This is a genomic window from Pseudomonas sp. Je.1.5.c, from assembly GCF_051129895.1.
GTDB classification, from domain to species: Bacteria; Pseudomonadota; Gammaproteobacteria; order Pseudomonadales; family Pseudomonadaceae; genus Aquipseudomonas; species Aquipseudomonas urmiensis.
In genome coordinates, this window is the sequence record NZ_JBCPSP010000006.1 from 112,957 (window position 1) to 202,903 (window position 89,947).

Annotated in this window: 65 protein-coding genes (1 of these 65 cut by a window edge); 28 read left to right on the top strand and 37 right to left on the bottom strand. The window is 61.4% G+C overall.

Features of this window, described 5'->3' with window-relative positions:
• The 4 genes from AAZU54_RS07475 to AAZU54_RS07490 all read left to right on the top strand — a co-directional run.
• Positions 1-1,766, top strand: partial view of a hypothetical protein gene (locus AAZU54_RS07475; protein WP_186553985.1) — the 3' portion only. Its footprint begins 172 nt before the window's first position; 1,766 of the gene's 1,938 nt are visible here — the last part of the coding sequence; the start codon falls outside the window, past its left edge; its stop codon occupies positions 1,764-1,766.
• A gap of 214 nt (positions 1,767-1,980) precedes the next feature.
• Positions 1,981-4,332, top strand: a complete 2,352-nt coding sequence (locus AAZU54_RS07480) for a hypothetical protein (RefSeq protein ID WP_434726920.1) — start codon at positions 1,981-1,983, stop codon at positions 4,330-4,332.
• 487 nt (positions 4,333-4,819) lie between these two features.
• Positions 4,820-7,990: an autotransporter outer membrane beta-barrel domain-containing protein gene (locus AAZU54_RS07485; RefSeq protein WP_434726921.1), complete on the top strand. Its 3,171-nt coding sequence runs from the start codon at positions 4,820-4,822 to the stop codon at positions 7,988-7,990.
• Positions 7,991-8,231: 241 nt separating this feature from the next.
• Entirely contained in the window at positions 8,232-8,627 is a 396-nt protein-coding gene (locus AAZU54_RS07490) for a hypothetical protein (RefSeq protein ID WP_186556148.1), read from the top strand.
• Positions 8,628-8,802: 175 nt separating this feature from the next.
• On the opposite strand, the gene AAZU54_RS07495 is transcribed toward AAZU54_RS07490, so the two are convergent.
• The 5 genes from AAZU54_RS07495 to AAZU54_RS07515 form a co-directional block, all read right to left on the bottom strand.
• Positions 8,803-9,837: an AbrB family transcriptional regulator gene (locus tag AAZU54_RS07495; RefSeq protein ID WP_434726922.1), complete on the bottom strand. Its 1,035-nt coding sequence runs from the start codon at positions 9,835-9,837 to the stop codon at positions 8,803-8,805.
• A complete protein-coding gene (locus AAZU54_RS07500) occupies positions 9,830-11,344 on the bottom strand; it encodes a tripartite tricarboxylate transporter permease (RefSeq protein WP_186556150.1) in 1,515 nt (504 codons plus the stop codon). Before AAZU54_RS07500 ends, AAZU54_RS07495 begins: the two co-directional genes overlap by 8 nt.
• A gap of 3 nt (positions 11,345-11,347) precedes the next feature.
• Positions 11,348-11,806, bottom strand: a complete 459-nt coding sequence (locus AAZU54_RS07505) for a tripartite tricarboxylate transporter TctB family protein (RefSeq protein WP_186556151.1) — start codon at positions 11,804-11,806, stop codon at positions 11,348-11,350.
• Between the two features lie 221 nt (positions 11,807-12,027).
• Positions 12,028-13,008 carry a Bug family tripartite tricarboxylate transporter substrate binding protein gene (locus AAZU54_RS07510; protein ID WP_264236280.1) on the bottom strand — a complete coding sequence of 327 codons (981 nt, stop codon included), beginning with the start codon at positions 13,006-13,008 and terminating at the stop codon, positions 12,028-12,030.
• A gap of 32 nt (positions 13,009-13,040) precedes the next feature.
• Positions 13,041-14,330 carry an OprD family porin gene (locus AAZU54_RS07515; RefSeq protein WP_434726923.1) on the bottom strand — a complete coding sequence of 430 codons (1,290 nt, stop codon included), beginning with the start codon at positions 14,328-14,330 and terminating at the stop codon, positions 13,041-13,043.
• 203 nt (positions 14,331-14,533) lie between these two features.
• On the opposite strand from AAZU54_RS07515, the gene AAZU54_RS07520 reads away from it, so the two are divergent.
• A complete protein-coding gene (locus AAZU54_RS07520; RefSeq protein ID WP_186556154.1) occupies positions 14,534-15,205 on the top strand; it encodes a response regulator in 672 nt (223 codons plus the stop codon).
• Positions 15,198-16,577, top strand: coding sequence for a sensor histidine kinase (locus tag AAZU54_RS07525; RefSeq protein ID WP_186556155.1), 1,380 nt, complete (start codon positions 15,198-15,200; stop codon positions 16,575-16,577). The genes AAZU54_RS07520 and AAZU54_RS07525 overlap by 8 nt, the downstream gene beginning before the upstream one ends.
• Positions 16,578-16,611: 34 nt before the next feature.
• Here the strand turns inward: AAZU54_RS07525 and AAZU54_RS07530 are convergent, their stop codons facing one another.
• Complete coding sequence (locus tag AAZU54_RS07530) at positions 16,612-17,418, bottom strand: HDOD domain-containing protein (RefSeq protein ID WP_186556156.1); 807 nt, start codon at positions 17,416-17,418, stop codon at positions 16,612-16,614.
• 51 nt (positions 17,419-17,469) lie between these two features.
• Positions 17,470-18,411: a YgfZ/GcvT domain-containing protein gene (locus AAZU54_RS07535; protein ID WP_405129595.1), complete on the bottom strand. Its 942-nt coding sequence runs from the start codon at positions 18,409-18,411 to the stop codon at positions 17,470-17,472.
• Positions 18,412-18,544: 133 nt separating this feature from the next.
• Here AAZU54_RS07535 and AAZU54_RS07540 point away from each other — a divergent pair, with 133 nt between their 5' ends.
• Positions 18,545-18,799, top strand: coding sequence for a succinate dehydrogenase assembly factor 2 (locus AAZU54_RS07540; RefSeq protein ID WP_186556158.1), 255 nt, complete (start codon positions 18,545-18,547; stop codon positions 18,797-18,799).
• Positions 18,783-19,241: a protein YgfX gene (locus AAZU54_RS07545; protein ID WP_186556159.1), complete on the top strand. Its 459-nt coding sequence runs from the start codon at positions 18,783-18,785 to the stop codon at positions 19,239-19,241. The genes AAZU54_RS07540 and AAZU54_RS07545 overlap by 17 nt, the downstream gene beginning before the upstream one ends.
• Positions 19,242-19,257: 16 nt before the next feature.
• Here AAZU54_RS07545 and nadB read toward each other — a convergent pair whose 3' ends face one another.
• Positions 19,258-20,862, bottom strand: coding sequence for an L-aspartate oxidase (gene nadB, locus AAZU54_RS07550; RefSeq protein ID WP_186556160.1), 1,605 nt, complete (start codon positions 20,860-20,862; stop codon positions 19,258-19,260).
• A gap of 437 nt (positions 20,863-21,299) precedes the next feature.
• Here nadB and rpoE point away from each other — a divergent pair, with 437 nt between their 5' ends.
• From rpoE to pdxJ, 10 genes are all read left to right on the top strand, one after another.
• Positions 21,300-21,881 (top strand): RNA polymerase sigma factor RpoE, encoded by a 582-nt coding sequence (gene rpoE, locus AAZU54_RS07555; protein ID WP_011535354.1) that lies wholly within the window; start codon positions 21,300-21,302, stop codon positions 21,879-21,881.
• A 31-nt stretch (positions 21,882-21,912) separates the two neighbouring features.
• Positions 21,913-22,503 carry a sigma-E factor negative regulatory protein gene (locus AAZU54_RS07560; RefSeq protein ID WP_186556161.1) on the top strand — a complete coding sequence of 197 codons (591 nt, stop codon included), beginning with the start codon at positions 21,913-21,915 and terminating at the stop codon, positions 22,501-22,503.
• An 11-nt stretch (positions 22,504-22,514) separates the two neighbouring features.
• Positions 22,515-23,477, top strand: a complete 963-nt coding sequence (locus AAZU54_RS07565; protein ID WP_186556162.1) for a MucB/RseB C-terminal domain-containing protein — start codon at positions 22,515-22,517, stop codon at positions 23,475-23,477.
• A 206-nt stretch (positions 23,478-23,683) separates the two neighbouring features.
• Positions 23,684-25,081 (top strand): DegQ family serine endoprotease, encoded by a 1,398-nt coding sequence (locus AAZU54_RS07570; protein ID WP_405129598.1) that lies wholly within the window; start codon positions 23,684-23,686, stop codon positions 25,079-25,081.
• Positions 25,082-25,365: 284 nt separating this feature from the next.
• The gene (gene lepA, locus AAZU54_RS07575) at positions 25,366-27,165 is read left to right on the top strand and encodes a translation elongation factor 4 (protein WP_186556164.1); all 1,800 of its coding nucleotides are present in this window, start codon (positions 25,366-25,368) and stop codon (positions 27,163-27,165) included.
• A 5-nt stretch (positions 27,166-27,170) separates the two neighbouring features.
• Positions 27,171-28,025 (top strand): signal peptidase I, encoded by an 855-nt coding sequence (lepB, locus tag AAZU54_RS07580; RefSeq protein WP_186556165.1) that lies wholly within the window; start codon positions 27,171-27,173, stop codon positions 28,023-28,025.
• A 164-nt stretch (positions 28,026-28,189) separates the two neighbouring features.
• Positions 28,190-28,879 (top strand): ribonuclease III, encoded by a 690-nt coding sequence (rnc, locus tag AAZU54_RS07585; protein WP_186556166.1) that lies wholly within the window; start codon positions 28,190-28,192, stop codon positions 28,877-28,879.
• The gene (era, locus tag AAZU54_RS07590; RefSeq protein WP_186556167.1) at positions 28,872-29,774 is read left to right on the top strand and encodes a GTPase Era; all 903 of its coding nucleotides are present in this window, start codon (positions 28,872-28,874) and stop codon (positions 29,772-29,774) included. Before rnc ends, era begins: the two co-directional genes overlap by 8 nt.
• Before the next feature lie 104 nt (positions 29,775-29,878).
• Positions 29,879-30,562, top strand: a complete 684-nt coding sequence (gene recO, locus AAZU54_RS07595) for a DNA repair protein RecO (protein ID WP_434726924.1) — start codon at positions 29,879-29,881, stop codon at positions 30,560-30,562.
• A gap of 61 nt (positions 30,563-30,623) precedes the next feature.
• Positions 30,624-31,346: a pyridoxine 5'-phosphate synthase gene (gene pdxJ / locus AAZU54_RS07600; protein WP_189661898.1), complete on the top strand. Its 723-nt coding sequence runs from the start codon at positions 30,624-30,626 to the stop codon at positions 31,344-31,346.
• A gap of 49 nt (positions 31,347-31,395) precedes the next feature.
• On the opposite strand, the gene AAZU54_RS07605 is transcribed toward pdxJ, so the two are convergent.
• Together AAZU54_RS07605 and AAZU54_RS07610 are read right to left on the bottom strand one after the other, a co-directional pair.
• Positions 31,396-32,781, bottom strand: coding sequence for a heavy metal sensor histidine kinase (locus AAZU54_RS07605; protein WP_186556170.1), 1,386 nt, complete (start codon positions 32,779-32,781; stop codon positions 31,396-31,398).
• The gene (locus AAZU54_RS07610; RefSeq protein ID WP_186556171.1) at positions 32,778-33,452 is read right to left on the bottom strand and encodes a heavy metal response regulator transcription factor; all 675 of its coding nucleotides are present in this window, start codon (positions 33,450-33,452) and stop codon (positions 32,778-32,780) included. The genes AAZU54_RS07605 and AAZU54_RS07610 overlap by 4 nt, the downstream gene beginning before the upstream one ends.
• Positions 33,453-33,752: 300 nt before the next feature.
• Between AAZU54_RS07610 and AAZU54_RS07615 the strand changes: the two genes are divergently transcribed.
• Entirely contained in the window at positions 33,753-33,956 is a 204-nt protein-coding gene (locus AAZU54_RS07615) for a hypothetical protein (protein ID WP_186556172.1), read from the top strand.
• Positions 33,957-34,025: 69 nt separating this feature from the next.
• On the opposite strand, the gene cmoB is transcribed toward AAZU54_RS07615, so the two are convergent.
• The 7 genes from cmoB to AAZU54_RS07650 form a co-directional block, all read right to left on the bottom strand.
• The gene (gene cmoB, locus AAZU54_RS07620; RefSeq protein WP_312152042.1) at positions 34,026-34,982 is read right to left on the bottom strand and encodes a tRNA 5-methoxyuridine(34)/uridine 5-oxyacetic acid(34) synthase CmoB; all 957 of its coding nucleotides are present in this window, start codon (positions 34,980-34,982) and stop codon (positions 34,026-34,028) included.
• Positions 34,979-35,722 (bottom strand): carboxy-S-adenosyl-L-methionine synthase CmoA, encoded by a 744-nt coding sequence (gene cmoA / locus AAZU54_RS07625; protein WP_186556174.1) that lies wholly within the window; start codon positions 35,720-35,722, stop codon positions 34,979-34,981. Before cmoA ends, cmoB begins: the two co-directional genes overlap by 4 nt.
• Before the next feature lie 89 nt (positions 35,723-35,811).
• Complete coding sequence (locus tag AAZU54_RS07630; protein ID WP_186556175.1) at positions 35,812-36,204, bottom strand: protease inhibitor I42 family protein; 393 nt, start codon at positions 36,202-36,204, stop codon at positions 35,812-35,814.
• Between the two features lie 151 nt (positions 36,205-36,355).
• Positions 36,356-38,776: an endopeptidase La gene (lon, locus tag AAZU54_RS07635; protein WP_186556176.1), complete on the bottom strand. Its 2,421-nt coding sequence runs from the start codon at positions 38,774-38,776 to the stop codon at positions 36,356-36,358.
• Between the two features lie 181 nt (positions 38,777-38,957).
• Positions 38,958-41,369 carry a glucose/quinate/shikimate family membrane-bound PQQ-dependent dehydrogenase gene (locus tag AAZU54_RS07640; RefSeq protein WP_186556177.1) on the bottom strand — a complete coding sequence of 804 codons (2,412 nt, stop codon included), beginning with the start codon at positions 41,367-41,369 and terminating at the stop codon, positions 38,958-38,960.
• Positions 41,370-41,401: 32 nt separating this feature from the next.
• A complete protein-coding gene (locus tag AAZU54_RS07645; RefSeq protein ID WP_186556178.1) occupies positions 41,402-42,748 on the bottom strand; it encodes a carbohydrate porin in 1,347 nt (448 codons plus the stop codon).
• A 565-nt stretch (positions 42,749-43,313) separates the two neighbouring features.
• Positions 43,314-45,371, bottom strand: a complete 2,058-nt coding sequence (locus AAZU54_RS07650; RefSeq protein WP_434726925.1) for a TonB-dependent receptor — start codon at positions 45,369-45,371, stop codon at positions 43,314-43,316.
• A gap of 218 nt (positions 45,372-45,589) precedes the next feature.
• Here AAZU54_RS07650 and AAZU54_RS07655 point away from each other — a divergent pair, with 218 nt between their 5' ends.
• Both AAZU54_RS07655 and AAZU54_RS07660 read left to right on the top strand, forming a co-directional pair.
• Positions 45,590-45,811 carry a VF530 family DNA-binding protein gene (locus AAZU54_RS07655; RefSeq protein ID WP_186556180.1) on the top strand — a complete coding sequence of 74 codons (222 nt, stop codon included), beginning with the start codon at positions 45,590-45,592 and terminating at the stop codon, positions 45,809-45,811.
• The gene (locus AAZU54_RS07660) at positions 45,812-46,465 is read left to right on the top strand and encodes a Pr6Pr family membrane protein (protein WP_186556181.1); all 654 of its coding nucleotides are present in this window, start codon (positions 45,812-45,814) and stop codon (positions 46,463-46,465) included.
• A 4-nt stretch (positions 46,466-46,469) separates the two neighbouring features.
• On the opposite strand, the gene AAZU54_RS07665 is transcribed toward AAZU54_RS07660, so the two are convergent.
• From AAZU54_RS07665 to AAZU54_RS07675, 3 genes are all read right to left on the bottom strand, one after another.
• Complete coding sequence (locus tag AAZU54_RS07665; protein ID WP_434726926.1) at positions 46,470-47,231, bottom strand: siderophore-interacting protein; 762 nt, start codon at positions 47,229-47,231, stop codon at positions 46,470-46,472.
• Entirely contained in the window at positions 47,228-47,761 is a 534-nt protein-coding gene (locus AAZU54_RS07670) for a PadR family transcriptional regulator (protein ID WP_434726927.1), read from the bottom strand. Before AAZU54_RS07670 ends, AAZU54_RS07665 begins: the two co-directional genes overlap by 4 nt.
• Positions 47,762-47,869: 108 nt before the next feature.
• Positions 47,870-50,998 carry a transglycosylase domain-containing protein gene (locus AAZU54_RS07675; RefSeq protein ID WP_186556183.1) on the bottom strand — a complete coding sequence of 1,043 codons (3,129 nt, stop codon included), beginning with the start codon at positions 50,996-50,998 and terminating at the stop codon, positions 47,870-47,872.
• A 437-nt stretch (positions 50,999-51,435) separates the two neighbouring features.
• Here AAZU54_RS07675 and AAZU54_RS07680 point away from each other — a divergent pair, with 437 nt between their 5' ends.
• A complete protein-coding gene (locus AAZU54_RS07680; protein ID WP_186556184.1) occupies positions 51,436-52,854 on the top strand; it encodes an amino acid permease in 1,419 nt (472 codons plus the stop codon).
• A 39-nt stretch (positions 52,855-52,893) separates the two neighbouring features.
• On the opposite strand, the gene AAZU54_RS07685 is transcribed toward AAZU54_RS07680, so the two are convergent.
• Positions 52,894-54,513 carry an FMN-binding glutamate synthase family protein gene (locus AAZU54_RS07685; RefSeq protein WP_312151243.1) on the bottom strand — a complete coding sequence of 540 codons (1,620 nt, stop codon included), beginning with the start codon at positions 54,511-54,513 and terminating at the stop codon, positions 52,894-52,896.
• Between the two features lie 178 nt (positions 54,514-54,691).
• Between AAZU54_RS07685 and AAZU54_RS07690 the strand changes: the two genes are divergently transcribed.
• Positions 54,692-54,946 (top strand): type B 50S ribosomal protein L31, encoded by a 255-nt coding sequence (locus AAZU54_RS07690; RefSeq protein WP_186556186.1) that lies wholly within the window; start codon positions 54,692-54,694, stop codon positions 54,944-54,946.
• Positions 54,947-55,002: 56 nt separating this feature from the next.
• Here the strand turns inward: AAZU54_RS07690 and AAZU54_RS07695 are convergent, their stop codons facing one another.
• A complete protein-coding gene (locus tag AAZU54_RS07695; protein ID WP_434726928.1) occupies positions 55,003-59,280 on the bottom strand; it encodes a DEAD/DEAH box helicase in 4,278 nt (1,425 codons plus the stop codon).
• Positions 59,281-59,862: 582 nt separating this feature from the next.
• Here AAZU54_RS07695 and AAZU54_RS07700 point away from each other — a divergent pair.
• On the top strand, positions 59,863-60,276 hold the full coding sequence (locus AAZU54_RS07700) for an NUDIX hydrolase (protein ID WP_186556188.1): 414 nt from the start codon (positions 59,863-59,865) through the stop codon (positions 60,274-60,276).
• Here the strand turns inward: AAZU54_RS07700 and metR are convergent.
• On the bottom strand, positions 60,260-61,177 hold the full coding sequence (gene metR, locus AAZU54_RS07705; RefSeq protein ID WP_368971386.1) for a transcriptional regulator MetR: 918 nt from the start codon (positions 61,175-61,177) through the stop codon (positions 60,260-60,262). The two genes, AAZU54_RS07700 and metR, sit on opposite strands and share 17 nt — an antisense overlap.
• 112 nt (positions 61,178-61,289) lie before the next feature.
• The gene (locus tag AAZU54_RS07710; RefSeq protein WP_434726929.1) at positions 61,290-66,485 is read right to left on the bottom strand and encodes a dermonecrotic toxin domain-containing protein; all 5,196 of its coding nucleotides are present in this window, start codon (positions 66,483-66,485) and stop codon (positions 61,290-61,292) included.
• A gap of 199 nt (positions 66,486-66,684) precedes the next feature.
• On the opposite strand from AAZU54_RS07710, the gene AAZU54_RS07715 reads away from it, so the two are divergent.
• Positions 66,685-67,680, top strand: coding sequence for an alpha/beta fold hydrolase (locus AAZU54_RS07715; protein WP_434726930.1), 996 nt, complete (start codon positions 66,685-66,687; stop codon positions 67,678-67,680).
• 33 nt (positions 67,681-67,713) lie between these two features.
• Here AAZU54_RS07715 and AAZU54_RS07720 read toward each other — a convergent pair whose 3' ends face one another.
• The 7 genes from AAZU54_RS07720 to AAZU54_RS07750 form a co-directional block, all read right to left on the bottom strand.
• Entirely contained in the window at positions 67,714-68,049 is a 336-nt protein-coding gene (locus AAZU54_RS07720) for a GlpM family protein (protein ID WP_186556192.1), read from the bottom strand.
• A 25-nt stretch (positions 68,050-68,074) separates the two neighbouring features.
• On the bottom strand, positions 68,075-69,403 hold the full coding sequence (locus AAZU54_RS07725) for a sigma-54-dependent transcriptional regulator (protein WP_186556193.1): 1,329 nt from the start codon (positions 69,401-69,403) through the stop codon (positions 68,075-68,077).
• The gene (locus AAZU54_RS07730) at positions 69,400-71,304 is read right to left on the bottom strand and encodes a sensor histidine kinase (protein ID WP_405129589.1); all 1,905 of its coding nucleotides are present in this window, start codon (positions 71,302-71,304) and stop codon (positions 69,400-69,402) included. The genes AAZU54_RS07725 and AAZU54_RS07730 overlap by 4 nt, the downstream gene beginning before the upstream one ends.
• Positions 71,305-71,373: 69 nt before the next feature.
• Complete coding sequence (locus tag AAZU54_RS07735) at positions 71,374-72,108, bottom strand: amino acid ABC transporter ATP-binding protein (protein WP_119138855.1); 735 nt, start codon at positions 72,106-72,108, stop codon at positions 71,374-71,376.
• On the bottom strand, positions 72,105-72,776 hold the full coding sequence (locus AAZU54_RS07740) for an amino acid ABC transporter permease (RefSeq protein ID WP_186556249.1): 672 nt from the start codon (positions 72,774-72,776) through the stop codon (positions 72,105-72,107). The genes AAZU54_RS07735 and AAZU54_RS07740 overlap by 4 nt, the downstream gene beginning before the upstream one ends.
• Entirely contained in the window at positions 72,776-73,522 is a 747-nt protein-coding gene (locus tag AAZU54_RS07745; protein WP_186556195.1) for an amino acid ABC transporter permease, read from the bottom strand. The genes AAZU54_RS07740 and AAZU54_RS07745 overlap by 1 nt, the downstream gene beginning before the upstream one ends.
• A 145-nt stretch (positions 73,523-73,667) precedes the next feature.
• On the bottom strand, positions 73,668-74,588 hold the full coding sequence (locus tag AAZU54_RS07750) for a glutamate/aspartate ABC transporter substrate-binding protein (protein WP_186556196.1): 921 nt from the start codon (positions 74,586-74,588) through the stop codon (positions 73,668-73,670).
• 337 nt (positions 74,589-74,925) lie between these two features.
• On the opposite strand from AAZU54_RS07750, the gene AAZU54_RS07755 reads away from it, so the two are divergent.
• Positions 74,926-79,314, top strand: coding sequence for an NEL-type E3 ubiquitin ligase domain-containing protein (locus AAZU54_RS07755; RefSeq protein ID WP_434726931.1), 4,389 nt, complete (start codon positions 74,926-74,928; stop codon positions 79,312-79,314).
• A 57-nt stretch (positions 79,315-79,371) separates the two neighbouring features.
• Here the strand turns inward: AAZU54_RS07755 and glpD are convergent, their stop codons facing one another.
• From glpD to AAZU54_RS07775, 4 genes are all read right to left on the bottom strand, one after another.
• The gene (gene glpD, locus AAZU54_RS07760; RefSeq protein WP_434726932.1) at positions 79,372-80,910 is read right to left on the bottom strand and encodes a glycerol-3-phosphate dehydrogenase; all 1,539 of its coding nucleotides are present in this window, start codon (positions 80,908-80,910) and stop codon (positions 79,372-79,374) included.
• Positions 80,911-81,114: 204 nt separating this feature from the next.
• Positions 81,115-81,870: a DNA-binding transcriptional repressor GlpR gene (gene glpR, locus AAZU54_RS07765; protein ID WP_186556199.1), complete on the bottom strand. Its 756-nt coding sequence runs from the start codon at positions 81,868-81,870 to the stop codon at positions 81,115-81,117.
• A 170-nt stretch (positions 81,871-82,040) separates the two neighbouring features.
• Positions 82,041-83,540: a glycerol kinase GlpK gene (gene glpK / locus AAZU54_RS07770; protein WP_186556200.1), complete on the bottom strand. Its 1,500-nt coding sequence runs from the start codon at positions 83,538-83,540 to the stop codon at positions 82,041-82,043.
• A 75-nt stretch (positions 83,541-83,615) separates the two neighbouring features.
• Positions 83,616-84,467, bottom strand: a complete 852-nt coding sequence (locus tag AAZU54_RS07775) for an MIP/aquaporin family protein (RefSeq protein WP_186556201.1) — start codon at positions 84,465-84,467, stop codon at positions 83,616-83,618.
• A 305-nt stretch (positions 84,468-84,772) separates the two neighbouring features.
• Here AAZU54_RS07775 and ybaK point away from each other — a divergent pair, with 305 nt between their 5' ends.
• On the top strand, positions 84,773-85,243 hold the full coding sequence (ybaK, locus tag AAZU54_RS07780; protein WP_186556202.1) for a Cys-tRNA(Pro) deacylase: 471 nt from the start codon (positions 84,773-84,775) through the stop codon (positions 85,241-85,243).
• 76 nt (positions 85,244-85,319) lie between these two features.
• On the opposite strand, the gene AAZU54_RS07785 is transcribed toward ybaK, so the two are convergent.
• Positions 85,320-86,429 carry an ABC transporter ATP-binding protein gene (locus tag AAZU54_RS07785; protein ID WP_186556203.1) on the bottom strand — a complete coding sequence of 370 codons (1,110 nt, stop codon included), beginning with the start codon at positions 86,427-86,429 and terminating at the stop codon, positions 85,320-85,322.
• Positions 86,426-87,346 carry an ornithine carbamoyltransferase gene (argF, locus tag AAZU54_RS07790; protein WP_186556204.1) on the bottom strand — a complete coding sequence of 307 codons (921 nt, stop codon included), beginning with the start codon at positions 87,344-87,346 and terminating at the stop codon, positions 86,426-86,428. The genes AAZU54_RS07785 and argF overlap by 4 nt, the downstream gene beginning before the upstream one ends.
• Before the next feature lie 364 nt (positions 87,347-87,710).
• Here argF and AAZU54_RS07795 point away from each other — a divergent pair, with 364 nt between their 5' ends.
• Complete coding sequence (locus AAZU54_RS07795) at positions 87,711-89,819, top strand: molybdopterin oxidoreductase family protein (RefSeq protein ID WP_434726933.1); 2,109 nt, start codon at positions 87,711-87,713, stop codon at positions 89,817-89,819.
• Positions 89,820-89,947: the final 128 nt, after the last annotated feature.

Sequence of the window (89,947 nt, forward strand, 5' to 3'; positions counted from 1 at the left end):
GCTATGCACAGTTGGTGAGTGAGGGTTACACCGATCCGCAGATGATCTTTCGTTGCTTGTGGGAAGGCGCGGCAGTCGCAGAGTTTCCAGTAAAAATGGAGCCCCGCGCGGTAGATTTCTTTCCGGTGCAGTTGCAGATGCCCGCACACTTGCTCAACCGTGAAGGCGTGTGGTCGGTTGGCTACTCGGCCGAAGTGGAGGTCATCGGCAATCCGAGCACGTCTTCTTCCATACAGATTCGTATTGATCGAACAGCACCCAACTTCGGCAATCCTGCACCCTTGCGTAACGATAACGTGAGGCTGGTTGACCCTACCTATCTCGCCAACAATGCTCAGCAAGCGATCTTTTTCCTCGATCGCTGGGTCGATATACGCTTGGGCGACCGTGCCTTGTTATTTGTTATCCCTCAAGGGCAAGCGGCGACACCCGAAACGCCTACCGTGGAAGTCGAAGTCACGCCTGAGAACATCAATCTGCAGCCGTTTCCTATCGCTGTCCCGGCCGGGTTATTACGTGATGGGCAGTTCCGAGTGGTCAGCAAGTTGCTTGACCGTTCGGGCAACGTCGGTCGTGAATCGACCTCGCGGGACGTCGAGATACGTTTGACTGTCGGCCCAGTGCTGCCTGCTCCAGTCGTACCGTTAGCTAGCGATGGTTTGATCGATCTGCAGGAGGCGCGTGGGTTGGTAACTGTTGAAGTCCCGCAAATCACCCAGGCGCTCGCCGGCGATAGCATTCAGGTCTATTGGAATGATCGCCCGCTTGCGCTATGGCCAGTACCTGCTACCCCGCAGTGGCCTGCCACTGTGATCGTGCCCTGGGCGACGATCACCGCCGATGGTTTCGTTGGCCCAGTGCTGCGGTCAGTGCGCTATGAGCTGGTGCAAAATGCGGGAAGGTCGCCTTCACCTGTCATCCAGGTGAACGTCGATTTGCGCGTGGCAGGGCCTGATCCGCAGGGGCCCGGAGAGGTCAACACACAGCTTGCTCCCGTGGTGGTGAGGGGGCGCACGGCGGATAACGTCCTCGGGCTTGCGGATGTCGCTCTGGCCGTCATGGTCGATGTTGAGCTTTACCCAAGCCCCCGCGCCGGTGAGGTGCTTGAGCTGCATTGGGGGAACTTGCCACAGGTGGTTGCTACTTACCTGGTGAGCGGTAATGAACCGCCGCGACAGAGGGTTACCTTTTCCCCGGTGCCTTACGAGGTGATCAGGCAAGGCGGTGATGGCCCTGCCGTGCAGGTGTTCTACCGAACGGCGATAGGCGGCAACCGACAACGAGCCAACCCGACGTCGGTCAGAGTTGACACGGCACAACTGACTCGATTGACGGTGACCAGACCACGACTGACGCCTTTCCAACCCATTCTCAACTGTGCCACGCAACCCTGGCTAGGCATAACGATGACCGTTGCGCAGCACGCGGACATTCAGGTGAGAGACCGTCTGGAGCTGCGTTGGCAGTTGTTCCGCACGCAGAGTGATGGGGTGGCTTCCCAGCCGCTTATGCCAGCCCCGGAATATCTTGCGCCAATAGTGGTCACCCAGGCGGGTGCGCAGACCTTGCAGATGAACGAGTTCAATAGGCTGATCTTTGATGTGTTCGCCGCAGCCGGGAGGGTTTACACGGGCTACGCGAGGATCGGCTATCGGTTGACCAAGCCAGATGGCCGAACCGTTGAAGCGCCACTGTCCTGGGTGCCCATCGATCTCCAGCGAGCAAGCTTTGTGGTCTGTACCCCAACGGGTGATGTGAGGGTTTAACACTGCTTGGCAGTTAGCAATTTAGTGTCGACCTAAGTTACAGACGTTTCATGACATGCAGTAGCACCTATCGATATCTGCTCAGACCAGCAGAGGAGGGCGGATGGCCATGTCAGAAAGATAATTACAGTGTTCAAAGAAGATGAGTAGTTGTAGTAGAGCGTTCAGTGGTAGGGCTAATTACACTCCGGCTAGTAGATTAGGGATAGAGACAATGACTATTCAAGAGAAAGACTCCAGCGATAATGGCACACTAATGATCATTGAATCAGGCGATTTTTTTGCGCCGATCGGACAGGTGCAGAATGACCTGTCGCTCAGTGTGAATGAGCGTACTCTGGCCGAGCAGCGACTAGAAGCTAAAGAAATGTCAGCGCGTCGAAAAGAAGCCAATGACAAGCTATTGACGTCGAGTACAAAACCTAAAGCGCGGACCCGGCTCGCAGCCGGTACGGATGCGCCAGCGGACATTTCTATTCTTGCGGCCGCGGCTTTTACCCTCAGCAATACCTTGCCAGATGTTGATGATGCACGTCAAAATACCGTTCCCGCCGCGGCGTGGGAAGATGCCGATAGTAGCGGAAATAGCTTAATCACCATTACCGTGCCGCGTTGGGCATCCACGGTATCGGACACGGAAGCTCCGGATTATGCCGGCACTAATGACGTTATTTACTTCGGGCGGCAGGACCGAAATAATCCGGCCAACAATATTCGCTACGGAGATTTTTTATTCAGTACGCCATTTGAACTCACCACGGCTACCAGTCCTGCCGAGTACACGTTCACGCTTACTCCAGATTTCATCCGCTGGCTTGACCCGGATCGGCTCAACAACATTTTTTACATTGTCACTAACGAAATTGTCTTAAACGATGCGATGTCGCCCCTACAGCCGTTGTTCGTAGATGCGACTCCGCCGTCCTTTCGCTCAACACCGGGTCCGCTAGGTATCCCGACAACCCCTGCCGGTATCACCGCACCGGTCGTGCTAACCAGAGCGCTACTCGAGAGCAATCAGCTCATTGAGTTTCCTGTACCACTGGCCACTGGCGCCTGGCCAGGTGATCGAATTGTGGTCAGGGCCGGTGGGGTTATCGTGCATGAGGCCGTGATGTGGCCAATTGATGACCAGGTTCAACCCCTGCCCCTTCCCGCTCCTGCTCCTAACGCTACTGTGGCCATTCCCTCCATTGCGCTTCTTGCGCTGGGAGAGGGGCCCAAGGAATTGGAATATGAGCTGATCGATCGTGCTGGTTGGGGATCGGGTCGTTCCCAGTCTCTGCAGGTCACCCTGCGGCTGGATGCTGTACCTGGGGTATTGCCTGCGCCAGTCATTACCGCTGCGCGCGTGGATCGCGTGATTGCCCGCACGGGGCTGCCTATTCGGGTGCCGGATATTACCAATGCACAGCCCGGCGACCTGATCGAAATGCGCCTGATCCGTCCCATTGCTGCCAACCCCCCAGGAGATACCGGTAATGTCGTGACACTGCCGACGTTCACATACGGTAGTAACCCTCGCACCGTCATCGCCAGTTGGGATGATCTGGCAGTGCCTAGATTAGGCGGTCAGTCCTTCTATGATCTGAATGTGGAATATACCTTGCGCCGAGGGACCGCCGATCTCGGTATCTCGCCTCGCGCCATCGTGCCTTTGGATCTGCGCACGGTGGGTCCAGTACCGATTGACCAAGGCCCTGTGAATACAGCGCTTACGCCAGTTGTTGTACGGGGTCCTGCTTCACAGACCGACAACTTGATCGATAGTCGTGATACAGGCCAGGATGGCGTCATCACGTTTACCTACTATGAAGGACTGGCTGCCGGTCATGTGGTCAGGTTCTTCTACGATGGTGGCACGGCAGCTGATCAACTCGCTGAACTTGAACTGGTGGGCAACGAGACTGTAGGAACCACGGTTACCGTGGCGTTGCCGGAAGCTGTGATCACGGCGCGCGGCAATGGGCGCAAGCCTATCTACTATGAAGTGTATGCAGATGACACAGCGGCCAACGCGAATAACTTCCAGCGTTCGCCGACTACCGATGTCAGGGTTCAATTCGTTACCTTGGCGCTAACGTCGTTCATTAGATATACCGCTGTTGCCGACACTCGCGTAGCTAACGGGCAGGTCATACAGCAGCAGAACCGTCGGCCAGGTTCGCCCGTTACCCAAACCGGTATCATTAACTGCGGGGCGCAGCCGTGGCTTGGTATCAATCTTGAAATTATCGAGCCCACTTTAGTTGTCGGTGACATCGTTACGATTACCCTGACCTACTCCAGTAATGCTCTGGGTACTGCCTTGGTCAATCAACACTACACCTTCGATCATGATGTCACTCAAGCTGACGTGAATGATCGCCGCCTGCTTCACAGCGTGCCGTATAGCCAGATCATGTTCTACAACGTCGGCAGTGGACCAACGCCGGCACTTGCCAGCGGTAGTTTCGTCAGCAGTTTCACCGTGACTAAAGCTGACGGAGGCTTCGGTAGTACCGCTGACTGCCTTGTTCGGTACAGCAGACTGCAGACCAATACAGTCTGTGGGCCTGCCCTCTAAGTGTTGAAACTGCCGCGGTGGTTGTGATGGCCACCGCGGCGCTAGTTTTCGTGATTAGAGACAATTCTTGTAGGAAAGAACTCATACGGTTGTTGAGTTTTCCTACAGAAAAGGGCCATCCAAAAGAATAAATTGCCGGCGCTTATTCATTGGAGCGCGCGACAGTCGCGCCTTCTGTACATCTCATGCCCGAAATTGGAGCTCGAAGATGCGAAACTGCCGAACTCGCCCGGAAAAACAAATTGCCTTGTCCCTCGCTGGTGTTATCAGTTTACTGACATTGGCTGCCAGCCCCCTGCATGCACGGGATCTAACTGGGCAGAGCCTGACTATTGATGCGACCACTGCTCTGGATACCTACAACTTGAGTGCCGCTTCGGTATTGACCGTCGATGGGGCGCAGACAGGGGCAATACAATCCTCTCAATCTACATTGAACATTCTCAGCGGCACGACGACGGCGCCGACCGTTAGCGCTATCAGACTTGTGGACAGTCAAGCGACTATTGGCAACGCCACCATCACCTCGACCAATCTCACCGGGGTCTTGTTGGGGCGGTTGAACATCGGCTCTACTGCCCGTATAACCGACAGTCAGATTAGTGGCGGTTTTGCCGGCGCACAGGCGTCCGCCCGTAGTCAGCTGATCATCCAGCGTTCGCAGGTTACGGCAACCACCCCCGCCGGGGTGGGGCTGCGACTGCTCGGAGGCAGTGCCGATGTCAGTGCTAACAGTGTCATCACTGGCCAAACCGCAGGCATCCGTCTGGCGCAAGAGAGTCCGACAGTCAACGTGCCAGCACTGACGCTGGATAATTCCCACGTGGTAGGCGTAAATGGCCCGGCAATAGCGGCGGGAGGGGGCACAGAGGCCACCTTGCAAGTGAGCAATGGCTCGACGTTGACCGGTAACAATGGCGTCGCACTTAACCTGGAGCGTACCAGTAACCTTGCCGCTGTAGTGGAAGACTCTCGGCTGGTAGGCGGCGTCACGGTTGCTGAGCAAGCCCTCGGCGACCTGCTTTTCGACAATTCACAGATCGATGGCCATCTTCAGATCGCGGGGACGCTCGATGCGTCACTCGATCAGTCGACGCTCAACGGCAATCTGAATGTCAGCGAACTGGGCGATGCCTCCGCTAGGTTCACTGACACCGCGGCCATGAACGGCAACATTGATTCTGCCGGTGCTGCAGTGGTGAGTTTCGAACAGTCGAACATGACCGGTAACGCTGTGGTTACCGATACCGGTACGCTGAATTTGTCATTCAGCGAAGGCAGTATGACCGGCAATATCGAGTCTGCTGGCAATGCCACGGCCACCTTCAATCAATCGACCCTGACCGGCGATGCCGTTGCTGCTACCGGTGGTACGCTCAACCTGACCATGACCGATGGGCGCATGGACGGCAACATCGACTCCGCTGGTAGCGCAACGGTTGACCTCGCGCGAACTGCGTTGATGGGCAACGCCACAGTCGCCAACGGCGGCACGCTTGGCATGACTGTGAACGGTGGCAGCATGACTGGCGATATCGAGTCTGCCGGCACGGCCTCGGCTACGTTCAATCAAGTGACGCTGAGCGGCAATGCCCTTGCCGCTACCGGTGGTACGCTCAATATGACCATGACTGATGGGCGCATGGACGGCAACATCGACTCCGCTGGCAGTGCAACGGTCGACCTCACGCGAACGGCCTTGACCGGTAATGCCACGGTCGTCAACGGCGGCACGCTTGGCATGAGCTTGAACGGCGGCAGCATGGCTGGCGATATCGAGTCTGCCGGCACTGCCACAGCTACCTTCAATCAAGCGACGCTTACCGGCGATGCCGTGGCCGCAACCGGCGGTACACTCAACCTGAACATGACTGATGGACGCATGAACGGCAACATCGAGTCTGCCGGTACTGTCACAGCGAACCTCAGCCAATCAGCACTGACCGGCAACGCGATCGTCACTGACGCCGGCACCCTTGATCTGACCCTAAACGGCGGCAGCATGGCCGGCGATATTCAGTCGGCAGGCGCTGCTACCAGCACCTTCAATCAAGCGACGTTGACCGGTAATGCCGTGGTCGCCGATGCAGGCAAGCTCGATCTGTCCTTCAACGGCGGCGCCATGCAGGGCAACATCGATTCGGCCGGCAGCACTACTGCGACCTTCAACCAGGCGGCGTTGACGGGCAATGGCACGGTTACCAACACCGGCTCGCTCAGCCTTGCGCTGGACCAGGGCCAGATGACCGGTAACGTCACCGCCGCCTCCGGCGCAATGGCCGACGTCAGCTTGGTCAATAACTCGACCTTGCTGGGTACGCTGAACAACGTGCGCAACGCTAACGTTGCCAGCGGCTCGAACTGGACCCTGAACGGAAACAGCAGCGTCGGTGACCTGGCCTTGAATGGCGGTCAAGTGACCTTCGGCGACACCCCAAGTTTCCATGAGCTGACGGTGAACAACCTGTCCGGCAACGGCACGTTCGTCATGGGCAGTGATTTTGTCAGCGGTGAAACCGATCAACTGATCGTTACTGGCAGCTCCAGTGGCAATCACGGCTTGCTGGTCGCCAGCAGCGGCAATGAGGCCACCGTGGAGTCGATGCGCCTGGTGCAAACGCAAGATGGTGCAGCCCAGTTCCACCTGCTCAACGACCGCGACCGAGTGGATGTAGGCGCCTACTCCTATGAAATGACCAAGGATGAAAACAACGACTGGGTACTCAACCGCGAGACCCGCACCATCTCGCCGATGACCCGTTCGGTGATGGCCCTGTTCAATACCCCGATCACGGTGGCCTATGGTGAGCTGAGCTCGCTGCGCAGCCGCATGGGTGAGCTGCGCTACAGCGAAGGCCGCGATGCCGGCTTGTGGATGCGCGCCTATGGCAACAAGTACAATGTCAGCGGCGCGTCATCGGGCGCTGGCTATCAGCAAAACCAACATGGCTTGAGCCTGGGCGCCGACATGCAGGTGGCCGAGACCGACTGGCTGGTGGGTGTGCTGGGTGGTACCAGTCGCTCGGACCTGAACCTCGACTATGGCACTTCGGGCCGGGTCGACAGCTACTACCTGGGCGGTTACGCCACCTGGCTGGACCGTGAGACCGGTTACTACGTCGACACCGTGGTCAAGTACAACCGCTACCAGAACAACGCCAAGGTTGGCTTGAGCGACTCGACCCGGACCAAGGGCGACTACGACACCCACGGCCTGAGTGGCTCGGTTGAGGCCGGTAAGCACATCAAGCTCAACGATGGCTACTTCATCGAGCCCTTTGCCCAGGTGGCCACAGCCGGGGTAGCTGGCAAGGACTACAGCTTCGACAACGGTCTGCGCGCCGAAGGTGATACTGCCAGGTCGCTGCTGGGCAAGGTTGGTACCACTGTCGGCAAGACTATCCCGCTCGATGGCGGCGGCATGCTCCAGCCTTACGTCAAGGCCGCTTTCGCCCACGAGTTCGTCAAGCGCAACGAAGTACAGGTGAACAACAACGTGTTCAACAATGACCTGTCCGGTTCTCGTGCTGAGCTGGGGGCGGGGGTGTCGCTGGCGCTGTCCAAGCAGTTCCGTGTGCATGCGGATGTGGAGTACAGCAATGGTAAGCACATCGAGCAGCCTTACGGGGTGAACCTGGGACTGCGCTACGATTTCTGATAAGCGCGGTTAGAGAAAAGGAAGCTTCGGCTTCCTTTTTTATTGGGTGTCGATTCTTGGGATTAACTTGGGCAGAAGCCCTTTTCCTAGCAGTTCTGCCAGTTTCGATCCACGTAGCGTAACGGCGCAGTGGGAAGATCTGGCAGTACCCCTGCTTCTCGGCCAGTCCTCATACACGCTGCATGTTGAATACGTATGGTATCGAGACGGTACGCCACGTGGGACTTCACCGCGTGCGGTCGTGCCACTCGATCTTCGCACAGTGGGCCCAGTACCCGTTGATCGAGGACCGGTCAGCCCCAGCCTTACCCCAGTTTCAGTTCGCGGTCGTATTTCGCCAACGGTTAATGAAATTACCGAGCGCGATGCGGCTGGCGGTGCAAATGCTGATATTACTTTCACCTTCTACCAAGGGCAGGCGGCCGGTCACTTCGTAAGGTTCTTCTACGACGGGGTGGAGTTGCTCGCGGCACAAGTGCGTACACTGGTCGGCACTGAAACCCCAGGCGGCACTGCTGTCGTGACGCTGCCCAATGCAACCTTGCTGGCGCAAGGTAATGGGCAGAAGCAGATTTTTATGAAATCTATCCTGATGCCACTGCGACCAATGCAGGCAACTTTCAACGCTCACCCGTAACCACTATCAGGGTCAACATCAGTGCGTTCGTGAGGTGCGTTGCTATTCTCAACAATCAATTACAAAACCAACGCCCAGGTACTGCTGCGTCACGGTGATTCGCTCCGAGCCCTGCGTTGTAAGGTACAGCCGGGTGGTGCGAGAAGGCGTTATATGTTCCTGAGTATTAAACCCGTTACTTTTGGCGGCTGGCATTCCAACGCCGAAACAACGGCTCCGCCAAAAACAGCACGAACAGCAAACGCATAACCTGCATCGCTGTCACCAGCGGCACCGACAGTTGCAAGGTCTCGGCCGTCAGGCTCATCTCGGCGATGCCGCCAGGCATCATGCCCAGCGTCAGTGAGCGCAAGTCCAGATGGGTAAGGCTGCTCAGCACCCAGGCGGCGCTGGCGGCAATCAGCATGCTCAATGCGCTGGCAACCAAAGTACGACCCAAAAACGAGGGGGCACGGCGAAAGAACGCCCGGTTGAAATGGCAGGCCAGGCCGCTGCCGATCAACCACTGGCCAATCTGGCTGGCGCCATTGGGCAGGGCGATTTGCAGGTTGCCGGCAAGGCTCACGCAGGCCGCCACCAACAATGGCCCGAACAGCCAGGGGTTGGGCTGGCGCAGGCGCTGCCAACCCAGGGCGACCAGCACGGCCAGCGGTGCGATCAACGCCAGCCAGCCCCAGCTAACACTGTTGGCGTGATTCAGCGGCACGCCGTCGCCGACCACAAATTTGAACAGCGCCGGCACGCACAACACCACCGCCAGCACCCGCAGGCTTTGCGCCGCAGCTACTTGGCTGAGCACCGCGCCATTGCGCGCGCCAAGGTTGACCATCTCTCCCGAACCGCCTGGCATGCTGGCGAAGAATGCCGTGGCGCGGTCCTCGCCAGTGCGCCGCAGCAACCACACGCCGATCACGCTCGACACTGTAGTGAACAGCGCGCCAAACACGATCAACGTGAAATGCCCAGCCACCTGCTCGATCACCGCCGGGGTGAAGTGCAGGCCAATGCCGACGCCAATGATCCACTGGCCGCATTTACGCCCGTTCGGGATCTCCGTCAGCTGCCAAGGCGTCAGGCAGCGCACCAGGATGATCGCCAGTAACGAGCCGACCATCCATGGCAAAGGCCAGCCGACCAGGCTGGCGAGATACCCGCCCGCCAGCCCGACCAGCCCGGTGGCCCAGAACAGCGGTAACGACCGATCAGGCATCCGCCACGGCCCGACGTTGCAGGCTGCGGCGGCGCCAGATGCGCAGCAGCGGCAGGCTCAGCATGCAAATGGTCAATACCCACACACCCATGCTGATCGGGCTCGACCAGAGAATGCCCAGCTCGCCGTTGGAGATCGACAGGGCGCGCCGCAGGTTCTGCTCCATCAAGCCACCGAGAATGAAGCCGAGCAGGATCGGCGACAGCGGGAAATCCAGCTTGCGCAGGATGTAGCCCATGATGCCGATGCCGACCATCAGGAACAGGTCGAAGGTAGTGGCATGCACGGCGTACACGCCGATCGCGGTGATGATGGCGATCACCGGCACCAGCGCCCAGTTCGGCACGGCGAGGATGCGGGTGAAGATGCGGATCATCGGGATGTTGAGGATCACCAGCATGATGTTGGCGATGAACAACGACGCGATCAGGCCCCAGACGATGTCCGGCTGCTGTTCGAATAGCATCGGGCCTGGGGTGATGTTGTACAGGGTCAGCGCGCCGATCATCACCGCTGTGGTGCCCGAGCCGGGAACCCCGAGGGTCAGCATGGGTACCAGGGCGCCGCAGCAGGAGGCGCCAATGGCGGTTTCCGGGGCCGCCAGGCCACGGGCATCGCCCTTGCCGAAATTACCCTTGGCGCCAGCGATCTTTTTCTCGGTCATGTAGGCAACCGCGCTGGCCAGGGTCGCGCCGGCACCCGGCAACACACCCATGATGAAGCCAAGCAGGCCGCAGCGGATGTTGACCACGAACACCGAAGCCGCTTCCTTGAAGTTGAACAGCATGCGTCCGGTGGCCTTGACCGCTTGGTGGCCATGGTGGGTTTTTTCCAGCAGCAGAAGGATCTCGCTGATGGAGAACAAACCAAGCACCAGGACCACGAACTGAATGCCGTCGGCCAGGTGCACGCTGTCACCGGTGAAGCGGTACACACCGCTGTTGGCGTCGATGCCGACCGCCGACAGGAACAGGCCGATCAGGGCGGCGATAAAGGTCTTCAGCGGTTTGTCGCCGGCCATGCCGCCGAGGGCGACGATGGCAAACACCATCAACACGAAGTATTCCGCCGGGCCAAAAGCGATCGCCCATTTCGCCAGCAGCGGCGCGAACAGGACCATGCCGCAGGTGGCAATGAAGGCGCCGATGAACGAACTCCAGGCCGACAGCGACAAGGCCACCCCAGCCAGGCCCTGGCGGGCCATCGGGTAGCCGTCGAGGGTAGTCATCACGGTGGAGGCTTCACCGGGGATGTTCAGCAGGATCGAGCTGATGCGTCCGCCGTATTCGCAGCCCAGGTACACCGCCGCCAGCAGGATCAGCGCCGACTCTGGTGGCAGGCCGAGGGCAAAGGCAATCGGGATCAGCAACGCCACGCCATTGATTGGCCCCAGGCCCGGCAGCAGGCCGACCACGGTGCCGATCAGGGTGCCGGTCAGGGCGGTAACCAGGTTGTAAGGGCTCAGGGCGACGCCGAAGCCCTGGCCCAGGTAGCTCAAGGTATCCATGTGTCAGTTCTCCAGAACGTCAAGCAGGCCAAGGGGCAGGGGCACGTCCATCACGCGGTCGAACAGCCAGTACAGGAACAGGCTCATGCCCACCACGACGATCGCGCTGTGCAGCCAGCGGCCGCCATACAGACGGGCCATCGGCACGCCGACCAGGATCGCGCTGAGCACGAAGCCCAGGGCCTCGAAGGTGCTGGCGAAGACGATCAGCAGGCCCACGCAGGCGGTGATCTTGAGCAGGGTTTCGCGGTCCAGTGGTGGCTCGTCGTCCTTGTGCACGATGGGCGTGGGGCGAATGGCCAGGTACAACAGGCCCAGGCTCATCAGGCCGAGCATCAGCAAGGGATAGGCGCGTGGGCCTACCGGTTCATAGGAAAACGCGGCCTGGTAAGGCCAGGCCATCACTGCCAGGGCGGCGCAGAGCGCCAGCAGAATGAGGGCGAACAGGCGTTGCAGGATCATCAAGGAATCCTCGATACGGGTATTCGGGCACGGTGCCGGCCTTTAGGGCGGGTTGCTGCTGAGGTTCTGGAGCCGCTGTGCGGCTCTTCGCGGGCAAGCCCGCTCCCACAGGGACCGCGTCGGTCTGAAGAACTGTGGGAGCGGGCTGGCCCGCGAAGGGCTGCATAGCAGCCCCAAAGCGGCCAACACCAGTCTTAAGCAAGGGCACCCAGCAGGTTCACTTACTGGATCAACCCAAATTCCCGGGCTAGCGCCTTGTAGTCAGCAACCTGCTTCTTCACATAGCCATCGAGCTCTTCACCGGTCATGGCGAACGGGAACAGCTCACGCTGGTCACGCAGCTTGGCGAACTCTTCGGATTTGAGCAGCGTGTCGAACGAGGCTTTCCACCAGGCGTAGTCCTCATCGCTGACCTTTGGCCCCAGGTAGAAGCCGCGTACCACCGGCCAGACAATGTCGTAGCCCTGTTCCTTGGCGGTGGGGATGTTCTTCATTTCGGGCTCGTCCAGGCGGTTCTCGGAGAACACCGCAAGGATGCGCATGTTGCCGCTCTGGATATGCGGCATGGAGTCGGAAATGTCAGTGGAGCCGACCTGAATGTGTCCGCCGAGCAGTGCGGTGGCGATTTCGCCGCCGCCTTCCAGGGCTACGTAACGCAAGTCGCGCGGGTTGATTCCGGCAGCCTTGGCGATCAGCGCGGTCTGCATCCAGTCCTGGCTACCGACGGTGCCGCCGGAGCCGATCACCACTTTGCTCGGATCTTTCTTCAAGGCCGCGACCAAATCGTCGAGGTTCTTGTAGGGCGAATCGTTTTTCACCGCAATGGCGCCATAGCTGGTGCCTACCGCCGCCAGCCATTTCACCGCGTTCTCGTCGAAGCGGCCGAACTTGCCTTGGGCCAGGTTGAGCAACGAGCCACTGGACCAGGCCACCAGGGTGCCGGCATCGCCCGGGCGCTGGGCGACTACGGCGTTGTAGGCCACCGCGCCGACACCGCCAGGCATGTAGGTGACGCGCATCGGTTTGCTGAGGATCTTCTCGTTGACCAGGGCGCTTTGCACCAGCTTGCAGGTCAGGTCGAAGCCGCCGCCAGGGGAGGCCGGGGCAATACATTCGGGGCGTTTCGGTTCAGCGGCCAGGGCGTTGCCGGCGAGCAGCAGGCAGCCAGTGGCGAGGACGAGGCGGCGCAGTGAAAAGGTCATCGTCTATCTCCGTGAGCATTGTTGTTATTGGGTTACCACAGCGCCACGCTGTAGCTCACCAGCAGCCGAACTTCGTCGGCGTCGCGGGCAAAATTGGAGCGGAAGGTGGCGTTTCGCAGGCGCACGGCGACGTTTTTCAACGGGCCGCTTTGTACCACGTACTTGAACTCGGTGTTGCGTTCCCACTCCTTGCCCTCGCTGCCATCGGCGCGGCTGACGTTGTCGCCGCTGATGTAACGGGTCATGAAGGTCAGGCCGGGAATGCCTAAGGAGGCGAAGTTGTAGTCGTAGCGCAGTTGCCAGGAGTGCTCGTCAGCCCCGGCGAAGTCATTGATCTGGACGAAGTTGACCAGGTACGGGTCGGCGCCATCGACATAGGGGAAGGCGCTGTCGCCGGACAAATGCTGGTACGCGCCGCTGACCTTGTGCCCGCCCAGGGCGTAGCTGAGCATGCCGTTGGCAGTGGTGTTGTCGATCTTGCCGGCACGGGCCTGGCCTTGGTCGTCGCTGATCGCCAGGCGCAGGTCGGCGCCGAAAGTGCCCGGGCCCCAGGGCTGGGTGGCGACCATGCCGACGAAGTGCTGGCGATAGATATCGTCGAGTTGGGCGACGTGGTAGCTGCCGGTGATGCGATCGCTGAACTTATAGTCAAGGCCGGCCAGGTCGTAGTTGTCGGCGGCGAAGGTGCCACCGAAACGGCCGTTCTTGTTGTTGAGGGCGATGTCTTCCCAGTTGGTGTCGTTGCGGTCCTTGGCTTTTTCCAGGCGCCCACCGGTGATGGTCAGGTCGCTGATCTCGTTGGAGGTCAGCAGGCCGCCCTGGAAGGTTTGCGGCAGGATGCGGCCATCGTTGGGCTGCAGGGTGGGCAGTTCAGGAATCAGCGAGCCGACCTTCAGCTCGGTCTTCGATACCTTGACCTTGCCGGTCAGGCCCAGCTTGGAATACTCGTCGGCAGCCTTGCCGTCATCATGGGTCGGCAGCAGGCCGGTGTCGGTGCGGTCTTTACTGGAGTCGAGCTTGACGCCGACCATCCCCAGCGCGTCCAAGCCAAAACCGACGGTGCCTTCGGTGTAGCCGGACTCGAAGTTGAGCATGAAGCCCTGGGCCCACTCGTCGCGCTTGGACTGCTGGCTGCTGGTGCCGTCACGGAAGTCGCGATTGAAGTACATGTTGCGGGTTTCGAAGGTGGCGCTGCTGTCTTCGAAGAATGCGGCCTGGCTGACAGGAGCGACACTGGCAAGCGCAAAGGCGCTGGCGAGGGCAGACGGACGGGTGCGAAGGGAACGGGTGGGCGCGAACGCCTGCGGCTGTGCTTGCAGCATCGAGGATGACTCCGTTTATTGTTCTTATCGGTTTGCACCTTGCTGGTGCTTATAGTCGGCGCATGGAGCGACCGTGGTGCGATGCTAGGTAACCAACCTTTCGCTAACCTTTCAGGGTGAAAGGAAACGCTCGGGGGCTTCACAGTCTCGATGACGGCGGTACACTCCGCGCCACCCGACCTAACCAAGCAGGGAGAAAACCGATGCGAGTGCTGCTGGTCGAAGACCACCTGCAACTGGCCGAAAGCGTGGCCCAGGCGCTCAAGAGTCATGGGCTGACCGTGGACGTGTTGCACGACGGCATCGCCGCCGACCTGGCCTTGGCCAGCGAGGAGTACGCGGTGGCCGTGCTCGACGTCGGCTTGCCGCGCATGGACGGCTTCGAGGTGCTGGCCCGCCTGCGCGCGCGCGGCAAAACCCTGCCGGTGCTGATGCTCACCGCGCGCAGTGACGTCAAGGATCGGGTCCATGGGCTGAACCTGGGCGCTGACGACTACCTGGCCAAGCCGTTCGAGCTCACCGAGCTTGAGGCGCGGGTCAAGGCGCTGCTGCGCCGCAGTGTGTTGGGCGGCGAGCGCCAACAACGTTGCGGCCCGCTGGTGTACGACCTGGATACCCGCCGCTTCAGCTTGGGTGAAGAGCACCTGGCGCTGACGTCGCGTGAGCAGGGTGTGCTCGAAGCGCTGATCGCCCGGCCGGGTCGGGTGATGAGCAAAGAACAGGTGGCCGCCCAGGTGTTCGGTCTGGATGAGGACGCCAGCCCCGACGCCATAGAAATCTACATCCACCGCCTGCGCAAGAAGCTCGATGGCCATCCGGTGGCGATCGTGACCTTCCGTGGCCTTGGCTATCTGCTCGAGCACCGCGATGCGTGACAGCACCAGCCTGCGCGGACGCCTGCTGGCCAACCTGGCGTTGTTGCTGGTGGTGCTGATGCTGGCCAGCGGCCTGAGCGCCTACTGGAACGGTCGCGAGGCCGCCGACACCGCCTATGACCGAACCTTGCTGGCCTCGGCGCGGACCATTGCCGCGGGCCTGTCGCAGCGTGACGGCACCTTGAGCGCTGATGTGCCCTACGTGGCATTGGACACCTTCGCCTACGACAGCGCCGGACGCATCTACTACCAAGTGTTGGATATTCACCAGCGGCTGATCTCCGGTTACGAGAACCTGCCGCCACCGCCACCCGGTACGCCACGCACGGACGACTATCCAGCCCTGGCGCGCTTCTACAACGCCACCTATCTGGGCCAGGACGTGCGCGTGGTCAGTTTGCTCAAGCCGGTCAGCGAGCCGAACATGAATGGCATGGCCGAGATTCGGGTGGCCGAGACCGAAGAGGCGCGGGTGAGCATGGCGCGCGGGTTGATGGCCGACACCCTGCTGCGCCTGGGGATGCTGGCGCTGGGGGCATTGGTGATGGTCTGGTTTGCCATCAGCGCCGCGCTGCGCCCGCTGGAGCGCTTGCGCACGGCGGTGGAAGAACGTCAGCCTGATGACCTGCGAGCGTTGCCGGTGGTCCAGGTGCAGCGCGAGCTAGGTCCGCTGGTGCGGGCGCTCAACCACTTTACCGAGCGTCTGCGCGGCCAGTTCGAACGTCAGGCACAATTTATCGCCGATGCCGCCCATGAGTTGCGAACGCCCTTGGCGGCGCTCAAGGCGCGGGTCGAATTGGGTCTGCGCTCGCACGAGCCGCAGGAATGGCGCCAGACCCTGGAGTCTGCCGCACAAGGCACTGACCGGCTGACCCACTTGGCCAACCAGTTGTTATCCCTGGCGCGGGTGGAGAATGGCGCGCGGGCGATTGCCGAGGGCGGTGCCCAGCGCTTGGACCTGAGTCAGTTGGCGCGCGACTTGGGTATGGCCATGGCGCCGCTGGCCCATGCCCGGGGTGTGTCTCTGGCGCTGGAGGCCGAGTCGCCTGTGTGGCTCAGGGGTGAGCCAACCCTGCTCAACGAACTGTTGAGCAATCTGGTCGACAACGCCCTGGCCCATACACCTGCAGGTGGCAACGTGATCCTGCGGGTGCTGGCGCCGGCGGTTCTTGAAGTCGAAGACGATGGCCCGGGGATTCCCGAGGACGAGCGCGAGCGGGTGTTTGAGCGCTTCTATCGGCGCAGCGCGCAGGGCAGTGGCCTGGGCTTGGCGATCGTTGGCGAGATCTGCCGTGCGCATTTGGCGCAGATCAGTTTGCACGATGGCCAGAATGGCGGCTTGAAGGTGCGGGTGAGCTTCATCGCCGACTAGATGCGACACGCTCCCACGAGCCAACTCTGCGGCGTTAGCGCAACATACTCCGCGCCTCAAGCAGATCCGCCACATCCAGCTCGGTCCCATAAGGCAGCCCCAGGTGCCGATAAGCGGGCAGGGCGGCCAGGGGGCGGCTGCGGCCGCGTTGGCTCAGGCAGCGGGCGATCTGCACGATGTCGATGTAGTCGACCTTGTCCGTGCGCCGGTCCAGGTCCTGAACTTCGCTCGGCAGCTTGACCAACTGCTCGGGAAACTCCCAGGCGCTGAGAATCTTGTCGCCCAAGGCGGGTTGAATCTGCTCGATCACGTAATGCAGGCAGACCGGGTCCGACAACAGCTCATTGTGCTCTTCGGCGTAGATCAATACCGGCAATGCGCCGATCTGATGCACTAAGCCGCCAAGGGTGGCCTGGTCAGGCTTGAGCTGGGTGTAGCGCCGACTCAGCTCATAGCTGATGCCTGCCACTTCCAGGCTATTGGCCCAGATATCCCGCAGCTTCTGTTCCACCGCCGGTGAGCGGGCATGGAAGATCTGCTCGATCACTAGGCCAATGGCCAGGTTGCAGCTGTAGTTGATGCCCAGGCGGGTAATCGCGGTGTGCAGGTCGGTGACCTCGACGGCGGCGCGCAACAGGGGGCTGTTGACCACCTTGATCAGGCGCGCCGACAGCGCGGCGTCGCGGCCGATCACCTTGCTCAACGCGGCCACGCTGATTTCGCTGTCCTCGGCGGCCTCGCGGATGCTCAGGGCGACTTCCGGCAGGGTCGGCAAGACCAAGTCATCGTTGTCGATGGCTGCGAGCAACTGCGCTTGAACCATCTCGGCCAGCTTGTTCATGGATTTCTCTACCGCAATGGGGCGGCCCCGCTTGTGGGCGGGGCGGGCTGGTCAGCGTTGGATTTCCCGGTCGCGGTCCAGTTCGTAAGGCAGGCTCAGCAGGGTCAGGCGTGGGCCTTCTGGGCTGCCCAGGTGCAGGTTGTCGTCCTCTACCGAATCGGCGGTCAGCACTGCCAGCAGTTCGCAACCAGCGTGGGCGTGGGCGGCAATCACCACTTCGCCGACCGAGGAGCTGTGAGTGGGCGAAAACACTTCGGTGCCGGGCGCAGGGATCTCATCCTGGGCCAGGGCCAGGCGATACTGGCGGCGCTTGAGCTTGCCCAGGTACTGCATGCGGGCGACGATTTCCTGGCCGGTGTAGCAGCCTTTCTTGAAGCTCACGCCGCCGACAGCCTGCAGGTTGATCATCTGCGGGATGAACAGCTCGCGGGTCTGCTCCATCACCTGGCCGATACCGGCGCGGATCTGGCCCAGCAGCCAATCGTTGAGGCTGCCTTCGGGCAAGCTGGCGGCGAGTCGTTCGCGCACGGCGGCGGCTTGTTCGGCAGGAGCCCAGAGCTCCACACGTCCAGGCGAGACAGCAACAGCGATCAAGCCCTCATGACGAACGGTAGCGCCAGCATCGCCAGGCGCTGCCAGACCCAAGGCGTGCAGGGCCGCGTCGCCTTGTTCAAGACCAAAGCGAACCCAGGCCGCGCTTTCGTCGGTCAGGCTGGCCTTGGAGAACACCGCGTACTTTTTCAAGTCAGCAAGCTGCGCCTCGAGCAGGCCGCTGGCCATCGCCAGCAAAAAGCCGTTGCCCTCGGGCAGGATGCGGAAGCTCGACTGCATGCGGCCCTTGACCATGCACCGAGCGCCAAGGCTCGATTGCTCCTGGCTCAGGTAGTTGAGGTTGCAGGTCAATTGGCCTTGCAGGAATTTGCCCGCGTCGGAGCCGCGGACGGCGAGAATGCCCTCGTGGGACAGGGGGCAGAAGAAAGCAGAGTCGGCCATGGGTCATCGCGGTTACTAAAGACTGGCGGCCATCATAGAACGCCGGTAACAAAATAGGTAGGTGACTAGACCAACGCCTTGTGCCGCTGGCTTCGCCGCGCTGTATACTGGCCGGCCATTCGAGGAGGGCCCCATGGTCGAACAAACTGAACTCAACCGGCTTTTCTGGCACAGCCGCCGCGGCATGCTGGAACTGGACGTGCTGCTGGTGCCATTCACCCAGGAGGTCTATCCCACGCTGAGCGAAGTGGACCGCGAGCTGTATGTTCGCCTGCTCTCCTGCGAAGATCAGGACATGTTCGGCTGGTTCATGGAGCGCACCGAATCGGAAGATCCAGAGCTGCAACGCATGGTTCGCATCATCTTGGACCGTGTCCAGCCCAAGTGAACACTTCGAATGCCGTTGGCAGGGCTCGCGCCTGTTGCTGACGGCGTATCTGGCATGTCAGGCGCTGGCGCTCATGGCCCTCTGGCTGAGTGCGCTGCCCTGGTGGCTGACAATAGTGGTTTTGTTGATCGGCATTGCCCACGCTCGTTGGGCCATTCCCCGGCGAATTCTTCTGACGCACCCCGAGGCCATCACCGGTCTACGCCGCGATCCGCAGGGTTGGCGGCTGTTCAGCCGTGCTCATGGCTGGCAGCCTGTGCGGTTACTGCCTGACAGTATTGCCTTGCCGCGCCTAGTGGTGTTGCGTTTCGTGCGCGAAGGACGGCGTATCAGTCAAAGTCAGTGCATCCCCAAAGACGCGCTGGGGGTGGATCAGCATCGGCGCTTACGCCTGCGGCTGAAGTTCAGCCGCAGACGTTGGGCGCCGATAGCCAGCAGATAACGTGGCGTGTCTTGCTTCAGCGTGGGTCCAGAACAGTGTCACGCGCTTCAGGCAGCATTCCTGGATAGTCCAGGGTGTAATGCAATCCCCGGCTTTCCTTGCGCTGCATGGCCGAACGAATCATCAGCTCCGCAACTTGTGCCAGGTTGCGCAACTCGATCAAATCGCGGCTGACCTTGTAGTTGCTGTAGAACTCATCGATCTCATCGAGCAGCAACCGCACCCGGTGCTCCGCCCGCTGTAGGCGCTTGTTGGTGCGCACGATCCCCACATAGTCCCACATGAACCGGCGCAGCTCGTCCCAGTTGTGGGCAATGATCACATCTTCGTCCGAGTCGGTGACCTGGCTGGCATCCCAGCAGGGCAGGGCGGTCGGCATGCTGATCTGCTCAAGATGCGCCTCGATGTCTGCCGCAGCCGAGCGACCATAGACAAAGCACTCCAACAGCGAGTTGCTGGCCATGCGGTTGGCGCCGTGCAGGCCGGTAAAGCTGGTCTCGCCAATGGCGTACAGGCCCGGCACATCGGTATGACCGCGATCATCGACCATGACCCCGCCGCAGGTGTAATGGGCGGCCGGCACCACTGGGATGGGCTGGCGGGTAATGTCGATGCCGAAGGTCAGGCAGCGCTCATAGACTGTGGGGAAGTGGCTCTTGATGAAATCAGCCGGCTTGTGGGTGATGTCCAGATAGACGCAATCCACGCCCAGGCGCTTCATCTCGTGGTCGATCGCGCGGGCGACGATATCGCGTGGGGCCAGCTCTTCACGCGGGTCAAAGCGCGGCATGAAGCGTTCGCCATTGGGCAGTCGCAGCAGGGCGCCTTCGCCGCGCAGGGCCTCGGTTACCAGGAAGCTCTTGGCCTGTGGGTGGTACAGGCAGGTCGGATGAAACTGGTTGAACTCAAGGTTGGCCACCCGACAGCCGGCGCGCCAGGCCATGGCGATGCCATCGCCGCAGGCACCGTCGGGATTGCTGGTATACAGATAGACCTTGGCTGCGCCGCCCGTGGCCAGCACCGTGAAGCGTGCGCCAAAGGTGTCGACCTCGCCGGTATTGCGGTCAAGCACGTAGGCACCCAGGCAGCGTTGGCCATCCAGGCCCAGGCGCCGTTCGGTGATCAGGTCGACCGCCACCCGCTGTTCCAGCAAGGCAATGTTCGAGCGCTTGCGGGCTTGTTCCAGCAGGGTGGTGAAGATTGCCGCGCCAGTGGCGTCGGCGGCATGGATGATGCGTCGGTGGCTATGACCGCCTTCGCGGGTCAGGTGAAACTCGAAACCGCCGTCGTCGACGCTGGCATGCTCGTCGCGGGTGAAAGGCACGCCTTGCTCGATCAGCCACTCGATGGCTTCGCGGCTGTGCTCGACGGTGAAGCGCACGGCGTCTTCGTTGCACAGGCCGCCGCCGGCATTGAGCGTGTCCTCGACATGCGATTGCACGGTATCGGTGTCGTCCAGCACCGCTGCGACCCCACCCTGAGCCCAGAACGTCGAGCCATTGGCCAGGTCGCCCTTGCTCAAGATGGCAATGCGCAGGTGGCTGGGAAGGTTGAGGGCCAGGCTCAGGCCAGCTGCACCACTGCCGATCACCAGGACATCATGTTGGAATTGTTGGCTCATGTCGGGACACTAGTAATCTGGGGTAGGGGAACGGCACAATAGTCATGCGCAGATGGCATTGTGAAACTATCGTGAAACATAGCCGGGTTGCCTTTATAGCAGCCCCAGGCGCCTGATTTCCAATGGCGCTTGCGTAGCGATGGTGATCTTCGTGGGAACTTTCCGACATGCCGGGAAATCCTATGAAGGCTGCCCATACGCCACAAATGCCAAGGCGACGCAGGGCGGTAGCTCGATCCGGGCTGACACCTGCGTATTCGAGACCCGATTATCGACGCAGCCGGCCGTGACCGCGCTGTGTGTTTTTCGTGCGAGCCGACCAGAGGCCGCAGGAAACTTGCTTGGAGGGGAGAACTTTTGCGCAAAGCCCGAGTCTATGGTTGCAAGCCTGAACGATGGCTGTGGCAACGCTCCTTCGAGTTCACTGAGGAGTGTTCATGCTAACCCAGGAAGAGGATCAGCAGCTTGTTGAGCGCGTACAGCGCGGCGACAGGCGAGCGTTCGATCTGTTGGTGCTGAAGTATCAGCACAAGATTCTCGGGTTGATCGTGCGTTTCGTACACGACACCCATGAAGCCCAGGATGTAGCGCAGGAAGCCTTTATCAAGGCGTACCGAGCGCTTGGAAATTTCCGCGGAGACAGTGCGTTTTATACCTGGCTGTACCGCATCGCCATCAATACGGCGAAAAACTATCTGGTGTCCCGTGGTAGACGGCCCCCAGACAGCGATGTGAGCTCCGAGGATGCGGAGTTTTACGACGGCGATCATGGTCTCAAGGATCTCGAGTCCCCAGAGCGCTCGTTGTTGCGGGATGAAATCGAAGGCACCGTCCATCGCACCATCCAGCAACTGCCAGAAGATCTACGCACTGCTCTAACTTTGCGTGAATTTGATGGTCTGAGTTACGAGGACATTGCGAGCGTCATGCAATGTCCGGTGGGTACCGTGCGCTCTCGAATCTTCCGCGCTCGGGAGGCCATTGATAAAGCCCTGCAGCCGTTGTTGCAGGAATCCTGAGACAGCGGCGACAGCCAAGAGAGGAACCGCCATGAGTCGTGAAGCTTTGCAGGAATCGCTGTCCGCGGTGATGGATAACGAAGCGGACGAACTGGAATTGCGTCGGGTGCTCAGCGCCGTCGATGACGCAGACACCCGTGCCACCTGGTCGCGTTACCAGGTTGCCCGCGCAGCGATGCACAAGGAACTGCTGCTGCCTAAGCTGGATATCGCCTCGGCGGTGTCTGCAGCACTGGCTGATGAAGCCGTGCCGGCCAAGGTCAAGCAGGGCCCATGGCGTAGCATCGGCCGTCTGGCTGTAGCTGCCTCGGTGACCGTTGCGGTGCTGGCAGGTGTACGCCTGTACAACCAAGATGAAATCACCGGTAGCGAACTGGCTGCCCAGCAACCGGCACAGCAAGGTCTGAGCATGCCGCAAACACAAGGCCCAGCTGTATTGGCAGGCTATAGTGAAAGCAGTGAGCAACCGACCGGGCCAATGGCCAATGGTGTGCTGCAGAACCAGGCCGGCTGGGATCAGCGTCTGCCAGGCTACCTGCGTCAGCACGCCCAGGAATCTGCGCTCAAGGGCACTGAAACCGCTCTGCCATACGCCCGCGCTGCCAGCCTGGAAAACCGCTAGTAAGGAGGATCATGCGCGCGCTACCTCTCCTGTCGCTGCTACTAGGCAGCTGCATGACGGTGCCAGCGTTGGCAGCCAACTCCTCGCCTGAGGCGAGTGAGTGGTTGAACAAGCTGGCACGAGCCGAGCAAGTACAGAGTTACCAGGGTTCCTTCGTTTACGAACGTAACGGCAGCTTCTCTTCCCACGATATCTGGCACCGTGTGCACAATGGCACGGTCAGCGAGCGGCTGTTGCAGCTCGATGGCGCGGCCCAGGAAATCGTGCGCGTCGATGGCAAGGTGCAGTGCGTTAGCGGGGCTCTGGCCAGCGGGGTGGCAACGCCACCTGACTCTGCGCCGCGCATGCTCGATCCGCTCAAGCTGATGAGCTGGTACGACTTGAGGGTTGCGGGTAAATCCCGGGTCGCTGATCGCGATGCGGTGATTGTCACGCTTACTCCCCGCGACCAGCATCGTTACGCCTTCGAATTACATCTGGACCGTGAGACTGGATTGCCCCTGCGCTCGTTGATGCTCAACGACAAGGGCCAGTTGCTCGAGCGCTTCCAGATGACCCGTTTGGATACCACCGCCCCAAGCGATCAAGAGCTGCATGCCAGTGCCTCGTGCAAGCCTGTCCAGTCAGTTGCCTCGGCGTCTGGCGGTTCTACGGCGGCTTGGCGCTCAGACTGGCTGCCGCCAGGCTTCGAGCTGATCAACAGCTCCAGCCGGCGCGACGCTTCGCGCAACAGTACGGTCAGCAGCTTGATGTATGACGACGGTCTGGCGCGCTTCTCTGTGTTCCTGGAGCCGGTCAAGGGCAGCTCGGGCAACGATATTCGAACCCAGTTAGGCCCAACCGTGGCCGTTTCGCGCCAACTCAACACGCCCAATGGCAAAGTCATGGTGACCGTGGTTGGAGAGATTCCTTTGGGTACCGCCGAACGTGTGGCATTGTCCATGCGGGCGCAGGATGCTCAGGCGCGTCAGTAATGACCTTCAGCGCCCTTTCATCAGCCCCGAAAACACGGGGCTGAAATGAAATTAAAGCATTGTCATTTGCAATCCCCTCGTAAATTTTCTATAGGTCAGACTTCTTGAGGTCTGGCCTTGCCTGCGTCAGCAGGGGTCTTACTGCTAACTACGCTCGTTGTGACGGGAGCCGTATGTCAATACCACGCTTGAAATCCTATCTGTCGATGTTCGCCGCCGTGCTCATGCTCGGTCAGGTGCTCAGCGCTCAGGCCGAAGAAGCCCTGCCGGACTTCACTACCCTGGTGGAGCAGGCCTCGCCGGCCGTGGTCAACATCAGTACCAAACAGAAGCTGCCGGACCGCCTCGCCGCCGGGACCATGCCCGATCTCGAAGGGCTGCCACCGATGTTCCGCGAGTTCTTCGAGCGCAATATGCCGCAACAGCCGCGTTCGCCGCGTGGCGACCGCCAGCGTGAAGCGCAGTCGCTCGGCTCGGGCTTCATCATTTCCAGTGATGGCTACGTGCTGACCAACAACCATGTCGTGGCCGACGCCGACGAAATCATCGTGCGCCTGTCCGATCGCAGCGAGCTGCAGGCCAAGCTGGTCGGTACCGATCCGCGCACCGACGTGGCCCTGCTCAAGGTCGAAGGCAAAAACCTGCCAACGGTAAAGCTGGGCGACTCCGAGAAGCTCAAGGTCGGGGAGTGGGTGCTGGCCATCGGTTCGCCGTTTGGCTTCGATCATTCGGTGACCAAAGGGATCGTCAGCGCCAAGGGTCGTACCCTGCCTAACGACACCTATGTGCCGTTCATCCAGACTGACGTGGCGATCAACCCAGGTAACTCCGGTGGCCCGCTGTTCAACATGAAAGGCGAAGTGGTCGGCATCAACTCGCAGATCTTCACCCGCTCCGGGGGCTTCATGGGCCTGTCCTTCGCTATCCCGATCGACGTGGCGCTGGATGTCTCCAACCAACTGAAGAAAGACGGCAAGGTCAACCGCGGCTGGCTCGGCGTGGTGATCCAGGAGGTCAACAAAGACCTGGCAGAATCGTTTGGCCTCGACAAACCAGCCGGTGCCTTGGTCGCTCAGGTTCTGGAAGACGGCCCGGCTGCCAAAGGTGGCCTGCAGGTCGGTGATGTAATCCTCAGCATGAATGGTCAGCCGATCGTCATGTCGGCCGATCTGCCGCACTTGGTCGGCAGCCTCAAGGACGGCGCCAAGGCCAAGCTTGAGATCATCCGCAACGGCAAGCGGCAGAACCTCGATGTCACCGTCGGCGCACTGCCGGAAGATGACGCCGATATTGGTACCGGTGCCCAAGGCGGCGCCGAGCGCAGCAGCAACCGTCTGGGCGTCTCGGTGACTGACCTGACCGCCGAGCAGAAAAAATCGCTTGAGCTCAAGGGTGGTGTGGTCATCAAGGAAGTTCAGGACGGCCCTGCGGCGCTGATCGGTCTGCGTCCGGGCGACGTCATCAGCCACCTGAACAACCAGGCGATCAGCAACGCCAAGGAGTTCACCGAGATCGCCAAGGGCCTGCCGAAGAACCGTTCGGTGTCCATGCGCGTTCTGCGTCAGGGGCGCGCCAGCTTCATCACCTTCAAACTGGCTGAATAATCCGGTAACAAGGTAGGAAAGGGCAGCTTCGGCTGCCCTTTTTCGTCGCTGATTGAACGTTTCATGCACTGTGGGAGCGGGCTTGCCCCGCGATTGCGAGCGACCAAGCCCCCTCTCTACTTGATCAGCCGGCAATCGCGGGGGCGCAAGCCCGCTCCCACGCTTCAGCACGTAGATGCCATGACTGCCGATCAGGAATCTCCCATAAGCCATCGGCTTAAGGTACAATTCCCGGCTATTTTTCGGCGGGCGTCCGGCTCGCAGCCTTTTCCGAGTGTTGACCCGTGAGTGATTTGAGTCATATCCGCAATTTCTCCATCATCGCCCACATCGACCATGGCAAGTCGACGCTGGCCGACCGTTTCATCCAGATGTGCGGTGGCCTGTCGGCGCGCGAAATGGAAGCCCAGGTCCTGGACTCCATGGACCTGGAGCGCGAGCGCGGTATTACCATCAAGGCCCACAGCGTCACGCTGCATTACAAGGCCCAGGACGGCAAGACCTACCAGCTGAACTTCATTGACACCCCCGGCCACGTCGACTTCACCTATGAAGTCAGCCGTTCGCTGGCCGCCTGTGAGGGCGCGCTGCTGGTGGTGGACGCCGGTCAAGGTGTCGAAGCACAGTCGGTCGCCAACTGCTACACCGCCATCGAGCAAGGCCTGGAAGTCATGCCAGTGCTGAACAAGATGGACCTGCCCCAGGCCGACCCGGACCGCGTCAAGGACGAGATCGAGAAGATCATCGGCATCGACGCTACCGACGCCGTGGCTTGCAGCGCCAAGAGCGGCATGGGCGTCGACGAAGTGCTCGAACGCCTGGTACAGACCATTCCTGCCCCCGAAGGCGATATCGACGCGCCCCTGCAAGCGCTGATCATCGACTCCTGGTTCGACAACTACCTTGGGGTCGTGTCGCTGGTGCGTGTGCGCCATGGTCGGGTGAAGAAGGGCGACAAGATTCTGGTCAAGTCCACCGGCAAGGTGCACCTGGTCGACAGCGTCGGTGTATTCACCCCCAAGCACACCCAGACCGCAGACCTCAAGGCTGGCGAAGTGGGCTTCATCATCGCCAGCATCAAAGACATTCATGGTGCACCGGTCGGTGACACCCTGACCCTGTCCGCTACCCCTGAAGTCGAAGTATTGCCAGGCTTCAAGAAGATCCAACCGCAGGTGTATGCCGGCCTGTTCCCGGTCAGTTCCGACGATTTCGAGGATTTCCGCGACGCGTTGCAGAAACTGACCCTGAACGACTCGTCGCTGCAATACCTGCCGGAAAGCTCCGACGCACTGGGCTTCGGCTTCCGTTGCGGCTTCCTCGGCATGCTGCACATGGAAATCATCCAGGAGCGCCTGGAGCGCGAATACGACCTGGACCTGATCACCACCGCGCCAAGCGTAATCTTCGAGGTCAAGCTCAAGACCGGCGAAACCATCTACGTCGACAACCCGTCCAAGCTGCCGGACGTGTCGTCGGTCGAAGATTTCCGCGAGCCGATCGTGCAGGCCAACATCCTCGTGCCGCAAGAGCACCTGGGTAACGTCATCACCCTGTGCATCGAGAAGCGTGGCGTGCAGCGCGACATGCAGTTCCTCGGCTCGCAGGTGCAGGTGCGTTATGACCTGCCGATGAACGAGGTGGTGCTGGACTTCTTCGACCGCCTGAAGTCGACCAGCCGCGGTTATGCCTCGCTGGACTATCATTTCGATCGCTACCAGTCGGCCAACCTGGTCAAACTGGACGTGCTGATCAACGGCGACAAGGTCGACGCCCTGGCACTGATCGTGCACCGCGATAACGCGCACTACAAAGGTCGTGCGTTGACCGAGAAGATGAAGGAACTGATTCCTCGGCAGATGTTCGACGTTGCGATCCAGGCCGCCATTGGCGGGCAGATCGTTGCGCGTACCACTGTCAAGGCGCTCAGAAAGAACGTACTGGCCAAGTGCTACGGTGGTGACGTTAGCCGTAAACGCAAGCTGCTGGAGAAGCAGAAGGCCGGTAAGAAACGCATGAAACAGGTGGGCAATGTGGAGATTCCACAAGAGGCCTTCCTCGCCGTGCTCAGGTTGGATAGCTAGGTCCTATGTCGCTAAATTTCCCGCTGTTGCTCGTCATCGCCGTCGCAGTCTGTGGCTTGTTGGGTCTGATCGACCTGCTGTTCCTGGCCCCGCGCCGGCGCGCAGCGATCGCCAACTACCAGGGCAGTGTCACTCAGCCCGAAATGGCTGTGGTCGAGAAGCTGAACAAGGAGCCGTTGCTGGTCGAGTACGGCAAGTCGTTCTTCCCGGTGCTGTTCATCGTGCTGGTATTGCGCTCGTTCTTGGTCGAGCCGTTCCAGATCCCTTCCGGGTCGATGAAACCGACCCTGGAAGTCGGCGACTTCATCCTGGTGAACAAGTTCTCCTACGGCATTCGTCTGCCGGTGATCGATAAAAAGGTCATCGACGTGGGTGATCCGCAGCGCGGGGACGTGATGGTGTTCCGCTATCCAAGCGACCCGAACGTCAACTACATCAAGCGCGTGGTCGGCCTGCCGGGCGACCAGATCCGCTATACCAGCGACAAGCGTTTGTATGTCAACGGTCAGCCGGTCGCCGAGCAGTTGGTCGGTACCGAGCCAGGCACCCTGGGCAGCGCTGAGCTGTACAAGGAAAAGCTGGGCGAGACCGAGCACCTGATCCGCAAGGAGATGAGCCGCTATCGCATGCCGCCGGACCAGCAATGGACCGTGCCGGCTGGCCATTACTTCATGATGGGCGACAACCGCGACAACTCCAACGACAGCCGTTACTGGGATGACCCGAACATTCCTAAAGAGCTGCACGGCATGGTCCCGGACCGCAACATCGTCGGCAAGGCCTTCGCGGTCTGGATGAGCTGGCCAGAGCCCAAGCTCAGCCATATGCCCAACCTGTCGCGGGTCGGCCTGATCCATTGATACCCATCGGCGTTGTCTGACAGACAGCGCCGAATGCTTTTCTGACATAGGCTGTGTTCTCAGGGATCGGGAGATTTCGCCACCTGAACAGGGGCGATCCACAGCAAAACAGTCTTTCAGGATGTTGATTTGAACAACGCGTTGAATAACCCACGGGTGGCCGCATGAGTGCTCCCCTTGAACGCCTGGAGCGCAAGCTCGGCTACACCTTCAAGAACAAGGACCAGATGCTCCTGGCCCTGAGCCATCGCAGCTACGCCGGGCGCAATAACGAGCGTCTGGAGTTTCTCGGCGATGCCATTCTCAACTTCGTCGCTGGCGAGGCGCTGTTCGAGCGCTTCCCACAAGCGCGCGAAGGCCAGCTGTCGCGCCTGCGCGCACGCCTGGTCAAGGGTGAAACCCTGGCCCGTCTGGCCCGCGGCTTTGACCTGGGCGAATACCTGCGCCTGGGTTCGGGCGAGCTCAAGAGTGGCGGTTTTCGCCGCGAATCGATCCTCGCCGATGCCCTCGAAGCGCTGATCGGCGCCATTTATCTGGACGCCGACATGGAGACTGCGCGTGAGCGCATCCTGGCCTGGCTGACCGATGAATTCGAGAGCCTGACGCTGGTCGACACCAACAAAGACCCCAAGACCCGCCTGCAGGAGTTCCTGCAGTCGCGGGCCTGTGAGTTGCCACGTTACGAAGTGGTCGACATCCAGGGCGAACCTCACTGCCGCACCTTCTTCGTCGAATGCGAAGTGGTGCTGCTGAACAACAAGAGCCGTGGCCAGGGCGTCAGCCGGCGTATCGCCGAGCAAGTCGCCGCGGCTTCTGCATTGATCGCCCTGGGCGTGGAGAATGGCAATGACTGAGAACAACCCAACCCGCTGCGGTTACGTAGCCATCGTGGGTCGCCCCAACGTGGGCAAGTCGACCTTGCTCAACCACATCCTCGGGCAAAAGCTGGCGATCACCTCGCGCAAGCCGCAGACCACCCGGCACAACATGCTCGGGATCAAGACCGAAGGTGATGTGCAGGCGATCTACGTCGACACCCCGGGCATGCACAAGGCCAACGACAAAGCGCTCAACCGCTACATGAACCGCACCGCCTCGGCCGCCCTCAAGGACGTCGACGTGGTTATTTTCGTGGTCGACCGTACCCGCTGGACCGAAGAAGATCAGCTGGTGCTCGAGCGGGTGCAGTACGTGACCGGCCCGTTGATCCTGGCGGTCAACAAGACCGACCGGATGGAGGAGAAGGCCGAGCTGATCCCGCACCTGAAATGGCTGCAGGAGCAGTTGCCGAACGCCGAGATCGTGCCAATCTCCGCGCAGCAAGGGCACAACCTCGAATCGCTCGAGGCGCTGATCGCCAAGCACCTGCCGGAAAACGAGCACTTCTTCCCTGAAGACCAGATCACCGACCGCAGCAGCCGCTTCCTCGCCGCTGAGCTGGTGCGCGAGAAGATCATGCGCCAGCTCGGTGCCGAGCTGCCGTACCAGATCACCGTCGAGATCGAAGAGTTCAAGCAGCAGGGTCATGTGCTGCACATCCATGCATTGATCCTGGTCGAGCGAGATGGCCAGAAGAAGATCATCATTGGCGACAAGGGCGAGCGCATCAAGCGCATCGGCTCTGACGCGCGCAAGGACATGGAAACCCTGTTCGACGCCAAGGTCATGCTCAACCTGTGGGTCAAGGTCAAAGGCGGCTGGTCCGATGACGAACGCGCCCTGCGTTCGCTGGGCTACGGCGACCTGTAAGCCTTACGCTCCGCCTTTGCTCCTGTGGGAGCGGGCTTGCCCCGCGATGGCGATCGCAGGGCAAGCCCGCTCCCACAGTTATTTCTGACATCGAGTGCTCTGTGATGGAACAACCCGCCGCCCAGCCGGCCTTCGTGCTCCACAGCCGCGCCTACAAGGAAAGCAGTGCGCTGGTGGACTTGCTCACCCCGCAGGGGCGGGTGCGAGCGGTGCTGCGCCGGGCGCGGGGCAAGGGTGGCAGCCTGGTGCGCTGTTTCGTGCCGCTGGAAGTCGAGCTGCGCGGGCGCGGCGAGCTGAAGAACGTCGGCCGCCTGGACAGCGTGGGGATTGCCGCCTGGCTGCATGGCGACGCCTTGTTCAGCGGTTTGTACCTCAATGAGTTGCTGATGCGCCTGCTGCCTGCCGAAGCGCCTCATCCGGCGTTATTCGAGCATTACGCATTGACCTTGCAAGCGCTCGGCGAAGGCCGGCCCTTGGAGCCGCTGCTGCGCGCCTTCGAATGGCGCCTGCTCGACGAGCTCGGTTACGCCTTCGCGCTGGATCACGACATCAACGACACCCCGATTGCCGCCGAAGGCCTGTATCGCTTGCAAGTGGACGCAGGCCTTGAGCGCGTCGAGCTGCTGCAGCCCGGATTGTTCAAGGGTGAAGAGCTGCTGGCCCTGGCTGAAGCGAACTGGGAAGCCCCCGGCGCACTGCTGGCTGCCAAGCGCCTGATGCGTCAGGCGCTGGCGGTACACCTGGGGCCAAAGCCGCTGGTCAGTCGGGAACTGTTTCGCAAGCGCTAAGCACGTCGTATGCTGTGTGGCTCAATCTTCAGGAGAGCCTTTCGTGACTCACAGCAACCGCATGCTTCTTGGCGTCAACATCGACCACGTGGCGACCCTGCGCCAGGCCCGCGGCACCCGCTACCCAGACCCGGTCAAGGCTGCCCTGGATGCCGAGGAGGCAGGCGCAGACGGCATCACCGTACACCTGCGCGAAGACCGCCGGCATATCCAGGAGCGTGATGTGCTGGTACTCAAGGACGTGCTGCAAACGCGCATGAACTTCGAGATGGGCGTCACTGAAGAGATGATGCTGTTCGCCGAAAAAATCCGCCCGGCGCATATCTGCCTGGTCCCCGAAACCCGTCAGGAACTGACCACCGAAGGTGGCCTGGACGTGGCTGGGCAAGAAGCGCGGATCAAGGCTGCAGTTGAGCGCCTGTCGCGTACTGGCGCTGAAGTCTCGCTGTTCATCGACGCCGATGAGCGCCAGATCGAAGCCTCGCGTCGTGTCGGCGCGCCTGCGATCGAGTTGCACACCGGCCGCTATGCTGACGCCCAAACCCCGACCGAGGTGGCTGAAGAGCTCAAGCGCATCGTCGATGGCGTCGCCTTTGGCGTGGGCCAGGGCCTGATCGTCAACGCCGGCCACGGCCTGCATTACCACAACGTCGAAGCGGTAGCGGCGATCAAGGGCATCAACGAGCTGAACATTGGTCATGCGCTGGTCGCACATGCGCTGTTCGTTGGCTTCAAGGCGGCGGTGGCCGAGATGAAAGCGCTGATTGTCCAGGCATCGCGCTAAGCAAGCCTAGGCGCAATCGCCTAGCTGATCGCGGGGCCAGCCCCGCGATTCATTCTGCGCGAAACAGCAAAGTAAACCGGGTCGGCCCTTCTGGCCGGCTACTCACCTCGACCCTGCCACCGTGCAAGTGCATGATCGACTGTACGATCGCAAGCCCTAGTCCTGTACCGCCTTCGAGCCGCGAACGCCCGCATCCAGCCCTGTAGAAGCGTTCGAACAGCTGTGGCTGGTGGGCCTGGGCGATCCCTGGCCCCTGGTTCTCCACCCACACCCAGGCATGCTCAGCATGCCGGCCAATGCCTACCGTCACGCGCTGCCCTTCAGGGCTATGCCTGATGGCGTTGCTCAACAGATTCGACAGCGCCCGCTGGAACATCAACCGGTCGGCCAGCGCCGTGCCCCAACCTTGCAGCTTCAGCTCGATATCCTTGAGCTCGGCGCTGAATGCGAACAGCTCGCCGACCCGCTCGGCCTCTTCGGCCAATGCCAAGGGTTTGAGCACGACCTGCGCCTGCGGTTGGCTGACTTGGGCGAGGAACAGCATGTCGTTGATGATGCGGTTGAGCCGGGTCAGCTCCTCGATACTGTCTTCCAGGACTTCGCGATAGTTCTCGCTGTCACGCTCACGAGCCAGGGTGACCTGGGCCTTGCCCATCAGGTTGCTCAAGGGTGTGCGCAGCTCATGGGCCAGGTCATCGGAGAACTGCGACAGCTGCCGCACGCCTTGATCCAGGCGATCGAGCATCACGTTGATGGCGCCGGCAAGCTCGGCCAGCTCAGACGGCAGGCCGCTGTCGGGCAGACGGTGAGTGAGGTCTTGGGCCGAGACCTGACCGGCCACCCGACGAAAGTGGCGCAGCGGCTTGAGGCTGCGTTGCACCAGCTTCCACGCGCCAATGCCGATCAGCACCAGCAGCAAGGGCAGGGCCAGCAAGGTCGAGTGCAGGTAGGCCTGCAGCAGGCTGTTATCGTCGTCGCGGTTGAGCGACATCATCACCCGCACCGGCGTGTCATCGCGCAGGCGCATCAAGCGGGTGGCAGTGAGGATCTGGTTGCCGGCGCTGTCCTGCCACTGCGCGAAGGCCAGCGTTGCGCCGGTTTGCAGTTCGCGGAGCGCCTGCGACTCCAGCGCTGGGCCAAGGCTGAGCAGCGGCGGGTGCCGGCCGTTGAGGGCCAGGACATTGAGGCTGAGGTTGTCATGGCCCATGACCAGGTCGAGCAGCGGGTGGGCCCGAGTGGCCAAGTCACCGCTGCGCAAGTCGACCCGCAAGTTGTGCTCGACCTGGAGCATCTTGCGCGCCAGGTCCTTGCGGGCACGGCTATCGAGTTCATGATCGAGGGCGAACACTGCCAGGCAGGCCAGCAGCAGGACCAGGGTGGCGCCCATCAGGGTCACGCTCAGGCCCAGCCGTAGCGACAGGCTGGCAGGCTTCAAGGACGCGCCTCGAGCACGTAGCCAACGCCGCGCAAGGTATGGATCAGCTTGTCTTCGAACGGATCGTCGATCTTCGCCCGCAAGCGGCGGATGGAGACCTCGACCACATTGGTGTCGCAATCGAAGTTCATGTCCCACACCAACGAGATGATCTGCGTGCGCGACAGCACTTCGCCGCTTTGACGCATCAACAGGTGCAGCAGGGAGAACTCCTTGGCGGTCAGGTCGATGCGCTTGCCGCCGCGCCAGGCACGATGACGGCCTGGGTCGAGTTCCAGGTCAGCGACGCGCAGGGTGCTCGGTTGCAGCTGCTGGTCGTTGCGCCGTAGGAGGCTGCGGATTCGCGCCAGTAGCTCGGGGAATTCGAACGGCTTGAGCAGGTAGTCGTCGGCACCCAGGTCCAGGCCTTTGACTCGGTCGGCCAGGCGGCCATGGGCAGTGAGCATCATGATCCGTGTGGCCGAATCGGCGCGCAGGCGCTGCAATACGCTCCAGCCGTCCAGCTCGGGCAAGTTGACGTCGAGGATCACCAGGTCATATGCCTGCTGGCGGGCCAGGTGCAGGCCGTCGATGCCGGTGTGGGCGCAGTCGACCACGTAGCCGTTCTCGCGCAGGCCTTGCTGCAGGTAGTCGGCGGTGCGCAGTTCGTCTTCGATGATCAGTAGACGCATGGTCGGGCTCGGTCAGGTGAAGGGCGGCGATTCTCGACCCTGAAGTGGGATGAGGGTCAAGCAGGGCAATGGTACGGCATGCGAAGCGGTGTTTTACCTGGATTACAGATTTGTAATGTGCCGGCCATTTCCCTGACAGTCAGCGCCCTAACGCGGCACAAACCCGCGCCTACGGGCGCGATAGGTTGAGAACAACCGCCCCGAAAGTCACCCTTGCAAGACTGTAATGTGCGCCTCACCTTGGCGTTAGCTGCCGCCCTCTAGGATGGCCTCATCTGAACCCTTATGAGGCAAATCACCATGAACCTGACCAAGTACCTGTTGCTGGCACTGCTCACCCTGGGCAGCACCACGGCCTTGGCCGAAGGAGGCGCGGAGCGTTCGCGGCAGTTCTGGGAGGCATTCCGCCAGGACCAGGAGCGCTTGCACGGCAAGCAGGACCAGGCCGTGGCCGAGCGTGAGCGCAAGCAAGCAGAAAAGGCCCGTGAAGTAGCCAAGGACTAGTTTCACCCAGCCGCCTGGCGTTGCTCCTGCCAGGCGGTGTCGTTAGGCGCCCATTGCCGGGCGCCTGTTTTATTTGCGCGCCAGGATGGTCGCGCGGCGAGGTGCCGGCAGGCCTTCGATGGTCTTGCTGTGGTCGTCCGGGTCGAGGAAGTCACCCAGCGATTGGTAGCGCATCCAGTCGGTGCTGCGTTGCTCTTCGACGCTGGTGACGCTGACGTCGACGCAACGTACGTCGCTGAAGCCTGCGCGGCGCAGCCAACGCTCCAATGCCGGCACCGAAGGCAGGAACCAGACGTTACGCATCTGCGCATAGCGATCTTCCGGGACCAGCACCTGATGCTCGTCACCTTCGATCACCAAGGTCTCCAGCACCAGTTCGCCGCCCTTGACCAGGCAGTCCTTGAGCGCCAGCAGGTGCTCGATCGGCGAGCGCCGGTGATAGAACACGCCCATCGAGAACACTGTGTCGAAGCCTTCGAGGTTGGCCGGCAACTCTTCCAGGGCGAACGGCAAGTGCCAGGCTGGCAGCTCTGGCAGGTACTTTTGCACCGCCTGGAACTGGCAGAAGAACAGCCAGTTGGGGTCGACGCCGATGACCATGTCAGCGCCGGCACCGAGCATGCGCCACTGGTAGTAGCCATTGCCACAGCCGACATCCAGCACGCGCTTGCCGTTCAGGTCCAGGTGCGGAGCGACCCGCGACCATTTCCAGTCCGAGTGCCATTCTGTGTCGACATGCACGCCGAACAGGTCGAACGGCCCTTTACGCCAAGGCGACAAGCCCATCAGCGCCTGGCGCATCTGCGCGCGGCTGGCCTCATCGCAGTCGCTGTCCAGGCGCAGGCCATTGACCAGATCGACATGGCTCGGTTGTAGATCGGGCAAGGCGTCCAATGCGCCGCGCCAGCGTTCGAGGTCACCGTGGCCTTTTTCCAGTTTACTTTGCAGCTGCGCTTGCAGGCCTTGCGACCAGTTAGCCAGGGGGGTGCCCGCCAGGCGGCGGACGAGGGGAGACAGATCGATCATGGCAGGGCTATCAGTGAGGCAAAGTTAAGGCATTGGAACCACGGCACCACCTTGGAGAAACCGGCAGCGCGCAGGCGCTGTTCATGGGCTTCAAGTGTGTCGGGGCGCATGACGTTTTCGATGGCGCTACGCTTCTGGGCAATTTCCAGTTCGCTGTAGCCATTGGCGCGCTTGAAGTCCACGTGCAGCTCGGCGAGCAACGCCTGCTCCTGCTCATCGGCGAAGCACAGCTTTTCCGAGAGGATCAGCGCACCGCCCGGCAGCAACGCCTGGCGGATGCGTGTGAGCAGCTCGAGGCGCTGCTCGGGAGCGATGAATTGCAGGGTGAAGTTCATCGCCACTACCGAGGCCGGCTCGAAGGGCAGGGCAAGAATGTCCGCCTCCAGCACCTGTACCGGCAGCAGCTCCTGGAACATCGAGTCTTGTGCGGTGAGGTACTGGCGGCAACGCTCGACCATCGCTGCGGAGTTGTCCACCGCGATCACCCGGCAACCGTCACTGCGCACATGGCGGCGCAAGGACTGCGTCACCGCGCCGAGCGAGGCGCCCAGGTCATACAGTGCGGTATTGGGCTGGGCGAAGCGTGCGGCCAGCACGCCAAGGTTCTCGACGATGGTCGGGTAACCTGGCACCGAGCGCTTGATCATGTCCGGGAACACCCGCACCACGTCTTCGTTGAACACGAAGTCGGGTACCTGCTCAAGAGGCTCGGCGAATAGGCGGTCGGGTTGTTTGCTCACGTAAGGTCCAGGGTGCTGGCTGGGTAAAGGGCCAGCATTTTAGCCAAACTGCGCCAAGGATGCATGAATGGCTGACCAGCGCTGCGTGTTTAATTCACCTTGATCTCGCAATCGAAGGTCTGTACCGGGCGCACCTCCGGAGCCCAGGGCTGCTGGTAGACCAGGATCAGGTGGCCATCGCCGGGGGCTTTGGCCTGGAAACGCCAGGTCGAGACGCCCGCACTACCGACCAGGCCGGCCTGCTCGGGTTGGGTGTAGACCTCTGCGCCGATCGGCCGAAGGATGTTGTTGGCCGGGTTTTGCACCAGCCAGCGGTAGCCGGTGGTGGGGTTGCTTGGCAGGCTCAGGGTCAGGTTCTGGCCTGTTTGCAGGCGTATCGGGCATTCGTTTTCTGCGCCCAGCTCGACGGTTTGGCGCGACTGATGGCTACAGGCGGCAAGCAGGGTGAGGCTCAGGGGAACGAGCAGACGGAGGGCAGTCATGTTGGCTCCTAAGGGCTGGCGATGCCTGAGGATAACCGAAGCGGTGGGTATTTTGGGTTGGCTGTTCTGGCCCTATCGCGGGCAAGCCCGCCCCTACAGGGCTTACCACAGTCCTGTAGGGGCGGGATTGCCCGGCGTTAGGGCCCTCTGTTTAGAACAGTACCTTCGCTACATCGGCAAAGCGCTTGGCAAAATGCACGGTCAGCCCTTCGCGCAGGTAATCGGGCAGTTCCTCGAAATCACCGCGGTTGGCCTCCGGCAGGATCAGCTCGAAGATCTTCTGCCGCTTGGCCGCAATGACTTTCTCGCGCACACCGCCGATCGGCAGGACCTGGCCGGTCAGGGTCAGCTCGCCGGTCATCGCCACGCCTTTCTTCGGCACCTGGTCGCGAGCCAGCGACAGCAGCGCGCTGGCCATGGTCACGCCGGCGCTGGGGCCGTCCTTGGGCGTGGCGCCTTCCGGTACATGCAGGTGAATGAAGGCTTCGTTGAAGAACCCAGGATCGCCACCAAACTGCTTGAGGTTGGAGCTGACGTAGCTGTAGGCGATTTCGGCCGATTCTTTCATCACATCGCCGAGCTTGCCGGTCAGCTTGAAGCCGCGGTTGAGGGTATGGATGCGCGTCGCCTCGATCGGCAGGGTCGCGCCGCCCATGCTGGTCCAGGCAAGGCCGGTGATCACGCCTTTGCCCGCCAACACCTGCTCGCTGCGAAACACCGGCATGCCCAGGGCGGCTTCCAGGTCTTTCGGGGCGATCTTCAGTTTCGCCGTAGGGTCGTCCAGCAGCTTGACCACTGACTTGCGCACCAGCTTGCCCAGCTGCTTTTCCAGCTGGCGAACCCCGGCTTCACGGGCATAGCCCTCGATGACCGTGCGCAGGGCGCTGTCACTGATGCTCAGGCTGGTCTTGGCCACACCGGCTTTTTCCAACTGCTTGGGCCACAGGTGGCGCTTGGCGATCGCCAGCTTCTCTTCGGTGATGTAGCCGGACAGGCGAATCACTTCCATGCGGTCGAGCAACGGCCCGGGGATCGAGTCGAGGGTGTTGGCGGTACACACGAACAGCACCTTGGACAGGTCCAGGCGCAGGTCCAGGTAATGGTCGAGGAAGTCGACGTTCTGCTCCGGATCGAGGGTTTCCAGCAGCGCCGAAGCCGGATCGCCCTGGTAGCTCTGGCCCATCTTGTCGATCTCGTCGAGCATGATCACCGGGTTCATCACCTCGACCTCTTTGAGCGCCTGCACCAGCTTGCCCGGCTGGGCGCCGATGTAGGTGCGGCGGTGGCCCTTGATCTCGGCCTCGTCGCGCATGCCGCCGACGCTGAAGCGGTAGAACGGCCGGCCGAGCGATTCGGCAATCGATTTACCGATACTGGTCTTGCCGACCCCGGGCGGGCCGACCAGCAGCACGATGGAGCCACTGATCTCGCCCTTCCAGGCGCCCACGGCGAGGAACTCAAGGATGCGCTCCTTGATGTCATCGAGCCCAGCATGATGCTGGTCGAGCACCTTGCGCGCATGCTTGAGATCGAGCTTGTCCTTGCCGTACACGCCCCAGGGCAGGGCGCTGGCCCACTCCAGGTAGTTGCGGGTGACGGCGTATTCGGGTGAGCCGGTCTCCAGAATCGCCAGCTTGCCCATCTCTTCGTCGATGCGTTTTTTCGCGGCAGCAGGCAAGGTCTTGCCTTCCAGGCGTTGCTTGAACTGCTCAAGGTCGGCACTGCGATCGTCCTTGGTCAGGCCCAGCTCCTGCTGGATGACCTTGAGCTGCTCCTTGAGGAAGAACTCGCGCTGGTGCTCGCCGATCTGTCGATTGACCTCGGCGGAGATCTCGTTCTGCAAACGGGCGACCTCGACCTCCTTGCGCAACATCGGCAAGACCTTCTCCATGCGCTTGAGGATCGGCACGCAGTCGAGCACTTCCTGCAACTGGTTACCGGTCGCCGAAGTCAGCGCGGCGGCAAAGTCGGTCAGTGGCGAAGGATCGTTGGGGCTGAAGCGGTTGAGGTAGTTCTTCAACTCTTCGCTGTACAGCGGGTTGAGGGGCAGCAGCTCTTTGATCGCGTTGATCAGGGCCATGCCGTAGGCCTTAACCTCATCGGTTGGCTCGGTCGACTGGCGCGGGTATTCGACTTCCACCAGATAAGGCGGGCGGTGGTGCTTGAGCCAGGTGCGGATGCGCACGCGGGTCAGGCCTTGGGCGACGAACTGCAACTTGCCGTTTTCGCGGCTGGCGTGGTGCACCTTGACCAAGGTGCCGTACTCCGGCAGCGCCGAGGTGTCGAAGTGGCGGTGGTCCTCGGGCGGCGTGTCCATGAAGAACAGCGCCAGCGAGTGATGATCGGTCTTGGCTACCAGGTCGAGGGTTTCTGCCCAGGGTTCTTCATTGACGATGACCGGCAGCACTTGGGCCGGGAAGAATGGGCGATTGTGGATTGGGATTACATAGACCTTGTCCGGCAGCTGTTGGCCGGGCAGGGCGAGGGAGTGGCCTGGGGTGGAGGCCGCTTCGAGGTGTTCGACTTCGCTGTGTTCGTCGGGATGTTCCGGAAGATCCTGCTGGTCGCTCATGGGGCACCTGCGTGAATGGCTATGGTGCTTAGATGGGGCGGGGGCGGACAGGTTTCAATGGTAGACGAAAGGGGGGCTGGCAAACGCATCGCGGGGCAAGCCCGCTCCCACGCGTCCGATACTGGCAGCGTGGGAGCAGGCTTGCCCCGCGATGGCGTCATCACTGACGCCGGGCAATCGCTTACTCGGCGAGTTTGTAAGCGATGATGTAGTCACCCATCTTGGTGCCCAGCGAGCCGTGGCCGCCAGCCGTCACAAGGACGTACTGCTTGCCATCCTTGCCGGTGTAGGTCATCGGCGTGGCCTGGCCGCCTGCCGGCAGACGGGCTTTCCACAGCTCTTCGCCGTTGTGCACGTCATAGGCGCGCAGGTACTGGTCCAGCGTGCCGCTCAGGAAGCCAACGCCACCGGCGGTGACGATCGAGCCGCCCATGCTTGGTACGCCGACCGGCATGCCGATTGGCACTGGGGTGCTGTCGCGGGTGGTGCCGTTCTTGTGCTTCCACACGACCTTGTTGGTGAACAGGTCGATGGCTGCCACGTAGCCCCAGGCCGGTGCTTGGCACGGCACGCCCAGTGGCGACATGAACGGATGCATGATCACCGCATACGGCGCGCCGGTATTGGGCTGCACGCCACTGGTTTCGCTCTCGCGCTTGCTGCCCGCGGCGACTTGCTCGCGTGGAACCATTTTCGAGACGAAGGCCATGTAGTTGGGCGAGGTGAACATCAGCTGACGCACCGGGTCGACCGAGACGCTGCCCCAGTTGAACACACCGACGTTGCCTGGGTAGATCAGGCTGCCTTGCTCGGACGGCGGGGTGTACTGGCCTTCGTAGCGCAGGCTGCGGAACTGGATCCGGCAGAGCATCTGGTCGAACGGGGTAGCACCCCACATCGCCTGTTCGGTCAGGTCCGGGCCGAGCAAATTGAGGTCCGAACGGGCCTGGGTCGGTGCGGTGTGATCACCCTTGACCGCGCCTTGCGGCGTCGGGATCTCGCGGATCGGCACGATCGGCGTGCCGTCGCGGCGGTCCAGTACGTACAGGCTGCCCTGCTTGGTCGGCACGATCACCGCAGGCTTGACGCCATCGTCGGTCTTCAGGTGGATCAGGGTTGGCTGGCTGCCGACGTCCATGTCCCACAGGTCATGGTGGGTGAACTGGTAGTTCCAGCGCACCTTGCCGCTGGCAAGGTCGAGGGCGACGATACCGGCGCTGTACTTCTCGGCGCCCGGGGTGCGGTCAGCGCCCCACTGGTCGGGCGTCTGGTTACCCAGTGGCAGGTAGATCATGCCCAGGTCTTCATCGACGCTGGCGATCGACCACATGTTGGCCGAGTTGCGGCTGTACATCTTGCCCGGAGCCAGAGGCTTGGTGTCGTCTGGGTTGTTGCTGTCCCAGTTCCACACCAGGTGACCGTCGTGCACGTCGTAGGCGCGGATCACGCCCGACGGCTCGTTGGTCGACTCGTTATCGGTGACATGGCCGCCGATGATCACCAGATCACGGGTGATCGCCGCAGGCGAGGTTGAGTAGTAGCCACCGGCAGTGAACGGACCGATGCCGGTGGTCAGGTCGATCACGCCCTGGTTGGCGAAGCCTTCGCAGACCTTGCCGTTGTCGGCGTTGATGGCGATCAGGCGGGCATCGGCGGTCGGTAGGTACAGGCGGCGCGGGCAGGCCTGGGCAACCACTTGGCCGGCGTCGGAGATCTTCGGCACTGGGCTGCCGTCACGGCTGACGTAGCGATTTTCGTCGTAGTACGAGACGCCCCGGCACGTCATGTGGGCGAAGCCCTTGAAGGTGCCAGTCGGGCTCTTGACCTGTGGGTCGAAGCGCCAGATTTCCGCACCGGTATCCGGGTCCAGGGCCAGCAGCTTGCTGTGCGCGGTGCAGGCGTAGAGCATGCCGTTGACCTTCAACGGGGTGTTCTGGTTGGTCAGTTCCACCGGGTCGTTGTCGGTTGGCAGGTCGCCGGTGCGGATGCGCCAGGCTTCTTCCAGGCGATAGGCGTTCTGTGGGGTGATCTGGCGCAGTGGCGAGTAGCGGTCGCCATGCTCGGTACGCCCGTAGGCCTGCCATTCACCGTCCGGCATGGCCGGTGCGGCGCTGCCCATCTCGCTGCTGTCGCGGTTCAGCTCGCCACGGATCTCGCCGGGGTGAGTGAACTGGCTGGCCACGGCGGTGGCGCCGGAAGCGACCACGGCCACGCTGAGCAGGGCGGTGTTGATCTTCGAGGCTGGGCCGAGCAGCGGGCGGCGTGCCCACGGCAGCAGCAACAGCACGCCGATGGCGAACCAGATGGCCAGGCGCGGCACCAGTTGCCACCAATCCAGGCCCACTTCCCACAAGGCCCAGACGGTACTGCCGAGCAGCACCAGGCCGTACAGGCCCAAAGCGATGCGGCGCTTGGCCAGCAACAGGGCGCCAGACACGGCAAAGCCAAGGCCGGCGATCAGGTAGTAGAGGGATCCGCCCAGCTGGCTCAGCTTGATGCCGCCAGCCAGCAGGGCCAGGCCCATCAGCAATAGCAGCACGCCCAGAAGGCGCGGGAGCCAGCGGGTTCCATTCTTGGCACTGTCAGTGCTCATCAATAGGTACTCCGTTAGGTCAAAGGGTGGGTTCAGAAACTGCTTTGGATCTTCAGGCCGCCGATCAGCGCATCATCGACTTGCGACACCCCGCCCGGATGGCGGATGTACTGCAGGTTGGGACGCACGGTGAGCCAGTCGGCCAGATGGATGCCGTAATAGAGTTCGGCGCTGTATTCGGTGTCCTGCACGGGCAGGAAGCCTGGATTGTCGTAGTCGTCGAGGCCCGCCACCTGGTTGGCCAGGCGGGCGTTCTTGCGATAGCCGGGATTGACGTGCACGCGAGCGAGGGCGAAACCGATGTCGTCCTTGGCGCGGGCATCGAACGGCCCTTTGTAAACCACACCTGCCTGAACATAGTTGTCGATGGCATTGGTCTTCTTGTCGTGCACGGTGGCATTGGCGAACAGGCTCAGGCCGCGCGACTGGTCGGATGCCAGCGAGGTGACCTGCTGCTGGACGCCGAGCCACATGCCATGCTTGCTGGAGCTGCTGCGGTAGGCGGCGCCGCTGATTGCGGCCGGCTGACCGTTGCTGTCCTTCAATACGTCCTGAGCCTTGGCATTACTGTAGTAGTAGCCGGCGCGATATTCCCCTTTCAGGCCATTGACCCGTGGGCTCCAGACCAGTTCGATCGGCATCACCGCGCCCTGGGTGCCGCTGCCGCTGAGCTTGAAGCCGTTGCCCGACTCAAGGTTGGACGGATTCTGTTCGAACACCCCGACCTGGGCGTACAGCGAGTCGCTGAGGTTGTAGCGCACACGCAGTGCCCACTGGCTGACGGGCCAGTTGTACCAGATGCCGCCCACCCAGTTGCCCACCTGCGAGCCGCAGAACGCCAGGTTCTGGAAATCGCAGGGGAAGCTGTTGAAGTCCTCGCCTTCACCGAAACGGCCGAATTTCACATCCAGGGCGCCGTCGAAGTATTTCTGCTTGATCCACATCTGGGTCAACCGCCAGGTCTGGCCGCGGCCCCAGACTTCCTGGGCCGAGGTAAAACCGCCGACGCGTGGGTCGTTGATGCGGTCATTGCTGATGTTCTGGCCGTGGCGCTCGGTGATGGTCAGCTGCACCTCGGTATCGTGCCAGCCGAGGATCTTTTCCAGGTCCAGGTGGCTGCCAAAGGTGAACTGGTCGCTGTAGCGCGCCGTGCGGTCGTGGTCATAGCCGCCGTGCAGGTTGCTGCCCATCTCGCCGGTGTAGCCGAGGGTGAAGTCGTAGCCTTGTTCCAGCAGTTCAGTACGGGTGCCGCCCCAGTCGCCGAGCATCCACGGCGAATCGCTGGCGAACAGTTCGCTGGCGCTAGCGGTGGTCGACAGGCCGCTGAGAAGGGTGGCCAAGGCAAGGCCGGAGTATCGAGTTTTAGGCAGCTGGAGCATGAGATAGCGCTATCTTTTGATTATTGAAAAATACGCAAACGCATCGAAGAGCGGGCTCTTCAATGGAAATGGCATCGGATGGTGCGGATGAAGCGATTCAGCTTGCGGCGGGGAGGATATAGGGGAAGTTGTAAGAAAAAAAGACAAATTGTCGCAGGGAATTATTGCCGAGGGAGTAATAATCGCTTTGTTAGGCCATTTCTTGGGGCAATGATCACAGCGTCTGTGCCGGCCTCTTCGCGGGCAAGCCCGCTCCCACAGGGACCGCGCAGCTCCCAAGAGCCGTGGTGTACCAGTAGGAGCGGGCTTGCCCGCGAAGCGGCCGACGCAGAAGCGAGCTGGCATAACGAACAGTTGCCCAGGGACCGCGCAGTTCCCAAGAGCCGCGCTGTACCTGTGGGAGCAGCGGGCTTGCCCGCGAAGCGGCCGACACAGAAGCGAGCTGGCATAACGAACAGTTGCCCAGGGACCGCGCAGGTCCCAAGAGCCGCGCTGTACCTGTGGGAGCGGGCTTGCCCGCGAAGCGGTTGACGCAGAAGCTACGTTCGAACCTGCGGCGTTAGCATCAGAAACTGGTCCGCAAGCCCACCTCGACACTGCGCCCGGGCGCTGGAGCAATGTCGCGCAGAATCGAGCTGGCATAGCGCACCGTCTGATCGGTCAGGTTCTCGCCGCGCACGAAGGCCAGCCACTGGCTCTGACCGATATCGAAGCGATAACCCACGCTGGCCCCCAGGGTGGTATAGCCGTCAGTGCGAGTTTCATTGGACGGCTTGCGATGCTGCGAGGCGGCATGCTGCACGTCGACCCGCGCCTGCCAGCGATCCAGCTCCCAGACCAAGCCGCTGTTCAAGCGCAGCGGCGCAATACGCGGCAGAGGCTCACCGCTGTCCAGGTTCTTGGCGCGGGTGTAGTCACCCGACAATTCCAGGGCAAAGCTGCCATAGCGGTTCTCGGTCAACTGCCAGCGGTCTTGCGCCTCGATGCCGTAGAAGCGTGCACGCACGCCCTGGTAGAGGTACTCGGGGATGTCGCCGTGATCGTGGTCATGATCGTGGTCGTGGTCGTGCTCGTGCTCTTCATGGCCATGATCGTGCCCTTCGCGCAGGTTGCCGCTGCCGATCAGGCCGATGTAGTTACGGAAGTGACTGTAGAACACGCCGACGCTGCCCTTGTGGGTGCCGTTGTCAAACCGCAGCGCCAGGTCGCCGGAGATGGCTTTTTCCTTGTTCAGGTTCGGATCGCCCACCTCATATGCGCCAGTGGCGACGTGCGCGCCGTTGGCATACAGCTCGTAGAAGGTCGGGGCGCGCTCGGTATAGCCGAGATTGGCCGCCAGCGACCAGACCGGATCGAGTTGGTACACCGCACCGGACGACAGGCTCACTGCGTTGAAGCTGCTGGCGCTGTCGGCCCCGGCGAAGTCTTCATTGCCCTTGGCATCGGGATCTACCCGGGTGTGCTCCAGGCGCGCCCCGAAGCTCAGGTTCAGACGCTCGCTGGCCTGCCACTGCTCAAGCAGGAACAGCGCCAGGTTGTCGGTATCGGTATGCGGGACAAAAGCTTCCTCGCCCAGGGCGGAAAACTCGTTGCGACTGACCTGGGCGCCGATCACCCCTTCGAGCGGCCCGAGCGGCTGGTGCCGCGCCTCGATACGCGCCTCGTAGCCCTTGTTCTTGAAGGTGGTGTGAACCTCGCCACTTTCGATCTCGCGGTGCTGGTAGTCGGTGTACCCGGCGTCGACCTTGACCGAGCTGAACGGCCCCTCGAGGTCGCGCAGCTCCGAGGCGAAACCGTAGTGATCCTGCTGCATGTCCAGGCGTACGCCAGACTCGGCCACCGAGCCGTAGTTGCTGTCATAGCGGCTGTAGGACAGACCGGTGTAGCCGTGATCCCAATGGTAGGAACCGCCAATGGCGCCGCCGTCCTGGCGACCGTCGCTGTTTTCCAGGCGGTGCTTGCTGCCAGGTTCCTCGGCGTTGCGCACGTTCGAGCTGCGCGCGTAGCCGGGGATGCGCAGGTCATTGAACTGACGGCTGTTGGCATCCAGGTGCAGGGCGAAGGCGCCGTTGCCGGCCTCAAGCTTGCCGGCGCTGCTGCGGGTGGTGTCGGCGCCGCCGTAGCGCAGCTCGCCCGCACCATGAATCCCCTCGATGGGCGCGTCGGGGATGCGGTTATCGAAGGTGTTGACCACGCCGCCGATGGCATTGCCGCCGTAGAGCAGGGCGGCGGGGCCGCGGACGATCTCGACCCGTTCGACCGTGACCGGGTCGAGCGGCACCGCATGGTCATAGGACAGCGACGAGGCATCCAGGGCGCCGACGCCATTGCGCAGGATGCGAATGCGATCGCCATCCAGGCCGCGAATCACTGGGCGACTGGCCCCGGGGCCGAACCAGGTGGAGGCGACGCCGGGCTGCTTGTTGAGGGTTTCGCCGAGGCTCGAATGCTGCTGTTGCAGCAGGTCGTTGCCTTCCAGGACAGTGCTGGGCGCGGCCAGCTGGGAATTGCCGAGCGGGTTGGCCGTGATGACCTGGGGTTCGAGTTCGACTGCCTGGCTGGGCGTGGAGGCGAGCCATAGCGCGGCGGCGAGGGGGGAGAGGCGCAATGAGGAGCACAGCATGAGAAAAGACGATCCTTGGCAGGTATTAGTATGGCTACAATATAACATTACTATTTCAGCGCAGGGAATCTCGGTCTGTCCAGAGGGTCTTCTGCATTCCTGCCGGCGCAAGTCGCAGGGGGGCGATAGGGCCTGCCTGCCGGGTGCAGCGCTCGAATACCGCCACCGCCCACTACACTCGTGTAATGTGCGCATCTTTTCTTCGCGGGAGCACTGGCATGAGCACGGCCAACCACAACGCGCTGCACGGCAAGACCTTGGAGCAGATCCTTACCGAGCTGGTCGCGCACTACCAATGGCAGGGCCTGGCCGAGCGCATCGACATCCGCTGCTTCAAAAGCGATCCGACCATCAAGTCGAGCCTGACCTTCTTGCGCAAGACGCCGTGGGCGCGGGAAAAAGTCGAGCACCTGTACATCAAGCTGCAGCGCAAAGGCTGAATGCCTCGTCATCCTTGGTTGAGCCTGGCCGCAATCCTCGGCTGGAGCGGCCTGAGCGTGCAGGTCTACCTGGTGCTGCTGGCGCGCTGGCAGGAGCAGGCCAGCCTGATCGGCGGGTTGATCAATGTCTTCGGGTTTTTCACGATACTGACCAACACCTTGGTAGCCAGCGTGCTCAGTTATGCAGCCTTCGGCCACCCGTCTGCCGCCAAGCGTTGGTTCCTGTCGCCCGCAGTCAGCTCAGGGATTGCTGCCAGCATCGCCTTGGTGGCCTTGGCCTACAGCCTGTTACTGCGCCACTTGTGGCACCCGCAGGGCTGGCAATGGCTGGCCGATGAACTACTGCACGACGTGATGCCGCTGCTGTTCGTGATGTATTGGTGGCGGGTGGTGCCCAAGGGCAGCCTGCGTTTCTGGCACCTGGGGCTGTGGAGCCTGTATCCGGCGTTGTACTTTGCCTTTGCCTTGTGGCGCGGGCATGAGATCGGGGTGTACCCGTATCCGTTCATCGATGTTGCCGAGCTTGGCTATGCGCAAGTGCTGGTCAATGCTCTGGCGGTTTTGGCGGGGTTCTGGGGGATCGGCCTGCTGATCCTGAGCCTGGACCGCTGGCAAGGCAGGCGCCTGGCCGAAGCCAGGGCGCATTCGCGCTGAGCGATCACTCGTCGTCAGCGCTGGCATCTGCACGCCAATAAGCGGCGGCCTTCAGTGCGTCTTCTTGTGCGCCCTTGGCCAGCAGCAACGCTTTGGCCTGGCGGGTGAGGGTTTTTTCCAGGGCGACCCAGCTGTACAGCTTGCCTTGCGGCAGTGCCAGATTCTCCAGCAATGCCAGCAGGTCTTCGTCATGTCGGCGCACCCAGATCACCTCGACCTGAGCCTTGCTCGGCAGTGGCTGACGCTCCTGTTCGTCCTCGACCTGGATCACGGCCAACACCTGACGGCCAGCGGGCAGTTCATCCAGGCGGCGGGCAATGGCCGGGATTGCAGTCTCGTCACCGATCAGCAGGTAGCTGTCGAAAATGTCCGGGACCACCATCGACGCTCGTGGCCCGGCGATGTTCAGCTCATGCCCAGGTACAGCCTGCGCAGCCCAGGTCGAGGCAGGGCCATCGCCGTGCAGGACGAAGTCGATGTCCAGTTCTCCCGCCGCCAGGTCGACCCGCCGTGGGGTGTATTCGCGCATGGTGGGCCGCGCACCGCCGTCACGGCCAAGGTTGCGCGCTTCGATGGCGGCTTGCTCTTGTGCGCTCATGGCGAACAACAGCTTGACGTGGTCGTCGCTGCCGAGGCTGACGAACCCTTGCAGCTCAGGGCCACCGAGGGTAATCCGGCGCATGCGTGGGGTCAGTTTGGTGACCCGCAGAACCTGCAAACGGCGTTGTTTGATTTCATGGTTGACGCGGTGAATGGTGTCGCTCATTGGGTGTTCTCCATAACGGAATCGGTCGGGCCGGCGGCGATGGCCTTGGCGGTGTCGTTGAGCAGGGTGCGCACCCGCTCGATCTCTTCAGGCGTCCAGCGGCCGCTGTGCATGTGCAAGGCATGGCGCAGGTTGCCGACCGCTTCATGGATTTCTGGCGGCCGGTCGTGGCCACGCAGGGCGCGTTTGCTGACTTCGATGCGCATGCGCACGCCATCGAGGGCGACGGCTTGCTCGATCAGGGCGGTGCGACCGGCGTCGGTGATGACGTACAGACGTTTACTGCCCTGGATTTGGCCGGTGATCAGCTCTGCTTCTTCAAGGAAGTTGAGGGTGGGGTAGATCACCCCTGGGCTTGGGCTGTAGCTGCCGTCGAACAGGGTTTCGATCTGGCGGATCAGGTCATAGCCATGGCCAGGTTGCTCGGCAAGCATCGCCAGCAGTAGCAACTTGAGGTCGCCCGGGGCGAATACCCGAGGGCCGCGTTCGCCTCGGCCGGGGCGACGTTCGAAAGGATCATGGTCACGCATGGGAGTGTTCTCGTCTTTGCGATATATCGTTAGATATTACTTAAGATATATCGCAAGACAAGCCTTAGATGGTGATGATTCTCATCTAACTTTTCGATGAGTACTTTTCTAGGGGGCATTTGCACGCATAGCCATTTGCGGTGCCTTGCACTCGGTGGCGCTGCCCGGCTCCAGGTACGGCATGAGAATCGGCGCCATGCCCTTGAGCACCTGCACCGGCAATGCCGAGGTGAAGGTGAAGGCTTCTGCCGTGCGACCTGGAACGAACGCGGTGAGGGTACCGAAGTGGTTGTCGCCCAGGTAGAACACGAAGGTGGCGGTGCGGTTGAGCGAGCGCGAGCCGATCAGCCGGCCACCGGCGCCGAAGCTTTCGATGCGGTTGTCACCGGTCCCGGTCTTGCCGCCCATCACCAGCGCAGTGCCGTCATGCAGCTTGAAGCTGCCGGAGATGCGCCGCGCGGTACCGGCATCGACCACTTGCGACAGGGCGCCCTTGAGCGCCCGGGCAACTTCCACCGGGAGGATTCGCTGGCCGCGGTCCGGGTCGCTGATCAGCTTGGTTTCATAGGGGGTATTGGCGGCGAAGTGCAGGGTATCGATGCGCAAGGTGGGCAGGCGCACGCCATCGTTCTGGATGATCCCGACCAGTTCGGAGAGTGCCGCAGGGCGGTCGCCCGAGCTGCCGATGGCAGTGGCCAGCGAGGGCACCAGGTGATCGAACGGGTAGCCGACGCGTTTCCAGCGCTGGTGAATATCGAGAAACGCCTCGATCTCGACCATGGTACGGATGCGGCTGTCGCGCGCGCCCTGGTGGCGGCTCTTGAACAGCCAGCTGTACACCTCCTGACGCTCGAAGCGGCTGGCGTTGACCATCTCGGTGAGGGTCGCCCCCGGGTTTTTCAGCAAGTAGCCGAGCAGCCACAGGTCGAGCGGGTGAACCTTGGCGATGTAGCCCTGGTCGGGCAGGTCGTATTTGCCAGGGCCATAGGCGTCGTACATCTCCGACAGGCGCCCGTCGGTGAGCTTGGCCAGGGCCTTCTTGTCTTCTTTGCTATGGGCGCGCACGAAGGCATTGAACGTCTCCTGTCCGGCCTCTGGGAACAGGTAGCGGTGCACCGCAGCCAGGCGCTGCGGGGTCACGCGCATGCTGTCGAGGAAGGTGTCCAGGCGCTGCTGGGAGGTCTTGCGCTGGTACTTCTTCCAGAAGCGCATCAGGTAGTTGGTGCCTTCCCGGTCGGCAAAGCGCGCCAGGTATTCCTGGCGACGCGGGTCGGAGTCGTCCTTGAGCAGCGGCGCCCGGTTGAACGGCTGCTGGTAGGTCACGTAGCGGACGATGTCGCGCATCAGGCGGATGAACGGCAGGTTGATCGATTCGCGCAGTGCGTCCTTGAGAGTGGGGTTGCGGCTGTTGTCTTCCTTGCGGAAGTTGTTGAACACATGCATGCCGCCACCGGTGAAGAACGCTTCACCGGTATTGGCCGAGTACTTGCGCTCAAGGGCGGCGTCGAGCATGGCGTCCAGGCTCTGGTTCTTGCTGTTCTGGATCAGCCATTCCAGTGACCACTGAGTGATCCGGTCGAGCTCGGCGACAGGTTCTTTCTTCAAGTCGGCGACGGGTTTGCCCGCGTATTTGTCGTGCAGCTCGGCGATGATTTCCAGGTAGGTAGTCAGTACCCGCAGCTTGGCGGTCGAGCCCAGTTCCAGTTTGCTGCCTTCGTTGATGTCGAACGGTTGGTCGGTGCTGTCGGTCTGCACGCGCACCCGCGAGCCATCGGCGGTGCGCTCGAACAGGGTAAAGCTGTAGCGCACCTGGTCGGTGGTCTTGGTGGTCAGCAAGCGTTCTCCGATCAGCCCGATCTGCGCGGCGAAGGCCGGGTCGGAAAGGTTTTTCAGGTATTGGCTGACTTGCGTCTGCAGGTCGGCCTGCAGGGTACTGGTGGCCGACAGGTCGAGGCGGTCGAGGTCATACAGCGGGCGATTGAGCATCGCTGCCAGGCGGTTGCGGGCCAGGCTGATACCCTTGTTGGTGACGATCGGCACGATGGTCGGCTGGGCCACCCAGTCGCGATACACCGCCTTGCTGGCCAGCGCCGCGTCAGCCAGTGGTCGCTCGATGACGTTGGCGGCAGCGAGCACGCGAATATGCGAATCAGTCAGTTCAGCCAGTTCGATGCGGCCTTTGGTCAGGTAATGCGAAGGCCGGCGCTGGGCGATCATCAGCGATAACACCTGGCGCAGGGCCAGGCCACGTTGGGCCATGCTGGCCTGGTCGGTGGCGGTGGACGCCAGCGCTTGGTTTACCTGGTCGAAATCAGCGCCGTACCAGACCCGCAAACCCTCAGCCATGCCGTGCACTTCGCCATGCCCAGGCACTGCCGAGAGCGGCACGCTGTTGAGGTAGTCACGCACGATGCGCTGGCGTGATTCGGTGGTGTCCGGCCCGCCCTGGTAGGCGCGCACGCTGGCCGAGAACATCTGGCGGATCTTCTCGGCGCCCGACACGGTCAGGCCATCTGGCGAATGGCGGTATTTCTCCAGCTGCGTAGCCAGGGTGCTGCCGCCCGCCGATTGACCCGGCAAGGCGAGGTACTTGGCCACCTGGCTGTAGGCTGCCTTGGCGAAGCGCGGCCAGTCGACGGCCGGGTTGTTGCGCGGGTCGTGCGGGTCGAGCAGGTCGCGGTTCTCGATGAACAGCAGGCTGTTGACGATCACCGGCGGAATCGCCGCAAAGTTTGGATACAGGTGCTGTGGGTAGTTGTACTGGTACAGCGTGTCGCCCCGGCAGTCGGTAATCGACAGGCCCGCCTGGATCTTTTCCACGTAAGGCACGAACAGGCCGTGGTCGACGTAGTTCATCAGGGCCGGGGAGAACTGCACCTGCTGGCTGATCAGGTAGTCGCGCTTGAGCAGGCGCGGCAGGAATTCGCCCAGGGCGCTGTAACCCAAGCGTTTGTCGAACGGACCTTCGCCGGGGTAGACGATGGCATCGCTTGGGCCAGGCTCCAGCGAATAGGTGAGGGTGCTGGCCAGCCGGCTGAATTCGCGTGACTGCAGATTCGAGGTCTGCACCTCGTCATAGGCGGCAAAACCGATGGCGACGATGGCCACCAGCACGATCAGCAAAATCAACCGCCACCACAGCCGGCGCTGGCGAGGGGTCTTTGGCGCCGGAGCTTCAGCCAGATTTGCTTCAGGTGCGTCCGTTCTGGTTGGTTCCGATTGCCACAGTGCGCCCATAGTCTTCAATCCGGCCAGGTAATTTCGTCTTACTTGTCTGAAGCTTAGACGTTGGCCGGAATTGGTGAAAATTTTGTAAGAAGTGGCCAAATCTGCGGTGGGAATATAAGGCTTTGGTGCGGCTTCCAATTTGCGTGGAAGTTGTTAGGGTGGCTGCACCATTTTGGGGCTGCTGCGATGAGCACTGCAGCAGCGGCAAAAACACACTAGGTAAAGGGGCAATTTGCCGAGAATTCTCGCCAAATTTCCCTGTTTATATAGTGAAAAGCCCTACAGTTGGCTTCCTATACTGCTCGACCCCTTCGCCCTGCCCGCGCCTCTGGTGCGGGTGGACGGATCAACCCACGAGGTTGGCCCGGCAAGACGACGCCCCGCTCATCGGCGAGGCTAGTGCTGCACGAAGGTCATATCCAATAACAAAATGAGGTTGTATTGCTATGCCAGTCGGCAACCACCCTGCCCATGGTGAGACCGCTCAAGGCGGCCCACTCAAGCGTGAACTGGGCGAACGGCACATCCGTCTGATGGCCCTCGGCGCCTGTATCGGTGTCGGCCTGTTCCTCGGATCGGCCAAAGCTATCGAAATGGCCGGCCCGGCCATCATGATTTCCTACATCATTGGCGGCCTGGCGATCCTGGTGATCATGCGCGCGCTCGGCGAAATGGCCGTGCACAATCCGGTCGCTGGCTCCTTCAGCCGCTACGCCCAAGACTACCTCGGCCCCCTGGCGGGCTTTCTGACCGGTTGGAACTACTGGTTCCTGTGGCTGGTGACCTGCGTTGCCGAGATCACGGCGGTGGCCATCTACATGGGCATCTGGTTCCCCGATGTGCCGCGCTGGATCTGGGCCCTGGCGGCGCTGGGCAGCATGGGTGCGATCAACCTGATCGCGGTCAAGGCTTTCGGTGAGTTCGAGTTCTGGTTCGCCCTGATCAAGATCGTCACCATCATCGCCATGGTCCTCGGCGGCATCGGCATCATCGCCTTTGGCCTGGGCAATGACGGGGTGGCCATGGGCATCTCCAACCTGTGGAGCAACGGCGGCTTCATGCCCAATGGCGTGACCGGTGTGCTGATGTCGCTGCAGATGGTCATGTTCGCCTACCTGGGTGTGGAGATGATCGGCCTCACGGCAGGTGAAGCACGCAACCCGCAGAAGACCATCCCCCAAGCGATTGGCTCGGTGTTCTGGCGCATTCTGCTGTTCTACGTCGGCGCGCTGTTCGTGATCCTGTCGATCTACCCGTGGAACGAAATCGGCAGCCAGGGTAGCCCGTTTGTGATGACCTTCGAGCGGCTGGGCATCAAGACTGCGGCTGGCATCATCAACTTCGTGGTGATCACTGCCGCGCTGTCGTCGTGCAACGGCGGTATCTTCAGCACCGGGCGCATGCTCTACAGCCTGGCGCAAAACGGCCAGGCGCCGGCGACCTTCGCCCGCACCTCGAAAAATGGCGTGCCGCGCAATGCGCTGCTGCTGTCGATTGCGGCCTTGCTGTTGGGCGTGTTGGCCAACTACCTGGTGCCGGAGAAAGTCTTCGTCTGGGTGACTTCGATCGCCACCTTCGGTGCGATCTGGACCTGGGTGATGATTCTGTTGGCCCAGCTCAAGTTCCGCGCAGGCCTTAGCAGCGCTGAGCGCAAGGCGCTGAAGTACCGCATGTGGCTGTGGCCGCTGAGCTCGTACCTGGCGCTGGCGTTCCTGGTGCTGGTAGTGGGCTTGATGGCGTACTTCGAGGAGACTCGCGTGGCCTTGTACATTGGCCCGGCGTTCCTGGTGTTGCTGACGGGGTTGTACTACGCGTTCCGTCTGGCGCCCAAAGAGGTGCAAGGGGTAGTGAGTACCGCTTCTTGAGGTAAACAATTTTGGGGCCGCAAAGCGGCCCCAAAATCCCTAAGCCGCCACCTCACTGTGCGGCTCGAAGCTGTCCGCCCTGGCCAGCTGCCACATACGCGAATAGAACTGACCATTGACCTCACCGGTGAGCAACTCGCCAGGTTTGAGGAACACATGCATCTGCGAGAACAACTTGATCTCGGTCGCCGAAATGCGCCGCACCAGGTGCTTGGCCTCCAGTTGCGCAGGGTGATCCAGGCCTGCTGCAGCGAGCATTTCGGCCAAGGCGCGCAGGGTGTTGTGATGGAAGTTGAGCACCCGGTTGGCTTTGTCCGGCACCACCAGCGCCCGTTGGCGCAAGGCGTCCTGAGTCGCCACCCCGGTCGGGCACTTGTTGGTGTGGCAGCTCTGCGACTGGATGCAGCCAATGGCGAACATGAAGCCGCGCGCCGAGTTGGCCCAGTCGGCGCCAATCGCCAATACGCTGGCGATATCGAAAGCACTGACGATCTTGCCGCTGGCACCGAGCTTGATCTTGTCGCGCAGGTTCAAGCCAACCAGCGTGTTGTGCACGAACAGCAGGCCTTCGCGCAGCGGTACGCCGATATGGTCGGTGAACTCCACTGGCGCCGCACCGGTGCCACCTTCCTTGCCATCGACGACGATGAAATCGGGCAGGATGCCAGTCTCCAGCATGGCCTTGGCGATGCCCATGAACTCCCACGGATGGCCCAGGCAGAACTTGAAGCCGACCGGTTTGCCACCAGACAACTCACGCAGTTGGGCGATGAACTGCATCATCTCGATCGGGGTGGAGAAGGCGCTGTGGCGTGACGGCGAGATGCAGTCCTCGCCCATCAGGATGCCGCGCGTCTCGGCAATCTCCTGAGTCACCTTGTGCTTGGGCAGGATGCCGCCGTGGCCGGGCTTGGCACCCTGGCTCATCTTGATCTCGATCATCCGCACCTGTGGATTGCGCGCCTGTTCGGCGAAGCGCTCGGGGTCGAAGCGCCCATCGGCGGTACGACAACCGAAGTAGCCACTGCCCAGCTCCCACGTCAGGTCGCCGCCGTGCTCGCGGTGATAGGGGCTGATACTGCCTTCGCCGGTGTCATGGGCGAAGTTGCCCAGTTTGGCGCCTTGGTTGAGGGCACGAATGGCATTGGCGCTGAGCGAGCCGAAGCTCATCGCCGAGATGTTGAAGATCGACGCTGAATAGGGCTGGCGGCATTGCGGGCCGCCAATGATCACCCGGAAACTGGCAGGGTCGGCCAGCGGCGCCGGGCGCATGGAGTGGCCGATGAATTCAAAGCCCGACTCGTAGACATCGATCAGGGTGCCGAATGGTTTGTCCGATGCCTCGTTTTTGGCGCGGGCATAGACCAGCGAACGCTGGGCGCGGGAGAAGGGCAGGGCATCGCTGTCGGCCTCCAGCAGGTACTGGCGGATCTCCGGGCGAATGGCTTCGACCAGGTAGCGGATGTTACCCAGGATGGGATAGTTACGGCGCACCGCGTGGCGCTTTTGCAGCAGGTCGAACAGGCCGATCAAGCTGAGGATGGCGGTGGTCAGGGTGAACGGCCACAGCCATTCATGATGCAGCAGCGGCAGACTGGCCAGGGTGAACAGCACACACCCGGCGAAGAAGGCATAGCGACTGAGAAGTGACAGGCTCATACGTAATCCTTGCGATGGCTCGGTCAGGCTCAGGGCCTGGGTCAAACCCCGACCATAGCCCTTTAACCAAGCCAATGGCCAGCCTTGCCGGCAGCGGAAAAAATGAAAATTGCAGTATCAAAAATCATTCGCTTTTAGTATGTTATAAAGTATCACTTAGCGATTGAGGTCATTTGCCATGAAGCCTGATATCCACCCTGCCTATCGTCCAGTGTTGTTTCATGACACCGCTGCCGACGTGTATTTCCTGATCGGCTCAACCGTTGAGACTGATCGTACCCACCAGCACAGCGATGGCCAGCGCTATCCGTACGTGGCCCTGGATGTGTCGAGCGCTTCGCATCCGGTGTATACCGGCCAGCAGCGCAAGACCACCGTGGAAGGGCGAGTGGCTGGGTTCAACAAGCGTTTTGCCGGGTTCACTGCGCGTTAGTTCAGATTGGCCGAGGGCCCTATCGCGGGACAAGTCGGGGCGCCGCGATGAGGCCCTCAGCCACGCAGCAACTTCAGCCGCCAGGCCTCCTGCTCGGCAGGCGCCTCAAGCAAAAACACATACTTGCCCGCCACCCGCGCAGCCACCGGCAGGCCATCGCGGTAAAGCAGCCGATTGCCACTCACCGCAGGCACCTTGCTCCCTGGCAATAATGTGCCAATCAAATTCAGCGGATCACTGGCACTTACCATCACCAGCTCGCCATCCAGCGCCCGCCGCCTGACCTGGCGCAGCAGCCCGACCGCTTCGGGCAAGGCAAACTGTTCCCCCGCCAACCCCGCAATGAAACGCCCACCACGAATCTCGCCGCGCGCTTCCAGCCGGTGATAACAGCGCAGCATCTCTCGCCACGGCGGCAGGGCATCGCTTTCGCGCTCCAGCAAGCGCCAGCAGATCACCCCATAGCGGCGCAACAGCGCCCGGGCAATGTGCTCCAGGCGTTGATCGTGATCGGGCTCGGCGCTATTGCGCCTGAGCAATGCCCAGCGTCCGGCGTGAGCCATGCTGCTGGACATCGGCGGATGGCCACGGCGGCTAATGCGCGATGAGCGCTTGGCGGCGGGTGTGATCAGGCTGCGCAAGCCGGTAAAGCTATCTGCGCCGACCAGGCCCGAGCCCACCAGCTCCTGCAAGGCGGACTCCAACTCGCTGGGCAGCAGGTGGGCCTCGTGGCTCAATTCATCGAAGAACAACGCCCCGTGGCGGTGCAATGCCTCATGCACCCGTTGCGCACGTGGCCCCAGCTCACTCACCTCAGGCGCGCTGGCCAAGCTGCGCCACAGCCCCAAGTGCTCACGCGGTAGCAGCACCAGTGGCGTGCTCGACAGGGTACTGCTCGACGCCGTCGCCGCCAGCCGGCTCCACGCCCACTGCCCGCTGCGGCAGGCATCGTCCAGCCAATGTGGGCTGTAGTCCTTGATCCGCGCTGGCAGCAGGTCTGCCTCCCAGGCACCGGCAGCACTCGGGAAGCCTTGCAACTGCCCCAGCACTTCACTGATCGCCTCAGGCCCGCGCAAGCGATCCTGGCTGGCCAGGTGCTGCCAATCGAACAGAAAGCGCATGAAGTCCTGCAGGCTGACCGGCTCGATCTCTCGGCGCAGACGTTTGACCGTGTAGCGATGAATTCGCGCCAGCAGGTGGCGCTCACACCATTGCAGCGCCTGGCTGGCTGGGCTGAAGTGACCGCGCAACACATAGCCTTGCTGCTCCAGGCGTGCCAGGGCCTGCTCGATGTCCGGCTCCGCCAAGCCCAGCGGGGCGGCGATCTGCGAGAGCGTCAGAGGTCCAAAGCCGCTGAGGCGGGCGCGCAGCAGTTCGGTGAGTGCGGTATCGGTATCTATGGGGTGATCGAACCCAGCAAGCAGGTCTACAGACGGTTCAAGCCGTGCGCCCGGGTACAATGCCGTGAACAGGTTCAAGCGCTCGCGGGCCAGCCACAGTGGCTGGCCGGGCGTATGCAGGCAGGTGCTGCGTCCGGCCTTGGCTAAAGTGTGCAGCAGTGCCTGCCAACCAGGGTTGCCTTCTACTTCAGCCTGGCTGATGGCGCCCAGGCTCATCAGTGCCTCATGCATCTCGTCGCTGCTGGTCGGTTGCGGCCAGGCTTCATCCTGCACTGCGACAATCGCCTCGGCATCCAGTGCGCCAAGCTCGTCGCTGCTGTGCACCTCGTTCCAGCGCCGATTGAGCACCGCCTGGGTGCGCCGCTCTTCGAGCGGGGCATCATCGAGAAAGGCGTAGGGACGCGCATTGAGAATGGCCGCCGCCAAGGGCGATGGCGCCGGCAAGTCACGGCTGAGCAGGCGCACCTGGCCATTTTCCATGCGCCTGAGCAGGGCCAGCCAGCCCTCGCTGTCCATCGCTTCGTGCAGGCAATCGTCGAGGGTCTGTTCGACCAGCGGGTGATCGGGGATCTGCCGTTCGCCGGCGATGTTTTCCAGGCAGGCGATCTGGTCTGGGAACACGGCTGCAACCAGGTCCTCGCTCTTCATTCGCTGGATCTGCGGCGCCACCTTGCGCCCGCCGACGAAACGCGGCAGGGCCAGGGCTACCGCAGCGTTCCAGCGCCAGCGTACGCCAAACAGCGGGGCGTCGAGCACGGCCTGGATCAGGATCGTCTCGGCGCTCTTGCTCGACAGGTAGCGCCACACTTCGTCGAGCTCGAAACTGTGGCTGGTCGACAGCGAGAGTACGATCGCGTCCTCGCTGGCCGCAGCTTGCAGCTCGAAATTGAAGGTGCGGCAGAAACGCTTGCGCAGGGCCAGCCCCCAGGCGCGGTTGATCCGGCTGCCATAGGGTGAGTGGATGATCAGCTGGGTACCGCCAGACTCGTCGAAGAAACGCTCCATCACCAGCGTCTGCTGCGAGGGCAGGGCGCCGAGCACTTGCCAGGTACGCTGGAGATAATCAAGCAGTTGGCTGACGGTGTCCTGGTGCAGTTCATAGCTGTCCTGCAGCCACTGGCGGACCGGCTCAGGTTCGCCGCCACTGAGCTGCAGCTGCTCATCGATACGGGCTTGTAGCCGGGCCACTGCGGTCGATAGCTCGTCGCTGCGCCCAGGCGCCTCGCCGAGCCAGAACGGAATGGTCGGCGGCAGCCCATGGGCGTCCTCGACCCTGACCCGACCGGGCTCGACGCGCAGGATGCGGTACGACGCATTGCCCAGCTGGAAGATATCGCCGGCAATGCTTTCGACCGCGAAGTCTTCGTTGACGCTGCCGATGTTCAACGCCTGGGGTTCGAGCAGCACGGCATAGTCGGCAGTTTCCGGGATGGTGCCGCCGCTGGTCAGCGCGGTCAGCTGGCTGCCCCGGCGCCCGCGCAACATGCCGCTGACCGCATCGCGGTGGACATAGGCGGCACGCACGCCCTGGCGGCCGTTGTAGCCCTCGGCCAGGAGGCGCAGCAGTGACTGGTAATGGCGCAGGTCCAGCTCGGCAAAAGGTTGGGCCTGGCGCAGGCAGTCGAACAAGGTCTGTTCGGACCACGGCTGGTTACTGACTTCGGCAACGATCTGCTGGGCCACCACATCCAGCGGCGCCTTGGGCGTGTGCAACTCATCGAGTTCGCCCCGGCGCACGCAATCGAGCAAGGCCACGCATTCGATCAAGTCATCGCGAGAGGTCGGGAACAGCCGCCCCTTGGGTACGCCATCGACCTGGTGTCCTGAACGTCCGACCCGCTGCAAGAAGCCCGCGATCGAGCCGGGCGAGGCGATCTGGCAGACCAGCTCGACCTCGCCGATGTCGATGCCCAGTTCCAGCGAAGCCGTGGCGACCAGTACTTGCAGTTCGCCCGCTTTCAGCCGTTGCTCGGCAATCAGCCGGTGCTCCTTGGCCAGGCTGCCGTGGTGAGCGGCGACCCGCGCATTGCCCAGGCGCTCGCCCAGATGACGGGTCAGGCGCTCAGCCAGGCGCCGGGTGTTGACGAAGATCAGCGTGGTGCGGTGTTCGCGGGCCAGGGCGGCGAGGCGGTCGTAGACCAGGTTCCACACATCGGTAGCCATTACCGCCCCTAGCGGTACCGGCGGCACTTCGATGGCCAGATCACGCTGGCGTGCATGGCCGACATCGACGATGGCGCAGGGCCGTTGATGGCCGACCAGAAACTGCGCCACGCGCTCTACCGGGCGTTGCGTGGCCGACAGGCCGATACGCCGCAGCGGCCTGCCACACAGGGCTTGCAGGCGCTCCAAGGTCAACGCCAGGTGACAGCCGCGCTTGTTTCCGGCCACGGCATGAATCTCATCGACGATCACTGTGTGCACCTGCGCAAGGCCGGCACGGCCGGACCCCGAGCCGAGCAGCACGTAGAGCGATTCCGGGGTGGTCACCAGGATATGCGGAGCCAGTTTGCGCATGGCCGCACGGTCTTTTTGCGGAGTATCGCCGGTGCGCACCGCCGTGGTGATCCGCGGCGCCTTCAGGCCCTGGGCTTCGAGGGCTTGGCTGATCCCTTCGAGGGGTACCTGCAGGTTGAGGCGAATGTCGTTGGACAGCGCCTTGAGCGGTGAAACATACACCACCTGGGTTTGCGCAGGCAGTTCACCGCCGTGCTCCAGGCCTTGGCGAAACAGCTCATCGAGTACCGCCAGAAAGGCGCTCAAGGTCTTGCCCGAACCGGTGGGGGCGGCGAGCAGCATCGATTGGCCACTGTGAATCAGCGGCCAGGCACGCGCCTGGGCGTCGGTGACCGTGGCGAAGCGCTGGCCGAACCAGCTGCCAACGGCGGGGTGGAACAGATCCAGGACCGGGTGGTGCAGGGCAGGGAGGTTCATGCATTGGTTATGCAGGGCATGGCGCGGGTTGGCAAGGGGCCGTTCGTCTGCCTGTACAACGCTATCGCGGGGCCGCTACAGCCACCCCAGACCAGTAATCTTTGGTCGCTGTCTTAGCCTGCGCCCCCTTCCATGACCACCTCCATCATCGACTGGCGTGGGAGCGGCCTTGCCCCGCCATAGGGCCGCTACAGACACCCCAGATCAGTGATCTTTGGTCGCTTTCTTAGCCTGCGAGCCCTTCCATGACCACCTCCATCATCGACTGGCGTGGGAGCGGGCTTGCCCCGCGACAGGGCCGCTACAGCCACCCCAGATCAGTAATCTTCGGTCGCTGTCTTAGCCTGCGCCCCCTTCCATGACCCCCACCATCATCGACTGGCGTGGGAGCGGGCTTGCCCCGCGATAGGGCCGCTACAGACACCCCAGATCAGTTATCCTCAGCCGCTGTTTAGCCTGCGCCCCCTTCCATGACCCCCACCATCATCGACTGGCGTGGGAGCGGGCTTGCCCCGCGATAGGGCCGCTACAGACACCCCAGATCAGTTATCCTCAGCCGCTGTTTAGCCTGCGAGCCCTTCCATGACCAACATCATCCGCATCGCCGCCGCCCTGCTGATCGACCCCCAGGGTCGCACCCTGCTGGTGCGCAAACGCGGCACCCAGGCCTTCATGCAACCTGGTGGCAAGATCGATGCCGGGGAAACCCCGCAGCAAGCCCTGGTGCGCGAACTCCATGAAGAACTCGGCCTGCGCGTCGACCCTGAGCACGCCGAGTACCTGGGCCAATTCAGCGCCCCAGCGGCCAACGAGCCAGGCTTTGAGGTGCAGGCCGAACTGTTTCGCGTACACAGCGCCGAGGCTGTGGCCCCGGCTGCGGAAATCGAAGAGGTGTTATGGCTGGCAGCCGAGCAGACGCCAACCTTTGAGCTGGCGCCGCTGACCCGCGACCTGATCCTGCCGCTCTACCGGCAGGGCCTCAACGTACCGCGCTGACCCCATCGAGGGTGGCGAACGAAGTGTCTTTAGCCGTCAGCAAAAAGTCGCGCATGTACGGCGCATCGAGCATGTCGGTGCGCACCGCCGCGTAAAGCGTGGCAAACAGGCCTTTCTCCCCCAAACGCTTGCCCTTCACATAGCCGCGCGAGCTGTACTCATGCAGCGCCCAGTGCGGCATGCCGCACACGCCCCGGCCACTGGCGACCAACTGCATCATCATCACGGTCAGCTCCGAGGTGCGTACCGCCGCCGGCTCGATGTCGGCCGGCTCCAGGAAACGGGTGAAGATATCCAGGCGGTCGCGCTCGACCGGGTAGGTGATCAACGTCTGGTCGAGCAGGTCCTGCGGCACGATGTAGGGTTTGCTGGCCAAGGCGTGTTGATTGGCCACCGCCAGCATCGCCTCGTAGGTGAACAGCGGCACGTAGGTGATACCCGACAGGTCCAGCGGGTCGGAGGTCACCACCAGGTCCAGATCGCCGCGGGCCAACGCTGGCAGTGGCGCGAAGGCAAAGCCTGAAGCCAGGTCTAGCTCGACTTCCGGCCAGGCATCGCGGAACTGGTCGATGGTCGGCATCAGCCATTGGAAACAGCTATGGCATTCAATCGCCATGTGCAGACGACCAGCAGTGCCACCGGCCAGGCGGGCGATGTCGCGTTCGGCGCTACGCAGCAGCGGCAAGGTGGCGTCGGCCAGTTGCAGCAGGCGCAGGCCGGCACTGGTGAAGCGGATCGGCTTGGTCTTGCGCACGAAGATGGGCAGGCCAAGGCGCTCTTCGAGTTCCTTGAACTGGTGGGACAGCGCCGATTGCGTCAGGTGCAGGCGTTCGGCGGCCTCGACCAGGCTATCGGCCTCGCGCAGGGCATGCAGGGTTTTCAGGTGGCGGATCTCAAGCACAACGACTTCTCATGAGCGATATTGTAGCGGATAGGAAAGTCGTTGAGTTTGGCTCAAGTTGCGATGTCTGTCGATCACTTGGCAAGGCAGGGCAGGCCCTGCCAAGTGCTTGCTAGGCGAGTGAGGCGAAGTGCTGGTTGGCTATGCTGCGTGATAGCGGCCCGCGCCAGATGTTACTGGGTTCGGCCTGAGCTGCCTGCCATTGCGGGCCGAGGAAGCGGTCCTCGGCGCGTTTGAGATGCGCTGCGCTGAACTTGTCGAATGGGGTATCGGCGCTACGGTAGTGGAAGTGTGCATACCAAAGTAGCGCATGGTCGTGGTTGGCGAGGTCGACGATCTGGTATTCCTGAAGATAATCGCGCTCGCTGAGCATCTGCCGCTGGCCTGCGCGACGCAATTCAACCTGGCGCTGCTCGATCAGGTAACTCAACTGGCCCTCGCTGGGTTGCGCGCTTTGCTTTACCTGGGCAATGCGCATGGACCGCCCCTCGGCACGTAGCGCTTGGGCTTGAGTGCGGAGTCTGGCTGGCTCGTGGGCTGATGGGTCGAGTTGCTGTAGCCGATCGGCATAACGTTGCAGGTCATCGGCCTTGATCACCATCATGTGTTCGACGTCTACTGCCAGCATGCCTTGGCGCTGATAGGTCTGAATGCGTTTGCGATAGCTGGGCAGGTTAGCCATGGCTTGGTTGGCGACGTGTTTAAGGTCGCGCAATTCATGTGCTCGCGTGGGCCTGTCGGCTGCCCGCTGACGCCAGCGCTCGCCATCGGCCTCGAAGCGCTTGAGCACAGAGCCATCATCCTTATGCATGACCATCTGGGCAGGCCGACTCGTAGTGGCTGGCTGATAATCGCCGACCAGCCAATGACCATCCGTGTCCAGGAACAACCTGGGGCTACGCGAGGGCGCCCCGTCCGTACGCTGGCGCTGCGGTAGGCGCCTGAGCTGAGTGTCTGACATGGTGATCAGGGTATCGAGATTGCTGTACAGGCGCGTGAGGTAGGACTCATCGAACAGCTCTGGAAAACTGGCATAAGTGCTTTGCAGGCGTCGCTTGTACTGACTGAAAACGCCGCGCGCCTGTTCATAGATCAGGCGTCTTTGCGCGGCATTGACCTGCACCTCGCGCAGGTCAATGACGGTATTGCGCGTTCGGTGAATGGCTTCTTCGAACTCTGCGAGCCGCTGCACAAGAAATTCGGCCACCACTGAGGGGTTGTTATGGCGCAAGGTTGCAGGCATCAGGTGCAGGGTGTCGAAGTAGGCTTTGAACTCGCCGTTCAAATGCTGCTGGTAGCGCTGGTAGGAGGCGTGTAGCTGAGGGTCACGCTCGGCTCGTTGGAACCAAGTAGTCAAATCTTCCATGCCCTGGAAAATCTCGTCGCGCTCTTTCAGGTGCTCAATCGCTTTCTGTCGCCATTGCCGCAGCAAGGGTAGCTGCTCGGCAAATTCATCCACACCTAGCACGCGCATCTGCAGGTGCGCCATCTCGATGAGGCGGCCGCGACCTCGCTTGGCCAGCAGTTCGATCAGATTGAATAGGCGCTCGCAGATCAGCTTAGCGGCACGCGCTTTCTGCGTCATAGGTGTATGTTGGTTCCTGCGAGCGCTGATCTGCAGCACTTCGTCCCAGGATTGGTAAGTTTGCTTGCCCCGCGTGATGTCGTCGAGAAAGCTCGCCTGCAACTCCGCCCCCGGCGCATTACGCTGCGCTAGCCCATTACTGCGCTTGATAGAAGCGATCAAGCTGGCCTCATCGGCAAAGGCTTTGGAAGTTACCCTGCGTTGTCGCCGATAGTGCTGGTCGACCAGAAAACGCGGCAGTTGCTCGCGTATGGCTGCTGGCCAGAAGGGATCTAGCTGCTCGGCCAGACGCCCGATAACCTGACCGCCACCTGCGCCTGCACCGAGCAGATGAACGCCATGCAGAGCGAAGTGCGTATCCCAGTGTCCGTACTCATCCAGGCTGATTGCTCGTTTCCAGCCTTTGTGGATGGTGCCCTGCAGACGCCAGGTGTGAGCGGTAGCGTCCCATTGCACCTGATAAAACTGCTGCTCGATCTGGATGAAGTCGCCTTGGGTATGTCGGTAAATACCCCGATAGCGTCCGTGCGTCGCGGCGGACACCCCGTTCATGGAGAGGGCTTGTTGATATTCATAGCCAGCGAAGCGCTTGACTCGTGAGAGTGCGCGGGCATCCAAGCGCAGTTGCGCTGAACTCATGCTGCGCAGGTTACGAAGCTGACGCTGGCGTGTCAGTTGGCGCAGGGTGAGTGAATTGACGCCGATGCCGGTGGCCACATCCATCGCCGTGTCGATCACCGCGAGCACTATATCGTTGAGCGCTTCGAGCCCCTCGATAATCTTGCTCTGGGTAAACGCGTTGACCGCACGCGCTGCCGATTCGAACAGATCGTAGATGCCAATGGCAGTGCCGAACAGTGGCACTACACCTATCGCAAGCTTCAGATAGGTAAAGATCATGTTGCTTTGATGGGTGAAATTCTCCATCCAGAGTTGGTCGTTGGAGCGAGTACTGGCCCGATGAGCCACGATCGCGCGGCCCATCTGTGCATTGAGCAGATGCTCGGCCAGTGAGGTGGTCGCAGGCCACTGTGCGCCCACGCCGATCACACCTGAGAAGTCATGCAGATGAGCCTTCCGGATGCGCGACATATGCGCCTGAAGGTCGCCGTGCAGCGCCCTGCCGGCCAAGTAGTGGCTTTGCGTTTCTTCGCGACTGCGCTCGTAGAGGCTGAGCCTGGCGGCCTCCAGGCTTGCGTGCTGAGCTAATGGGTGACTCGCATGCTCAGGTAGATATAACAGCGTGACGCCTGAGCGACGGTCTTCAATGAACGTGACACCGGACAAGGTGGTTGGGCCAAAATCGGTGTCGGCGCCGCCTGAGGTCAGCGTCGCCGCCAGCAGGCGGATGTCATAGCCTTTCGCTTGATAAGCCGAACGGCTGTCGGCCCGGATGGCGATCTGCAGGATGGCCAAGCCTTGATCATTCAATACGCCTTTTCCGTGCAACAGCAGGCCCTGCATCCGCAGCATCAACTGCACCGGCGTAGTCAAGCATTCGCGTCGATATTCGGCCCATAAAGGGCTGTCGTCTAGACCTTTATAGGCAGCAAGGATCTGCTGTTCATAGGCATTGGCTAGGTCTAGCTCCTTGACCAGTTTTTGCAGGTACTCGGCATTGAGTCCCGCCGTAAGCGTCGATTTCAGGGCAGTATCGTCGGTGGCTAAATCCAGCCGCAAATGGTTCAGCCGCCTCAGCATGTTCTCGTCGATGTTTTCCAGCAGCAGGGTAACAAGGTTGATCGTTTCTCGTTCAGGGCTGGGTCTGTAGACTTTTCGCGTGACCGTGCCTGGTGTCCCACCAGTGACAATATCCGTGACCAGATCGACGCTACGTGGCAGGTCGAGGCCTATGTCACTGTTGTCGTAGTGCGGAAAGTCGCGTTTCAGCCGTTGCCTGATCAGCGTTCGAGCAAAAGTCTGGCACTCCTGTAGATCCTTGGTCAGTAACGCTTCGCTGCGCTTTACTGCATTGATGTATTCGGGCATCAGACTGCTCAGCGCCTGACGAGTAGTCGGTGACAGCCTACTGAAGCGGGTTGCCAGCGGCGCAGCCTTGCTCACCACCTGATCTTGCTCTTGGATAAGGCGAAGCGCCGTTTCGCGTGCGGCATGGCGAGGTATCTGCAGGCGTTGTTCGAGTGTTTCCTTGAGGGGCGGAAGTTCAGTGGCCAAAGCTGCCAGACCCTGTTCATTTTGAACCTGCTGCGTGAGCGTGCGCATACGGCTGAGCGTGGCGTTGAGGGTCTGCGCCAGTACATCACCGTTGATCTGCAGCAGATCCACCGACTGATGCGCTTCACTCATGCCCAGGCAATTGGCAAGGGCCAGGCGGTTCGGGCAATGCAGAAGCCCACCGTGTTCACCTGGCCAGTACAGCAATATCGGGCCGTCAGTAGCAGCGCTCAAGGTCGCTGCGTCGGTTATCAGTAGTACTTCGCGCAGATGCTGCTCACCGGCGCTGTCAGCCAATTCACTATGAGCTTGCTGTTTTAGCAGTGGATAGGCCGCGCGCACATTGCTGTCGCTGGCAGGAAAATCCCCGCCCAGATCGAGAATGGATTGCACAGCGCTCAGTTGCGCACTACTGATTTGTCCAAGCAGCTGCTGAATTTGCGCGTGAACCTGCAGCCCTTGGCGATGGGCCTTGAGCAATGCCGAGTTGGTTTGCAGGGTGGTGGCGGCCGAGTGCCAGCGGGGCGAGCGCAACAACGTTTGCGTGGCTTGCCTGGCGTTTTCCTGTTGTTCTTGCAAGGACTTTTGCAGCGGCTGAAGTTTTTTTGCGTCGCTGTCGCTCAAATCGTTGATCAACTGCATCTGCCTGGCAACTTGGGCCGACGCGGCTGTATCTGAACTTTCAGGACCCAGGCCACCTAGGTCAAACAGCGAAAGCTGCGCTGCGTGTTCGTTAGTTTGCGCGAGGGCAGGACTTGCCTCAGTAAAAAACAGCTGGGGGGTGGGATGTGCCGTTTCCCACGCTAGTGCTTGGCTGAGGGCCACCGAGGCGAGGTTGCCAGGGTTATCTGCGCTGGCGTCTTCAAGGTTGTCGAGTGCGGCTTGCAGGTAGTTATCGAGCAAAGCGCTAAAGCCCTGGGCTACATCATCCAGCAGTCGATAGGTGATGCTGCCTGTGTGGTCTGGCAGTTGGTTTTCCAGGTCTTGGCGTGTGGCATGGCTGCTAAAGGCTGTGGCGCGTCCAGGCAGATAGAGTAGCTGTGGCGCTTCACCCTCGACCCTGAATACCAGGGCCCCAGAGGCGCCGGAGGGGCTTTCGATGGTGATGGTTTTGCCGTCGAGCATTTTCCATTCAGGATCGTTCTGCAAGCCGCTGACTGGCCGTAGCTGAGCCTCAGTGATCTGGGTGGCCGCCGAAGCCAGGCTCAGCGCTGCCTGAAAGTAGATTACATAGTATTGCTGCGCATGTTGTTGGCGGCTCAGGGACGTGCCCTGCGCGCGGCCCTTCCAGTAAGCCTGCCAGCGTTTGCGTAGGGTGTCTGGCAGATTCATCTCCGCCATTGTCAGTTCGTTCGGATCAGTTGCAGGTTTAGCGTCAAGCAGCGAGCGAATAACCAAACTGAGCCGTGGAGCTTGCTTGAGCAGCTCGTGGCAAATGTCTTGCGCTTTTTGGCAACTGGCTTTGGCTTGCAGCGTCGTGCGGGTCAGGGTTAGCGGCTGGGCCGCTATGAAAGGTGAGGCGATAACTGAAGGAAGAGTGTCGGTCATCGAGGGTTTCCATGATTGCACCTAAGCCGAAATTGGCCTGAGCATTAGAAAACCCGTGATGCAGACCAGGTAGGTAGATAGTTATCCGGAAGACCGTTGGGCGAGGTTCATCAAACTGTCACTGAACTGTGGCAGCGCGATTGAACGATTTTCATCAGACTCGCGCTCTACTGGGGATCTGCAATCTGGTGTTTCTTTCATGCGGGCTTTTCTGCTGTTTTTATTTTTCCTGTTCAGTGTGCCGGGTGCTTTCGCCGCCCAGCGTTGCGACGCGCAGGTACCTGTGCAACGGGCCGAGCTTGGCCAGGTCAGCCTGGTTTACCAAAGCGTTGGCAAACCGAGCGATCCGGTGTTGCTACTGGTGATGGGCTTGGGCGGGCAGCTCATTCACTGGCCCGACGATGTGGTCCAAGCGCTGTGCAAGCAGGGTTTTCGGGTGATTCGCTACGACAACCGCGATGTCGGGCTGTCGCGCTGGAACCAGCTACCGCCCTCGGCCAACCTTACGGTCGAGCTGTTGCGCTACAAATTCGGCTTGTCGGTGGCGGCGCCCTACACCCTGACCGACATGGCCAGCGATGGCCTGCGCCTGATGGATACGTTGCAGGTCGAGCAGTTTCATGTGCTGGGGGTGAGCATGGGCGGCATGATTGCCCAGCACCTGGCGGCGATGGCGCCAGAGCGGGTACGCAGTTTGACCTTGGTCATGTCCAGTTCTGGCGCTGATGGGTTACCCGCGCCGAGCCCGGCACTGGTGCAGTTACTGGCGCGGCGCAGTGCGCCGAGTCGTGAGGTGGCGATCGAGCAGCAGGCTGATCTGTTGGCCGCACTGGGTAGCCCGCAGGTGCGCGATGATCGGACGGTGCTGTTGCAGCAAGCGGCTTTGGCCTATGACCGGGCGTTCAATCCAGAAGGGGCCAAGCGCCAGATCATGGCGATTCTGGCCGAGCCGAGCCGGGTCGAGCTGTTGAATCAGTTGCGGGTGCCGACGCTGGTGGTGCATGGCACGGCTGATCCGTTGCTGCCGGTGATGCATGGGGTGCATCTGGCGGCGCATATCCAGGGCAGTCAACTGCGCTTGATTCCGGGGTTGGCGCATCGGTTTCAGGAGCAGTTCAAGGCGCCGCTGCTGGGGGCGGTGTTGCCTTACCTGAAGTCACATCGCGAGGATCTGACCCATTTGGCTCGGCTGTAGATTGTCGTGGGCCGCAAAGCGGCCCCAACAATCTCAGTGTAAACGCACCCAAAGGCTGACCAGCACCGTCGCGGCCACCAACCAGGCAACCGTCGCCAGCGCCAGTGACGCTTCCAAGCGCATCCGATCGACCAGCACATACAAGGTCGCCAGATACACGAAGTACGGAATGATCGACCACATGCCAAACAGGATGGTGGTCTTCAGATCTTCTAGCGAGCGCCCCTTGCCAACGATGTAGTGCGCAATCAGGGCGAAGGTCGGAAACAGCGGCACCAGCCCGGCAATGTAGTAATTGCGCGTCTTCGACAGTATCGCCAGCAGTACCACCACGCCCGCGCCCAAGGCGGCTTTGAATAGCAGATCCACAATGTCATCCAGGTTGAGATCGAGTTCAGCCGAGGCCGTATTTTTTCACTTTGTCGAACAGCGTGGTCTTGGCCATGCCCAGCTCCAGGCTGGCCTGGCTGAGGTTGCCGCCGCTGCGCTGCAAGGCATCGCTGAGCAGGTTGCGCTCGAACGCTTCCACCGCCTCGGCAAAGCCCAGGCCCTGGCTGGCGCCACTGGTGCCGGATTTCTTGAACGCCGGTAAGCCCAGGGCATAGCGCTCGGCGACGTTACGCAGCTCACGCACGTTGCCCGGCCAGTCGTGGGCCATCAGCCGCGACAGGGTCTGGCTGTCCAGCTCCGGCACTTCACGGTCAAAGCGCAGGGCCGATTGCTGCAAGAAGTGTTCGAACAGCTGCAGGATATCTTCCCGACGCTCGCGCAAGGGCGGTAGCTCCAGGGTCACCACGTTCAGGCGGTAATACAGGTCGCTGCGGAACTGGCCGCTCTGGCCCATGGCGTCGAGGTCGGACTTGGTTGCGGCGATCACCCGGCAGTCGACCGGGATGCTCTGGTTCGAGCCAAGCCGCTCCAGGGTGCGTTCCTGAAGTACGCGCAGCAGTTTGATTTGCAGGTTCAGCGGCATGCTCTCGACTTCATCGAGGAACAGCGTGCCGCCATTGGCGTGCTCGATCTTGCCGATGCGGCGCTTGCCGGCGCCGGTAAAGGCGTTGGCTTCGTGGCCGAAGATCTCGCTTTCGAACAGGTTCTCTGGCAGGCCGCCGCAGTTGAGCGCTACGAACGGCTGGCCTTGGCGCCGACTGAAGTCGTGCAGGCAGCGTGCGACCAGCTCTTTGCCGGTACCGGTTTCGCCTTCGATCAACACGTTGGCCGAGGTATCGGCAACGTTGGCGATCAGTTCGCGCAAGTTTTGCATGGCCGGTGAGCGGCCGATGATGCGCCCTTCTAGGGTGCTTTGGCCGGCCAACTGGCGGCGCAGCGAAAACACCTCGCGGGCCAGGCCACGTTGCTCCAGGGCGCGGCGCACCACTTCGACCAGGCGCTCTGGCGAGAAGGGTTTTTCCATGAAGTCGTAGGCGCCGTTGCGCATGGCGCCAACGGCCATGTCGATATCGCCGTGGCCAGTGATCAGCACCACCGGCAGGCTGCGGTCGCGCGCCTTGAGGCGGCTGAGCAGCTCCAGGCCGTCGATCCCCGGCAGGCGGATATCGCTGACGACGATGCCGGCAAAGTCATCGCCAATGCGTTCCAGGGCCTGCTCGGCACTGCCGACGCCTTCGCAGGCGATGTCTTCCAGGGCCAATGCCTGTTGGCAGCCGAGCAGTACATGCGGGTCGTCTTCGACGATCAGTACAGTTAAAGGCGCTTGGGTCATGAATGCTCAGCCGTTTCGCTAGGGGCGTTGACCAAGGGCAGGGCGAGGACGAACGCGGTGCCGCCAGTGGCGGGGTGTTCGACGCTCAGAGAGCCTTTGGCGGCGGCGGCCAGGCTCGCCGACAAGGTCAGGCCCAGGCCCAGGCCATGCTCGCCCGGTTTGGTGGTGAAAAAAGGTTCGAACAGGTGCTTGCGCGCCTCGGCATCGATGCCGTGGCCATTGTCGCGCACGCGCAGACGATACTTGTCGCCCTGCAGCTCGCCCTCCAACCACAGCTGGGGCTGCGGCTGAGTGGCCATGGCGTCCAGGGCGTTGCCGATCAGGTTAACCAGGATCTGCTCCAGGCGGGTCTGATCGATGGCCAACTGCTGGTCATCATACTGGCTGTGCAGTTGCAGATGGCAACCGGCAATGCGATTGCCCAGCACTTGCAGGCTGGCGTCGATCGCTTTGCTCAGCGAGGCTTGGCCGCTGTCGTCGCCGCGGCGGGCGAACGAACGCAGGCTGGCGGTGATGCGGCCCATGCGGTCGATCAGGTCGTTCATGGTGCGCAGGTTGGTGCTGGCCGTTTCCAGCGCGCCGCGCTCCAGGAAACGCACGGTGTTGCCGGACAAGGTGCGCAGCGCCGCCAGCGGTTGGTTCAACTCGTGGGCAATGCTGGTCGACATCTGGCCGATGGCGGCCAACTTGCCGGCCTGGACCAGTTCGTCTTGGGCGTGGCGCAGGGTCTGCTCGGCATGCCGGCGTTCGCGGATCTGGCCCTTGAGACGCTCGTTGCTGGCGCGCAGGTCGGCGGTGCGTTCGGCGATCTTGCGCTCCAGATGGCTGTTGGCTTCTTCCAGTGCTTCACGTGCGGCCAACCGCGTGGCGATGACTTTGCGCCGCTCATTCCAGGCAATCGCCAGGATCGCCAGCAGGGCGAAGGCCACCCCGACCAGGATGCCCTGGACCATCGACTCGCGGCGCAGGTCCTGCAGCGGCGTCAACAGGGTGAAATGCCACGGGGTGTCGGCCAGGCGCCGGGTCTGCGCCAGGTAGGACACTTCATGGGGTTTGCCTTGGGCGGTTTCGCTGTTGGCCGGGAAGGTCAGCTTCTCGACACCATCGGCCAGGGTTTCCCGGGCCAGTGGCTGCAACTCGTTCAGTGGCCACCAGTAGTATTGCAGGCTACGGGCCAGGCGTTCTTTGGTCTGTGGGGTCAGCGGGCGCACCGACTTGAGGCGTCTGGCCGGGTCGCTGGAGAGGATGATGATGCCGTTCTCGTCGCTGACGAAAGCTTCCAGCCGCGCACGTTGCCAGCGCTCCTCAAGGGTGTCCAGGCGCACCTTGATCACCGCTACGCCAATGATCTTGCCGTGTTCTTCCAGGCCATGGGCCAGGTAATAGCCGGCTTCGCCGGTGGTACTGCCGATGCCGTAGAAGCGTCCAGGCTCGCCGCGCACGGCATCCTGGAAGTAGGCACGAAACGACAGGTCTTCGCCGAGGAACGAGTCGGCATCGCGCCAGTTGCTGGTGGCTTGTACCCGGCCGCTGGTGTCGAGGACGAAGATCGCCCGGCTGCGACTGCGGCGGTTCAAGCCTTCCAAGTATTCGTTGACGACCTGGCGGGAGCCGCCGTCGGTGTCGGTCAGCAAGTGCGAGACGCTGTCTTCGAGCTCCAGCAGGCTGGGCAGGTAGGTGTACTTGCTGATTTCACTCTCGACCGTGCGCGCGTGCAGCTCCAGCTGGCGCTCGCCATTCTCGCTCAACGCGCGCACGCCATTGCTCTCGCTGACCACATAGCCAAGCAGGCCCAAGCCGACCATCAGCAGGACGATCAAGGGGGGCAGCAGCAATTGACGGATCAGGCGGGATTTCACGGCGGGTTGGGCAGGGCGCAGAAGCGAGGGGTCGCATTTCATCACAGTGGCCTTGTCACGACCAGCATCGGCTGCCCGGTGGGGGACCGGACAGCCGCTGCCGTGGCCGACTTAGTGTTGCAGGATCTTGCTGAGGAAGTGCTGGGTACGTTGGTCGCGGGCCGTCTGGTCGCCGAAGAACTCTTCCTTGGTGCAGTCTTCGATGATATTGCCCTTGTCCATGAAGATCACCCGGTTGGCGACCTTGCGGGCAAAGCCCATCTCGTGGGTCACGCACATCATGGTCATGCCTTCGTGGGCCAGTTGCACCATCACATCGAGCACTTCACTGACCATTTCCGGGTCCAGCGCCGAGGTCGGTTCGTCGAACAGCATGACGATCGGGTCCATCGACAGCGCGCGGGCGATCGCCACACGTTGCTGTTGGCCGCCGGAGAGCTGGCCAGGGTGCTTGTGCGCGTGCGCCGACAGGCCGACTCGCTCAAGCAGGGCCAGGCCTTTCTTGGTGGCTTCTTCCTTGCTGCGACCGAGCACCTTGATCTGTGCGATGGTCAGGTTCTCGGTGATGGTCAGGTGCGGGAACAGCTCGAAGTGCTGGAATACCATGCCAACCCGCGAACGCAGCTTGGGCAAGTTGGTCTTGGGGTCGGAGATCGAGGTGCCGTCGACCACGATGTCGCCTTTCTGGAACGGCTCCAGGGCGTTGACGCACTTGATCAGGGTGGATTTTCCCGAGCCGGATGGGCCGCAGACCACCACCACTTCGCCCTTTTTGACATCGGTGGTGCAGTCGGTGAGCACCTGGAAGTCGCCGTACCACTTGTTGACGTTCTTGATGGAAATCATACGGTGATCCTTTTTTGCAGGCGCTTGACCAGCCATGAAGCGGAGAAGCTGATGAGGAAGTAGACGACACCGGCGAAGATCAGGAACTCATGCGAGCGGCCAATGATGTCGCCGTTCGAGCGTGCCGAGTTGAGGAAGTCGACCAGGCCCACGGTGTACACCAGCGAGGTGTCCTGGAACAGGATGATGCTCTGCTGCAGCAGCAGTGGGGTCATCTTGCGAAACGCCTGCGGCAGGATGATCAGGCGCATGGTCTGGCTGTAGTTCATGCCCAGGGCTTGGGCGGCGCCCATCTGGCCCTTGGAGATCGACTGCACGCCAGCACGGACGATTTCGCAGAAGTAGGCGGCCTCGAACATCATGAATGCCACCACGCACGAGGTGAAGGCGCCCACCGGGGTGTCTTCGCCGGTGATCCAGCGCAGCACGAACGGCACTGCCAGGTAGAACCAGGTGATCACCAACAGCAGCGGGATCGAGCGGAAGTAGTTGACGTAGGCGCCGGCGACATTGGACATCAGTTTGTTCGACGACAGGCGCATCAGCGCCAGGATGGTGCCCAGGGCGATACCGCCAACCACGCCCATGACCATCAGCTTGAGGGTCATGACCATGCCTTCCCAGAGGGCCGGCAGGGCAGGGATGATTTCGCTGAAATCCATTTCCATCATTTACCCCCCACAGAGATCAGGCCGGGCACCGAGACTTTCTTCTCGACCATGCGCATCAGCAGCATCAGGCCCATGTTCAGGGTGAAATAGATCAGGGTAGCCAGGGTGAACGCCTCGAACAGGTTGGCGGAGAACTCGGCGGTTTGCTTGGTCTGCGCCAGCAACTCCATCAGGCCGATCAGCGAGGCCACCGAAGAGTTCTTGAACACGTTCAAGAATTCCGAGGTAAGCGGCGGAATGATGATCCGGTAGGCTTGCGGCAGCAGCACGTTGTTGTAGATCTGCGCCAGGCTGAAGCCCATCGCCCGGGCGGCGGCTTCCTGGCCGCGGGGCAGCGCCTGGATACCGGTACGCACCTGTTCGCAGACCCGCGCAGCGGTGAACAGGCCCAGGCAAATGACCACGCTGATCAGCGCCGAGGTGGTCGGGTTGAGGTCTTGCTTGAACCATTCCTGCAGGCCCTCCGGCAGCAGGTCCGGCACCAGGAAGTACCAGATGAACAGCTGCACCAGCAGCGGTACGTTGCGGAACAGCTCGACGTAGGCGGTGGCAATCCCTGACACCAGGCGGTTTGGCACGGTACGCATCACGCCGAGCAGCGAGCCCAGCAGCAAGGCGATGATCCAGGCGGTGATGGCAATGGCGATGGTCCAGCCTAGACCGGTGATGTACCAGTCCAGGTAGGTTTCGCTACCCACGCCGGTGGACTTGAAGAATACGCCCCAGTCCCAGTTGTAATTCATCGGGATTTCCCCTCAGACGGTTGTTTCACGGGCACCTTCGAACATCCAAGGGCGGCGAGCGCCCTCGGATGAAAGGTTAGACACTAACGAGTGGCCTGCAGGGTTAATTCATGCGCATGTTGAGCGCCAGGCCACTATTTGCGACTCAGGACTTCTTCTCGTCCGCCGCTTTGTCGGTCGGGTTAGCGATCAGTTCCTTGAGCTCGTCGCTCATCGGGAACTGCAGGTTCAGGCCTTTTGGCGGGATTGGCTGGGAGAACCACTTGTCGTAGATCTTGTTGATCTCGCCCGACTTGTACAGCGCAACGATGGCCTCATCGACGGCCTTCTTGAACGCGTCGTCACCCTTGCGCACCATGCAGCCGTAGATCTCGTAGGACTGTGGAGTGCCGGTGATGACCCAGTCGGCAGGCTTGCGCGCCTTGGCCATTTCGCCGGCGAGCAGGGCATCGTCCATCATGAAGGCTACGGCGCGGCCGCTTTCGAGCATGTTGAAGGCTTCGCCGTGGTCTTTTGCCGAGATCACGTTCATCTTCATCTGCTTGTCGGCGTTCATCGCCTTGAGGATGCGCTCAGAGGTGGTGCCAGCGGTGGTCACCACGTTCTTGCCAGCCAGGTCGGGGAAGTCTTTGTAGGCCGGTTGACCGTCCTTGACCTTGGTCAGCAGGCGGGTACCGACTTCGAAGATGCCGACCGAGAAGCCGACTTGCTGCTGGCGTTCGACGTTGTTGGTGGTCGAGCCGCACTCGACGTCGACAGTGCCGTTTTGTACCAGTGGGATACGGGTCTGCGAGGTGACCAGGTTGTAGCGGGCCTTGAGGTTAGGAGCGTCGAGCTGCTTTTTCAGGTGCTCGACGATGGCCAGCTGGATGTCGTGGGAGTAGCCCACCGGCTCCGGCTTGCCTGCCAGGTAGGAAAATGGAATGGAGGAGTCACGGTGCCCCAGGGTGATGGTGCCCGAATCCTTGATCTTCTTCAGGGTGCCGGTCAGCTCTTCAGCCATGGCCGGCGAAGCGATCACAGCGGCCGCGATGGCGGCGCCCAGCAATTGACGAACGATACGCATCAAATTTTCCTCGACGTGTTTGTTTTTTTTATGGAGCCGTTGGCGGACTCTTTCGTTCAACGAATACAGCATGAAGCGGTGCATTCGGCTTCCAAGTGTAGAGCATGAGTCGTGCCAAGCTCTGTCAGAGATCATAACGCCCCGCAGACGCAGGCGATCAACAGTTTAGCGGTTGCCCTGTAACAGTTTTTTGTACGGATCTCCGAATGAATTGCGGCTGAGTCGTTCGGGAATCCGAATGGATTCGCTGAAGCAGGGCTCAGTCCTATCTAATTAACACCTTGTGCCAGGCCGTTCGAGGCTTGCTGTTCGCTTCTCAAGAATAGAGAGGCACCCTATGAACGATACCCCTGAGCAGGCTGTTCACGAACTTCCCTCCGACTCAATAGATGCGTTGATCGCCAGGCAGTTACCCGATTGGCTGAAAAATGCCCCCGGTGATGCGCTCGAGGAGATACATCTTGCGTTGATTGGGCAGCAGCAAAGTGCCGAACGATTGAAACGGCTGCTGAGTGGTCTCCCCGACCTAGCAGCGTTTTGCGCGCCGCTTTTGGAGCAAGCCCTTACCCAGAAATACAACTTCCATGTTGATGTACGGTCGGCGCAGCTGTGTACAGTGGTACGCAAGTCTTATCCAAGCATTTTTCCTCTGCCCCCTTTGGAGATCACGGTGCGCACAGACTCAGTGCCACTGCTGTCTGCGGCAATGCACAACTTTGCTGCAGATGAAATTGTCGCCAGGCCGCGTATCCGCCGGCGGGTAGAGGCTGCATCAGGCGCCTTGCTGCCCCTTTCGTTCGTGTTGTTCGCCAAACTTTGCCGTCAGTTGGACCTAGGCGGCAACTATCAAAGGGTATTGCGTGAGCACTTGCTGCCGGCTGACAAGGAGGGCGGCACCCCAGGGCATGCTCGGCGAGAGATCGAGATAGTGTTTGAAGAGGCGCAGCGCACGGCATTGGATGCTGCGGTACGTATCGCCTTTTTCAAAGCAGAGATTGACGAGCGCAGCTATCTACAGATGCTCAGAGTTGTCGCGCCAAAGCCGATCGTAGCTGCCGACACCACGGTGCTTGTCTGTAGGCAGCTGTTCGTGCTTGGTAAACGTGTCAACGGGGTGGTGGTGGTCGAAACGCGTGATCATAAAGATGCTGCCCCTAGCGGTCTAATCGTCTGGATTCCCGGCGATGCTGACAAGCCGGTTCGATGGCATGCCTCCTGGGTCGCACTCTACACAGATTTGGGACTGCGCTTGCGTGAGTCGAGTTATGAGACGTTTTTCATGCGTTTCATTGGCGAGCTCGAGCGGATGGACTTCACTGCCAAGCTTGAGCGTCTTCGGGCCAAGACCGCGACAGGAACCGCACTTGAACTCGATGGTCGCCATTTTCCCCTGGACAAACCGTTGTTTGCTCATCTTCGTGCCTTGCACATCGACAAGATATTCGACGATGCCAGAGTACTGGTGGTGCCTACAGATGATGAAGATGCCGCCAGCCGCAGCCGGCGCCTGGCCAGCTATGAAAATGCTGGCCTGGCGCTGTTGGGCTTGGCCGGGCTATTCATACCTGTACTGGGCGAGCTGATGCTGGGTGTTGCTGCGTTTCAGGTCGCCGACGAAGTCTACGAAGGCTATCAGGATTGGCGGCTAGGCGACCGTGAGGCTGCCCTAGGGCATGTGTTTGCGGTCGCGCAAAACCTGGCGCTGGGAGCGGCGGTGGGGGTAGGGGTGACCTTTGTGCGCAAGTTGACCCCTGTGTTAGTTGAAAGTGGGCGATTGAAACTGTGTTCTTTTGACATGACGCCTTACCAGGTCGACCAACCCCTGGGCGTGTCTCCAGGGCAGAGCGAGAGTCACCTGGGACGGACTCAAGTGCAATTCCACGAGGGCACCTTCCAGATGGCGCGTTCGCAAAGCGGCAAGGATTTGGTGATTCGCCATCCAAAGCGCAATGGGGCATACAGACCGTTGCTTGAACGCAATGGCAGCGGTGGATGGCGTCATGCGTTGGAGCTGCCTCAGGAATGGACAGGTGAACTGCAATTGTTGCGTCGGCTGGCAGCAGCATTTTTTGACATGACGCCGGAACAGGCAACTGCGGTACTCGATTGCACAGGTTTTGACGAGGAGCGGCTGCGCCAATTGCATCTGGAGCACGCCCCGGCACCTGCTCGGCTACTGGATGCGTATGATCGCCATCGCCTGCACGCCCTCCATCCCGCCATGCAGGCAGATGCATTCGAGCTGCTGGTCGCTGCGGCCCAAGAGACGGAGGAAGTTGAAGATGCATTGATACGACGATCATTTGCTGGGCTTTCGGTGCGAGGAGCAAAGGAGATACGCAAGCAGGTCGACAATCTGCTCCTTGAACAACTGCGCTCCAGCGGGCGCGTACCGTTGGTGATGGCAGAGAGAATTCGCTGGTTCCTGCATGACAGTCGGCTGGATCGTGCCTGCGCCGGTTTGCGCCAGCAGCAGGCGATCAATGGCGATACTGAAAGGCTGGCGATCGGCTTGGTCCATGAGCTTGCTCCCTGGCCAGATCGGCTGCGTATCGAACTGCGTGTTGGTTCAACGCAGGGCCTCTTGCAGGGGCAGGTGGGCTCAGAGGTGGCACAACAAACCCGTTACATCGTGCGCAAAGACCAGGGCTACGGCGTTCATGACGCTACCGTTGACTCCCGCCGCCCGGCAACACCCAGCAACAGCCTGATGCACGCTCTTCTTTTGTGCATGAGCGATGAGCAGAAAGTGCGCCTGGGCAATACCATGCTGAACGATCAGCAATTGGCCGACCGGCTGGCGGGGCACGCGCGGGTTCACCGGGACTTGGCATCGCGGCTCATAGGGCAGACGTCTATCGCCGGTGGTGTGCGCCCCCCCTTGCGCTTCGCCGATGGTCGACTCGGCTACCCGCTTAGTGGGCGGGGCGAGTCCCGAACCGAGGCTATCAGGCGCGGAATTTTGCAGGTATTCCCAACCCTCGACGATACGCAATTGCAGCGGTACATGCTCAATTTGACTTCCGAAGGTGTTGATCCGTGGTCTCACTACGAAGCGTTGCATGAGCAATGGATGGCATTGCGCGAAGCGCTGACGAGTTGGCAGTCCAATTATGGAAACGTATTGGATCTTCTCAGGCGCAGCAGGGTGGTCAGCGCTATCAGGCGTTGCTGGCGCCGCAAGTTGCGGCGGCGGATGGACGGCAGCTACGAGCTGGAAATTCGTGGCGAGCGTGTAGCAAGTCTGCCTGACTTGCCTCCAGGCATTACCTTCAACCATGTGACACGCCTGGCGTTGCTCGAAATGGATTTGGAGACTGTCGATGCTGATTTTCTCGGGCGTTTCCCGAACCTTACGGAGCTCTACCTGAGCAGCAATCGGCTGGTGTCTATCCCGTCGGGTATAGAGCAATTGACCGAGCTTCGCATTTTGCGCCTCGATAACAACCAGATAGTGATGACGCCAGCAGACAGCCAACGGCTCAGTACGTTGCTGCATTTGGAGATACTTGGGCTTAATTACAACCCGTTGCGAGATGCACCGCAGGTGAGGCACTTACTGAACTTGCGTTGGGTACAGATGCGTGGGGCGGCCATTGCAGAGCTGCCAGCTGAGGTTCAGCAGTTGCCTTGGCGAGGCATTGCCGATTTGCGAGACAACCAGATTCGCGAAGTCAATCGCGACCTTCAGGGGCTGCAGGCCCGCTTGCGGCAAATGGCGCTGCACGATAATCCATTGAATGAGGCCAGTGAGGCACTGCTGAATGAACAACCGGCCCCATCGACTGCATCTGGTCACGCTGTTCAACACAGTCCTTATTATCGGCATCACCTGATTCTGCAAGCTGAGTTGTCGGAATGGCTGGTAGGTTCCTCCTCAGCACTGCGCACTGATCGCGAAGCGTTGTGGGATAACCTGCGCAGTGAGCCTGGAGCGAATGACTTCTTCCACTTTTTGCGTGATTTCGCACGATCTTCTGATTATTTGAAACATCCCGCGTACTACCGTGCAAGGGTGTGGAACATCATCGAGGCATGCGAGGAAAATGGCGAGTTGCGCGAGCTGTTGTTCGAGCAGGCGGGCGGAATGGCCACCTGTGAGGACAGGCTGCTATGGCTACTCAGCCAGATGGAAATCCGTGTACTGGTTCATCGCGAGATGGCAGGTTTGGCCCAGATGCAGAGTGAGGCCGCTTTGATAAGGCTTGGGCGTTCGCTGTTTCGCTTGCAGCAGGTGGACAGGATTGCTGCACGTAAACTGAAGTGGCTGAGGGAGGTGAACGCGAACGAGCCGCGCAACCTGGAGCGGATCGACGACATCGAAACCTACCTGGCATACCGAACAAGGCTGGCCACGCGGCTGAGGTTGCCAGCTCAACCGCTGCGTATGCACTTTGAGGATCATTCTTTCGTGACGGCGGAAGATATCGACAGTGCCAGGGTCGAAATTCTTTCTGCGGAATCCACCGAGCAACTGGTGCAATCGCTGGCAGATCAGCCCTTCTGGCAGGATTACCTGCGACAGATCTATTTCTTGCAATTCAGAGCATTGGTCGATGCTCAGCAGCAAACGCTGGAGCGGTACGCATTACAAGTGGAAAGTAATCAGATTGATGAGAACACGTACCTGGAGCGGTGCAATGAGTTAAAGCAGCAGCTGGAAACGCAGGAAACCGCACTCATCAAGCGTTTGACGGCAGAGGCGTATGCGCGTTGGCCCTTGTAGGGTGCTCGGGCATAGACGCAGCACGTCGCGATAGGCGAAGCGCTGCGTCAATTCACGTCAGGCAGCGCGGATCCCCGCGCTGCGATCTGCTACTTGCTTCAGGTAATCGACCAGCACCTGTTGCTCCGCCGTAGAGGTGAACAGGCCCAGCTTGGTACGGCGCCAAAGGATATCTTCGGCAGTCACGGCCCATTCTTGGTTGCGTAGGTAGTCTACCTCGCGTGTGAACAAGCCGCCGCCTATCGTCTGGCCCAGGTCCGCCGGCCCTTGAGTATCTTCCAGCAGCCGCCATACGCGGCTGCCATAGGTGCTTGCCCAACGCTTGGCGATGTCCACAGGCAGCCAGTTGTGGTGTTCGAGGAGGGAATCGACCAGGGCTTGTGTTTCGGTCATGTTCTCGCCGCCGGGCAGGGGACTCTCAGCGGTCCAGCTTTCGCGCATCTGAGTGAAGAAAGGCTTGAGTTCGGTCATGGCCGACTCAGCCAGTTTACGGTAGGTCGTAAGCTTGCCGCCAAATACTGACAGCAGTGGCGCCAGGCCTTCACTGGCGGACAGCGCCAGGGTGTAGTCGCGGGTCACGGCCGAAGGGTTATCCGATTCGTCATTGCACAGTGGGCGAACGCCCGAGTAGGTGTGCAGGATGTCGGCACGGCTGAGCTGATGGTTGAAGTGCTGGTTAACCACCTTGAGCAAGTAGTCGGTTTCGCCTTCGGTGATTTTCACTTGCGCCGGGTCGCCGCTGTATTCACGGTCGGTGGTGCCGATCAGGGTGAAACGCCCGAGGTAGGGGATAGCGAAAACAATGCGCTGATCTTCATTCTGCAGGATGTAGGCGTGCTCGCCTTCGTATAGGCGCGGCACGATGATGTGGCTGCCTTGAATCAAGCGGATACCGTATGGCGCATCGAGCTTGAGGTCATCCTTGATGAAGCTGGCGACCCAGGGGCCTGCGGCGTTGACCAGGGCGCGGGCGCGGATAGTCTGCAGGCTGCCATCGGCGTGCTGCAATTCGACTTGCCACAGGCCATCGATGCGTTCGGCACGCAGGCAGCGGGTGCGGGTATGAATATCGGCGCCCTTTTCACGCGCGGCCATGGCGTTGAGTACTACCAGGCGTGCATCGTCAACGGCGCAGTCGGCATATTCGAAACCGCGGGTGATGGCCGGCTTGAGCGGGTTGCCAGGGCCAAAGCGCAGGCTGCGCGAAGCGCCAAGGCGTTTACGCTTGCCCAGGTGATCGTAGAGGAACAGGCCAGCGCGAATCATCCAGGCCGGGCGCAGGTGCGGGCGATGAGGCAGGACGAAACGCATCGGCTTGACGATATGCGGCGCCTTGGCCAGCAACACTTCACGCTCGGCCAAGGCTTCACGCACCAGGCGAAACTCGTAGTGCTCCAGGTAACGCAAGCCGCCATGGATCAGTTTGCTGCTGGCGGAGGAGGTGTGCTGGGCCAGATCGTCCTTTTCGCAAAGGAACACTTTCAGGCCGCGTCCGGCAGCGTCGGCGGCAATGCCCACGCCATTGATACCGCCACCGATCACGGCAAGATCGTAGCAGTCGGCGAGGGTAGGCTGGGACGAAACGGGCTGGGACACGGGCAAGGCCTCCTGAAGGCTGTTCACATCGAATATGAACATCAATGTTCGTTTCCGAAAATACTAGCGCAACAGAACGGCTATCGCCAGTCAGTCTTCATAGAAAAAACTGATCAGATGACGATAAAGTGAACATTTATGAACATTTGCGACGAGCCTGCATGAGCTCAGGATTGTGGGGCCGCAAAGCGGCCCCAACGCAGCTCACACCACTTCGAGGCGAATCTTGTGCTGGGCCAGCAACTGGTTCAGCGCGGGGGAGGGGGACTGGTCGGTCACCAGGCAGTCGACCAGGTTGATCGAGCCCAGGCGGACCATGGCATTACGCCCGTACTTGCTGGAGTCGGCGGCGAGGATGACCTGGCGTGCATTGGCGATGATCGCCTGGGATACGCGCACTTCCTGGTAATCGAAATCGAGCAGGCTGCCATCTTCATCGATACCGCTGATGCCCACCAGGGCGAAGTCGACCTTGAACTGGTTGATGAAGTCGACGCTGGCCTGACCGACCACCCCCCCATCGCGGCGCACCGTGCCGCCGGCCACCAAGACTTCGAAATCGTCCTTGGCGCTGAGGATCGAGGCCACGTGCAGGTTATTGGTGATGACCTTGAGGTGATTGTGATTGAGCAGCGCGCGGGCGATCGATTCGGTGGTGGTGCCGATATTGATGAACACCGAAGCGTGATCGGGAATCTGCAGGGCCACGGCTTCAGCGATACGCTGTTTCTCATCGCGCATCTGGTCTGCGCGCATGGCGTAGGCCGTGTTCTCGATGCTTGAGTCGTATGCCGCACCGCCGTGGTAACGGCGCAGCAGGTTGATCTCGGCCAGTTGGTTGATGTCGCGGCGGATGGTTTGCGGGGTAACGACGAACAACTGCGCCATTTCTTCGATACTGACGTAGCCGCGTTCGCGCACCAGTTCGAGGATTTGTTGTTGGCGAGGGGGCAGATTCATGGGCGGTCCTTTGGGGCTGCCGGACAAATGCTGCAATGATGCCGTAGGAAAGGGATGACGGCCAGCAAAGGAAGCTTGCGCAGGTCATCGCGGGCCAGCCCGCTCCCACGTGTTCAGCATAAGTGCACGTGGGAGCGGGCTTGCCCCGCGATTGGTCGATGAAGGCTGAATCAGGCCTCGTGATCTTCCCAATCACGGGTGCGCTCGATGGCTTTCTTCCAGCCAGCGTAGAGCTTCTCTTTCTGCGTCTCATCCAGCTGTGGGCTGAATTCGCGCTCGATGATCGCCTTGTCGCGCAACTCGTCCAGGCCGCTCCAGAAGCCGCACGCCAGGCCCGCCAGGTAAGCGGCGCCCAGCGCGGTGGTCTCGCGCATCTGCGGCCGCTCGACACAGGTGCCGAGGATGTCGGCCTGGAACTGCATGAGGAAGTTGTTGGCCACCGCACCGCCGTCTACGCGCAGCTCGCTCAGGCGCTGGCCGCAGTCTTGCTGCATGGCGTCGAGCACGTCGCGGGTCTGGTAGGCGATCGACTCGAGTGCTGCGCGGATGATGTGATCGACCTTGACTCCACGGGTCAGGCCGAACAACGCGCCACGGGCATACGGATCCCAGTAAGGCGCGCCCAGGCCGGTGAAGGCCGGTACCAGGTAGACGCCGTTGCTGTCCTTGACCTTGCTGGCAAAGTACTCGGTGTCCAGCGCATCGTTGACGATCTTCAGTTCGTCACGCAGCCACTGCACGGTCGAGCCGCCATTGAAGACCGCGCCCTCCAGGGCATAGGCCACTTCACCGCGCGGGCCGCAGGCGATGGTAGTGAGCAGGCCATGCGACGAGGTCACGGCTTTGTCGCCAGTGTTCATCAACAGGAAGCAGCCGGTGCCGTAGGTGTTCTTGGCCTGGCCGGCCTCCACGCACATCTGGCCGAACAACGCCGACTGCTGGTCGCCAGCGATACCGGCGATGTCGATGCCGCTCTTGGTCTGGCCGTAGACCTCGGACGAGGAGCGCACTTGCGGCAGCATCTGGCGCGGCACGCCGAGCAGTTGCAGGAGTTTTTCGTCCCATTGCAGGGTATGGATGTTGAACATCAAGGTGCGCGAGGCGTTGGTGTAGTCGGTGACATGCACCTTGCCGCCGGAAAATTTCCAGATCAGCCAGGTATCGACGGTGCCGAACAGCAACTCACCACGCTCGGCGCGCTCGCGTACACCTTCGACGTTATCCAGGATCCACTTGAGCTTGGTGCCGGAGAAGTACGGGTCGGTAACCAGGCCGGTGGTCTCGCGGATATAGCTTTCATGGCCGTCGCGCTTGAGCTGGGCGCAGATCTCGGTGCTGCGCCGGCACTGCCAGACGATAGCGTTGTAGACCGGGCGGCCGGTTTCCTTGTCCCAGACCACGGTGGTTTCGCGCTGGTTGGTGATGCCGATTGCAGCGACCTGGGCGTGACTGATACCCGCCTGGGCCAGGGCCTCGACCATGGTCGCGCTCTGGGTGGCGAAGATTTCCATTGGGTCGTGCTCGACCCAGCCGGCCTGTGGGTAGTGCTGGGCGAACTCGCGCTGGGAGGTGCCGACCACATTGGCGTCACGGTCGAAAATGATGGCCCGCGAACTGGTGGTGCCCTGGTCCAGGGCGATGATGTAGTTCTTGTCCTGGGTGTCTGTCATGTCGGTGGCCTTGCACAAAAAGGGGTAGGTCAGGCTGGCCGGGCAATCGGCCCGGCATGCTTTGAGGTGTCCGAATCAGGAAACCTGCGCATCGCTCTGAGGATTATCGTCTGTTTGCAGGTTCGCGGTTTGCGCCATGGGCAAATTGCGCGCGATCAGGCCGCGGTAAACCGCCGCGCCCAGGCATGCGCCCACGATCGGTGCGAACACCGGAACCAGGAAATAGGGAATGTCGCGCCCGCCGGTAAAGGCGATTTCGCCCCAGCCAGCGAGGAAGGTCATCAGTTTTGGGCCCAAATCTCGGGCGGGGTTCATCGCAAAGCCGGTGAGCGGGCCCATGGCACTGCCAATCACCGCAATCAACAGGCCGATCAGCAGTGGCGCCATCGCCCCGCGGGGCAGGCCGTTGTTGTCATCGGTCAGGGCCATGATCACCGCCATGAGAATGGCCGTGATGATCATCTCGACCAAAAATGCCTGGCCGATCGACAGGGCAGGATGGGCATAGGTGGAGAACACCGAGGCCAGTTCCAGGCTTGCCTCGCTGCCACGCAACATGGCGTGGGCCTGTTCGAAATCGAAGAACAGATTGCTGTACAGGGTGTAGACCAGGGCGGCGCCGCAGAAGGCACCACAGACCTGGGCAAGGATATAGAAGGGCAGTTTGCGCTTGTCGAAACCGGCGAACAGGCTCAAGGCAATGCTCACCGCAGGGTTCAAGTGGGCGCCGGAAACCCCGGCAGTGAGGTAGATCGCCATGCTCACGCCTACCCCCCAGATGATGCTGATTTCCCACAGGCCGAAGCTGGCGCCAGCGACCTTGAGCGCGGCGACGCAACCTGTGCCGAAAAAGATAAGTAGGGCCGTGCCCAGAAATTCGGCCATGCATTGGCCAGAAAGCGTTGGTTCGCGTAGAGCAGTCGTCATGTATGACCTCGGTTCTTGTTGTTGTGAGGCGCAAGGCGCTCGACAGCAAGGCCCAGAGTCGATCCCCATTGACCCCGGGCGGATAAGCGAAAGCGCACCTTAAAAGTGCACCATTTATTCAGAAACGAAAAAATATAGGCAAGAAACGCTCATGTCAAAGGTCGAAAGTGAACGGTCAGCCACAATCTGACTAACTGCAACAAGACTGACTATTCCGATAACTCGTCGCGATCAGGCGACAGACTGGCTGGCTCAAGCCTTTTCACCTAAAGTAGCCGCCGACCTGTACTTGCTCGGAGCTCTGCATGACCCCCGCTCTCGATCTGCTGAAAAAGGCCCGCGCCGAACACCGCGTGCACAGCTATGAACATGATCCCAAATCTGCTTCGTATGGCTTGGAAGCGGCGGAAAAGCTCGGGCTAGACCCGGTGCAGGTGTTCAAGACACTGCTGGCCAGCAGCGAGAAAGGCGAATTGCTGGTGGCGGTGGTGCCGGTGGGCGGCACCCTGGACCTCAAGGCGTTGGCGCAGGCGGCCGGGGTCAAGAAGTGCGAAATGGCTGATCCGGCGGCGGCGCAGCGGGCCACGGGATACTTGGTCGGCGGGATCAGCCCGTTGGGGCAGAAGAAGCGTTTGCGCACGTTTATCGATCAGTCAGCGCAACAGTTCGAAACGATTCACGTCAGTGCTGGGCGGCGTGGGTTGGAGGTGGAGCTGGCTGCGGCAGTGCTGGCTGAGCATACCCAAGGCACCTTTGCCGAGATTGGCCGGGGCTAGATGGATAAGGGCCTGCTGCGCAGGCCATTGCAGGTAAGCCAGCTCCTATAGGCTCAGTGCTGTAGGCACTGGCTTGTCAGGTTGCCGAGCTGTAGCGGCGAACGCCATTCTCCTGGCGTGGCAACTGCGCCGCGACACTGCCAGGCACAGCGAACAGCACCAGGTGATCAGCCTTCACCGCAATTCCCACATCCTGGCCGACCTGATGGTCGACATGGCTTGGGAAAATCGCCTCGAGCTGGCTACCGGTAGCCAGTTGCAGGCGGTACAAGGTCGACGCACCGAGGAAGCTTTTGCCGACGATGCTCGCGCGCAGTTCGCTGTCTGGCGCATGGACAATGTCGTCCGGGCGCAGTAGTACGTCCACCGAACTGCCCGGCGCCATGATATAGGCACGGTTGCCGCACAGTTCACCCAGTTCAGTATTGACTGCCTCATGGCTGATCATCTGGCCACGGATGAAGTAGCCCTGGCCGATGAAGCTGGCAACGAATGGCGTCTGCGGTTCGTGGTAGAGGTTGTAGGGCGTGTCCCACTGCTCCAGCCGACCTTCCTTGAACACCCCGACCTGATCGCTGACGGCAAAAGCCTCTTCCTGGTCATGGGTGACCAGAATGGCGCTGGTGCCGCGGCTTTTGAGAATGTCGCGCACTTCATGGCTCAGGCGCCGACGCAGCTCGACGTCGAGGTTGGAGAACGGCTCATCGAGCAGCAGCAATTGCGGCTCAGGGGCCAAAGCGCGGGCCAGGGCCACGCGCTGTTGCTGGCCGCCGGACAACTCATGCGGATAGCGCCCACCGAGGCCACCGAGCTTGACCAGCTCGAGCATCTCCTCGACCACTTCACCCTGGCGCGGGTGCTTGCCAATGCCGAAGGCAATGTTCTGCGCCACGGTCAGGTGGGGGAACAGCGCGTAGTCCTGGAACACCATGCCGATCCGGCGTTTTTCCGGCGACAGGGTAAAGCCTGCGCGCGAGATCACTTCGCCCGCGAGCTGGATCTCACCCTCGTGCACCGGCTCGAAGCCGGCAATGGCACGCAGGGTGGTGGTCTTGCCGCAACCCGAGGACCCCAGCAGGCAACCGATGTCGCCTGCATTGAGGTGCAAGTTGAGGTTCTGGACGATGCGCTGGTTGCCATAGCCGCAGGCCAGGTTGCGCAGGTTAAGCAGTAGCGGTTGACTCATGCGTGGTGGTAAGCCGGTTCGACAAGGAATTCGAGAAGGGCCTTCTGCGCATGCAGGCGGTTTTCAGCTTGGTCCCAAGCGACCGAACGCGGGTCGTCGAGCAGGTCCTGGCTGACTTCCTCGCCACGGTGGGCGGGCAGGCAATGCATGAACAGGGCATCGGGTGCTGCCAGGTCGAGCAGTTCGCGGGTGACCTGGTAAGGCGCGAAATGCGCCAGGCGCCGTGCAGTTTCCTCTTCTTGACCCATGGAAGTCCAGACATCGGTGGTTACCAGATGCGCGCCAGCCACGGCTTGCTTGGGATCACGAACGATCTGCACACGCTCGCCGGCCAGGGCCAGGAAGCGTGGATCGGGCTCGTAGCCCTCGGGGCAGGCGATGCGCAGCTGGAAGTCGAACTGCTGGGCGGCTTCGATATAGGAGTTACACATGTTGTAGCCATCGCCGATCCAGGCCACGGTCTTGCCCTGGATCGAGCCGCGATGCTCCAGATAGGTTTGCATGTCGGCCAGCAGTTGGCAGGGGTGCGACTCATCGGACAGGCCATTGATCACCGGCACCCGCGAATGCGCGGCGAACTCGGTGAGGATGCTGTGGTGATGGGTACGGATCATCACCGCATCGAGCATGCGCGACATGACGATGGCGCTATCGGAAATCGGCTCGCCACGGCCCAGTTGGGTGTCACGTGGCGACAGGAAGATAGCCTGGCCGCCGAGCTGGATCATGCCGGCTTCGAACGACAGGCGGGTACGGGTCGATGATTTTTCGAAAATCATCCCAAGCACGCGGTTCTTCAGCGGCTCGAACAGCACGCCGCGACTACGCAGGTCCTTCAGCTCGATGCCTCGACGGATCACGCCGAGCAATTCGTCAGCAGTGAAATCCATCAGGGAGAGAAAGTGCCTAGCGCTCATGATTGACTACCTTATCTGCAACGGTTTGCAGGTCGACCGTATGGTTTTATTGACAACGGGAGTGACCTGCGGCGTAAGCCGCACGGGGCGGACGAAATAGGGGAAAGGCGCAATACTATAATTAAATGTCGCCTGAAACCAAGAGGGGAAACCGCGTCTCTGTATCAACGGGTGTCGTAACCCTCTGGTGGGGTACTGTTTTTTATTTACTACAGGGGTTGTACACGGGGCGCGGGGGCGTTGGCAAACCCTGTGTCGCGAATCGTATGCCTGATGGCGTGCGATTCACGCGGCAAAGCCCGCTGGCGAGAGGTTGAGGGTGGGCGCATAGTCGAAGGCTCACAACAACAAGGCAGAGGCGGCCATGTCCACGACCCTGCATCACCGAGCCTGTCACCTGTGCGAGGCCATTTGCGGCCTGAACATAGAGATTGCCCATGAAAGCGACGGCCAGGCGCGCATTGCCTCGATCAAGGGCGACCCTCAGGATCCTTTCAGCCGTGGCCACATCTGCCCCAAGGCGGTGGCGCTGCAGGATATCCAGCAAGACCCTGACCGCCTGCGCCAGCCGCACAGGCGTGTGGGCGATCGCTGGGAGCCTATCGGTTGGGACCAGGCGTTTGCCTTGGCCGCCGACAAACTGTGGGACATTCAGCAACGTTATGGGCGCAATGCGGTGGGCGTGTACCAGGGCAACCCCAGCGTGCACAACTACGGCTTGATGACCCACAGCAATTACTTCCTTGGCCTGCTGAAGACGCGCAATCGCTTTTCGGCCACTTCGGTTGACCAGTTGCCTCAGCACCTGACCAGCTTTCTGATGTACGGCCACGGCCTGTTGCTGCCGATCCCGGATATCGATCACACCGATTACATGCTGATACTGGGGGGGAATCCGCTGGCCTCCAACGGCAGCATCATGACCGTGCCGGATGTCGAGAAACGCTTGAAGGCCTTGCGGGCGCGGGGCGGGCGGCTTGTGGTGGTCGACCCTCGACGCAGCGAGACAGCCAACATGGCTGATCGGCATCTGTTCATTCGGCCAGGCGGTGACGCCGCGTTGCTGTGCGGCCTGCTCAATACCCTGTTCAGCGAGGATCTGGCCAAGGGCTCGCATTTGCCGGTCAATGGCCTGGAGCAGGTACGCGAGGCGATTGCGCCGTTCAGCGCTGAGCGCATGAGCCCACTGTGCGGGGTGGCCGCCGAGCAGATTCGCCTGCTGGCGCGTGAGTTCGCTGGCGCCGGGCGGGCAGTCTGTTACGGGCGAATGGGCGTCTCGACCCAGGCCTTTGGTAGCTTGTGCCATTGGCTGGTGCAGGTGATCAACCTGGTCACCGGCAATCTTGACCGCCAAGGCGGGGCGTTGTGCACCGAACCTGCGGTGGATCTGGTCGCCAGTACCGCCGGTGGGCACTTCAATGCCTGGCAAAGTCGCGTGTCTGGCTTGCCGGAGTATGGCGGTGAGTTGCCGGTGGCAGCCTTGGCAGAAGAGCTGCTTGAGCCTGGCGAAGGGCAGGTGCGGGCCTTGATAACGGTAGCCGGCAACCCGGTGTTGTCCACGCCCAATGGCCGACAGCTGGACAAGGCGCTGGCGGGCCTTGAGTTCATGCTCAGCATCGATCTGTATATCAACGAGACCACCCGCCATGCCGACCTGATCCTGCCGTCGACCTCGGCGTTGGAGAACGATCACTACGACACCACCTTCAACTTGCTGGCCGTGCGTAACGTCACGCGCTTCAACCGGGCGATCCTGGCCAAGCCTGAGGGTGCACTGCACGACTGGGAGATTTTCGTCGGCCTGGCCAAGGCCTTCGCCGAGCGTGCTGGCGTGGAACTCAAGCCGACCCTGCCGCCCGCCCAGATGATCGACCTGGCTTTGCGTAAAGGCCGTCATGGTGAGGGCTCGACATGGCAGTTGTCGTTGGAAACCCTCGATCGGTTTCCTCATGGGCTCGACCTCGGGCCTTTACAGCCGAACCTGGCGGCGCGTTTGCGCACCGCCAGCCAGGCCGTCGAAGCGGCGCCGCAGTTGCTACTGGACGATTTGCGCCGGTTGGCTGAGCAGGTGCCACCGGCGGTGGACGAGTTGCTGTTGATAGGACGTCGACATGTGCGCAGCAACAACTCCTGGATGCATAACTTCCAACGCTTGGTTAAAGGCAAGCCCCGTCATCAGTTGCTGATGCACCCGCAGGACCTCGCCCAGCGGCAGCTGACGGACGGTCAGTGGGTGCGGATCCGTTCGCGGACTGGGGTCGTCGAGGTTCAGGTGCAATCGAGTGAGGAGATGATGCCGGGTGTGGTCAGCTTGCCACATGGTTATGGGCATGGGCGCCAGGGCGTGCAGCTGCACATCGCCGGGGCGCAGCCTGGGGTTAGTGCCAATGACCTGACCGATGAGCATTTGCGCGATGCAGTGTCGGGCAATGCAGCATTGAATGGGGTGCCGGTGAAGGTGGAGGCGGCTTGATTCTTCTGCTGATGGGGTTGGCTCTTTCGTTAGCTAACGTGGATGCCCGAGGGAGCGGGCTTGCCCCGCGATAGCGTTGTTTGCGATGACGCTATCGCGGGGCCAACCCCCCCCCACCTTGGCAGGCG

What these genes read in the sequence shown, in the direction of transcription:
- AAZU54_RS07480 (WP_434726920.1), top strand. Translation starts at nt 1,981, where the DNA reads ATGACTATTCAAGAGAAAGACTCCAGCGATAATGGCACACTAATGATC.
- AAZU54_RS07495 (WP_434726922.1), bottom strand. Translation starts at nt 9,837, where the DNA reads ATGCCTGATCGGTCGTTACCGCTGTTCTGGGCCACCGGGCTGGTCGGG.
- AAZU54_RS07500 (WP_186556150.1), bottom strand. Translation starts at nt 11,344, where the DNA reads ATGGATACCTTGAGCTACCTGGGCCAGGGCTTCGGCGTCGCCCTGAGC.
- AAZU54_RS07505 (WP_186556151.1), bottom strand. Translation starts at nt 11,806, where the DNA reads ATGATCCTGCAACGCCTGTTCGCCCTCATTCTGCTGGCGCTCTGCGCC.
- AAZU54_RS07510 (WP_264236280.1), bottom strand. Translation starts at nt 13,008, where the DNA reads ATGACCTTTTCACTGCGCCGCCTCGTCCTCGCCACTGGCTGCCTGCTG.
- AAZU54_RS07515 (WP_434726923.1), bottom strand. Translation starts at nt 14,330, where the DNA reads ATGCTGCAAGCACAGCCGCAGGCGTTCGCGCCCACCCGTTCCCTTCGC.
- AAZU54_RS07520 (WP_186556154.1), top strand. Translation starts at nt 14,534, where the DNA reads ATGCGAGTGCTGCTGGTCGAAGACCACCTGCAACTGGCCGAAAGCGTG.
- AAZU54_RS07525 (WP_186556155.1), top strand. Translation starts at nt 15,198, where the DNA reads ATGCGTGACAGCACCAGCCTGCGCGGACGCCTGCTGGCCAACCTGGCG.
- AAZU54_RS07530 (WP_186556156.1), bottom strand. Translation starts at nt 17,418, where the DNA reads ATGAACAAGCTGGCCGAGATGGTTCAAGCGCAGTTGCTCGCAGCCATC.
- AAZU54_RS07535 (WP_405129595.1), bottom strand. Translation starts at nt 18,411, where the DNA reads ATGGCCGACTCTGCTTTCTTCTGCCCCCTGTCCCACGAGGGCATTCTC.
- AAZU54_RS07540 (WP_186556158.1), top strand. Translation starts at nt 18,545, where the DNA reads ATGGTCGAACAAACTGAACTCAACCGGCTTTTCTGGCACAGCCGCCGC.
- nadB (WP_186556160.1), bottom strand. Translation starts at nt 20,862, where the DNA reads ATGAGCCAACAATTCCAACATGATGTCCTGGTGATCGGCAGTGGTGCA.
- rpoE (WP_011535354.1), top strand. Translation starts at nt 21,300, where the DNA reads ATGCTAACCCAGGAAGAGGATCAGCAGCTTGTTGAGCGCGTACAGCGC.
- AAZU54_RS07560 (WP_186556161.1), top strand. Translation starts at nt 21,913, where the DNA reads ATGAGTCGTGAAGCTTTGCAGGAATCGCTGTCCGCGGTGATGGATAAC.
- AAZU54_RS07565 (WP_186556162.1), top strand. Translation starts at nt 22,515, where the DNA reads ATGCGCGCGCTACCTCTCCTGTCGCTGCTACTAGGCAGCTGCATGACG.
- AAZU54_RS07570 (WP_405129598.1), top strand. Translation starts at nt 23,684, where the DNA reads ATGTTCGCCGCCGTGCTCATGCTCGGTCAGGTGCTCAGCGCTCAGGCC.
- lepB (WP_186556165.1), top strand. Translation starts at nt 27,171, where the DNA reads ATGTCGCTAAATTTCCCGCTGTTGCTCGTCATCGCCGTCGCAGTCTGT.
- rnc (WP_186556166.1), top strand. Translation starts at nt 28,190, where the DNA reads ATGAGTGCTCCCCTTGAACGCCTGGAGCGCAAGCTCGGCTACACCTTC.
- era (WP_186556167.1), top strand. Translation starts at nt 28,872, where the DNA reads ATGACTGAGAACAACCCAACCCGCTGCGGTTACGTAGCCATCGTGGGT.
- recO (WP_434726924.1), top strand. Translation starts at nt 29,879, where the DNA reads ATGGAACAACCCGCCGCCCAGCCGGCCTTCGTGCTCCACAGCCGCGCC.
- pdxJ (WP_189661898.1), top strand. Translation starts at nt 30,624, where the DNA reads ATGCTTCTTGGCGTCAACATCGACCACGTGGCGACCCTGCGCCAGGCC.
- AAZU54_RS07610 (WP_186556171.1), bottom strand. Translation starts at nt 33,452, where the DNA reads ATGCGTCTACTGATCATCGAAGACGAACTGCGCACCGCCGACTACCTG.
- AAZU54_RS07615 (WP_186556172.1), top strand. Translation starts at nt 33,753, where the DNA reads ATGAACCTGACCAAGTACCTGTTGCTGGCACTGCTCACCCTGGGCAGC.
- cmoB (WP_312152042.1), bottom strand. Translation starts at nt 34,982, where the DNA reads ATGATCGATCTGTCTCCCCTCGTCCGCCGCCTGGCGGGCACCCCCCTG.
- AAZU54_RS07630 (WP_186556175.1), bottom strand. Translation starts at nt 36,204, where the DNA reads ATGACTGCCCTCCGTCTGCTCGTTCCCCTGAGCCTCACCCTGCTTGCC.
- lon (WP_186556176.1), bottom strand. Translation starts at nt 38,776, where the DNA reads ATGAGCGACCAGCAGGATCTTCCGGAACATCCCGACGAACACAGCGAA.
- AAZU54_RS07640 (WP_186556177.1), bottom strand. Translation starts at nt 41,369, where the DNA reads ATGAGCACTGACAGTGCCAAGAATGGAACCCGCTGGCTCCCGCGCCTT.
- AAZU54_RS07645 (WP_186556178.1), bottom strand. Translation starts at nt 42,748, where the DNA reads ATGCTCCAGCTGCCTAAAACTCGATACTCCGGCCTTGCCTTGGCCACC.
- AAZU54_RS07650 (WP_434726925.1), bottom strand. Translation starts at nt 45,371, where the DNA reads ATGCTGTGCTCCTCATTGCGCCTCTCCCCCCTCGCCGCCGCGCTATGG.
- AAZU54_RS07655 (WP_186556180.1), top strand. Translation starts at nt 45,590, where the DNA reads ATGAGCACGGCCAACCACAACGCGCTGCACGGCAAGACCTTGGAGCAG.
- AAZU54_RS07660 (WP_186556181.1), top strand. Translation starts at nt 45,812, where the DNA reads ATGCCTCGTCATCCTTGGTTGAGCCTGGCCGCAATCCTCGGCTGGAGC.
- AAZU54_RS07665 (WP_434726926.1), bottom strand. Translation starts at nt 47,231, where the DNA reads ATGAGCGACACCATTCACCGCGTCAACCATGAAATCAAACAACGCCGT.
- AAZU54_RS07670 (WP_434726927.1), bottom strand. Translation starts at nt 47,761, where the DNA reads ATGCGTGACCATGATCCTTTCGAACGTCGCCCCGGCCGAGGCGAACGC.
- AAZU54_RS07675 (WP_186556183.1), bottom strand. Translation starts at nt 50,998, where the DNA reads ATGGGCGCACTGTGGCAATCGGAACCAACCAGAACGGACGCACCTGAA.
- AAZU54_RS07680 (WP_186556184.1), top strand. Translation starts at nt 51,436, where the DNA reads ATGCCAGTCGGCAACCACCCTGCCCATGGTGAGACCGCTCAAGGCGGC.
- AAZU54_RS07685 (WP_312151243.1), bottom strand. Translation starts at nt 54,513, where the DNA reads ATGAGCCTGTCACTTCTCAGTCGCTATGCCTTCTTCGCCGGGTGTGTG.
- AAZU54_RS07690 (WP_186556186.1), top strand. Translation starts at nt 54,692, where the DNA reads ATGAAGCCTGATATCCACCCTGCCTATCGTCCAGTGTTGTTTCATGAC.
- AAZU54_RS07695 (WP_434726928.1), bottom strand. Translation starts at nt 59,280, where the DNA reads ATGAACCTCCCTGCCCTGCACCACCCGGTCCTGGATCTGTTCCACCCC.
- AAZU54_RS07700 (WP_186556188.1), top strand. Translation starts at nt 59,863, where the DNA reads ATGACCAACATCATCCGCATCGCCGCCGCCCTGCTGATCGACCCCCAG.
- AAZU54_RS07710 (WP_434726929.1), bottom strand. Translation starts at nt 66,485, where the DNA reads ATGACCGACACTCTTCCTTCAGTTATCGCCTCACCTTTCATAGCGGCC.
- AAZU54_RS07715 (WP_434726930.1), top strand. Translation starts at nt 66,685, where the DNA reads ATGCGGGCTTTTCTGCTGTTTTTATTTTTCCTGTTCAGTGTGCCGGGT.
- AAZU54_RS07725 (WP_186556193.1), bottom strand. Translation starts at nt 69,403, where the DNA reads ATGACCCAAGCGCCTTTAACTGTACTGATCGTCGAAGACGACCCGCAT.
- AAZU54_RS07730 (WP_405129589.1), bottom strand. Translation starts at nt 71,304, where the DNA reads ATGAAATGCGACCCCTCGCTTCTGCGCCCTGCCCAACCCGCCGTGAAA.
- AAZU54_RS07735 (WP_119138855.1), bottom strand. Translation starts at nt 72,108, where the DNA reads ATGATTTCCATCAAGAACGTCAACAAGTGGTACGGCGACTTCCAGGTG.
- AAZU54_RS07740 (WP_186556249.1), bottom strand. Translation starts at nt 72,776, where the DNA reads ATGGAAATGGATTTCAGCGAAATCATCCCTGCCCTGCCGGCCCTCTGG.
- AAZU54_RS07745 (WP_186556195.1), bottom strand. Translation starts at nt 73,522, where the DNA reads ATGAATTACAACTGGGACTGGGGCGTATTCTTCAAGTCCACCGGCGTG.
- AAZU54_RS07750 (WP_186556196.1), bottom strand. Translation starts at nt 74,588, where the DNA reads ATGCGTATCGTTCGTCAATTGCTGGGCGCCGCCATCGCGGCCGCTGTG.
- AAZU54_RS07755 (WP_434726931.1), top strand. Translation starts at nt 74,926, where the DNA reads ATGAACGATACCCCTGAGCAGGCTGTTCACGAACTTCCCTCCGACTCA.
- glpR (WP_186556199.1), bottom strand. Translation starts at nt 81,870, where the DNA reads ATGAATCTGCCCCCTCGCCAACAACAAATCCTCGAACTGGTGCGCGAA.
- glpK (WP_186556200.1), bottom strand. Translation starts at nt 83,540, where the DNA reads ATGACAGACACCCAGGACAAGAACTACATCATCGCCCTGGACCAGGGC.
- AAZU54_RS07775 (WP_186556201.1), bottom strand. Translation starts at nt 84,467, where the DNA reads ATGACGACTGCTCTACGCGAACCAACGCTTTCTGGCCAATGCATGGCC.
- ybaK (WP_186556202.1), top strand. Translation starts at nt 84,773, where the DNA reads ATGACCCCCGCTCTCGATCTGCTGAAAAAGGCCCGCGCCGAACACCGC.
- AAZU54_RS07785 (WP_186556203.1), bottom strand. Translation starts at nt 86,429, where the DNA reads ATGAGTCAACCGCTACTGCTTAACCTGCGCAACCTGGCCTGCGGCTAT.
- argF (WP_186556204.1), bottom strand. Translation starts at nt 87,346, where the DNA reads ATGAGCGCTAGGCACTTTCTCTCCCTGATGGATTTCACTGCTGACGAA.
- AAZU54_RS07795 (WP_434726933.1), top strand. Translation starts at nt 87,711, where the DNA reads ATGTCCACGACCCTGCATCACCGAGCCTGTCACCTGTGCGAGGCCATT.